The organism is Vibrio sp. D54, assembly GCF_021728075.1.
Lineage (GTDB): Bacteria > Pseudomonadota > Gammaproteobacteria > Enterobacterales > Vibrionaceae > Vibrio > Vibrio alginolyticus.
This window is the reverse complement of sequence record NZ_JAKKCS010000004.1, coordinates 173,015-288,357: the sequence shown is the minus strand read 5'-3', so window position 1 is coordinate 288,357 and position 115,343 is coordinate 173,015. Positions and strand designations below refer to the sequence as shown.

Annotated in this window: 104 protein-coding genes and 1 pseudogene (2 of these 105 running past the window's edge); 34 read left to right on the top strand and 71 right to left on the bottom strand. The window is 45.6% G+C overall.

The window, feature by feature from the left end; genetic code table 11:
* The 3 genes from L3V37_RS07795 to L3V37_RS07785 all read left to right on the top strand — a co-directional run.
* On the top strand, positions 1–222 hold the 3' portion of the coding sequence (locus L3V37_RS07795; RefSeq protein ID WP_237306122.1) for a serine/threonine-protein kinase. 1,929 nt of this gene lie to the left of the window's left edge; only the last 222 of its 2,151 coding nucleotides appear in the window; its start codon lies off the left edge, out of view; the stop codon is at positions 220–222.
* A 446-nt stretch (positions 223–668) separates the two neighbouring features.
* The gene (locus L3V37_RS07790; RefSeq protein ID WP_031781126.1) at positions 669–1,004 is read left to right on the top strand and encodes an Hpt domain-containing protein; all 336 of its coding nucleotides are present in this window, start codon (positions 669–671) and stop codon (positions 1,002–1,004) included.
* Positions 1,005–1,038: 34 nt separating this feature from the next.
* On the top strand, positions 1,039–1,230 hold the full coding sequence (locus L3V37_RS07785) for a hypothetical protein (RefSeq protein WP_025767706.1): 192 nt from the start codon (positions 1,039–1,041) through the stop codon (positions 1,228–1,230).
* Between the two features lie 70 nt (positions 1,231–1,300).
* Here the strand turns inward: L3V37_RS07785 and L3V37_RS07780 are convergent, their stop codons facing one another.
* From L3V37_RS07780 to L3V37_RS07765, 4 genes are all read right to left on the bottom strand, one after another.
* Positions 1,301–1,678 (bottom strand): ATP-binding protein, encoded by a 378-nt coding sequence (locus tag L3V37_RS07780; RefSeq protein WP_230856642.1) that lies wholly within the window; start codon positions 1,676–1,678, stop codon positions 1,301–1,303.
* A gap of 64 nt (positions 1,679–1,742) precedes the next feature.
* Complete coding sequence (locus tag L3V37_RS07775) at positions 1,743–2,972, bottom strand: PP2C family protein-serine/threonine phosphatase (RefSeq protein WP_213897659.1); 1,230 nt, start codon at positions 2,970–2,972, stop codon at positions 1,743–1,745.
* 29 nt (positions 2,973–3,001) lie between these two features.
* Complete coding sequence (locus L3V37_RS07770; RefSeq protein ID WP_005375908.1) at positions 3,002–3,262, bottom strand: hypothetical protein; 261 nt, start codon at positions 3,260–3,262, stop codon at positions 3,002–3,004.
* A gap of 220 nt (positions 3,263–3,482) precedes the next feature.
* A complete protein-coding gene (locus L3V37_RS07765; protein WP_237306121.1) occupies positions 3,483–4,097 on the bottom strand; it encodes a glutathione S-transferase family protein in 615 nt (204 codons plus the stop codon).
* A 284-nt stretch (positions 4,098–4,381) separates the two neighbouring features.
* On the opposite strand from L3V37_RS07765, the gene L3V37_RS07760 reads away from it, so the two are divergent.
* Together L3V37_RS07760 and L3V37_RS07755 are read left to right on the top strand one after the other, a co-directional pair.
* Positions 4,382–4,957 (top strand): TetR/AcrR family transcriptional regulator, encoded by a 576-nt coding sequence (locus L3V37_RS07760; RefSeq protein ID WP_005375904.1) that lies wholly within the window; start codon positions 4,382–4,384, stop codon positions 4,955–4,957.
* A gap of 1 nt (position 4,958) precedes the next feature.
* Positions 4,959–5,363 carry a PPC domain-containing DNA-binding protein gene (locus L3V37_RS07755; RefSeq protein WP_237306120.1) on the top strand — a complete coding sequence of 135 codons (405 nt, stop codon included), beginning with the start codon at positions 4,959–4,961 and terminating at the stop codon, positions 5,361–5,363.
* Between the two features lie 98 nt (positions 5,364–5,461).
* On the opposite strand, the gene nirD is transcribed toward L3V37_RS07755, so the two are convergent.
* The 11 genes from nirD to L3V37_RS07700 all read right to left on the bottom strand — a co-directional run bounded on the left by nirD (position 5,462) and on the right by L3V37_RS07700 (position 18,912).
* On the bottom strand, positions 5,462–5,797 hold the full coding sequence (gene nirD / locus L3V37_RS07750) for a nitrite reductase small subunit NirD (RefSeq protein WP_237306119.1): 336 nt from the start codon (positions 5,795–5,797) through the stop codon (positions 5,462–5,464).
* Complete coding sequence (nirB, locus tag L3V37_RS07745; protein WP_237306118.1) at positions 5,798–8,317, bottom strand: nitrite reductase large subunit NirB; 2,520 nt, start codon at positions 8,315–8,317, stop codon at positions 5,798–5,800.
* A 10-nt stretch (positions 8,318–8,327) separates the two neighbouring features.
* The gene (locus L3V37_RS07740) at positions 8,328–9,164 is read right to left on the bottom strand and encodes an ABC transporter ATP-binding protein (protein ID WP_237306117.1); all 837 of its coding nucleotides are present in this window, start codon (positions 9,162–9,164) and stop codon (positions 8,328–8,330) included.
* Positions 9,165–9,175: 11 nt separating this feature from the next.
* Positions 9,176–10,141 carry an ABC transporter permease gene (locus L3V37_RS07735; RefSeq protein WP_134645734.1) on the bottom strand — a complete coding sequence of 322 codons (966 nt, stop codon included), beginning with the start codon at positions 10,139–10,141 and terminating at the stop codon, positions 9,176–9,178.
* A gap of 72 nt (positions 10,142–10,213) precedes the next feature.
* Positions 10,214–11,578: a CmpA/NrtA family ABC transporter substrate-binding protein gene (locus L3V37_RS07730; RefSeq protein ID WP_237306116.1), complete on the bottom strand. Its 1,365-nt coding sequence runs from the start codon at positions 11,576–11,578 to the stop codon at positions 10,214–10,216.
* Positions 11,579–11,843: 265 nt separating this feature from the next.
* The gene (locus tag L3V37_RS07725; RefSeq protein ID WP_237306115.1) at positions 11,844–12,425 is read right to left on the bottom strand and encodes an ANTAR domain-containing response regulator; all 582 of its coding nucleotides are present in this window, start codon (positions 12,423–12,425) and stop codon (positions 11,844–11,846) included.
* Between the two features lie 73 nt (positions 12,426–12,498).
* Positions 12,499–13,416 carry a dienelactone hydrolase family protein gene (locus L3V37_RS07720; protein WP_005375880.1) on the bottom strand — a complete coding sequence of 306 codons (918 nt, stop codon included), beginning with the start codon at positions 13,414–13,416 and terminating at the stop codon, positions 12,499–12,501.
* 229 nt (positions 13,417–13,645) lie between these two features.
* A complete protein-coding gene (locus L3V37_RS07715) occupies positions 13,646–14,599 on the bottom strand; it encodes a glycosyl transferase family protein (RefSeq protein ID WP_237306114.1) in 954 nt (317 codons plus the stop codon).
* Positions 14,596–15,501, bottom strand: a complete 906-nt coding sequence (gene cobA / locus L3V37_RS07710; RefSeq protein WP_171345420.1) for a uroporphyrinogen-III C-methyltransferase — start codon at positions 15,499–15,501, stop codon at positions 14,596–14,598. The genes L3V37_RS07715 and cobA overlap by 4 nt, the downstream gene beginning before the upstream one ends.
* A gap of 20 nt (positions 15,502–15,521) precedes the next feature.
* Positions 15,522–18,185, bottom strand: coding sequence for a nitrate reductase (locus L3V37_RS07705; RefSeq protein WP_237306113.1), 2,664 nt, complete (start codon positions 18,183–18,185; stop codon positions 15,522–15,524).
* Between the two features lie 292 nt (positions 18,186–18,477).
* A complete protein-coding gene (locus L3V37_RS07700; protein ID WP_017634213.1) occupies positions 18,478–18,912 on the bottom strand; it encodes a GNAT family N-acetyltransferase in 435 nt (144 codons plus the stop codon).
* Between the two features lie 379 nt (positions 18,913–19,291).
* Between L3V37_RS07700 and L3V37_RS07695 the strand changes: the two genes are divergently transcribed.
* From L3V37_RS07695 to L3V37_RS07675, 5 genes are all read left to right on the top strand, one after another.
* Positions 19,292–20,548 carry an aromatic amino acid transport family protein gene (locus L3V37_RS07695; RefSeq protein ID WP_237306112.1) on the top strand — a complete coding sequence of 419 codons (1,257 nt, stop codon included), beginning with the start codon at positions 19,292–19,294 and terminating at the stop codon, positions 20,546–20,548.
* A 610-nt stretch (positions 20,549–21,158) separates the two neighbouring features.
* The gene (locus L3V37_RS07690; protein ID WP_237306111.1) at positions 21,159–23,072 is read left to right on the top strand and encodes a tetratricopeptide repeat-containing diguanylate cyclase; all 1,914 of its coding nucleotides are present in this window, start codon (positions 21,159–21,161) and stop codon (positions 23,070–23,072) included.
* Positions 23,073–23,082: 10 nt separating this feature from the next.
* Positions 23,083–23,424, top strand: coding sequence for a hypothetical protein (locus L3V37_RS07685; protein ID WP_033906993.1), 342 nt, complete (start codon positions 23,083–23,085; stop codon positions 23,422–23,424).
* A gap of 247 nt (positions 23,425–23,671) precedes the next feature.
* Positions 23,672–25,450 carry a S8 family peptidase gene (locus L3V37_RS07680; protein WP_237306110.1) on the top strand — a complete coding sequence of 593 codons (1,779 nt, stop codon included), beginning with the start codon at positions 23,672–23,674 and terminating at the stop codon, positions 25,448–25,450.
* Between the two features lie 13 nt (positions 25,451–25,463).
* Positions 25,464–25,919, top strand: coding sequence for a hypothetical protein (locus tag L3V37_RS07675; protein ID WP_237306109.1), 456 nt, complete (start codon positions 25,464–25,466; stop codon positions 25,917–25,919).
* Between the two features lie 146 nt (positions 25,920–26,065).
* On the opposite strand, the gene L3V37_RS07670 is transcribed toward L3V37_RS07675, so the two are convergent.
* The 3 genes from L3V37_RS07670 to L3V37_RS07660 form a co-directional block, all read right to left on the bottom strand.
* Positions 26,066–26,995: an SRPBCC family protein gene (locus L3V37_RS07670; RefSeq protein WP_237306108.1), complete on the bottom strand. Its 930-nt coding sequence runs from the start codon at positions 26,993–26,995 to the stop codon at positions 26,066–26,068.
* A 137-nt stretch (positions 26,996–27,132) separates the two neighbouring features.
* Positions 27,133–28,374, bottom strand: a complete 1,242-nt coding sequence (locus L3V37_RS07665) for a HAMP domain-containing sensor histidine kinase (protein ID WP_237306107.1) — start codon at positions 28,372–28,374, stop codon at positions 27,133–27,135.
* Complete coding sequence (locus L3V37_RS07660; RefSeq protein WP_025767686.1) at positions 28,346–29,014, bottom strand: response regulator transcription factor; 669 nt, start codon at positions 29,012–29,014, stop codon at positions 28,346–28,348. The genes L3V37_RS07665 and L3V37_RS07660 overlap by 29 nt, the downstream gene beginning before the upstream one ends.
* A gap of 89 nt (positions 29,015–29,103) precedes the next feature.
* Here L3V37_RS07660 and L3V37_RS07655 point away from each other — a divergent pair, with 89 nt between their 5' ends.
* Both L3V37_RS07655 and L3V37_RS07650 read left to right on the top strand, forming a co-directional pair.
* A complete protein-coding gene (locus L3V37_RS07655; RefSeq protein ID WP_237306106.1) occupies positions 29,104–30,303 on the top strand; it encodes a DUF5666 domain-containing protein in 1,200 nt (399 codons plus the stop codon).
* Between the two features lie 149 nt (positions 30,304–30,452).
* Positions 30,453–30,749, top strand: a complete 297-nt coding sequence (locus L3V37_RS07650; protein ID WP_017634219.1) for a hypothetical protein — start codon at positions 30,453–30,455, stop codon at positions 30,747–30,749.
* 91 nt (positions 30,750–30,840) lie between these two features.
* Here the strand turns inward: L3V37_RS07650 and L3V37_RS07645 are convergent, their stop codons facing one another.
* Positions 30,841–31,890 carry a Preprotein translocase subunit SecY gene (locus tag L3V37_RS07645; RefSeq protein WP_237306105.1) on the bottom strand — a complete coding sequence of 350 codons (1,050 nt, stop codon included), beginning with the start codon at positions 31,888–31,890 and terminating at the stop codon, positions 30,841–30,843.
* 439 nt (positions 31,891–32,329) lie between these two features.
* Here L3V37_RS07645 and L3V37_RS07640 point away from each other — a divergent pair, with 439 nt between their 5' ends.
* Both L3V37_RS07640 and L3V37_RS07635 read left to right on the top strand, forming a co-directional pair.
* Positions 32,330–32,791 carry a hypothetical protein gene (locus L3V37_RS07640; protein ID WP_237306104.1) on the top strand — a complete coding sequence of 154 codons (462 nt, stop codon included), beginning with the start codon at positions 32,330–32,332 and terminating at the stop codon, positions 32,789–32,791.
* A gap of 93 nt (positions 32,792–32,884) precedes the next feature.
* Positions 32,885–33,358 (top strand): copper chaperone PCu(A)C, encoded by a 474-nt coding sequence (locus L3V37_RS07635; RefSeq protein WP_005388497.1) that lies wholly within the window; start codon positions 32,885–32,887, stop codon positions 33,356–33,358.
* Positions 33,359–33,697: 339 nt separating this feature from the next.
* Here L3V37_RS07635 and yegD read toward each other — a convergent pair whose 3' ends face one another.
* The 4 genes from yegD to L3V37_RS07615 all read right to left on the bottom strand — a co-directional run bounded on the left by yegD (position 33,698) and on the right by L3V37_RS07615 (position 37,033).
* Positions 33,698–35,050 (bottom strand): molecular chaperone, encoded by a 1,353-nt coding sequence (gene yegD / locus L3V37_RS07630; RefSeq protein ID WP_237306103.1) that lies wholly within the window; start codon positions 35,048–35,050, stop codon positions 33,698–33,700.
* 121 nt (positions 35,051–35,171) lie between these two features.
* Positions 35,172–35,795 carry a hypothetical protein gene (locus L3V37_RS07625; RefSeq protein WP_237306102.1) on the bottom strand — a complete coding sequence of 208 codons (624 nt, stop codon included), beginning with the start codon at positions 35,793–35,795 and terminating at the stop codon, positions 35,172–35,174.
* Positions 35,796–36,121: 326 nt separating this feature from the next.
* Positions 36,122–36,442, bottom strand: a complete 321-nt coding sequence (locus tag L3V37_RS07620) for a DOPA 4,5-dioxygenase family protein (protein ID WP_005375836.1) — start codon at positions 36,440–36,442, stop codon at positions 36,122–36,124.
* A gap of 396 nt (positions 36,443–36,838) precedes the next feature.
* The gene (locus tag L3V37_RS07615) at positions 36,839–37,033 is read right to left on the bottom strand and encodes a hypothetical protein (RefSeq protein ID WP_127891143.1); all 195 of its coding nucleotides are present in this window, start codon (positions 37,031–37,033) and stop codon (positions 36,839–36,841) included.
* Between the two features lie 65 nt (positions 37,034–37,098).
* Between L3V37_RS07615 and pdhA the strand changes: the two genes are divergently transcribed.
* From pdhA to L3V37_RS07600, 3 genes are read left to right on the top strand one after another with little or no spacing between them, the layout of a single operon-like run.
* Positions 37,099–38,193, top strand: a complete 1,095-nt coding sequence (pdhA, locus tag L3V37_RS07610; RefSeq protein ID WP_025998586.1) for a pyruvate dehydrogenase (acetyl-transferring) E1 component subunit alpha — start codon at positions 37,099–37,101, stop codon at positions 38,191–38,193.
* A complete protein-coding gene (locus L3V37_RS07605) occupies positions 38,186–39,169 on the top strand; it encodes an alpha-ketoacid dehydrogenase subunit beta (RefSeq protein WP_042521051.1) in 984 nt (327 codons plus the stop codon). Before pdhA ends, L3V37_RS07605 begins: the two co-directional genes overlap by 8 nt.
* Positions 39,166–40,314: a dihydrolipoamide acetyltransferase family protein gene (locus tag L3V37_RS07600; RefSeq protein WP_213901652.1), complete on the top strand. Its 1,149-nt coding sequence runs from the start codon at positions 39,166–39,168 to the stop codon at positions 40,312–40,314. The genes L3V37_RS07605 and L3V37_RS07600 overlap by 4 nt, the downstream gene beginning before the upstream one ends.
* 67 nt (positions 40,315–40,381) lie before the next feature.
* Here the strand turns inward: L3V37_RS07600 and L3V37_RS07595 are convergent, their stop codons facing one another.
* Positions 40,382–41,347: an electron transfer flavoprotein subunit alpha/FixB family protein gene (locus L3V37_RS07595; RefSeq protein ID WP_237306101.1), complete on the bottom strand. Its 966-nt coding sequence runs from the start codon at positions 41,345–41,347 to the stop codon at positions 40,382–40,384.
* Positions 41,348–41,485: 138 nt separating this feature from the next.
* On the opposite strand from L3V37_RS07595, the gene L3V37_RS07590 reads away from it, so the two are divergent.
* On the top strand, positions 41,486–43,147 hold the full coding sequence (locus L3V37_RS07590; RefSeq protein WP_213911987.1) for an electron transfer flavoprotein-ubiquinone oxidoreductase: 1,662 nt from the start codon (positions 41,486–41,488) through the stop codon (positions 43,145–43,147).
* Positions 43,148–43,206: 59 nt separating this feature from the next.
* Here L3V37_RS07590 and L3V37_RS07585 read toward each other — a convergent pair whose 3' ends face one another.
* Positions 43,207–44,091: a LysR family transcriptional regulator gene (locus L3V37_RS07585; RefSeq protein ID WP_042521059.1), complete on the bottom strand. Its 885-nt coding sequence runs from the start codon at positions 44,089–44,091 to the stop codon at positions 43,207–43,209.
* Between the two features lie 117 nt (positions 44,092–44,208).
* Here L3V37_RS07585 and L3V37_RS07580 point away from each other — a divergent pair, with 117 nt between their 5' ends.
* A complete protein-coding gene (locus tag L3V37_RS07580) occupies positions 44,209–44,880 on the top strand; it encodes a type 1 glutamine amidotransferase domain-containing protein (protein WP_054576772.1) in 672 nt (223 codons plus the stop codon).
* An 84-nt stretch (positions 44,881–44,964) separates the two neighbouring features.
* Here L3V37_RS07580 and L3V37_RS07575 read toward each other — a convergent pair whose 3' ends face one another.
* On the bottom strand, positions 44,965–45,612 hold the full coding sequence (locus L3V37_RS07575; RefSeq protein ID WP_237306100.1) for a glutathione S-transferase family protein: 648 nt from the start codon (positions 45,610–45,612) through the stop codon (positions 44,965–44,967).
* Between the two features lie 118 nt (positions 45,613–45,730).
* Between L3V37_RS07575 and L3V37_RS07570 the strand changes: the two genes are divergently transcribed.
* Complete coding sequence (locus tag L3V37_RS07570) at positions 45,731–46,561, top strand: LysR family transcriptional regulator (protein WP_237306099.1); 831 nt, start codon at positions 45,731–45,733, stop codon at positions 46,559–46,561.
* 9 nt (positions 46,562–46,570) lie between these two features.
* On the opposite strand, the gene L3V37_RS07565 is transcribed toward L3V37_RS07570, so the two are convergent.
* The 5 genes from L3V37_RS07565 to artP form a co-directional block, all read right to left on the bottom strand.
* Positions 46,571–47,143: a protocatechuate 3,4-dioxygenase gene (locus L3V37_RS07565; RefSeq protein WP_213901646.1), complete on the bottom strand. Its 573-nt coding sequence runs from the start codon at positions 47,141–47,143 to the stop codon at positions 46,571–46,573.
* A 138-nt stretch (positions 47,144–47,281) separates the two neighbouring features.
* The gene (artM, locus tag L3V37_RS07560) at positions 47,282–47,950 is read right to left on the bottom strand and encodes an arginine ABC transporter permease ArtM (protein ID WP_005388569.1); all 669 of its coding nucleotides are present in this window, start codon (positions 47,948–47,950) and stop codon (positions 47,282–47,284) included.
* On the bottom strand, positions 47,947–48,636 hold the full coding sequence (gene artQ, locus L3V37_RS07555; protein ID WP_005388570.1) for an arginine ABC transporter permease ArtQ: 690 nt from the start codon (positions 48,634–48,636) through the stop codon (positions 47,947–47,949). Before artQ ends, artM begins: the two co-directional genes overlap by 4 nt.
* 1 nt (position 48,637) lies before the next feature.
* Positions 48,638–49,381, bottom strand: a complete 744-nt coding sequence (locus L3V37_RS07550) for an arginine ABC transporter substrate-binding protein (RefSeq protein WP_237306098.1) — start codon at positions 49,379–49,381, stop codon at positions 48,638–48,640.
* Positions 49,382–49,477: 96 nt separating this feature from the next.
* Positions 49,478–50,206 (bottom strand): arginine ABC transporter ATP-binding protein ArtP, encoded by a 729-nt coding sequence (artP, locus tag L3V37_RS07545; RefSeq protein WP_114139536.1) that lies wholly within the window; start codon positions 50,204–50,206, stop codon positions 49,478–49,480.
* Between the two features lie 425 nt (positions 50,207–50,631).
* Here artP and L3V37_RS07540 point away from each other — a divergent pair, with 425 nt between their 5' ends.
* Positions 50,632–52,866: a hypothetical protein gene (locus L3V37_RS07540; RefSeq protein WP_130545572.1), complete on the top strand. Its 2,235-nt coding sequence runs from the start codon at positions 50,632–50,634 to the stop codon at positions 52,864–52,866.
* 141 nt (positions 52,867–53,007) lie between these two features.
* Positions 53,008–54,003 carry an ABC transporter substrate-binding protein gene (locus L3V37_RS07535; RefSeq protein ID WP_005375798.1) on the top strand — a complete coding sequence of 332 codons (996 nt, stop codon included), beginning with the start codon at positions 53,008–53,010 and terminating at the stop codon, positions 54,001–54,003.
* Between the two features lie 82 nt (positions 54,004–54,085).
* On the opposite strand, the gene L3V37_RS07530 is transcribed toward L3V37_RS07535, so the two are convergent.
* The 7 genes from L3V37_RS07530 to L3V37_RS07500 all read right to left on the bottom strand — a co-directional run bounded on the left by L3V37_RS07530 (position 54,086) and on the right by L3V37_RS07500 (position 61,874).
* The gene (locus tag L3V37_RS07530; RefSeq protein WP_005390944.1) at positions 54,086–54,463 is read right to left on the bottom strand and encodes a nuclear transport factor 2 family protein; all 378 of its coding nucleotides are present in this window, start codon (positions 54,461–54,463) and stop codon (positions 54,086–54,088) included.
* A 142-nt stretch (positions 54,464–54,605) separates the two neighbouring features.
* A complete protein-coding gene (locus tag L3V37_RS07525) occupies positions 54,606–55,337 on the bottom strand; it encodes a DUF3726 domain-containing protein (protein ID WP_025767672.1) in 732 nt (243 codons plus the stop codon).
* Positions 55,334–57,070, bottom strand: a complete 1,737-nt coding sequence (locus L3V37_RS07520; protein ID WP_237306097.1) for a hypothetical protein — start codon at positions 57,068–57,070, stop codon at positions 55,334–55,336. The genes L3V37_RS07525 and L3V37_RS07520 overlap by 4 nt, the downstream gene beginning before the upstream one ends.
* A 101-nt stretch (positions 57,071–57,171) precedes the next feature.
* The gene (locus tag L3V37_RS07515) at positions 57,172–58,773 is read right to left on the bottom strand and encodes a BCCT family transporter (protein WP_213876120.1); all 1,602 of its coding nucleotides are present in this window, start codon (positions 58,771–58,773) and stop codon (positions 57,172–57,174) included.
* A gap of 109 nt (positions 58,774–58,882) precedes the next feature.
* Entirely contained in the window at positions 58,883–59,872 is a 990-nt protein-coding gene (locus tag L3V37_RS07510) for a membrane dipeptidase (protein ID WP_053303711.1), read from the bottom strand.
* A gap of 69 nt (positions 59,873–59,941) precedes the next feature.
* Positions 59,942–61,402: an aldehyde dehydrogenase family protein gene (locus tag L3V37_RS07505; RefSeq protein WP_237306096.1), complete on the bottom strand. Its 1,461-nt coding sequence runs from the start codon at positions 61,400–61,402 to the stop codon at positions 59,942–59,944.
* Between the two features lie 73 nt (positions 61,403–61,475).
* The gene (locus L3V37_RS07500) at positions 61,476–61,874 is read right to left on the bottom strand and encodes a RidA family protein (protein WP_005375789.1); all 399 of its coding nucleotides are present in this window, start codon (positions 61,872–61,874) and stop codon (positions 61,476–61,478) included.
* A gap of 155 nt (positions 61,875–62,029) precedes the next feature.
* Between L3V37_RS07500 and L3V37_RS07495 the strand changes: the two genes are divergently transcribed.
* Positions 62,030–62,920 carry a LysR family transcriptional regulator gene (locus tag L3V37_RS07495; protein WP_017821200.1) on the top strand — a complete coding sequence of 297 codons (891 nt, stop codon included), beginning with the start codon at positions 62,030–62,032 and terminating at the stop codon, positions 62,918–62,920.
* An 80-nt stretch (positions 62,921–63,000) separates the two neighbouring features.
* Here L3V37_RS07495 and L3V37_RS07490 read toward each other — a convergent pair whose 3' ends face one another.
* From L3V37_RS07490 to L3V37_RS07430, 13 genes are all read right to left on the bottom strand, one after another.
* The gene (locus L3V37_RS07490; RefSeq protein WP_237306095.1) at positions 63,001–64,107 is read right to left on the bottom strand and encodes an NADH:flavin oxidoreductase; all 1,107 of its coding nucleotides are present in this window, start codon (positions 64,105–64,107) and stop codon (positions 63,001–63,003) included.
* 671 nt (positions 64,108–64,778) lie between these two features.
* Positions 64,779–65,693 (bottom strand): heme o synthase, encoded by a 915-nt coding sequence (gene cyoE, locus L3V37_RS07485; RefSeq protein ID WP_237306094.1) that lies wholly within the window; start codon positions 65,691–65,693, stop codon positions 64,779–64,781.
* On the bottom strand, positions 65,654–65,965 hold the full coding sequence (gene cyoD / locus L3V37_RS07480; protein WP_005375783.1) for a cytochrome o ubiquinol oxidase subunit IV: 312 nt from the start codon (positions 65,963–65,965) through the stop codon (positions 65,654–65,656). Before cyoD ends, cyoE begins: the two co-directional genes overlap by 40 nt.
* Positions 65,965–66,567 (bottom strand): cytochrome o ubiquinol oxidase subunit III, encoded by a 603-nt coding sequence (gene cyoC / locus L3V37_RS07475; protein WP_005375782.1) that lies wholly within the window; start codon positions 66,565–66,567, stop codon positions 65,965–65,967. Before cyoC ends, cyoD begins: the two co-directional genes overlap by 1 nt.
* Positions 66,557–68,593 carry a cytochrome o ubiquinol oxidase subunit I gene (gene cyoB, locus L3V37_RS07470; protein ID WP_005375781.1) on the bottom strand — a complete coding sequence of 679 codons (2,037 nt, stop codon included), beginning with the start codon at positions 68,591–68,593 and terminating at the stop codon, positions 66,557–66,559. The genes cyoC and cyoB overlap by 11 nt, the downstream gene beginning before the upstream one ends.
* 5 nt (positions 68,594–68,598) lie before the next feature.
* Positions 68,599–69,480, bottom strand: coding sequence for a ubiquinol oxidase subunit II (gene cyoA, locus L3V37_RS07465; RefSeq protein ID WP_005388604.1), 882 nt, complete (start codon positions 69,478–69,480; stop codon positions 68,599–68,601).
* Positions 69,481–70,278: 798 nt separating this feature from the next.
* Positions 70,279–71,037, bottom strand: a complete 759-nt coding sequence (locus L3V37_RS07460; protein ID WP_005375778.1) for an SDR family oxidoreductase — start codon at positions 71,035–71,037, stop codon at positions 70,279–70,281.
* Between the two features lie 110 nt (positions 71,038–71,147).
* The gene (gene mmsB, locus L3V37_RS07455; protein WP_005375775.1) at positions 71,148–72,053 is read right to left on the bottom strand and encodes a 3-hydroxyisobutyrate dehydrogenase; all 906 of its coding nucleotides are present in this window, start codon (positions 72,051–72,053) and stop codon (positions 71,148–71,150) included.
* 11 nt (positions 72,054–72,064) lie between these two features.
* Entirely contained in the window at positions 72,065–73,204 is a 1,140-nt protein-coding gene (locus tag L3V37_RS07450) for an enoyl-CoA hydratase/isomerase family protein (protein WP_237306093.1), read from the bottom strand.
* 8 nt (positions 73,205–73,212) lie between these two features.
* Positions 73,213–73,998: an enoyl-CoA hydratase gene (locus L3V37_RS07445; RefSeq protein ID WP_053349982.1), complete on the bottom strand. Its 786-nt coding sequence runs from the start codon at positions 73,996–73,998 to the stop codon at positions 73,213–73,215.
* A gap of 38 nt (positions 73,999–74,036) precedes the next feature.
* Positions 74,037–75,191 carry an acyl-CoA dehydrogenase family protein gene (locus L3V37_RS07440; protein ID WP_170893297.1) on the bottom strand — a complete coding sequence of 385 codons (1,155 nt, stop codon included), beginning with the start codon at positions 75,189–75,191 and terminating at the stop codon, positions 74,037–74,039.
* Between the two features lie 19 nt (positions 75,192–75,210).
* A complete protein-coding gene (locus L3V37_RS07435) occupies positions 75,211–76,704 on the bottom strand; it encodes a CoA-acylating methylmalonate-semialdehyde dehydrogenase (RefSeq protein WP_237306162.1) in 1,494 nt (497 codons plus the stop codon).
* Positions 76,705–76,727: 23 nt separating this feature from the next.
* Positions 76,728–77,939 (bottom strand): thiolase family protein, encoded by a 1,212-nt coding sequence (locus L3V37_RS07430; RefSeq protein ID WP_237306092.1) that lies wholly within the window; start codon positions 77,937–77,939, stop codon positions 76,728–76,730.
* Between the two features lie 275 nt (positions 77,940–78,214).
* On the opposite strand from L3V37_RS07430, the gene L3V37_RS07425 reads away from it, so the two are divergent.
* The 5 genes from L3V37_RS07425 (at position 78,215) to L3V37_RS07405 (ending at position 83,232) form a co-directional block, all read left to right on the top strand.
* Positions 78,215–78,589 carry a MerR family DNA-binding transcriptional regulator gene (locus L3V37_RS07425; RefSeq protein WP_017821195.1) on the top strand — a complete coding sequence of 125 codons (375 nt, stop codon included), beginning with the start codon at positions 78,215–78,217 and terminating at the stop codon, positions 78,587–78,589.
* Between the two features lie 66 nt (positions 78,590–78,655).
* Positions 78,656–79,825: an isovaleryl-CoA dehydrogenase gene (locus L3V37_RS07420; RefSeq protein ID WP_237306091.1), complete on the top strand. Its 1,170-nt coding sequence runs from the start codon at positions 78,656–78,658 to the stop codon at positions 79,823–79,825.
* Positions 79,826–79,850: 25 nt separating this feature from the next.
* Positions 79,851–81,455 (top strand): carboxyl transferase domain-containing protein, encoded by a 1,605-nt coding sequence (locus L3V37_RS07415; RefSeq protein WP_237306090.1) that lies wholly within the window; start codon positions 79,851–79,853, stop codon positions 81,453–81,455.
* Positions 81,456–81,484: 29 nt separating this feature from the next.
* A complete protein-coding gene (locus L3V37_RS07410) occupies positions 81,485–82,324 on the top strand; it encodes an enoyl-CoA hydratase-related protein (protein ID WP_237306089.1) in 840 nt (279 codons plus the stop codon).
* A complete protein-coding gene (locus L3V37_RS07405; protein ID WP_064376501.1) occupies positions 82,324–83,232 on the top strand; it encodes a hydroxymethylglutaryl-CoA lyase in 909 nt (302 codons plus the stop codon). The genes L3V37_RS07410 and L3V37_RS07405 overlap by 1 nt, the downstream gene beginning before the upstream one ends.
* Before the next feature lie 46 nt (positions 83,233–83,278).
* Here L3V37_RS07405 and L3V37_RS07400 read toward each other — a convergent pair whose 3' ends face one another.
* From L3V37_RS07400 to L3V37_RS07385, 4 genes are all read right to left on the bottom strand, one after another.
* The gene (locus tag L3V37_RS07400; RefSeq protein ID WP_005375761.1) at positions 83,279–84,157 is read right to left on the bottom strand and encodes a DMT family transporter; all 879 of its coding nucleotides are present in this window, start codon (positions 84,155–84,157) and stop codon (positions 83,279–83,281) included.
* Positions 84,158–84,372: 215 nt separating this feature from the next.
* Entirely contained in the window at positions 84,373–87,420 is a 3,048-nt protein-coding gene (locus L3V37_RS07395) for an FAD-binding and (Fe-S)-binding domain-containing protein (protein ID WP_237306088.1), read from the bottom strand.
* A 55-nt stretch (positions 87,421–87,475) separates the two neighbouring features.
* On the bottom strand, positions 87,476–88,345 hold the full coding sequence (locus tag L3V37_RS07390) for an amidohydrolase (RefSeq protein ID WP_237306087.1): 870 nt from the start codon (positions 88,343–88,345) through the stop codon (positions 87,476–87,478).
* 58 nt (positions 88,346–88,403) lie between these two features.
* A complete protein-coding gene (locus L3V37_RS07385) occupies positions 88,404–89,297 on the bottom strand; it encodes an alpha/beta hydrolase (protein ID WP_005375755.1) in 894 nt (297 codons plus the stop codon).
* Positions 89,298–89,451: 154 nt separating this feature from the next.
* Between L3V37_RS07385 and L3V37_RS07380 the strand changes: the two genes are divergently transcribed.
* Positions 89,452–90,408, top strand: coding sequence for a GlxA family transcriptional regulator (locus L3V37_RS07380; protein WP_237306086.1), 957 nt, complete (start codon positions 89,452–89,454; stop codon positions 90,406–90,408).
* A gap of 36 nt (positions 90,409–90,444) precedes the next feature.
* Here the strand turns inward: L3V37_RS07380 and L3V37_RS07375 are convergent, their stop codons facing one another.
* The 10 genes from L3V37_RS07375 to dctP form a co-directional block, all read right to left on the bottom strand.
* Complete coding sequence (locus L3V37_RS07375; RefSeq protein WP_237306085.1) at positions 90,445–91,794, bottom strand: MmgE/PrpD family protein; 1,350 nt, start codon at positions 91,792–91,794, stop codon at positions 90,445–90,447.
* Between the two features lie 14 nt (positions 91,795–91,808).
* On the bottom strand, positions 91,809–92,645 hold the full coding sequence (locus tag L3V37_RS07370) for a nitrilase-related carbon-nitrogen hydrolase (RefSeq protein ID WP_130545550.1): 837 nt from the start codon (positions 92,643–92,645) through the stop codon (positions 91,809–91,811).
* A 4-nt stretch (positions 92,646–92,649) separates the two neighbouring features.
* Positions 92,650–93,531: a glycine betaine ABC transporter substrate-binding protein gene (locus L3V37_RS07365; RefSeq protein WP_237306084.1), complete on the bottom strand. Its 882-nt coding sequence runs from the start codon at positions 93,529–93,531 to the stop codon at positions 92,650–92,652.
* A gap of 35 nt (positions 93,532–93,566) precedes the next feature.
* Positions 93,567–94,301 carry an ABC transporter permease gene (locus L3V37_RS07360; protein ID WP_237306083.1) on the bottom strand — a complete coding sequence of 245 codons (735 nt, stop codon included), beginning with the start codon at positions 94,299–94,301 and terminating at the stop codon, positions 93,567–93,569.
* Positions 94,298–95,467: an ABC transporter ATP-binding protein gene (locus L3V37_RS07355; RefSeq protein ID WP_046873661.1), complete on the bottom strand. Its 1,170-nt coding sequence runs from the start codon at positions 95,465–95,467 to the stop codon at positions 94,298–94,300. Before L3V37_RS07355 ends, L3V37_RS07360 begins: the two co-directional genes overlap by 4 nt.
* A gap of 24 nt (positions 95,468–95,491) precedes the next feature.
* Positions 95,492–96,148: an ABC transporter permease gene (locus tag L3V37_RS07350; protein ID WP_031780180.1), complete on the bottom strand. Its 657-nt coding sequence runs from the start codon at positions 96,146–96,148 to the stop codon at positions 95,492–95,494.
* Positions 96,149–96,381: 233 nt separating this feature from the next.
* Positions 96,382–97,695, bottom strand: a complete 1,314-nt coding sequence (locus tag L3V37_RS07345; protein ID WP_237306082.1) for a PAS domain-containing methyl-accepting chemotaxis protein — start codon at positions 97,693–97,695, stop codon at positions 96,382–96,384.
* 704 nt (positions 97,696–98,399) lie between these two features.
* Complete coding sequence (locus tag L3V37_RS07340; RefSeq protein WP_130545546.1) at positions 98,400–99,674, bottom strand: TRAP transporter large permease; 1,275 nt, start codon at positions 99,672–99,674, stop codon at positions 98,400–98,402.
* Entirely contained in the window at positions 99,668–100,066 is a 399-nt protein-coding gene (locus L3V37_RS24275; protein ID WP_369426530.1) for a TRAP transporter small permease, read from the bottom strand. The genes L3V37_RS07340 and L3V37_RS24275 overlap by 7 nt, the downstream gene beginning before the upstream one ends.
* A gap of 86 nt (positions 100,067–100,152) precedes the next feature.
* Complete coding sequence (gene dctP / locus L3V37_RS07335) at positions 100,153–101,130, bottom strand: TRAP transporter substrate-binding protein DctP (RefSeq protein WP_130545544.1); 978 nt, start codon at positions 101,128–101,130, stop codon at positions 100,153–100,155.
* A 329-nt stretch (positions 101,131–101,459) separates the two neighbouring features.
* Here dctP and hisD point away from each other — a divergent pair, with 329 nt between their 5' ends.
* Both hisD and L3V37_RS07325 read left to right on the top strand, forming a co-directional pair.
* Positions 101,460–102,752, top strand: a complete 1,293-nt coding sequence (hisD, locus tag L3V37_RS07330; protein WP_130545543.1) for a histidinol dehydrogenase — start codon at positions 101,460–101,462, stop codon at positions 102,750–102,752.
* A 132-nt stretch (positions 102,753–102,884) separates the two neighbouring features.
* A complete protein-coding gene (locus tag L3V37_RS07325) occupies positions 102,885–103,907 on the top strand; it encodes a LacI family DNA-binding transcriptional regulator (protein WP_130545542.1) in 1,023 nt (340 codons plus the stop codon).
* Positions 103,908–104,028: 121 nt separating this feature from the next.
* Here the strand turns inward: L3V37_RS07325 and L3V37_RS07320 are convergent.
* From L3V37_RS07320 to L3V37_RS07305, 4 genes and pseudogenes are all read right to left on the bottom strand, one after another.
* Positions 104,029–104,250, bottom strand: a pseudogene (locus L3V37_RS07320) (transposase); the annotation flags it as partial.
* A 188-nt stretch (positions 104,251–104,438) separates the two neighbouring features.
* The gene (locus L3V37_RS07315) at positions 104,439–104,741 is read right to left on the bottom strand and encodes a hypothetical protein (protein WP_031781024.1); all 303 of its coding nucleotides are present in this window, start codon (positions 104,739–104,741) and stop codon (positions 104,439–104,441) included.
* Between the two features lie 205 nt (positions 104,742–104,946).
* Entirely contained in the window at positions 104,947–105,885 is a 939-nt protein-coding gene (locus L3V37_RS07310) for an alpha/beta hydrolase (protein WP_237306081.1), read from the bottom strand.
* A 72-nt stretch (positions 105,886–105,957) separates the two neighbouring features.
* A complete protein-coding gene (locus L3V37_RS07305; RefSeq protein ID WP_017821078.1) occupies positions 105,958–106,872 on the bottom strand; it encodes an alpha/beta hydrolase in 915 nt (304 codons plus the stop codon).
* 128 nt (positions 106,873–107,000) lie between these two features.
* Here L3V37_RS07305 and L3V37_RS07300 point away from each other — a divergent pair, with 128 nt between their 5' ends.
* Positions 107,001–107,930, top strand: coding sequence for a LysR family transcriptional regulator (locus L3V37_RS07300; RefSeq protein WP_053303734.1), 930 nt, complete (start codon positions 107,001–107,003; stop codon positions 107,928–107,930).
* A 69-nt stretch (positions 107,931–107,999) separates the two neighbouring features.
* Here the strand turns inward: L3V37_RS07300 and L3V37_RS07295 are convergent, their stop codons facing one another.
* Entirely contained in the window at positions 108,000–109,193 is a 1,194-nt protein-coding gene (locus L3V37_RS07295; protein WP_005386205.1) for an acetate/propionate family kinase, read from the bottom strand.
* A 363-nt stretch (positions 109,194–109,556) separates the two neighbouring features.
* Between L3V37_RS07295 and L3V37_RS07290 the strand changes: the two genes are divergently transcribed.
* A complete protein-coding gene (locus tag L3V37_RS07290; RefSeq protein ID WP_237306080.1) occupies positions 109,557–111,095 on the top strand; it encodes a bifunctional diguanylate cyclase/phosphodiesterase in 1,539 nt (512 codons plus the stop codon).
* A gap of 72 nt (positions 111,096–111,167) precedes the next feature.
* Here the strand turns inward: L3V37_RS07290 and L3V37_RS07285 are convergent, their stop codons facing one another.
* On the bottom strand, positions 111,168–113,099 hold the full coding sequence (locus L3V37_RS07285) for a DEAD/DEAH box helicase (protein ID WP_005375680.1): 1,932 nt from the start codon (positions 113,097–113,099) through the stop codon (positions 111,168–111,170).
* A gap of 413 nt (positions 113,100–113,512) precedes the next feature.
* On the opposite strand from L3V37_RS07285, the gene rnb reads away from it, so the two are divergent.
* Positions 113,513–115,343: the 5' portion of an exoribonuclease II gene (gene rnb / locus L3V37_RS07280; RefSeq protein ID WP_237306079.1), read on the top strand. 173 nt of this gene lie beyond the right edge of the window; 1,831 of the gene's 2,004 nt are visible here — the first part of the coding sequence; its start codon is at positions 113,513–113,515; its stop codon lies off the right edge, out of view.

Sequence of the window (115,343 nt, the reverse complement as noted above, 5' to 3'; positions counted from 1 at the left end):
ACAACTCATCTCGATAACTTGGTGAAGGATGTGGATCTGTTCTCGAAAAACTTTCCTATTGGTTTTCAGGATGTTAACGATTTAAGATTCAAAACTGCTGATAAATACTTACGCTTCTCCGATATATTACTTAATAAGCGAAGGACTTCAAGCGCAAGACGCGCTATGCAGAAAGCCAACGAGCTTATGAAGCAAATAGAACAGGACTCTAAGCAAAGCTAGTAATACAAAAGGGACGCGAGTCCCTTTTTTGCCGCAGATTACTTGCCAATATGCAACTAGATTGCTAATTTATACTTGTACTTAATGAGGAGAGTTAGCCTTGACTGAAGGAATAGTCAAAGTTGGCGAACGTCTGGCGTCCGTATGTAACGATAGCCTTAAACTAGGACTGCAAGACACTTACCGACTCGGCGTTTTACTTGGAAACGTCCCCTTTGCTACTTGTGTTAAAAACACGCGAGTTGAAGTTTTTTCATCCCTACATTTCGACCATTGCCGTTTGGATATAAGTCAAAATATCTTTAACAATGACTTTCTTTTTGTAAGTTTATCTCAAGCGACAAGCAAACTATTTCTGCTCAAATACTGGTTATGCCATTCATACCTTCGGCTAAGCCTTCATTATCCGAAACATTCCTCTACCTCAACGTTTAATAGGGGTATACATGATTAATTTTGATGTTCTCAATACATACATGGATAACGACGTAGATCTGATCGTCACTGTTTTTTCTACATACCTTGAAGATCACACGAATGATATAGAGCGTATAGATGAGCTATATGCAAGCAAATGTTGGTCAGAACTCTATCTATTAGCTCATAGTTTAAAGGGCATTCTAGAGAGTTTCGGAGAAGACACCGCGGTCATTGCGTTTCAAAGAATAGAAGAAAAAACCAGAAACGATACAGCGCCAGATAGCTCAGATATAGCTATAGTTACTAAAGAGCTAGCTGCAATTAATCAACAAATCTTCACTTACTTGAAGAATATGCAATAAAGAAATTCAAGGCTTAACTGGGGGAAATATGGCAATGAATAATAGCAATTTCAGGGAGTTGATTGAGTCTCTCAAAGACTTAACACCAACTCAAAAAAGGTACTTACTTAGCCGTACAAAGATGGCGCTAGATGATGAAAGTAATATGTTAAACATCAGTGATATTCTAACACCAGAAGAGTTGGAGGCGTTACTATCACCGGCACCAACAACGAATACAAAATAACAATGATATACAACGCAACCGTCAGATTAACGCTAGGGACCAAGTGAAGCAAATCGACTTTGCTTGGTTGTTAGTTTCTCTCCCTATTCCTTTTCACTACAACAAACGTATTGTTTTCGAAACCTTTTTCCAATGTAAACAGGTCAGATAATTGAGCGACTAACATCAGTCCGCGACCTGAGGAGGACCAACTATCGTCATCCATTAAGTTAGGTGCCTCAATCTGTTTATTTTTATGTTGGATGAACGTCTTTTCATTGATCGGCGCTCCGCAATCAGAGACTCTCAGTTCCACGAAACCGGACACTTGGTCATCCCCAACCCTACACTCCACTTCAATTGGCAGGCCTTCTATTTCACTGTAAGAATGAATATAAGCGTTATTCATGAGCTCAACGACACAAAGCTCCAATGATTGAATTGCATTTAAGGGGATTTGATGACCCATCAAAAACCGAACAACGTCTTTGCTCGCACTTCGTGAGTGAGTAAGGGAGCTCCCGTAAGTTCGTTTAAATTCGCTCTTTGACATTCTTTTCCTTAAAATCGAGCCTCTCACCATGCCATTTTACCTGTAAAAGGCTGGCATCATCATCAAACTCATCTTCGTTGTGCCAAGATTGTACTTTTTTAAAGACGTCTCCCACTTGATCTTCAACTGGCAGCGTGCAAACAGCTTTTATACTCGATGCCAATCGTTGTAGTGAAAACATCTCCTCACCCTGCCTCGCTTCAATCAAACCATCCGAATAAAGCCACAATGCATCGCCCTCATCTAGACTAATTTGGTTACCGCTATATTCCATCGGCTGCATTGCACCAACGATAAAGTTATCGTCACCTATCTGTTCCATCGTTTTCGTACTCGCTCGCCAAACTAAGATCCTGGGGTGGCCAGCCGTGCAATAGCTAAGTCGCCCTGATTTTGTGTTAAGAATGGCGTAAGCCATAGTAAAGTAAAGTTGACTGTTTCTAGTTTGCTGATAACGCCGATTTAGCCGTTCAATCACAGATGCTGGCTCACTTACGCAATAGCCGTCATCTCTCAACTCCATCGTGATCGAATCAGGCCCCTGACTTTGAGATAGTGTCTGTTGAATAGAAAAAGCCATCAAAGCTGAAGAAATACCATGACCAGAAACATCACATACATAAAACGCAACATGGTGTTCATCGAGCTCCAAATACCCCAACATATCACCACCAATCTGGGAGCATGGTTTGTAGACATAGCTAAAATTTACATTCTGAATAGTTGATTCAGCAGGGAGTAGTTGCTCCATCAGATGACTCGCAGACTGTAGGTCTTGGTGGATTGTTTGATAGGCCGCATCTAGCTCTTTATTTCTCTCAACGAGTTTGTTGTGCAGTTCTAAAGTACGAAACCCCGCACGGATTCTGGCCTGAAGTTCCTCTACAGACGTCTTCTTATCTACGAAATCATCTGCGCCAGCATCAATGCCTTTCACGATCGAACTTTGGTCATTTCTAGAAGACAGTAGAACAAAAAAAATGTAACGTTCGCTAACTTTAGATTTTAATTGGCGACACAATTCAATACCATTAATTCCAGGCATCATTAAATCACTCAGCACAAACTGAATATCAGGGCGGTGGGTTAGCACTTCGAGCGCCGCTCGTCCGTCTTCAACAGCAAGCACTTCATAGCCTTGCTTTTCCAATGCACTGCTGATGTAAAGCAGGACTGTTTTACTATCATCGACCAAAAGAATGGGTTTCATCTTCCTCCTTAATACGGTTGCTTTACTGGCTAACGCAAAACACTAGTCACTGACTGCTCATTTCTAAAACGGCTGTAGTCTTCGGCTAATAATTGGTGTTGATATCGAGTGTAAGACAACGCTTCATTAGAAATTAGTATCTGATGCTCTTTTTCGATTAACTGACTTTGCAGCCTTTCAATCTGTTCATTCTGCTGTGTGTAATTGAGGTACAGTGCGAATAGACCAAAAACCGAAACCATTAACAGGGCTATTAGAATATTATTGATAGTTTTCACTTGAATATTCATGACCTCTCCTTGTCTATTATTAGACTTTCCATGATGAAAGAGAGCGTCTACGGACCAAGAGCTCGAGGCTCTAAAACGCAACGAAGCAAATTGAGGTTGTTTTTCCAATTATAGGCGATAGGAGAAAAAATAAGAAAAATCTGAAAAAATTTGAATATCCTGCTGAGTTAAGAATCGGTAAGGTAGTAGCAGCGAGCTATCATCCACTCGCTGCAATACATTAACTCTGAAATGCAGGTCTAGCTAAAATTTGGTTATACCATCGAGCAATGTTTGGCGACGTCGATAGCACATCAATTTCTAGGCCTTTAATTGCGAAACTGATCAAGATAAAGCCTGTTATATCGACAATAGTAAAATGGTCTACGGCGATAAAATCATTATGTTCAAGACGCTTGTCTAAGACAGGCAGAAATTCGTAGACGCGTTGTTTTGATTCTTCGCCCCATGCTTCAACGCAACGTTCTCTGTCTCCATAAACTCCGGTCATGTTTCGAAACGCCTGAAATGCCGCATTTAGTCCTTGGAACTCCACCACACGATGCCACATTTCCACTTGAGCACGTTCGAGCTGGTTAGCACCAAACAACGCCAGATCATTTTTAAACGCTTCATCTAGGTAACGACAAATCGCCACGCTTTCACAGATCGTCGTACCATCATCCAGTTCCAATAAAGGCACTTTGCCGTTCACGCTTTTCGATTTAAACGGTTCAGATAGGTTATCGCCCTCACGAACGTTCAGCGCAATTCGCTCAACCTCGCCACCGATTTCCTTTAGAAAAATGCTAACTCGCTTACAACTTGGAGTCATTGCGGTTTCATAGAGCTTCATTTCACATCCTTTTATCTTTTTCTAACCGATTGGTTAGGATATACTGTAGCCAGTTTATAAACGATCAGTCAAGAACTTCACTATCAAAAATTTTCAAACAGTTGTGGGTCTGTTTGCTGAGAGAGATTTTTGATGCCGTTTGTGAGTTCACATGAATTTGGAGGCTGATACCCAAGAATAGATGGGTATTCATCATATTGGTTCAGTTCGAGCGCTAGAGGTTCTCTGTACCATCCCTCCAAAGCAATTTAATTACCCGATAAGCAGACCCAGGCAGGTAATTTATGGCAAGAAAAGCCAACTTCGACCGAGATGAAAAGCTTCTCGTGGCTATGGATGTGTTTTGGCGCAAGGGCTTTGCGAACACGTCTATCTCGGATCTCACCGACGAGTTGAACATCAACCGCTTCAGTCTTTACAACACCTATGGTGACAAGCAACAGCTCTACTACGAAGCGCTCGATACCTACTTGAAAAAGGTCTCGCTACCGTCACTGAATGATTTGGAAAAAGACGACGCGTCTTTACCTGAGTTGGAATCGTTCCTTAAATCTTTTGCTGAGCTGCAACGCAAACGCAACTGTGGGTGTTTTATTCAAAATGCGTTGATTGAGCACGCAGGTGAAGACGATGACGTACTGCGCAAAGGGCATTTTTTGTTCGACCATCTTATCGACATCATTGCGGATGCGCTGACCAATGCGCAAAAAGAAACCTTAGTGCCGAAAACGCTGAAACCAGAAGAGCTTGCTCGTTTTGTTCTCAACAACATGCAAGGCATGCGCGTGCTTGGCAAAGCCAAACGTTATGCCGATTTGGATACGGCGCTTTCCTGCTTGCTGGTTTTGATTAGGAAGTGACATGTCGATTGAAGTGATAGCGGTACGTCTTACCAAAGGCATGGACTTAAAGCTGAACCTAGCGAAATTGGTCGAGCAGCATGGTATCAAAGCAGGCTCGATTGCCTCATGCGTTGGCTGTATCTCTCACCTCAACCTTCGTTTGGCAGGTGCAGAGAGTACGTTAACCAAACAAGAGCCATTTGAAATCGTCTCTGTGATGGGAACCCTAACGCCTGAACATCAACACGTTCATATCTCGGTGTCTGATCGTGAAGGACGAGTTTGGGGTGGGCATTTGCTGGAAGGCACAGTGATTGATACTACCGCAGAGTTGATCATCCATTCGTACTCAGAACTTGAGTTCACTAGAGCGATGGACGACTCGACTGGCTATACCGAACTCCAAGTGAATCCTTCCAAATAACAAAAAGCTCCAGAGCGATACTGTGCTGTCTCTGGAGCTTTATTCGCTTTTCTCTTATGCCAATAATTTATTCATATCGAGCAAGCTAATTTCGAGGATCATTCTTCGAGTAAGTAACAAACCTGATTATCGTCGACTGTTACTTGCCACGTTTTTAGACAGTACGCATCGTCTTCCAAACATTGCCCACTCTTTAAACTGAAGTGCTGTTTATACAGTGGTGATGCAACACACATCTCTCTATCAATATCACCGACAATCCCTCGACTCATCACATAAGCCTTACCAATTGGGTCCCAATCCTGAACAGCGTAAACACCGTTATCGGGAATGTAGAATAACGCGACATGCTCGCCTTCAATCAACACCGTGGCACCGATGAACGGCATTAGGTCACCAAGCTGACACAATTTCACTTTGGTTAAAGCTGCCATTTACACCTCCTGTTTCACTGGAATACGCTGACCGCGCACACGTTGGTACGGTAAGACTTTACTGCCCGACGTGCTGTTCAAGAAAGGACGGAAGCGTTGCAATTTTTGAGGATTATCCAACGTACTCTTCCACTCACATTGATAAGTATCTACGACTCGCGCCATTTGTTCATCCAAAGAATCACATAGATTCAGAGAGTCATCCAAAATCACTTGTTTAAGGTAATCTAGGCCCCCTTCCATGTTCTCCATCCACACTGACGTGCGCTGCAAGCGATCAGCGGTGCTGACGTAGAACATCAAGACTCGGTCAATCATGGTGATCAACTCTGGTTTGGATAAGTCGGATGCAAACAAATCAGCGTGTCTTGGTCTCATGCCGCCATTACCACACACATATAGATTCCAGCCGTTTTCAGTGGCGATCACCCCAATGTCTTTACTTTGCGCTTCTGCACACTCGCGAGTACATCCCGATACGGCAAACTTAAGCTTATGGGGCGCTCGCAATCCTTTGTAGCGGTTCTCTAACTCAATGGCTAATCCGACCGAGTCATCAACACCATAGCGACACCAAGTAGAACCCACACAAGATTTCACGGTGCGCACCGACTTGCCGTAGGCGTGCCCTGTTTCAAAACCAGCATCGATTAAGGTTTGCCAGATTTCAGGAAGCTGTTCTAACTGCGCACCAAATAAATCCACGCGCTGACCGCCAGTGATCTTGGTGTATAGATCGTATTGCTGAGCAACTTCGCCTAGCACGATAAGTTTGTCTGGTGTGATTTCACCGCCCGGAACACGAGGCACAATCGAGTAAGAGCCATCTTTTTGCAGGTTTGCCATAAAGGCATCGTTAGAATCTTGCAGAGATTGATGCTGTGGCTCCATGATGTGTTCATTCCACAAAGAGGCAAACACAGATGCCGCTGTCGGCTTACAGATATCACACCCATGCCCTTTGCCATGCAGTGCAATTAAGGTGTCGAAGTCTTTAATCTGTTCTACTTGGCAAATATGGAACATCTCTTGGCGACTTAACTCAAAGTGCTCACAAAGGTGGTTGTTAACCTCTACCCCCATGGCTGCCAGTTGAGTATCCAATACCGACTTGACCATATTGCTACAGCCACCACAGCCAGTACCGGCTTTGGTGTTGGCTTTAAGGTCCGTCAGGTTGGTAGTGCCAGCTTGTATCTCGGCAACTAAGTCGCCTTTTGTGACGTTGTGACAAGAACAGATGATGGCGCTGTCTGGCATCTCTCCATCAAGCATTCCGGTATCAAACAACAGGTTCGCGGCGTGGTCTGGTAGAACCGTTTTGTTCAAATAACACTGTAAGAGCGCATCGTAGTCACTGTTGTCACCAACGAGAATCGCACCAAGCAATTGGGTGCCGCTCGCATCAACCACCAGCTTTTTGTAGATGCCTGCGACCGCATCTTGCAAGACCATTTCTTGTGCGCCTTCGGTTTGCATTTGTGCATCGCCGATAGACGCCACATCCACCCCAAGTAGCTTGAGCTTGGTGCTCATGTCTGCGCCTTTAAAACCTTCGCTTGGCATACCAGTCAAGACATCGGCAGTGGTTCTCGCCATGGTGTAACCGGGTGCGACTAAACCAAAGATCTTCTGCTCCCAAAGGGCACATTCGCCAATCGCGTAAATGTTCTCATCGCTGGTTTGGCATTGGTTATTAATCACAATGCCGCCTCGCTCGCCTATTTCTAGCTCAGCCAGCCTTGCCAACTCATCTTGAGGACGAATGCCTGCGGAGAAGACAATCACATCCACTTCGAGAGGATCTTTGTCTTTAAACACCATACGATGCTTAGCCGTTTCACCATCGCAGATTCGTTCCGTACCCGTTGAGGTGTGAACGGTTAGCCCTAGCGCTTCAATCTTCTCTTTTAGCACTAAGCCGGCACCATCGTCTAACTGTACGGGCATCAGACGAGGCGCAAATTCAATGACGTGAGTTTCTAACCCTAATAATTTAAGTGCGTTTGCCGCTTCTAAACCCAATAAGCCTCCGCCAATCACTGCGCCTGTTCTTGCGCCTTCACATGCCTTTTTGATTTGTGAAAGGTCATCAAGCGTACGGTAGACAAACACGTTGTCGCGGTCTTTACCTTCAATTGGCGGCACAAATGGGTACGAGCCGGTCGCGAGCACGAGTTGGTCGTAACCCAGCACATCTTCACCATCAAGCAGAATGCGCTTTTGCTCTCTGTCGATGCCTGTTACTTGGCTGCCAAGTACGAGTTGGATGCCATGCATGTCGTACCATTCTTGGTTACTCAGCATCAAATCATCATGAGACTTACCCGCAAACAAAGAAGACAACTGTACACGGTCATACGCGATAAAACGCTCTGCACCAATAACGGTAATTCGGTGATCCAAATGCGCGTTTTTCTGCACTAATTGCTCGACAAGGTGTTGCCCGACCATACCGTTGCCTACCACAACAATGTGGCTCAATGCGTTCTTTACTGGGATCGTTAAAGGACTGTTCATCGCTGCCTCCTTATGCCGTTTGCACTGCGGTTTTGGATTTGTCTTCTTTCGAAGCAGGAATCTCGACTTTGGATTGCTTCTCGTAAAGGAACTTCAGCACTGCTTGTCGACACTTCTGATACTGCGCATCATCTGCCAGTGCTACACGCTCACGAGGGCGAGGTAGATTCACTTCTAACACTTCACCAATGGTTGCCGCCGGTCCGTTAGTCATCATCACGATTTTGTCGGATAGCAGCACCGCTTCATCTACGTCGTGGGTAATCATGATGACAGTGTTGTTTAGCTCGGCTTGAATCTTCATCAGTGCATCCTGCAAATGCGCACGAGTTAACGCATCCAACGCGCCAAATGGCTCATCCATCAATAAAACCTTTGGTTGAAGTGCCAGTGCTCTCGCAATGCCGACTCGCTGCTTCATACCACCCGAGATTTCATCCGGCTTTTTGTGCGCGGCATGCTGCATTTGAATCAACTCCAAATAGTGATTCACTTGTTCCTGAATCCACGCTTTGCCCTTTTTGCCGGCGATTTGTTTTACTGCGAGCTCAACGTTTTGATACACGGTTAACCAAGGCAATAATGAATGGTTTTGGAACACCACTGCGCGGTCAGGCCCCGGTCCAGCTACTTCTCGCCCATCGACTATTACGCCGCCGTCTGTTGGCATGTGCAGACCCGCAACTAAGTTCAATACCGTTGACTTACCGCAGCCAGAGTGGCCAATCAGAGATACAAACTCACCTTTATTGATTTGTAAATCGACGTTCTTAAGCGCGATGAACTCGCCATCTGGCGTTGGGAATCGCATCCCTAAACGCGTTAGATCTAATAATGCTTTTTCCATGATCTTTTCCTTTATCTCAACGCTTGTTGTTTATTCCAAGACAGCCCCTTTTGAAGTTGCAGCATGCCTCTATCGAGCATCAAACCGATAAAACCAATAGTGATGACTGCCACCATGATGCGCCCCAATGACGCCGAGCTGCCGTTCTGGAATTCATCCCAAACGAACTTGCCTAACCCCGGGTTCTGAGCGAGCATTTCTGCCGCAATCAACACCATCCAAGCTATACCTAAAGAGAGACGTAAACCGGTGAAGATCATTGGAATGGCAGAAGGTAAAACGATAGTGCGAATGTGCTGCCACCACGAAAGTTGAAGCACTTTACTCACGTTGATTAAGTCTTTATCAACGCTTGTTACACCCACAGCGGTATTAATCAGCGTCGGCCATAAGCTACACAGCGCTACAGTAATCAGAGAGTTGATGAACGACTTAGCAAACATCGGGTCATCACTCACGTAAGTGGCACTCACCACCATGGTAACGATAGGCAGCCAAGCCAAAGGTGATACAGGCTTGAGCAATTGAATGATTGGGTTGAACGCTTGATACAGCCCTTGATTAAGACCAAGCACGATGCCAAGCGGAATCGCGATAACCGTCGCCAGCAAAAAGCCCGCAGTTACGGTCACTAAGCTTGTTATGATTTGGTCGAAAAACGTCGGTTTACCTGTGTAGGGACGAATCTTCACTTCCGCGTCCGGATTCTTGGCTAACTTCGCAGCATTGCGTTTTTCCTGACGCTCGATAAAAGCTTGTTCCTTTTCTCGTTCTTGCCAATGGTCATCGACAAGGTTGCTGAACTGCTGAAAAGTTTGCACTGGTCCCGGCAGCGTACCTAATGAGGTTTGCACTTCTCTCGCCGCTAAGTGCCACATTGCCAAAAAGATCAGCAAGCCAATGACGGGCAAAAGCACCAGCCGACTTCGGTTCACTACCTGCTTAGCAGGAAAAAGGGAAATGACATTACTAGACATACTCACTCCTAAGAAATTTACATCCTTGTTGCCACAAGCGAATCCCCTCGCCTGTGGCGTTTATCGTTATGGTTAAACCTTGTCTTTTCCTTTAAGCCCGATAGAGAACTTCTCTAGATATTTATTTGGCTCGCGACCGTCATAAACGATGTTGTCAATAAAGTGTGTTTGTGGCGCACGAAAACCATCTTCAGCACTAAAATCTGGGAAGTCTTTTTTGCTCAACACACCATCTGCAACCAGTGCTTGAGCCGCTTGTTGGTAAATGTCCGGTCGGTAAACCTCTTTTGCGACATCCATGTACCAATCATCGGATTTCTCGCTTGAGATCTGTCCCCAACGGCGCATTTGGGTCAGATACCAAATCGCATCGCTGTAGTACGGGTACGTGGCGTTATGACGGAAGAACACGTTGAAGTCTGGCACGTCTCGTGTGTCACCTTTCTCGTATTCAAATGTGCCCGTCATCGAGTTGGCGATAACTTCGGCATCGGCTCCAACGTATTCGCTTTTTGATAGCATCTTCACTGCTTCTTGGCGGTTGGCATTGTCGTTTTCATCCAACCAATGTGCCGCTCGAATCAAGGCTTTCACTACGCGAATGTGCGTGTTTGGATACTTCTCGGCCCAAGCTTTGGAAACACCAAACACTTTCTCTGGGTTGTTCTTCCAGATCTCGTAATCGGTCACGACTGGCGTACCAATACCTTTGAATACGGCTTGTTGGTTCCATGGTTCGCCTACGCAGTACCCTTTGATCGTGCCCGCTTCCATTGTTGCTGGCATTTGTGGTGGCGGTGTAACACTCAAAAGAACGTCAGCATCCAACTGGCCACTGTTATCGCCTGAGTCTGGTGCGTAAAAACCTGGATGAATCCCACCTGCCGCTAACCAGTATCGCAACTCATAGTTGTGCGTCGATACAGGGAACACCATGCCCATGTTGAACGGTTTACCTTTATCCAGATAGCTGTCGACCACAGGCTTCAGTGCATCCGCTTTGATTGGGTGAACAGGTTTGCCATCTGGTTGTTTTGGAATGTATTGCTTCATCTGCTCCCAAGTATCATTGGAAACCGTGATTGCGTTGCCGTTCAAATCCATACTGAACGCGGTAATCACTTCTGCTTTTGTGCCGACACCAATCGTCGCGCCCAATGGCTGACCAGCAAGCATGTGCGCGCCAGCAAGCTCACCGTCGATGACTCGGTCTAAAAGCACCTTCCAGTTTGCTTGCGCTTCTAAAGTGACGTACAAACCTTCGTCTTCAAAAAAGCCTTTCTCATAAGCAACCGCCAGCGGTGCCATATCGGTTAACTTAATAAAACCAAACTTCAGATCTTCAATTTCTGGCTCACCCAACTCTGCCTTTACACTGACCGCGGTGAATACCGATAACGAAATTGCTGACACTTTCAGCATCGAACTCCATTTCATTGGTTTGCTCCCATAAAAAAAGCGCCACTACTCCGAAGAGCAGTAGCGCCGTTGCTAAGTCTACAATTACCGCCGTTGATAATTGAGATAAGCGATTCAACAATAAACCCATACCTACTAATCCAATTACTGTGCCAACTTATTTTTCACAGTAAATACAATGAATTAGTTTATTCTACCGTTTCTTATTCCCTGCTATTGCTTGCTGATAGTGCAACACGCACCACGTTAGAAAACACACTCTAACCCCAAAGTGGTAAGGCAACTAATCAAGTACCTCCAAAGTTATAATCAAATTCTTGGCAACTTGTGCGAGCGTTTGGCTCGATTGCATGGCTGAATTTCTAAGCGCTTTATAAGCCTGAACTTCATCAACGCTGTGCATCTTCATCAGCAGACCTTTGGCTTTTTCCACCAGCTTGCGCTCTTCAATCTTGTGGGTAAGCGATTCAATTTCCGATTGCATACTTTCGAATTTCGCTCTCACTAGTGTGGCATGTTCAATCCAAGGCTGAAGCGCAAACTCACTATCGTGCGGCATGAGCACATAGTCCATTTTTTCTGATAAACGATTGATATCATTGGATGATAGTTGCTTTAAGACGATAAGAAGTGGTGCCGATTTTCTGCGGCAGAAATCGACGATCAAACGCAGTTCCGCGGTTGGCTGCTGCCATCCAACCACAACGCTTGCCGACGGTTCTCGTTGCATTAACGTTTCTAGTTGTGCCAATTGGCAGCCGATGATGTTGTCGTAATCTTTGCTCAATAAGCCGGACAATCGAGCCTGCTCTTGGAGGCTATCACTGCATACTATGATGGGTGTTTTTGACGTTGATTGAGTCATGCACATTCCTTGTTTATATCTCACTCACTAAGAGAGACATAACAAGGAATGTGCCAACTAAAGCTGAAGCGTTTTAACTAGAGGCGAGATGTTCTTTGAAGAAGCCGAGTGTACGCTCCCAAGCGAGTGCTGCTTCTTCCGGTGCGTAGCGTGCTGTTGAGTCGTTATGGAAGCCGTGGTTGACGTTCTCATACATTAACGCTTGATACTGTGCGTCGGTTGCGATCAATTGCTGCTCATAAGCAGGCCATGTGTCGTTAACACGCTTATCGAGCCCTGCAAAGTGAATCATCAATGGTCCTTTGACTTGCTTTTGGATCTCTTGTGCAGCTGGCGTTCCATAAAAAGGCACGCCTGCATCGAGCTCTTCAGGCATTACCGCCGCAAGCATGTTGACAATGTATCCACCGAAGCAGAATCCAACCGCGCCCAATTTACCGTTGCCACCCTCGTATTGTTTGAGGAAGTTAGCCGCTGCAATAAAGTCTTGTTCGATCTTGGCTCTGTCCATCTCTTTCTGCATCGCGCGCCCCTCATCGTCGTTCCCCGGATAGCCGCCGAGTGGATAAAGTGCGTCTGGAGCGAAAGCAATAAAGCCGTCTTTTGCAAGTCGTCTTGCGACATCTTTGATATAAGGGTTCAGACCTCGATTTTCATGGATCACCAACACGGTCGGCGATTTTAAGGTCTTCTTCTGTGGCATCACCAAATAACCACGCCCTTCTCCATGCCCATTTGGAGATGGAAAGGTTTCGTAAGTTGCTTTGATGTCAGGATCGTTAAATGAAACTTGTTCTGCGAGTGCGTAATTCGGGGTTAACGCATCGACCAGTGCTGTCATGCTAAAACCGAGCACAGCAAGGCCACCCAGCCTATTAAGAAACTCACGGCGCGTGATTTTTCCGTGGGCGTATTCGTCGTACCAATCGAAGGCTTCTTGCGGGATCGGATGAGAAGCCTTTTCACTAGGAGTGGTATGCTTTAGAACCATTATCCATGTCCTCTGTGTCTTACCATATGGGATTTTCTCATTCTCAAAAGCGCAGCGAGAAACGAACGCGATTGAGGCTAAAACTGCGGTTTCACCACTCTGATACGGAGCAAGGTGGTGAAACACATCATTGGCGAGCTAGGATCTTTTACCTTCTTCAAACAATAGATAATGGATTCAGATTCAACAACTTTGCGTCGTTGGTTTTACATTAATTGACAATAGTTCGTTATTGCTGGTCGCAATAGACTTGCCAGTAAGAGAAGGCGCGTTCGAATGCTTTTTCTCTGTCGTGCATTTGTGCAAACAAGACCACTGTCATGGTGGCAAGAACCGTATTTGCCATTTGGTTCATGTCGTCTTCTGACGTTCCAAACGGGCAGTTCGCAGGCATTGGCACCTCAGACAGCATTTGCTCCGTCCAGTAGTGCGATGTCACGCCGCTTGTTTGGCTTAACCATACGGTTTGGCTTACTTTCGGGTTGTATTCTGACTCACCCGATTGTCCTTTGAATGACACAACGGCATGAGCGGTTTGACCAATCTCGAATTCGACTTCAGCATGAAGTTGTTGGAACCCAGGATGGAAGCTACCACGAATACCAACCGTCGCCTGCCCCGGATTCAATGCTCGAACCACGGTATTAATCGGTGTTCTAAGCCCATAACGATTCTTCCAACCGATCATGGTTTCTGCTTGAGGAGCAAACGAACTCAGCGGTAGATACACAATGTTTTGTGTTTCTAACACACGCTTTGCGTCTTCTGCTGATTCCGCTTTCGTAATAGCAAATTTGTCGAGGTAGTCTTCAGCGTGTAAACGACCAGATTGACGGTCATGATAGCCGTGCATCAGCACTTTGTGGCCATTATCGGCAAGGATCTTCGCTGCCAGCAGATGCCAAGGCTGACCTGCCGCTTCACGTTTGCCCGCATAACATGGCCAATCAATATCTGCACCAATAGCTGGCATGCGGGATTGGAATGCTTTCACAAAGCCAGCGATTTCTTGTTGAGTCTCGTTCTGTACGCGGATCAGCATAAATAACATCGCCATCTGATCATCATCGCACTCACCGTTTAGGTATTCATCCATAACTCGAAACGCTTGGTCAAAGTTCAGTGGTTTTCTACCACGTTCGCCACGACCGACTGTTCTAATACATTCCAAAATGCTGCTCATATTCCCTCGTATTCCGTCACTGACTGTACGGTTTCTATTAGTTGTTCGCGCAGTTTGACAACTTCTCCCATCACAATCAATGCTGGGCTCACGCCTTTAAGTGTAATCGATAAATCATTGAGCTGATTGAGTTGTGTAACATGCACTTGTTGTTGAGGGCTGCAACCATGAGTGATGATCGCGACTGGGAAATCTGCTCTCAAACCGGAGTTGATTAATCCTGTTTGTATTTGCGATGACTTTTCTAACCCCATATAGAAGACTAACGTTTGTCCGCTTTGCATCAGTTGACTCCACGCTTCAAATGCGCCTGTTACCACTTGCCCTGTCACAAAGGTAACGCTGCGAGCAACGCCACGATGAGTCAGAGGAATCAAGCTGTTTGCTGAACACCCAATCGCAGCAGTAATACCGGGGATGACTTCGTAAGCGATTGAGTGTTTTACGAGTGCTAATGCCTCTTCACCTCCACGGCCAAATACGAAAGGATCTCCCCCTTTTAAGCGTACAACTCGCTTTCCTTGCTGAGCGAGCGATACCATCAAGTCACAAATTTCTTCCTGACCAATACTGGGTTGTCCGCATCGTTTGCCCACGTAAATCCAATCGGCTTGTGGCGAAGCCAACTCCAAAATATCTTTGTTAACCAAACGGTCGTACAACAGAACCTCTGCCGACATAATCGCTTTCACTGCCTTCACCGTTAATAAGTCAGGATCGTGCGGCCCTGCACCGACAATCGAGACAAAACCTTTGTGGTTCGCGTCGAGGTCTACTGAATGGTCTTCTAAAAGTTGGTTCAGTTTGCTTGCTTGATCATGCTTAGAAAAGCGAGACGAGCGTTCTTGTTTCTGACTCGCTTGTCCTTTCTTAAACCAAGACTTTTGATAAGGCGCTTCCATGTGCTTATCCTCTTAATGACTTACTTTATTTGAATAGCCAGACTTTGCTGGTTCGCTTGCTGTTTGCCCTTTTGATGCTGATGGCTGTCGACCATTTGTTTGATTTGAGAAACGCACGAGCCACAGTTAGTCCCGCATTTGAGTTTGTTTTGAAGTTGAGTCAGTGACGTGCAGTCTTGTTTCTCCATCGCGTCATGTATTTGTTTATCAGTAACACGGAAACAGCTACAAACCAGTTTGGCACTGCTTTGCGATTGAGTGATGGTAAGCAGTTGGGATAGCTCCATCGGTTTGCCAATCAAGCCAGTAAAGTTGGTGTAGTCAGTTTGAATCGGTTCACTAGACACCACCAAAACAGAGCGAATGATACGCACGTCTCCAACAAGGTCGTAATCCACCGCTAGCCAGCCTTGGGCAATGTCTATCGTAATTCTGCGGCTCTTTTCCGTTCGACAAAAACTCTGCTTCTTTGGTCTTTTATCGTGTGCAAAGCGCCAGATGCCCAGACTACTTTCTGCTTGAAATGCGCTGTAGAGAAATTTACCGGAATCAAACTGTGTACCGATGAACATACCGTAGGTTTTTACCGCCGCATCTTGCACTTCAACATAAGACGACTTAAATGCAGGCTGCCCGGAAATAGGGTCTTTTGCGCTGTTTACTATCGCGTTAACACTGCTTTCACCGCCATATCGACCCGCCCAGTGCATTGACATAAACAGCTCTTGAAAACCCAAACCTTCATCAATGGCAACTTTGGCATAAATACCAGTGTTTGAAGTAGGCTGAAACAGCTTGGTGAGTTGTCCTGCTTTTAAGCGATTTTGAGTGGCAGAGAGTGTGTTCATGTACACGGTTGGTTCTAACTCTGAGGCGGCAAGGTGTGCGATATGCCCTGTGCGCGTCATGGTATGCCATTGGTCGCGTTGCCTGCCCGTATTGAGCCACCAGCCTTTTGTTCTTTCTAAACGCGTTGGAGATTCACTTGTCACGACAAAACGCGCTTTACCATCTGGGTGCGAATAGATTCCATCAGCAAAAGGACGCTCTCCTCCCCATTGTGTCGGCACCCACTCTTCGTATTCTTGCTCGGTTAAGTTGGCGTATTGAGAAAGATCTAGCTTCAATGGTGAATCTGCATTCATGCCTGTCATCGCTGCATATTCCCTGAATACCGCCCGCTCTGAAGTAAACGAAAAGCCATTTTGTGCCTTTTCCAATGCACACAGAGCTTGTCCGACTTGGCTTATCGCCCACCAATCTGATTTTGCTTCACCGGGAGGCGTCTGAAACTGACGCTGCCTAGAAAGTCGACGCTCAGAGTTGGTCACCATGCCTTGCTTCTCCCCCCAGCCAGCGGCGGGTAGCAATAGGTCCGCGTAATGCGCTACATCCGAATCCGCTGTGATATCGGAAACAATCACAAACGGACAAATCTCTAGTGCACGTTTTACCAATTGGTTATCTGGCAAAGAGACAACAGGATTGGTAGCCATAATCCACAGAACTTTAATCTCACCACGTTCTACCGCCTCAAACAGTTCAACGGCTTTTAAACCGGGCTGAGTGGCAATTTCTGGTGAATCCCAGAACGCCTGCACTTGCTTGATAGACTCTGCGTCAAAAGCACGATGAACCGCTAATTGATTTGCCAAACCACCCACTTCTCGTCCACCCATCGCATTCGGCTGACCTGTAATAGAAAATGGCCCGCAACCTGACTTGGCAATTTTACCTGTCGCCAAGTGTGCATTAATAATGGCGTTGCCTTTATCGACACCATTTTCGGCTTGGTTAACCCCTTGGCAAAACAGCGTGATTGCGGTTGGGCTTTGCTCAAACCATTGGAAGAATGTCGTGAGTTTTTCTTCTGAAATGCCAATGGAAGACGTTAGATTAGCGACACTGTAACGTAAATCAGAAGCTTCTTCTGCAAGCGCATCAAACCCGTCGGTATAAGAATTTATGTATTCAGAATCAATCAATTGTTGTTCAATAAGAAACTTGAGCAGCCCATTGAAGAGTGACACATCACCATCGTTTTTAATCGGTAGATGCAAATCCGCTTGCTGTGCGGTGACCGTTTCACGCGGGTCAATGACCACCAGCTTGAGGTTAGGATTGTTTTCTCTCGCTTGTTGAATACGTCGGAATAAAACAGGGTGCGTCCAAGCGGTATTCGCACCGCAGATGACCAACAGCTCGGTATTATCAATATCGTCGTAATTGACGGGAACGACATCTTCACCAAATGCTCGTACATGAGCCGCAACCGCCGAAGACATACACAAACGGGAGTTCGTATCGATGTTTGCGCTGCCAACATAGCCTTTCATGAGTTTGTTGGCGACGTAATAGTCTTCCGTCAACAACTGGCCAGAAACATACATAGCGACGGAATCCGGTCCAAACTCCGCTTTCGCTTGATGAATCTTTTCTGCAATCAGATCCGTGGCTTGTTGCCATTGTACTTCTTGCCCTTGAGGTCGCTGCTTGGTGACAAGCTTTGGATACAGCAAGCGCGAAGGCATATTCAAACTCTCTGCCAGCGCGACACCCTTCACGCACAGTGATCCCGCATTTGCAGGATGACACGCATCCCCAACGATTCCTTTCGCATTGACCTCGACACCACATCCAACACCACAATAGGGACAAGTGGTTTTTTTGCATCCTTGCGACATAACACCTCCAGTGTGATTCAGCCCAACTTACTAGCAAAAAAAAGCCTCTCCCGAATCGAGAGAGGCAGCAATGCCTTTAACGCTGTTAGTACATTTTCAAAAAGTAATACCCTATACCGCTCTCGCCTGCTATTAAGAGCGGCGCATCGAGTTATCGATGAACGTTTATGTAAAGCAAGTGAGGTGCCAAGATTAAAAACCCTTACCATACAAATGGTTAGCTTAAAACCAATTATAGCAACGTAATGCTACGCACTGATTGTGTGCAAATTTCGGTCATTATCGTGCAGTATTACTTTACTAATTCCATAACTAACCTGGATTCTTCGTCACCAAAATAATGCGCTTCTTCTTCTAACGTTTTAAAGCCAAGGGAGAGGTATAAAGACAATGCAGGTTGGTTCTTAGGATCGACAGTCAATTTCACGCTTGAGCCTAACGTCAACGACGCAATAACGTTTTCTAGGAGGGAACGCGCAATACCTTTACCTCTATGTTGAATATCGACGGCCAATGACATGATCCAATATTGATGTGCATTTGTGCTAGTCGTTAGCAATATATACCCTGCGACCTGCTCTCCCTCTTTTGCTACCAGTAAACTCTCTCCCCAACAATCAAAAGCTTGCCGAAAGAAAAATTGAGGATAGGCGTGTTCTCCAAATAAAGTATTTTCGAGCTTATATATGGCAAATAAGTCCTCTTTTTGCGCAGACAAGATGTCCATTCAATGACTCCTTCTTTAACATGAATGGCAGCAGTATACCTAAATCCCATCTAAATGACGGGACACAAACATCTCAATTAAGTGCTTAAGAAATGTAATATTCTTCCTGAAAATTAGGCCTAACTCACTTAGAACATACATCCGTGATTAAGTTTTAACCGCAAAATCAAAAACCACACAAGATAAAAATTTCAATACATACGACCATTAAATATATTAAATTTAAGAACTTTATTCTGGTTTATTGAAAAATTCATAGTTGGATAATTTACAACCACCCCAAATTCACAGCATTATTCACCAAGCTTCGCGTGTGATAATAAACACTAAAACCTTTACCATTTTCAGCATTATTATTTTTATAAAAGCGAGTTTTAAAGTGAAAGAATCTCGAAATGCCTTAAATCCTAGTGAAATAAACACAACCACAGCTTGGTCAAAACATGATACACATTGGGTTCTTAGCCTATTTGGAACAGCCGTTGGCGCAGGCATCCTGTTTCTGCCAATTAACCTTGGGATTGGTGGTTTTTGGCCTTTAGTCGCGATGGCAGTACTTGCTTTTCCAATGACCTATCTTGCGCACCGTGGCTTAGCTCGTTTTGTACTATCTTCTAAGATCAAAAACGCAGACTTCACTGATGTAGTGGAAGAGCACTTCGGCGCAAAAGCAGGCCGTTCTATTTCACTGCTGTATTTTCTTTCGATCTTCCCGATCCTGTTGATATATGGTGTTGGAATAACAAACACAGTAGATAGCTTCATGGTAAATCAGGCTGATATGGCTTCTTTACCTAGACCTTTGCTTTCTGGCGTACTAGTGTTTGCACTAATTGCTATTATGATGGCGGGTGAAAAAGTAATGCTACGGGCCTTTGCCATTATGGTGTTCCCACTTGTTGCCATTCTTGCCTTTCTATCATTTTACTTAATACCGAACTGGACCATGCCTGTCATGGATGTGCCAGAAGCGTCAGCTTTTGCTAGCACTATGTGGTTAGCAGTTCCTGTAGTGATTTTTTCGTTTAGTCACGCAGCTGCAATTTCAAGCTTTGCAAATGTACAACGTCGCCATTACGGTAAGCAGGCAGATGCCAAATCCGAAGTTATTCTTCGCCGCACTAGCATCATGCTGATTGCCTTTGTTCTTATTTTTGTATTTTCCTGTGTGCTAACACTGTCACCTGAACAATTGGCTCAAGCAAAAGAACAAAACGTATCCGTATTGTCTTACTTAGCGAACGCAACCGATAATCCATTTATTGCAACACTTGGTCCTTTAGTAGCGTTTGTTGCTATCACTTCATCTTTCCTTGGGCATTTTTTAGGTGCGCGTGAAAGCTTAAATGGTTTAATTTACAAGCATTTTAACCTATCTGAGAAGCGTGTTGATCGTATCAGCGTGGCAGCACTGTTCTTCTCAATCTGGGCGGCGGCGATCATGAACCCAAGTATTCTTGGTATGATGGAAGCATTGTCAGGGCCTGTTATTGCAATGATCTTATTTATTATGCCAATGTTAGCGGTGTATAAAATCGAGGCGATGAAACAATATCGAGGAAATGTCTCTACTTACTTTGTTCTAGCAGCAGGCATTGTGGCGGTAAGTGCATTGATTTTTAGCTTCTTCAGCTAATAACTAAAGACTCGCTTGGATTTTCAGGGGAATACCTTACACAAGGTTAAGGTGATTCCCTGAATTTTCTTACTCTTTAAAAGGTAATCATCGTTACCCTTGACTCTTAAATAAGAGCGAAAACACCCGCAATCATAAGTACTGAAGCGATGCAGGTACGGCCGATAATACCGAAGTGCGAAGGTTGAATCATTTCATTATGCATAGTTAATCTCCTATTTATTATAAAAGCCATTTTTTATTGGCTTAATAACACTATGTCTAATATCCCGTTTTTTAACAACCCATACAAACATTAAATATTTATGACAGAAACGTAATTTTTTACACTTCGCCCTGATTTTGAGCGATGAATCCGCGGCTTAAATCATTAGATTGAGTCCACCCAATATGCTCGCCTACCTGTCATCGTTACCTTGTCTATACCATCGTCTAATCATTGCATAAGTTTTCAATAGATTTTGTTTTATAAATCATAATATTATAGAGAGTCTTCTTGTCTCTCACTCCCAAAACACTTTACCACTGGGAATCCATCCGCACTTAACCAACAAGAAATGGTAGACTTAACTGGTATTCGGTTAAGAGATCACATTTTATTAATACGCTCATGCACTTCTCAATTAAAAAACTGGCTTGCGCACTTTGTACTGCACTTGGACTTTTCTTGCATCCGACCAACGTACTGGCGAGTACCGAAAAGCAAGCTTATCTGGAAGAACACATTTCAGCAGAAAGCAAGCCCATGTTAAAACTCTACTTTCGCTCGATGGGTAAGCCGCGATCAATTCAAAAAGATGAGTTAAATACGCCACAGAATGCATCAGCGGAGTCTCTTGCTCTGTATTACTTTGCACGAAAGTACCTTAAGCGTTACGAAGGTGTTCCATTACCGAAAGATATGCCCGATTTAATCGAATTCGGTAAAAAGCACCATTTGGAATGGGTCGTCGCTGAAGCACAGCTCAATAAGGCTGTAACAATGATTGAGCAAGACGATAACTGGAACGCAGAATTGTTACTCCATGACGTTGTTTCTACAGCCCGTGATCTTGGTTATCTAGCATTAGAAGGCCGTGCTTACCGCTGGTTAGGCAATCTAGAAGTATCTCGAAATCAACTACGCAGTGGCCTAAAATATTATCGCAATGCCTATGAGTTATTAGAAAAAACAGTATTTGAAATACAAGTCGCGATGACACTGAACAACATTGGGACGGTCTACATCGACGCATCAGATTGGGCTCGGGCCAACAGTTACCTAACGCAAGCTCTCGACACTTACCTAGAGAGCGAATATCAATACGATAATAGCTTTTTTATGGGGGTTATCTACGCAAACCTTAGCATCGTTCACTCGAGCCTCGGAGATAACAAAGAAGCGGAATATTATTTCAATGAAGCCATTCGACTTTCAATGCAAACGGGGTCGGACACAGTCAAGCACCACTCTTTATCCAGCTTTTCACAAATGTTGAGCTCGATAGGAAAAATTGATGATGCATTAATGGTCGCACAACGTTGCGTAGACCTGCCCATTCCAAAAAATCTAGAAATGCTAAAAACGTCTTGTTACGAGGCATTTGCAGAGGCTTACCTCGCAAACAAACAATACGATAAAGCTATTACAACAGCGCTTAACGTTCTAGAACAAACCAAATCAACCAGTGAATTAGAGCTGCGTCAGCGTATTGATATGCTTTCGGTACTGGTAAACGCTCATCAAATTCTTAATGACTATGAAGCGGCTTTTCATTATTTAACCCAATTAAGAGAGCTAGAGGCTGAGTTTTCTCATCATATTCATGGTGAAGAGATGATTAACATTAAGTTTGACCTCGAAGCTAAGTTAGCCCAGAAAGAACTCAAATTGCTAGAAACAAAAAATGCGCTACAAGCCTCTGAACTGCGTTCACAGCGCTATCGAGAAATGTTCTACTTTATCGCTATTGCGGCAATTGGAGTCGTTGGTTTTCGTTACGTACTGCGCGTTAGACGTATTAATAAAGCACTCACTCAAGAAAATACTACCGATCCATTAACTCAACTGCATAACCGTCGCTATCTTCACATTTGGTTGGACAAAATGGCTCGTAGAAGCCCAGATAGAACATTTGCCTTAGCCGTTTTAGATGTCGATCATTTTAAAACCTTTAATGATCAATATGGACACGATATTGGCGATAAAATGCTGACTCATATTGCCACGCTATTTAATGAATCCACCCGCTCTGGTGACCTACTCATTCGTTGGGGTGGAGAAGAGTTTGTCCTATTATTCGAAGTACAGCGAGTTGAAGATTGCGCTAAGTTTTTGGAGCGATTGAGATATACTGTTGAAAACACACCATTGGTGGTTGACTCTAAACCATTAAGCGCGACAATTTCCCTTGGAGCAGTGGACAAACTGTCGGCACAAACAATTAAACAAGAATGGGATCAGTGGTTTTTCTTGGCAGACCACGCTTTGTATGATGCGAAGCAAGCTGGCAGAAACCAGTTCATCATTCATCCTACATCATAAAAAAGCACACATGAAAAAAAATCTAATCATTATTACTTTTGCGCCTCTATTTCTTATGGCGTGTAGTAATCAGCAAGCGTCTCAACTGGGAATGCGCAGCAGCAGTGTCAATGTATATGCCCAGCAAATGAGTAACACTCAACTATGTGAAACTCTCTACTACAACCGTGCAACTAACCAAACCAAAGTGGCGATTGGTGCTGAGTTCAATCGACGTGGATTAAACAAAAAGTGGTGTGATAAAGAATTCGATAAGTTGTACATTAAAAAGTGGATTGATAACGTGCTGCCTAAGGAAAAAGCCGAACCTAAAAAGCCAATGGCAACTATTCAACCCGCTTCAACTAAATAACCCCCCTCTTGAAGCAGACGGTACACTCGTATTTTCTGCTTTTCACTTTTCATGCATGTTCGATGCGACATATAAAAACCTCATGGTTTCAGTAAATTAACAAAGACTTATGTTATCCATCGAACTTTTAATGTAAACAAGTTGTAAATGGTTTTCGTCCTTATTCTTTGTCGTTAGCTTTGTTTGTTCCTGTTAGCGGAATATGAAACAGGAACTAAAAATTCCAAACAAAGACATGAGGTCAAAAATGGAAATACGCATTAATCGCCTATTTGCTGCTATGTTGGCAGTAGGCATTGCACCTGCCGTCTCGGCGTTTGATCCACTCTATTCTGAACAATGGCACTTAGACAACACGGGGCAAACTGCGTTTGCGGCTAATCCTGCTGTTGCTGGGAACGACTTAAACACTAAGCTCACTCAGGCAATGGGGATTGCAGGTGTTGGTGTGAAAGTTGCCGTTATTGATTCTGGAGTGCAGATCGATCACCCCGACCTTGCAGGTAATATAGTTACAGGTAGCAGAAACTTCGTCGAAGACTCTTCATTCCCACCAAGTTATCCGGTTGATACTAATGGTCATGGCACTGCTGTAGCCGGTTTGATTAGCGCCGTCGGCAACAACGGTGAAGGCGGACGCGGTGTCGCTTATCACTCTTCCCTCATCGGTTTTAACTGGTTAGCCAACCAGACATTAGAAGGCTGGTTAATCTCCCATGGCATGGACCCAGCAACACGCGATGTTCGCGTATTTAACCAAAGTTACGGTTTCAGCCCTATAAACCCGATTACTTTTGATGAAAGCGACCCTCAACTAAGACTTGAAATGGACGTGATGAAAAACGTCAGCGAGAGTAACGCCTGGGGTCGAGATGCTGTATTTGTAAAGTCAGCAGGTAATGGTTACCGCTATTTCAATGCAGGGCGATTCTTCGTATTGCCAAGTAACTTCTTTGCTGGTGGAGACAATCAAGGCTTACCGATGCACAACTCTGCTCAGTCTTATGATAACGCCAATTACTTCAATTTAGTCACTAGTGCACTACGAGCGGATGGTACGCGAGCGAGTTACTCATCTGTGGGTTCGAACGTGTGGGTTGCAGCACCAGCAGGTGAATATGGGCAAGATTTCCCTGCTATGGTCACCACTGATTTAATGGGTTGTGAAGAAGGGCAAAATACCAGTGATGGCCTTGGCATTAATGGGTTACACGGCGGAACGGAGCTCGATCCGAACTGTAACTATACCAGTACGATGAACGGAACCTCATCGGCTGCGCCGAACACATCGGGTGCCATCGCGGCAATCATGTCAACCAACCACGCACTTTCTGCTCGTGATGTACGTGCTTTACTAGCGGAGACAGCAAAAGTAACGGATAAAGCGCATCCAGGCGTACAGCTTGAATTTACTAACCATAATGGTGAACAGGTTAGCTACGAGGCCATTGCCCCTTGGCAGAAAAACGCAGCAGGCGTAGATTTCCATACTTTTTATGGCTTCGGCGCTGTAGATTTAGATGAAGCGATGCAACGTGCTCGCATGACGAATCGTGTTTTACCAGCTCAAAGCATTACGCCATGGGTTCATAACGCTACAGAAGTAAGTGTACCCGATGCAAGTCTAGTTGGTGGCTCTTCAAGTATCGCCATTGCCGATGAGCTGACAGTAGAATCCGTTCAAGTGACATTGACATTGGACCACGCTCGTCTGCCCGACTTAGCTATCGAGCTCATTTCGCCATCAGGGACTCGTTCCGTTTTGCAAACACCGCGCAATGGTCTTGTTGGTCAATCTCTTGATCCAACGATTACAGGCTACAAAGATCAATTAATGTTGTCTAACCAATTTTATGGCGAAGATGCAAAAGGCGAATGGACGTTGCGAGCAATAGATACGAACGGCGATGAAGTCTATTCTTACATTGCATATTTCAACTCTTCCACCATCTATGACGTTCCGATGGCAAACAACGCTCAGCCCGGTGTTATTAAGAACTGGTCGATGCGCATATTTGGACACTAAAGGAGTCAATAACATGAAATACAAATCATTTTCTATGCTGGCTCTCGTTATCATGACGTCGAGTGTATACGCTGAGCAACAGCTCTCTCAACAACCTGCACCAGAACTGTTTGTGCCATCAGAAGCGGTTGAGATTAATGGCCAAGATTATCGAAAATTGCAAACTGGCACTGTTAGAACCCTATCTGAAGACGTAAAACTTCAAGCGGGTGATGAGGTGTTTAAGAATGCGTTTAGTAACGTATCCAAAGCCACTGGACTGGTTTATATCACCGTAAACAATCCTAACGAAGCGAAAGCAGTCGCCAAAGAGTTAAAATTAGAAGTTATCTTCGCAGAGGGGGAATCAGCGGTGTTAAAAGCATCTCAAGATCAAGATCTGCTAAGTATTAGCGACTACCTAAACGCAGACAGCCGGGTAAAAGCGTCTAAAATTGAACTAAACAGCGGTAAATACCGTGCACAATAATTCTCTAACAAGAGAAGTTGGCCTGTAAAACCATGCCTCAGCGATTGCTGAGGCATTTTTATGGATAGGAACAGGTACGCTATTATTCTTTAGTAACATTTCGCATAACCAGTATGATACCTAAACACCCTACTCGCCTGCGCCTGTCATTTCTTAAACAAAATAATTTCCGTTCTTAGCTCTTCTTCCGTGGTTTCCTTCGGGCTATTCAGATAGCGTTCGATTCCTAAAGGACTGGTTTTGACTTTCATACCACTCTGACGAACCAAGTTCATCGCTAAAGCCCATGCATTTCCTAAAAACTGATATTCACCTCGGTGTTCAACGACAAATATTTCACTCTCAGGAATGGTACCGGTAACCGCCCCTTGAGGTGCTGGTACTGAGTTATGAAGAGGAAAGCAAGTGATAAACTCGAATATTCCTTTCTGCATATCCATCGACTGGTAATAACAAAACAATTCACCATTCACGGATAGGGTTTCGTCACTAATTAACTGTTCTAGTTGCTGAACATGCTTCTCAATTACCGAACCTAATTCCTGCAAGCTAGCCACACCCTTGATCCCAATGTAATGAATTTGAGGCAACGTTCGGTTACCTATTTCGACTAAGTCTGAATGCACTCTTCCGGTTTCAAGCTTACTTTTGAGCATGCGTAACCCACGTTGATAATCCATCTCTATCATCGACTTAAACATACTTTTCAGAAAGAACAGATACCAAGGGACGCGAGATTGCATTTGCCATTCGACTAAACAGCCATTTTGTGACGGCGTCACGATTAGAGTCACCTTTCCATGGCTCTTGATTGGGCGAAAGAAATGTAGCTCCATATCTAATCGATGCTCTTGAGTACTTTCCAGTACAATCGCGCCAGTCCCAATACGCTGACCATTCCATTGATAACCAGCTCCAACGTGGCCCTGATTATCACTGAATGTCAGCTCGCAGCTTGGTTCAAGAATGATCCATGGTGACCAGCTGGGCCAGTTATTGAAGTTCTTGAGATAGCCAATAATTTCACTTTGATTCTTATTAATTTTAATACTTCGGCTGACCTGATAAGAGAGCATAACGGTTCCTCGAGTTTCCGCTTCACTAACTTCAGTCTAATTCAAATTCCAGTTTTTTCTTGTTTGACTGCGGGTTAGATGCGTACGACAAGAAAAATCCAGAGCGTTAATTCTCACTTGAATCAATACGCGCAAAGCTAAGAGCAGAACTCCACTTTTGCACTAAATCGAACACCATCATCGTCCAGTACTAACGCCCACCCCATCCGTTCACATATTCGTTGTACGATAACAAGCCCACAACCATAACCAGCATTGTACGTCTCGTTGCCATCGTGACGGTTTAGGATCTTAAGCGCATGACCTTTCAACTCAATTTCAATATCTCCCACACTATAGCTAAAGGCGTTTTTAATCAGATTGTTGATTACAATGGTCACAAAACTCTCCGGTGCATTCACGACACCACTATGTTGTTCGTGCAAAGCGTAATTCGAATCTTGCTTGGCAAATAAAGGCGCTAGCTCTTCCAACTGTTTTTGTAAACAAGTGAGAAGCTGATGCTCTCCGTAATGCTGAGGCTCTATTTTCTCTTTACCAAGTAAGAGAAACGCTTCTGTCAGTACACGCATCTCGTCACAAGCCGACTGCATCCTCGTGATGGCTTTTTGCGCAACTCGAGGTTGATCAGGAATACGCGTCAGAATGTCTGTTGAGCCTTTAATCACCATGATTGGCGTTCTCAACTCATGCGATGCAAAACGGCTAAATTCTTGTTCTCGTTTGAAATAGCCCGCGATATCGTTCTTATTATCCAGCAAAGTCTGCTCTATCTGGCGTGTTTCGCTGAACTTAGTTTCAACTTGGAAAGCGGGTTGATCCGGTGACATTTGGCTAATTTTGTCTTCAATTTGCGCTAATGGCCGAGACAATATTCGCACCATGTAAATGCCATACCCAACCATGACAAATGAAAACAAACCACCGAGCAGCAGCGTAAACTGATGCAGCGAGCTTTCGTATTCGTCCAAGTAATCATCTGAGTCATCTTGAAACACAATATACATAAGCCCCTTCCCTGAGGGATGGTTCAATACAACAAAGTGTTTGTCTTCTTCACCAAGCAGGTATTCGTAAAAACCAGGTGAAGTAAAAGAGAGCAACCAATCGGGTGTCGGTGCTTCACTCCAATATGAGTTGAATTCCAATACGTTTGGCAATGGCGCATCCCAGCCCTGTTTCTCGAAATTCTCACTATAAAGCGCAGCTTCAGTATCTAGCCAGTGATGTAAACTCAGCACTTCCAGTTTGTTTTCTGCCACATAAATCAGCGACCAAAAAAGAGTAAACATCACAAACGTCATGACCCCAAAACCCCAACGGATCTTGCGATAAATGCTTGGATATTCGTTATGCTTTAAGTCGGTAACCTTGTCCATGAATAGTCTCTAATCGTGATTCTTCAAAACCTTTGTCTAGCGCGGTTCTTAAACCGTAAATATGGCTACGAAGTGCATCACTTCCAGGTGGTTCGTCTCCCCACACACTATCGATCACTTCTGTGCGCGAGACCGCTGCTGGAGCACGCTGGAGGAGCAATTTTAAAATTTTAGTTTGAATTCGACTCAGCTTAATTTCTTTGTCTTTTCTCGTTACTTTTCCTGTACGCGCATCTAAACAAATATCTGCAAATTTGAGCGTTCCGATATCTTGTCTTGGACCACGATTAGCCAAAGCATGAACACGCAAACTGAGCTCTTCCATCGCAAATGGCTTCATTAAATAATCATCTCCCCCCGCTTTAAAAGCCGCGATTTTGTCATCTAGCGTATCTTTTGCCGTTAGGAAGAGAATTGGCGTTCCACATAACTTATCTTGTCGAAGCTTCTGTACCGTACTGATGCCATCGAGCTTCGGCATCATGATATCCATGATGATTACATCGTAATGATTTTCCTCGATTAACTTAATCGCAGCCTCTCCATGAAACGCACAATCGATAATCATGCCTTCGAGCTCAAGATAGTCTGCAATCGTCTCCGAGACGTTATGGTTGTCATCTACAATTAAAATTTTCATAAAATCAAATTTCTTCACGATCTCTTCACGATATGCCCAATAAGATACAGGCAATTTCCTAAACTCGCTCGTAAATTGAGGTTAATACAATGAAAAAACTCGCTCTTATTTCTGTAGTAGGTTTGGCATTGTCTGGTTGTGGTGGTTCAGGTGGTGGCAGCAATAGCGATAGCACATCAACTCAACCAGCAGTGAAACCAAGTGTAGCGATTGGCTCTGTTGAAGCGGTCAACGCTAAAGAAAGCACGTTAACCGTCAATGGACATACGTATCGTGTGTCTGAGGTGGTTTATGACGGCACACAAGTGCAATTGGCCGATGTAAAACCAAAAATGGTGGTTCGCGTGGGGTCAGATATTCGGCAAGCTTCGGACAATGGCGTCCGAGTCACACTTGAACCAACCATTACTGGACGTGTGACAGCGATTGATCATGTGAAGAAAAAATTCACGGTAAACAGCATAGAGCTGCAGTTTGACGGTTTAAGTGATGATATAGAGATCAACGACTGGGTGATGGTTTCATCCTTACCGACTGCGGATGCGGGTTATCGAGTGTTGTCTGTGGTCGAAATCGACGTAGATAACGATTACCCAGCCCTTGGAAGCTACTACGAACTGGAAGGTCGCATTACTAGTACCGATGAAAATGCTGGCACATTTGAGCTTGGTACAAATATAACCGTATCTTACGACAACATTAGCCAACTTAGCATCGGCCAATGGGTGGAAGTAGAAGGTGAAATGCAAAACGGCATCTTCATGGCAAATGAGGTAGAAGTTGAAGGCTACGACGTCATAAGCAATGACAGCGATGTGGAAGGCATCGTGACTTGGGTTGCCAAGGATTATAGTGAGTTCTCTCTAAACTACCGAGGAGCCTTCTTCATTGATAACGCAACACGCTTTGAGGATGGTAGCAAAGCTAATCTAGAACAAGGTCAAGAAGTAGAAGTGACCTCTGTGATGAAAAATGGCAAACGCACCGCTACCGTCATCGAATTTGAGCGGTCGGAGTTTGACAATGACAACCAATGGCGAGGTAAAGAGTTTGAATGTGAAGGCTATGTATCAAACTACGATGCTGATTCAAGAGTGTTTGAAATCGAGCATTGTGAGAATGATGCTGATCAAGTACTAAGTAACACCACCGTTGTGATTGATGCACAAACACGCTTCCAAGGCATTGAAGAACTTAACCTAAATGGTGCTCGTGTCGAAGTCGAAGGTGTGATCATTAACGACCAAAATATTGCCCGTGAAGTGGAGTTAGACGTTTACGACAACTAATCCCTTCTACGCTTAAGAAAAAGTGTCACTTCGGTGGCACTTTTTCTTTTCACCTTACTTTGCTTCCCAAGCTCAAACCAACAAATTCTCAGCCAAAGCCTTTTCTCTCCGTTACACTTTACCTATGTTTCACAACATTGGTGACGACTATGAAAAAACGCAACCTCATTTTGTTAATCTTGTTTTTTGGTTCAGCCACGAGCTTAGCTAGCGTTATGGATCCTGATTGCGATGCAGAAAAGGCAGCTAAAGCCGCTGCGACAAAAGCCGTGGTTGGTGTTGGTGGTCGCTGTACGCCTAAAGAGGCACTGAAAGATACCGCAGTTGATGCAGGAAAAGACAAATTGCCAGATGAAGGGATGGCGGGTAAAGCTGTTGATGCAATGACACCGGAAAAAGAGAAGAAAACGGTGAAAGACGTAACCAAAAAGCTCAATAAAGATTGATACGCTTTCTTGTAGTTAACTTTAATAGCGAAACTTCCCCCCAAAAAAGAGCGCCGGTTGACGCTCTTTCCGAACTTTAATAGATAACCAATTATGCGGTCTCTGCTTCACCTATCCAATGATAATGGTGGTTGGCTTTTTTCCCCACTAAACCGAGCTCTGCCAATTCTTCAAATACCTTGTCTACCTCTTCCGCAGACAGCCTAAACTGTTTAGCAACGGCTTTTTTGGTGCACGTAATTTGATGCGTTTTAAGTGCATCGCTAACTTGCTCTAACAAGGTTTTCGGTTCCTTTGGTTCTTCTGGCTCCGGTGCAGCTGGTATTTCTTGCTCTTCTTCCTCTTTTATATGAGGAAGATAACCCGCAGGCGCTGGGTCTATATCGCGAACTGTTTTCAATATCATGCCCTCATTTCTGCGATAGAAATATCGGAACCGTTGCTCTTCACCAATCAAGCCAACAAAAAATGCAGCAAAGAAGTCCAAAAGAATCGAAAGAAATACAACCAAGCCAAGCTGAGCTTGCTGAGAGGTGGTACCAAATGCGTTGGCTAGGCTATCAATCAAACCAATCACTGAGCCTTGCGCAACCGGCGGTAAACTATCACGCTCCATAGCCAAGCGTTGCTGCTCTTCACGTAAGGTTTTGTTTTGATCCTGAATGCGAGTTACACCAGTCGCGATACGCTCCATCTCGATGTATTTCTGCGCTGCCATATTGTTGAGCTCAATCTGCTTATCGATTGCCGCAATCTGACGATTAAACGCTTCCACTTTCGCCTGCTCTACCGAAATATGACTTTGTGCACTATTGGTTGCACTATTAATGCCACCAATACTACCGCCAATGGAAATCGCAGCTAAGACTAAATAAAACACGAGAGCGGTTGCTGCTCCTGTGTAGTTGCGATGGGCTCGGCGCTCACCGTATTCATACCAAGCGTAAAATTTACCCGCTTCAAAAATGATCGCTAAACCACCAAATAAGGTTTGCATCATCGGATTTTCGTCGATAGACAAAAATAGCAATAGAGAAAAAATAGTCGATGCTAAAATCGCAGCACCAGTGAATGCGTATACACTCACCATGGCAAATCGACCTTTAGGGTATCGATATCCAATCTGTTGTTCGTATTTCATTTGAGAAATTTCTTAAGATTAATCGCCCCTCCTACTAAGTAGGACGGACGTTTCTGGCATGTACAAAGGAGCGCAGAATACCGTATCCTTTATTAAATTACTGTCATAATTCCGTTAACGGAAAACAAGTGAAGATTCGGTGTGCATTTTGAATCGATATCAGCCAAATCTAGCACGTAAAAACACCACCACGACACCCACTAACCGAAGCTTCAGTGGCATATAAGAGAGATTAATTCGGTATCTTCAAAAGCGACTAGGCAAGACTGACAAGTTGAATTGGAGGTTGTGAATGTCAGCCGAATCAAAACATTAAAGCGTTAAAAATAGGCAATAAAACAAATAATGCACACTTGCATCACCTTTTAGTAAACTGATAATTACATTGTTTGGTTAATTTGTTAGTATCCCGCGCCGAAGAAGATAAGCACTCAATTGTATGGAAAACACTCTAATACAGCACAAACACCATCGCTTGCAAGCTATTGCGGTTATTATCGCGGTGTTGTTTCAGTTGTATTTAGCGTCCACAGCCGCTCTTAACCCTACACAAGTTCACAGCACAACTTGGCTCAACAAAGTCCAAAGTGAAAAGGTTTTACTGTGTACCGCAGATGGTTTCAAATGGGTGGATATCAATACGTTGATTGAGGCTAACGCTCAATCTTCTTCTAAGCTCATCCAAGATCTTAACTTACACGACGGCTTCCAGTTTGAATGCCCGCTTCTTCAAGCTGTTCAATTCTTTCTTTTAGTTGCGATTGGGCTTTACCTGACAACGATCCATTGGCTGCGCCGAGTAAAGTATGCACTGACGACTTATCACTTTTCAAAATGCGATAAGCTCGTTTACAAACACATCGCGCCTAAGCACTCTCCGCCGAGTGTTTTTCCTGCCTAACAGGCATCTAATCATTAACAACTTTATCCAAAAATAACGATGACTCTGTTTGTTGTCCATTCAGAGAAGCTATTAATTCAAAAGGAAAAACACATGCTTAAATCATTAAAAACCGCCGCTATCGCGCTTATTGCTGTCATCGCTAGCCCACTGAGTTTAGCGCACGATTATGAAGCAGGAAAAATTCATATCGACCATCCATGGAGCCGCGAAGCGCCACCAAACGCACCTGTTATCGGTGGTTTTTTTCAACTAACCAACCACGGTGACAGTGAAGATACATTGATCGCAGCAGAAAGCCCAATCGCAGGACATGTCGAAATTCACACGCATAAGAAAGAAGATGGTGTGATGAAAATGATTAAGATTGACGAAGTGCGCGTTCCAGCCAATGAATCTGTGTTGTTTAAACCAGGCAGCTTCCATTTAATGATTTTTAACCCAACACAAACTCTTAAAGAGGGTGACCGCTTCCCTATGACATTAACCTTTAAAAACGCAGGTAAGGTTGAAGTGGAAATGGCGGTTGAGAAACAAGGCCACATGGAAAAACACATGCATCATTAATGACGCAAACAAAAGTGCCCGCTGATTTAGCGGGCATTTTTATCTCAGCTTAGTCAAAATCATTATCCAATAGGTCTTAACTCGACTCTTCAGAATAATGGTGATAAATAACGCTTGGCGAAACGGCGTCATATATCATAACAGCGTGCTCGGGCAAGAGATTCTAAATCACGCTCGTTCCTCGCTATTCAGAATGACCTTGAAAGACTTAAGATCCTAAAAAGGTTCCCTACCCGCTTAAAACTCAACCTCTCGACAAAGTTATCCAACCATCACTTGGCAAGCCTAAATGAAATCATAAGTTTGGCAACAAAGATCCACGGTTAATCGGCTTTCTTTCTACTTGAAACAAACCTCAGCCCAACGAGCTAAGCCAGCAGTTACTGAGCCAAAATAGTTTCCACTGACAACCGGAATACTTGGCAGTACGGTTTGCACCGCATCGCGCAAGATTGGCGAGCGTGCCGAACCTCCAGTCATAAAGATAGCATCGGGGTTAACTCCAGCTTGCTCTACCGCTTCTGTCACCAACGCCGTCATTTTATTCTTTGGCGACTGGATCGCTTCGATCATTTCGTCACGTTGTACATCAACTTCAATCGTTTCTGATAACAAGTTGATGCCAGTTCGGTAAGAAGCTTGTTCTGAAAGTGCCACTTTTGCCTCTTCGGCACGGCGAACAATGTTGTAGCCTAAAGACTCATGATACACCTCTAGCAAACGAGCAAGTTTTTCTGGCTCTTGAGCCTGCTTTTGAAGCAACTTTAACGCTGATAGGTTCTCTCGCGAATAGAAGTCACTCTGCGCTTCTACATTATTGATTGCTATCGGGTTCCAGAATTGGGTAGTCGGCATCACAATACCTGACTCCATTTTACTTCCCATGCCAAAAGGGAACATGAGCTGCTTAAATGCTAACGCAATATCAAGATCATTCCCGCCGACGCGCTGGCCACTGTGAGCTAACAAGCTTGCGGTCCTATCTGCTTTGCCGCGCCAAGACGGTCCCATTTGAATCAATGAACAGTCCGTTGTACCACCGCCAATATCGACTACTAGAATGATTTTATCTTCGCTGAGTGTGGCTTCATACTCTAAGCCCGCCGCGACAGGCTCAAACTGGAACTCCACACTTTGGAAGCCCGCACGTTTCGCTGCTCGCAGCAAAATGCTTTCTGCCTGAATGTTAGCCGTTTCGCCGCCACGCCCATGGAAGTTAATTGGTCTGCCGATCACAGCATCGGTAATACTTTGCTGCGCATCGCTTTCGGCTTGAGACTTAATATTGTCCATCATCGCGCAGACAAGGTCTTCGAAGAAAGCCAATTGCACATCACGCAAGCCAGATGCACCAAGAAAAGACTTCGGCGATTTCACATAATAGATATCGCGAGGATCTTCCAAATAGAGATTAAGTGCAGCCTGACCAAACGCGATGTCGTCGGATTCTAAGTCAATACTTTCTTCTCGGTTTAAATTGATTGCCCGGCGTAAAACCTGCTCACCAACTTGATCTAATGGTTTAATATCTCGATGGCGAAATAAATGCTCGGATACCGATTCACGAGTCGGTGCAGCAAGGGTGGAAGGAATAAAAGGGCTGTTTCCTTCTAGATTAAGCAGTACTGGCTCACCCGATTCCATTTTAGCCACTGAACAGTTTGCAGTACCATAATCAAAGCCGATAAACATTGTTTCTCCCACTGTCCCACTGATTAGTGGCCTTTTGACCGTTAAAAAGCTGGCAATGCTAACTTAATGGCATAAGAATTACTATCCTAAAATCGAATGTAATTTAACGTGGAAAATCTATCTAAGGTACACTACTTTCTCTTTTTGCAGATGGCACAACAACCGCTACCAATAAAGCTAACAACAGGAACACCGGGCTAAGCATTAATCCATGCCAGATTGAATACCCATCATGGAACAGCCAGAATATACCAAGCGTCAGTAGGTACGAAAAGTAGCTGCAAAACACCAAGCTAATCGCGACAAAGCGCTTTTGATTAATAATAAGAATCCGCACTAGATACTGGCTAAGAATACCAGAGCAGCGCATGGCAAGTTGCCAATTAATGATAAAGAAAGCAAGCGCAATAAACCCAGCTACGACCAGTGCATCATGCGTACTTAAAATGAAGTAGCTACCAAATCGGCTTATGATGACCGGATAATCGCCTTCGTATATCGTTGACCAAGATATTGCGTTCGCTGCTGCTACGTAATTGGCAAAATAAGCAATAGCGTAGAAAGTCGTTTGAGAACTGAACGGCTGAAATACATCCCTACAAAATCCTCGCCACTCTTCTTTGTTGGCGGTAGGCCCTACCCAGTCACGTTTTTTTTGGGCGGTACGCCCGGCAAACTCAGGCCCGTTGCGAAACAACAGCCAAAATATATAGAGTGCAAGTATAACCAAGAGTATTGAAAACATACCCTTCCCCCTCAGAAATTATCGGCGCCACTGCCAATGGCGTTGGAGTCGTAAACTGCACTTCCCTGCTATACCTATTTGATTTATCAAAGACTTATTATTTTATTACCACCAAAACTCATTTAATGGCATGCTAAACAGCGATATTTTCACGCTTTGTGCGTGAAGTTCGAAAGCCTACTTTTAGGTTTAGCACAAAAATGGCTACAGCAAAGCGTAAGAGAGGGATTCCGCACCCATCAATGAAGATGAGGCGTTAAGCAGAAGCTGCGACCGCAATGAGAAGAGAAGGATTCAAAGCGGTCATGCATGGGCGAGAGGAGCAACTATTTCTCTAACTTTTCTTCAAATACACCAATCTCTCTGCCCAACCAAATCGCGCGTTCTGTGTGATCGAGCAACTCTTCTTCGCTTACTGGGTGAATAAGCACAGAAAAATCGCCTCGAATCGTATCAAGCCACGCCAAGAACTCTTCACTCAATGATTCTAGGTGAATTTCAAACATCGGCATCTTGTGTGGGCCAACTAACCTTCCAACTAATGGAAACACACGCAGCACATCTTGACGCTCTTGACGGATGATCTCGTTCAAGGCTTGCGCTTTATCTTGTTCTCTTAGGGGAAAATAAACATGAGCGTGGTACATAACTTCTCCATAATCACTTCCACTTGAGCACCACCTACTTTGGATAAGCTCAAGGACTGCCGAGGGTATACATTTGTAATGCCGTCACCCTACCTTGATTCCACTCAGTTGGGAAGAAGTTATGCATTCTCATAAGGTCGAGGCTTCGAGCACAACAAAAATTTGCAATTCATCATATAGCAACTGTTTGAGTTGATTCATTAATAATGACTCACTTTGTCAAATTTTACAGCCAAATTTTGTTGCAAATATATTTCATTAACCAGTAATTAAATTCGAGTTTAAAAATGCCAACAACAAAATATCAGCATATTACTCTGCAAAATTAGGGTGTAAGCAAAACTTTACTACTGAGCGAAAGTCAAAATGAAGCATAATTTAACAATTTGTTTACACTTATTGTATCTGGCTATACCACGATTTAGTTAGAGGGTTAGATACAGAAAAGCCTTTCTCTGTATCTTGCGGTGAAATAGTCGCAGCGATGTTATCGACAAATAGTTTAAGGGACGAACAGATGCCTACCGCTATCGAAAGCACACGCAACCTTAGGTATGGCCTTTGCGCTGATATCAGAGTTTGAGTACCCATACAAACTCTGGTTTTGTATGAACAGCTGCAGTCCAAAAGACCCGCAGCGTCAAAAGGAGCTTGAGATGAACGTTCAGGCATTACCCATGCATCGGTTTATCGACCATCGTGGGGACCTAGTCGGCCAACTACCCAACTGGGCTGACACTGAAACATTGGTCGGGTTTTACCGAGATATGGTATTAACTCGCACTTACGACAACAAAGCAGTTGCCTTGCAACGCACCGGTAAGCTAGGGACCTATCCCTCACACTTAGGCGCGGAAGCCATAGGCATTGCGGTCGGCAGAGCACTTAAAGCCGATGATGTGTTTGTTCCTTACTACCGCGATATGCCTGCGATGTGGTGTCGTGGCATTGGCATGGAAAAGAACCTTCAATACTGGGGTGGCGATGAGCGCGGGAGTGATTTTGCTCCTGAAGGCAGTCCGGTTCCTAGCCGAGACCTTCCCTACTGTGTACCCATAGCGACGCAATGTACGCATGCTGTCGGGGTGGCTTCCGCACTAAAAATTCAAGGTAACCATGAAGCTGCGCTAGTCATGTGCGGCGATGGTGGTACATCCAAAGGGGACTTTCTTGAGTCGATAAACTGCGCAGGTACTTGGAATATTCCACTTGTTTTCGTCGTAAACAATAACCAGTGGGCAATTTCAGTGCCGCGTAGTCTCCAATGTGCCGCCGATTTCTTATCAGAAAAAGCGCAAGGTGCAGGTATACCAGGTATTACTGTCGATGGTAACGATGTCGTCGCCGTTTATGATGCAACTAAAACCGCCCTTGAGAGAGCAAGAAAAGGGAAAGGCGCAACACTCATCGAAGCGGTGAGTTACCGACTGAGTGACCACACTACGGCCGATGATGCGACTCGTTATCGTAAAGAAGATGATGTTCAAACTGCATGGCAATACGAACCTATCGCACGTCTTAAAACGTACCTCCTTAATCAAGGCGCTTGGAGCGACGAACAAGAACAGCAATGGCTAGATTACTGTAAAGAGCAAGTAGAGTTAGCTGTTGAACGCTATCTGAGCTTACCGCCACAAGCACCAGAAACCGGTTTCGATTATTTGTATGAATCGCTACCTCAAGAGCTTCATGCACAAAGAGATGAACTCATCAACAAGGCAATGAGAATGCAGGGAGGCAGACATGGCTGAGCTAACGTTGGTTGAAGCAGTAAACCTTGCCCTGCACCACGAAATGCAACAAGACCCCAATGTTGTCGTACTAGGTGAAGACGTGGGCGATAATGGTGGTGTATTTCGTGCCACTGTTGGACTCAAGCAAGAGTTTGGTCTTAAACGAGTCATCGATACGCCACTCGCTGAAGCCTTAATCGGCGGGGTTGCGGTCGGTATGGCAACGCAAGGATTACGACCTGTCGCCGAATTTCAGTTTCAAGGTTTCGTTTTTCCTGCGATGGAGCACTTAATGTGCCACGCGGCTCGAATGCGTAACAGAACTCGCGGTCGGCTCACTTGTCCCGCGGTTTTCCGTGCGCCATTTGGCGGCGGTATCCACGCTCCGGAACACCACTCAGAAAGCGTGGAAGCGTTATTTGCTCACACTGCTGGATTTAAAGTGGTGATTCCTTCTTCTCCACAACGCGCATACGGCTTACTTCTCGCTGCAATTAGAAGCAATGATCCCGTCATGTTCTTCGAACCGAAGCGCATATATCGCACCGTTAAATCTGAAGTCGTTGATAACGGCGAAGCACTCCCACTCGACACCTGCTTCACCTTACGCAAGGGGCGAGATATCACGCTCGTTACTTGGGGCGCATGCGTCGTAGAGTCACTTCAGGCCGCGCAAACCTTGTCTAGTCAGGGAATTGAAGTCGAGGTGATTGATTTGGCGAGTATTAAGCCAATTGATACCGCGACGATTTTCAGCTCACTAGAAAAAACTGGACGTTTACTCGTTGTTCATGAAGCGAGTAAAACTTGTGGTGTGGGATCTGAGCTATTAGCTCGAACCGCTGAACACGCCATGTGCTTACTTAAAGCCCCACCTAAACGAGTAACTGGAATGGACACCATTATGCCTTATTACCGTAACGAAGATTATTTCATGGTTCAGAAAGAAGACATTGTGACCGCAGCGCGCGAACTCGTGGAGGATTGGAAATGAAGACGTTTAACTTACCCGATCTCGGCGAAGGCCTCGCTGAATCAGAAATTGTAAAATGGCACGTTAATGTCGGTGACATGGTTAAATTAGATCAAGTGATCTTAACCGTAGAGACAGCAAAAGCGACGGTAGACGTCCCTGCCCCCTATTCGGGCCGTGTGGTCAGCCGTCATGGTGAGGAAGGTGAAATCGTCAATATTGGTGCATTACTGCTAGAGATTGATGAAACAGGTGCCGGGAGAGAAGTAACGGCAGAGAAAAAAGCCACTGCTGACGCCGCAACCGTCGTCGGTAGCGTTTCTCACCAAGCGCATCATGTTAACGTTGATGATTTCTGGATTGGTGGCAACCACAACACGACAGAAAGTAACCTCGTTACCGCCCTGCCTTCGGCTCGCTTGTTGGCACAAAAACTTGGGGTAGATCTTAACCTTGTGTCAGGTAGTGGCCCGAACGGACTTATCGTAGATGCCGATATTTACGACGAAGCCGGAAAACAGCGTCCAGGCACCGAAGTTTTGAAAGGCGCTCGACGTACCATGGTATCGTCTATGACCGAATCGCACGAACATATTGCTGCCGTAACCATTACGGAAGAAGCATTGTTGGAAGATTGGCTGCCAAACGAAGATATCAGTATCCGCCTTGTTCAAGCGATTGTTCATGCGTGTCAAGAAGAGCCCGCTTTAAACGCTTGGTTTGATGCCGAAACCATGACACGCTGTGTACACACAACGGTCAATGTAGGAATTGCAGTAGATAGCCGTCATGGATTGTACGTGCCAGTCTTGCGCCACGCAGATGAATACGAGCCACAAGATGTTCGTCGTTGGCTCGATCAAACCGTTGAAGGGATCAGAGAGAGAAAAATCGGTCGTGAGCAATTGCAGCACGCGACGATTACGCTTTCCAACTTCGGCGCGATTGCCGGTATTTACGCAACACCTGTCGTCACACCGCCACAAGTCGCTATTGTCGGCGCGGGCCGAATACTCGACCGAGTTGTGATAAGAAATGGTCAAGCAATTTCGGTGAAAGCAATGCCGCTATCCGTAACGTTTGATCATCGCGCTTGTACTGGTGGTGAAGCTGCAAGGTTTACGAAAGTACTTGCAGCGCACCTGCAACGTCCGAGCGAAAAGTAACTTATAAAAATCAAATGATAAAGGCTTCCAGTCCGGAAGCCTTTTGTTTTAGGAAGCAAGACTATATCTACAGCTTCTCTAACAGCTCAGGCATTACCACAAACAAATCGTCGACCAATCCATAATCTGCAATGTCAAAAATAGGCGCATCAGGATCGCTATTAATTGCAACAATCACCTTGGAATCTTTCATTCCCGCCAAATGCTGGATCGCGCCAGAAATTCCGACGGCAATGTATAACTCCGGTGCAACAATTTTGCCGGTTTGCCCGACTTGATGGTCATTAGACACATAGCCCGCATCGACAGCCGCTCGTGACGCCCCTACCGCTCCACCTAGCTTGTCAGCCAATTGTTCTACTAAAACAAACTTCTCTTTACTCCCGAATGCACGACCACCCGACACTACTACTCTAGCCGCTGGCAATTCTGGTCGCTCACTTTCTGGCGTTTGTTGCGAAACAAACTCACTAAGTTTATTGATAATCACCGTGTCGACTTGAGTAAGCTTAGGGACAACTGGCGTGTCAGATAGCTCTGCGGCATCAAAAGCCGTACTTCTTATGGTCATCACTTTATAGGGATCATTCGACGTGACTCTCGCCAATGCATTTCCAGCATAAATTGGACGAATCACCGTATCGATAGACTCGATTGTCATCACGTCAGAAAGTTGACCAACATTAAGCAACGCCGCCACACGAGGCATCACATTCTTACCAAATGTACTGGCAGGAGAAAGAATGTGTGAGTAGTTTTTGGCTACTTGTGAGATCAAAGGTGCGATATTTTCCGCTAATCCATGTTCATATCCCTTCGCATCAACCCAGATAATTTCTGCAACACCCTGAACACAATTCAACTCATCCAAAACTGATTGGCACTGATAACCAATAAGCAACACAGCAACAGGAAGCGATTTATCATCATCCTTAATCTCAAATGCCGCTTTAATTGCACACAGCGTCCCTACAGCCAACGATTGGTTGTCATGCTCTGCGAGCACAAGTGTTGCTAATGGTCGGTCTTCCATGGTCATGCCTCATATAACACGTCAGATCCATTACTTGAGCTTAGTCCACTTCACGTTAACGTCAACTGAGCTATAGTTTTCTGTATAGAAACCAAAAACCTGTCACGCAGATGACGATAATAGAAAGGAAGCATAGAGATGGAACGAGAATGCATGGAGTTTGATGTCGTGATCGTGGGGGCCGGACCTGCGGGCTTAAGTGCAGCTTGTCGACTAGCTCAACTCAACCAAGACAGTGAAGATGACGCACTTTCAATTTGCGTTGTAGAAAAAGGCTCAGAAGTGGGCGCGCATATTTTATCTGGCGCTGTTTTTGAAACTAGTGCCTTAGATGAGCTTTTCCCCAATTGGAAAGAAATGGACGCCCCGCTAGCAGCCTCAGTTCAACGAGATGATTTCCTTTATCTTACTACTGAACAAAACCATATTCGCGTTCCCCACTTCCTTACACCGCGTCCAATGATAAATGGCGAGAATAATTACGTAATTAGCCTTGCCAACCTTTGCCGTTGGCTCGCTAACCAAGCTGAAAATCTTGGGGTGGAAGTTTTTCCGGGCTTTGCCGCTGCAAGCATCAATTATGATCAGACTGGCGCAGTGACAGGCATTAACACGAGCGATATGGGACTAGATAAGAACGGCCAGGCCAAACCTAACTTTGAACCAGGTATCGAGCTAAGGGCAAAATACACCCTTTTTGCTGAAGGTTGTCGCGGACATCTGGGTAAAGAGCTTATTCAAAGGTTCGACCTAGACGCAGGAAAGCAACCACAGCACTACGCGCTTGGCCTAAAAGAGATATGGGAGTTACCCACTGACAGTAAGGATGTATCTGGCAGTGTTATCCACTCCGCTGGCTGGCCCTTGAGTGAAACAAATACCACAGGCGGCGGTTTTCTCTATCACATGGAGAACAACCAAATCGCCGTGGGGCTTATTGTCGACTTGAATTACAGCAATCCTTACTTGAGTCCGTTTGACGAATTTCAACGCTTTAAACACCATCCTGCTATTGAACCACATTTGAAAGGTGCTCAGCGCATCGCTTACGGCGCAAGAGCCATTGCGAAAGGTGGACTTTCCTCTCTGCCGAGACAGCAATTCCCTGGCGGTTTATTGATTGGTTGTGATGCGGGGACTTTGAACGTTGCTAAAATTAAAGGCAGCCACACAGCAATGAAATCCGGAATCATTGCAGCAGAAGCGGTACATACGGCCCGACAAACTGGAGCTTCTGAGCCAGACTACCAGTCGTTGTTTGAATCATCATGGTTGTATGACGAACTCGCTGAAACGCGTAACTTTGGTGCGAACATTCATAAGTTTGGCAGCATACTGGGCGGTGCTCTTTCGACTTTTGAACACAACCTGTGGCAACCACTGGTTAAGAAGCCGTTACCTTGGTCTATCAAGGACTATTCGCACGATCATGAGCAGTTAAAACCTAAACAAGAGTGCCACCCAATTGCATACCCAAAACCAGATGGTGAAATCAGTTTTGATAAGCCTTCGTCGGTATTTTTGTCGGGAACACAGCACGAAGAGAATCAACCTTGTCACCTTGTTCTGACTTACCCTCACATTCCAATTGATGTGAATTTAGGTATGTATGACGAACCGAGTCAGCGCTATTGCCCCGCTGGGGTTTACGAAGTGGTGGAAGTGGACAATAAGTTGAAGTTTCAGATAAATGCCGCCAACTGCGTGCATTGCAAAACCTGTGACATCAAAGATCCTTCGCAAAACATCACGTGGAAAGCACCAGAAGGTGGCGGTGGACCAAGCTATCAAAACATGTAGATACGTTAGTATGTTGACGATCTAACAAATGGATAAACAAACCGATTGGCAGAGCCTCATTACTCCTGCCAATCGACAAAATGATCAAGCAAGAAGTCGATAGCCAATCGCGCTCGTAGTGGTAGAAAGTGACGATTCTGATAAACAATCCAGCTGCTGTTGCCGCTTCCCCAATAGGGCTCTAGGATTGGCACCAAACGACCAGACGAAATAGCATCGTTGAAACTGCTCTTCGGTAAGTACGCCACACCTAATCCTTCTGCACAGGCTTGCAAGACCGTGTGTGCGTTATTGCTCTTCCATCTGCCCTGCACTTTTACGCCATCTAAAGGCTTGCCGTCTTTTTCAAACAACCAAACGTCTTTGTTGGCAATAATGCAGCTATGACGCTTGAGTTGCTCGGGGTGCGTTGGCAAACCATGTTCATCGAGATAACGCTGACTGGCTGCCGCTGCCATGGGACGATCCACCAGCTTTCTCGCAACCAAGCCTGAATCACTCAACCTTCCGTAACGAATAGCGAAATCGAAGCCATCTTCAATAAAGTTGACCATGCTGGTGTTGAAGTTGATTTCTACCGTGAGATTAGGATGTTGCTTGGCAAACGCCATCAAGGCAGGCGCTACATGGTTCTCAGAAAACGCACCAGCGGCACTCACGCGTAACGTACCACTCAACTGAGTTTGCTGCGTGGTGAGCTGTTCATTGGCTTGCTGAAGCCCAATCACCAATTCTTTACACTGCTGATAATACGCTTGCCCCGCTTCCGTTAGACTCACCATTCTTGTCGAACGGGCTAACAAAGCGACACCTAATCGCTCTTCTAATCTTGTGACTTGGCGACTGACATGACTGGTACTGCAACCTAACTGTTTTGCCGCTGCAGAAAAACCTAAGCTCTCAGCAACCGTAACAAACTCATTGATGCCTTCAAAACTGTCCATACTTACCTTTGCTATATAGCAATAATGTTTTGCCAATTAATCGTATTATCACTTATTTGTTTAGCAATTAGTATGAAGGTGTTCAACAAATACACGTAAGCCAAAAAGGAAACCATCATGAAGAAAGTACTCATCATTGTGACGAACCATGCGACTCTTGGTGAAACTGACCAAGCAAACGGAACTTACGCGCCAGAGCTCACTCATGCCCTTAGCGAGCTACTAGGTGCAGGCTTCGATTACGACATTGCCTCTATCAAAGGTGGACAAGCACCACTGTACGGAACCGACATCGAAGGCGACGCAGTGAACGAGAAAATCTTGGCGGATGATGATTTCCAGAACCGCATCAACAACACGATTCCAGTGTCACAAATCAACGGTGACAACTATGATGCGATCTTCTATCCGGGTGGTTTTGGTCTTCTTTCAGACCTAGCGAGCAACGAAGATTTTGCCAAGATTTCTGCAAAACACTATGAAGATGGCGGTATTGTGGCAGCAGTTTGTCATGGTCCAGGCGCTCTTCTCCCTATCACGCTTAGCAATGGCGAAAAGCTGCTTGCGTCTAAATCAGTAACAGGCTTCACTCGTGAAGAAGAGATCGACTTCGGCACCATCAACGACATCCCATTCCTATTGGAAGAGTCTCTTGCTCGTGGCGCAGCGCGCTACTCTAAAGTGCAACCATGGCAAGAGTTTGTAATTGTGGATGATCGTGTCATCACAGGTCAAAACCCAACGAGCGCACACGGCGTAGGCAGAGCGATTGTTGAACACCTAGCTTAAACGCGCCGGAAACGACAACCATCCTAGAAGAGGAAAGCGTGCTTTGTCATGCTTTCCCTTGCTACAGGCGATCGCAAGATGCGCTTATACTTCTTCCCCTGCCTCGTCCTCTTCTACGATATCTGTTTCTTGGCTCGCCTCTTCCAGCCATTGCTGTAAAGATTCACTTGCTAGCACCTTCTGTTGGTATGCTTTGGCACCTTCCGATAGCTCGATGCCGTAAGTTTGGAAACGCAATACCACAGGTGCATACATGGCATCTGCAATCGACCATTCTCCAAATAACCAGCCGTTGGGATACAGCTTGGCTTGCTCTACCCAAATGGCGTCAATACGAGCAATATCTTTAAGCGCACCCTTCGTTAAGTCGACTTTTCTGTGTGCGCGGATGTTCATTGGGAGTTCGTTTCTTAAATCAAAGAAACCCGAATGCATTTCTGATGCAATGGCGCGTGCTTTAGCCCGTTCTGCAGACTTACTTGGCCAAGCTTTACCTTGTAAGTATTGCTCGTTAACGTATTCCAAAATCGCTAATGAATCCCACACGGTTGCGTCACCATCCACCAAGGTAGGTACTTTCGCGGTTGGTGTAATACCTTCCAAGGTCTTATAAAAATCTTCTGTGAATAATTTGAGCTTGGTGACTTCGACATCTAGTTTGAATTGAGAAAAGATCAACCATGCGCGCAGTGACCAGCTTGAGTAGTTTTGATTAGCAATAAACAGTTTCATGACGCCTCCATGCGGTTCGTGTTTTGATTACCCATTCACAATATCTGATTGTATTTAAGGGGACTAACGGATAGTTTTGATGGAACACTTCAACAAAAACGATGGATGAGTTTTAGATATGGATATCGATGCGTTACGCAGCTTTCTGGCTTTTGTAGAAACGGGCAGTTTCACTCGTGCAGCCAAGCAGATTAATCGTACCCAATCCGCGTTCAGTGCACAAATGCGTAAGCTAGAAGACGAACTCAGCGTCAGCTTGTTTGAAAAAGAAGGTCGCAACCTAGTATTGAGTGAAGCAGGGCTGGCACTGCGCTCTCACGCCGAGCAATTGGTTAACTTGCACAATCAAGCACTGAAACAAGTGAAGCGCTATGAAAACAAGCGCCCTCTTCGCTTAGGTTGCCCCGAGGATTACAACGACAATATCCTGCCTAAAGTCATCCGCGTATTACAGCAATCTGAGCCCACATGTTCAATTCAAGTCTTCAGTGAGCCAAGCATCACCTTGAGAGAAAAACTTGATGAAGGAAAGCTAGACGCCGCTATTGTGACAAGAGCACCGGACAGTGAGGAAGGTTACTGGCTAGCAAGCGACAAAGGCGTGTGGATTGCTCATCCTGATTTTGACATCGAGCAAGCCCAACCTCTCCCTCTCGCCCTATTCCAAACCGACTGCAAATACCATGCGGCAGCAGTAGACGGATTAACCAAACGTGGTACTCCTTATCAACTACTGGCATGTTGCAATACGGCCTCCGCACAACGAGCAATTGTACGTTCAGGCATGGCTATCGGTGCGATGGGCAGTATTAGCGTTAGCGAGGATCTTAAGATCTTAGACGATATGCCATCGCTACCTTCCGTGGATATCGTTTTGGTCACGGGCGTCGAGCCTCATCCGATACTGGATAAAGAATGCTTGGCGCAATTGGTTGAGTTAATGGCTTAACCGGATTAGCTAGCCAATCACAAAGTTAAATTCGCCCGTTAACCGCCCGTCGGTTCGTATGGTTTCAAACTGTAGATAATCACGGGCTTTGCCACCCCACCATTCATCACCAGTATTGCCTTTTAAGTACAACTGAGTGGTCAGAAGCTCTTGGTTATCCCGCCACAACTTAACGTGAATGTGCGGTGGACGAGAGGCATAAGGCACGGGATACAGAGTCTGGAATAAGTAGCGACCATCCGATTGAGTTTCTACCGCGCCAAAACCTGCAAAGTGAGTATCAAACTTATCATTATTTGGCTGCTTAGGGTGATCGTAAATCCCCTGCCCATCGCATTGCCAGATTTCTACTTTGATGCCTGAAACTGGGTTTCCCGATGTATCTACGACTTTACCTTGCAACACGATAGCTTCACCGACCAAACCTTCTGATTGCAGAATCAAGTTTTGACGAAGAGGAATGTTCACTACTGGATAAAATGGCCCTTCAGTTTGTGCTGGCGTTGGCCGGATTGGTGCTTTCGCTTTTAAAGAGGGTACGAACAACAATGTCCACAGCGCTAAAAAGTGTCTTCTTTCCATGGTGCCACCAATACAATTGCGTTGAATTAAGTTTGGGGGAACTTGAGGAATTTGCCATGACGAATATAAAAAATGCCCCTACAAGAGAGTCATTCGCAGAGGCACTGTGGAACTAAATGATGAGTGTTGATTGAAGGATTATGCGGCTTCGAACGCCAATGCTTTCTTCTCTACCTGACGGAAAATAAGAGTTAGCACACCATTTACCGTTAAATAAAATGCACCTGCAATACCAAATACCGTCAACGTATCGTAGGTTTGTGCATTAATGCGCTGCGCGTAACCCATCAGATCCATGATCGTAATCGTGCTTGCTAGTGACGTGCCTTTGAAGACCAAAATCACTTCGTTCGAGTAAGCCGGAACAGCACGACGAATGGCGTATGGCAGCAGCACTTTCAGCGTTGCGGTTTTGTTCATGCCTAATGCACGACACGCTTGCCATTGACCGGAAGGAATCGCGTTGAATGCCCCTTTGAACAACTGAGTACTGTACGCCGCGGTATTCAACGCTAACGCCAACATCGCACAGAACCAAGGTTGGCTTAACCATGTCCAAAATACGCTTTCTCTTACTGCGTCAAACTGACCCGGACCGTAGTACACCAAGAAGATCTGTACCAACAAAGGCGTACCTGTGAACAAGGTGATGATGCCACGACTTACCCAATGCAAACCCGGAGTACGTAGGATCAGAGTCAGCGTCATCATCAAAGCTAAGAGGCAGCCCACAACCAAGGAAGCAGCGGTCAATTGGAGGCTAGTGCCTAAGCCATCCAGCATTTGCCAAACGTGTTGTTCGTTCATGCGGTCGCCTCCTGTCCCATGCTCATGCCTTGAATTGAGAACTTCTTATCAATCAGTTTGACGGCACGTTGTGTAATCAAAGTAATGCCTAAGTAAATCGCCGCAGCGGTTGCGTACCATGTAAACGCTTCATGGGTCGCTGCAGATGTTAGCTGCGCTTGTTTCAACAAATCCGTCACGCCAATCAGTGATACAAGCGCGGTGTCTTTCAGCAGAACCAACCATTGGTTAGTTAAACCTGGTAGTGCGTGTCTTACTGCTTGTGGCAAAACAATGCGAACAAAAGCGTGTGCTTGACTGATGCCGAGTGCACTTGCAGCCTCTCTCTGCCCTCTTCCAACGGCTTTCAATGCGCCACGTAGAGTTTGAGAAGCATAAGAAGCGAAGATCAATGACAACGCCACCACGCCAGACAAGAACGGGCTAACTTCAATAAAGTCGCCGGTGATTAAAAACAGAACCTGAGTCGATCCAAAATAGATGAACAACACGACAAGGATTTCTGGCAAGCCACGTACAATCGTCACAAACGCCGTCATTGGCCATTTAACGAAAACGCGGCGAGACATTTCACCACTGGCGAATACCACTGCCAGAATCAAACCGACTAAAAGGCTTGTGAAGGCCAGTTGGACAGTCATCCAGCTAGCTTGAACAAGCGATAAAGAGTAACCCGTTAGTGCCATATTACTTACCGAAGTACTTGTTGTAGATTACGTCGTATTCGCCGTTCGCTTTCACTGTTTTCAGTGCCGTGTTCAGCTTGTTCACTAGCTCGTCGTTACCTTTGTTTACTGCGATACCGAAACCGTTACCGAAGTATTTAGGGTTAGTAACGTGCTCGCCCACGTACGCTAGGTTGTCTTCTTTCTTGAACCATTCTGCTACGACTGCCGTGTCACCGAATACAGAATCAATACGGCCATTCTTCATATCGATGAATGCGTCTTGGTAGCTTGAGTAAGGAACCGCTGTTACGCCAGGCATTTTCTCAATCAGGTAGCTTTGGTGTGTTGAACCGTTTTGAACACCAACACGCTTACCTTCTAGTGCTTTTTGATCGGCCACTTTTTCTTTGATAGAAACAAACGCTGCTGAGTTGTCATAGTATGCATTCGTGAAATTCACTTGCTCCAAACGCGCCTCAGTAATGTCCATTGCAGAGATTGCCGCATCGTAGCGCTTGAATTTTAATGCTGGGATCAGGCTGTCAAAAGATTGGTTGTGGAAGGTGCATTTTGCTTCGATTTCTTTACATAGTGCATTCGCCAGATCCACATCAAAACCTTGGATTTGGTTGTTTTCATCCATGTATTCGAACGGTGCGTACGTCGCTTCCATCGCGAATTTGATCTCTTCTTGTGCTGCTGCGTTTGCTGCCATAGTTGCAGAAGAAAGGCCGATTAGTGAAGCTAGTAGAATCTTTTTCATTGCAATACTCCGTGTGTACTTAGTGGGCTGACACTCGCAATGACAGCCGAGCTTATCTGTTAAATAGACTGAACTTTAAAAACGTAATTTAGTGATTTAGTGATTTAAGTAGTCAGCAAACTGGGCGGTTTGCGGGTTAGAAAACGAATCATTTGTGCCGTGCTCAACGATGTGTCCTTTTTCTAAATACAGTACGTGACTAGCGATTTTCTTGGCGAAATCCACTTCGTGCGTCACAACTACTTGTGTAATTCCGGTTTCGCTTAAATTTTTAATAATCTTAACGACTTGGTTAGTAATTTCCGGATCAAGCGCAGCGGTCGGTTCATCAAAAAGCAAGACTTCCGGTTTCATCATCAATGCACGAGCAATCGCCACACGTTGTTGCTGACCACCAGAAAGTTGCATCGGCCATGCATCCGCTTTGTCTGCCAAATGCAGCGTCGCAAGAATTTGCATTGCCTGCTTCTTCGCTTCTTCTTTATCCATGCCAGCGACTTTTACCGGAGCCTCAATCAGGTTCTCCATCACTGTCATATGCGGCCATAGGTTGTACTGTTGGAACACCATGCCCACTTTACGACGAAGCGCTAAACCTTGCTTCTCTTTGATTTCAGTTGAAAAGTCGAATGCGTCATTAGCGATGTTTAACTGGCCGTTATCCGCTCCTTCAAGAAGGTTAAGAACACGTAGTAGAGAGCTCTTCCCTGCACCACTCGGACCGAGTAACACCAGTGTTTCGCCGCTTTCACACTTAAAGCTGACATCGTGAAGCACTTGTGTCTCACCGTAGGATTTATTGATTCCGCTTACCTGAATAGTCATGCTGACATACCGCATTAATTGTCACTTGGCATTTATATTACTCAAAAGGATTTTTTATGCAATAAAAATGTATAAAAATTAATTTTGTTAAATTTTTGTATGATAAGCAATCAATACAACAGAGAATATGACTGGTTTAATCAGTTGGTTTTAACTGAAATTGTTGATGAAAATCCAACAATATGATGGCAATCGAAACAAGGTTAAAATTCTGGTTACTTTTGTGCTTATGTAGACGGAATTTTGAGTCTTTGAACGTACTACACCCGACGCAGACCTTCTCATTTTTGCCGGGCTTCCCCCCTCGATTTCCGGTAAAGCCTTCTATCGGCGGGTTCCTGATTAGGACTTTGTGAATGGACTATAATTTCTCTTTGTATTCTGGCCCTTAATTCGAGTCATCTAAGTATGAGTGAGATAACCCCATGTTGAAGTCGCATTGTTTTTCTCTCATTGCACTTGCTTCTCTGAGCTTACTTTCTATACCCAGCGTTTGGAGTAGAACAGCAATCGTGTTACCTGGATTGCATGAACAGGGTATTGATCTTCAAGATAAACCTATCTCTGCTGTGGCTACACGTGAATGGGAACTGGATCATGCTGATATCGTATTCGGCGCTTACGAAAGTAAAAGTCATAATGAGCGTGTACAAGCACTTGGTTACATGCACAACCAAAAGCTGGAACTTAACTCAGGTTGGCTGGAAAACGATATACGTAACCAAACAGAACTGAATGGAATTGACTACGAAGATTTCTTTCTCCACTTTTCTGAAGACACTATCCTAGCTGAAGTCGACTCAAGCCATGGTGAAAATACATTACTCAATCGAAAACCGATGATTGTTGGTTATACGGCTAGTGCTGACCACGCCGGTTTTTGGCTATATCAACCACCGCCATGGGATGCTGATGTATTCGGTCAGGCGAATAATGGTGGTGCCCTCTATGTTTATCACTCAGAGAAGTTCGACCGCTTAGCCTTTACGTTCTCTCAGTTTGCTCAAGGCGGCAGCTTCACGATTGAATACCCTTCTGCTATCGACTCGTTTGGTCGGGTAACTGAATGGAAAAGCTTCGCGATTAAAAAAGACAAAACTGAGAACATGACTAAAAACCAAACAGTAAGCTGGTCTGTTCCTTTGGATTGGGTTCGCGCTACAACGCATGATGGTAGCGGAAAAACTTATGGTGGCGGTCAGTACTTTGGCTCCACCTTTTTACGCGACGGCGGCCGCCTTTACGTTGCGAAAATTACTTGGCATGACGACAACATAGAAAACCGCCTACGTCTCGAAAACATTCAACTCAAAGATAGCTTCCCTGCCGTCAATATCTCAGGAGCACCAACGGAGACACCTGAAGGTCAAACCATTCAACGCTGGCGTAAAATTCGTGGCTTCGACAAATCTGCAGATCGAAACCAAGACAATTATCTTTCTTGGAATGAATACAAAAACCGTTCGAATAAGAATGCAACGGCACGATTTCGTTGGGAGTCACGCGTTATTCCATTTGGTCGTATGTGGAATCAAACCTCTTCTTGGGCATTGACCAATCTCGGTAATCCCGTTTTTACCAATACAATGCGCCACTATTACCAAGCTGAATGGGCGAAACAAGGTTTAAATGGTGCGTACAACGACGACACGAATAAGTTACTCGGAGAAAATCAGTTCTACGTTTATTCCGGTGGTACGGTGGATGAGCTTGGTTTGGTGGCGGGTAGCCAAGCTGCTGACGATGCGTACAAAGCGCAATTCTCGGCGTTCTTGAATAAACTGGCAACGCTGGATGAAGATGCGTTAATTGGCCTCAACATAGGTACGGCAAACTTATTCGGTCGTAATGGGCAAAACCACTTGGTTAACGCTGGCTCTCTGTACTTACGCGAGCATTACCTTTTCCCTTCTACTGGCTTTAGTGGCTATGCTGGCTTAGCTAAGTTTTGGGATAACTCTGCACTCGCCAAAGCGGGTCAGAAAGTGATTTATCAAGCGACCACGCGTTATGGTCGCGTTCAATACTTTGGTAACACAGAAAACAATTGGAAACAGGACCAATACTCTGCACTAGCGGTGTTCTACTTAAACTATCACCCTGAGCGCAGTTACTTTAATCAGTGGAACAATGGCTACTTATATGGAAGTAATAACACAACAGGTGACAACTTCTGGAAGGCAGGCGTACCAAAGAATATTGCTTATCAACCTAGCACCTTGCTTGCCGTTGATTTGGGAGAGCCTGCCAATCAAACACCAGAGGGGTATCAGGCGACTCCGGTAATGATGTCCACCAGCACGCCCTATCCTGCCGATTACACAGTCATTGGAGATGCTTCTATGAGCAAAGTGGTTCATCCTGACTTGCCCAATGGCTCTATCGATTTGTTACCAACCCATACGTACTTTGCGTATCGCTCAGACGATACGGTGGTGATGCATGGTCCTGCGGAGATGGTGTTAGCCCGCGAATTCACTAAAGGCCGAGTGCTGTATCGAACTGATTTCTTTGGCAAGAATATTGATTATTTCACCTCACCGAAGATGACAATCGTGCTTCCAGAGCCTATGCGACCTGTAGATCAAGACGGTAACATCGGCGACTATGTTTCTCATATTGAGATTGGCGGCTACGAAGGAGTGTTCTTGCTGTATTAACTCCCTTTCAACACGCCTCACCAAACGCTTCATAAATCACCGTTTTTATGCTTAACGTCACTGAAAAAAACTTGTTCACTGAATCTTTATAAACCGATGTATATACTGAAGTAAATGACAACGACAAGGAAATTCAGTCACATGAAGACGACACCTTCAATGCTCTCTGTTCTGCTGCTATCAGCATTATCTACTCATGCAAATGCGGACGAATGCGGAAAAATAACCATCGCAGACATGAATTGGAATTCGGCCAGCTTAATGGCGCACATCGACCAATTTGTCTTAAATGAAGGCTACCAGTGCGATGCGGAATTGATCCCTGGTGATAGCGTTCCTACAGGCACCTCTATGATTGAAAAGGGACAGCCTGACGTTGCGCCAGAGTTATGGACAAACGGTATTAAAGAAGCACTTGATAAAGGGATTGCGGATAAACGCTTGCGCATCGCTAGTGAATCGCTTGTCAATGGTGGTGAAGAAGGGTTTTGGGTTCCCGCCTATCTGGTAAAACAGTATCCAGAACTCGCGACGATAGAAGGCGTCATCAAGCACGCCAAACTATTTGAACACCCAGAAGATGATGACAAGTTCGCGTTCTATAGCTGCCCTGCTGGTTGGACATGCCAAATCACCTCCGGTCACTTGTTTAATGCATTAGGGTTAAGTGAGCACGGCTTTGAGATGGTTGACCCAGGATCTGGCGCAGCATTAGCTGGCACCATCGCCAAAGCCTATGATCGCAAAATGCCTTGGTTTGGTTACTACTGGTCACCGACCCCCGTATTGGGCAAGTATGATATGGTCAAAGTGGATTTTGGTAGCGGAACAGATTTAGAAGAGTATCGCAACTGTACCACTCAGCCTGATTGCGCTTCACCAAAAGTAACAATGTACCCACCTTCTCCAGTTCGCACAGTAACAACTGAGGCGTTTGCGAGCAAAGAACCCCAAGCATTCGCGTACTTGCAGAAACGCGGATTTACCAACGAGCAAATGAGTGAAATGCTGGCCTGGATGGAAGATAACTACGCGGACGGTGAAGAAGCGATGTTTTACTTCTTTAATACCTACCCTGACTTGTGGAAAGGCTGGGTATCTGAAGACGTCGCGGTGAGAATCGAAAAAGCGCTTTGATGATTAATACTTAAAGTGCCACAAATCATTTAACCTCCCATACCGTTTGAATAAACGGCATGGGAGACTCGTCAACGACTCGTTAATACATGGTGTGACCATTCAATGTTTCTTTAGGGATCTCTTGCAGAGCGTCCCAATGTTCAACAATCTTCCCATTATGATCAAAACGAAAGAAATCCATCGTCACGTATTCAATATCATTAGGCCATGTTTGGTGAGTGTGTAGTGCCACCAGATTCCCTTCAGCAATAGCTCGCACAAACGTAATGTCTTTATTGGGATACTCATTTTGCATCCGCTCAAAATACTCGATAAAAGCCTCGGGGCCATTTCCAACTAATGGATTGTGCTGGATGTACTCATCGCCAACATAGTCTTCAACCGCTTTTCTTGGATTACCTCGATAGGCGGTTTCGTAAAACGCAATGGCATTTCTTTTATTCTCTTGCAGATCCATTTTTCTTACCTGTGTTGCTCCATCTTGCGGATAACGGTAATCATAGTCTTTGAACTTCAGAAGTGACCAAACTTCGCGCACAAAAAAGGCCGCTAAAGAGCAGCCTTCATCACTTCTACTTGGAATCATCGCCTTTCATCGCTTAAACCACACCGCCAGCACCGAGCATAGAACGCTCACTGTTCTCCACCAGCAACGCGGTTGCGGTTTGTTTCAGTGTTTCCCATTCTTGGTCTTCGACAAAGATACCATTTTGCCAAGAAGCTTGTTGCGTGCGGCTTAACTCATCACCTTCAATGTGGGTGGTATACCCTTGTGCACTTTTCTCGATATCGAAATCGTTCACGGAGAGCTCGATAACCATACTATGCAAATCCGTATCATGCCCATCAAACTGATCCGAGAAAAAGACTTCTGGCGCGATTCGTCCACGGTTTAACACATAAAGCGTTCGCTTGGGACTAGAGCCATTGACCCATTGTGCACGGCACGCAATGCCTTTTGCAGAGAGCTTCAACAACTCACTAAAACCTAGCCAACGGTTATGGCACTGTTTCAACGTAATGGTAATCGACTTACGGTTAATCATTTTCTCAAGTGCGAAATCCAACACAGCGGGTAAATGACACGCTACACTCCCGTTGTGCAGTTCTACCTCTATGCTTGACGGCGTACTGTTGGTCACCGATACGGCGCAGTCTGAATCTAACCCAAGAAACAGACTGGCGTTATTAAAATGACGAACTCCATGTAAGCCAACCATTTGCAAGTCCGCCACCATATTCGCAATGACATCCGCCTCACCACAGTGACGGCGCATGCCAAGAAATGCCTTATTAACGGCGGCCACCAATTCGTTGTGAGAGACGATCATAATTCAAATCCTCCATTGATTTTTTGATTATCACTTTGCGCAATTTCGTCACGTGGCGGCATGCTAGGGAAAATCCATGTGTCTGCCAGTTTAAGATCGTGAATTTCATCCAACAGCGGCGCGCCTTGGAAAAAAGTTACTCTAACCCAACGATCCGAGCGCGGATCAAACTTAGTCGCGCCAAAGATCGCCAATTTACAGCGCAGTAAGTGCATTGGTAACGCATCTTTACGCAGCACATTCATTTGAATATCCCCCATCGCACGGTTGCCTAGCGTCCATACGCGACGTGTGATCGAACGATAAGCCGGTTTTTGCAATAGAAACTCTGCTACGGACATTTCTACATCACAGTCAAGCAAGGCCTGGTACAAGCGATTCACTTGTCTGCCGATATCAAGCGGCAGTTCTTTTTCTTCTCCAGCCTCTTCCCCGCGAACACCAAGCCTTGGCTCTTCTTTATCTTGTGAGCGATACCAGAACCAGTAGTTGTTCTCGGCTAGTGAGTAATCCGCATCAATCGCCCAGCGGTACTTGCTTTGCAACACTTCCAGTAAATCTTGGATCTTTTTCCCGCCCGGAATAGATAACGTTTCATCCGTATTCATTTGGCTAGCAAATTCATCCACTAAAGATGGGTAGAGTTCGATCAAGCAAGAGGTGAGGATTTCTTGGGCTTCCACACTCATTGTTTTCTTATGCTCGACCAAACTCGCCCAGTTCGGATGTAATTCCATTAACGTTGTTAGCTTCGATAGCAGTTGTTTGATGTCTGCTATCGCTTGATGATTGAGCCTGTCTTGATGTTCATTGATGGTGATGACTTGCTCTAAATGACGCTGTGCTTTTTGCAGCAATCCTTGCAAAGGAGCATGGAATGAAGCTTCACATGGCATCGCAAAGACTCGCGCTACCGCACGTTCGCGAGAGGTCATCCATTGGTCAACGATGCACGGGTGATTAATCAAGTATGGAGCCATGCCTAAGCCAGTCGCATTGCCGACACCAAGGTAGCGCTGCAAGCCACGATGCAAAGCCACCGCGTTGTCGCCACCTTGTTGAAGTGCCAGATAGTGCACCCAATCTAGGCTGAATTCACGCAACATATATACGGCACACATTTGCGCACTAAAAGACTGGCTGAAATCTGAGTTGTTCTCTAACAGTTTGAAATCGGCGATACCAAACTTTCCGTTACCATAAACAGCTGTGGTACGCAGGATATAACCCACTTCCGCTAACTCTTTCGGCTCAGGCTGCTCGCCTTGAGAAAGCGCGCTAACAATGTGCTCAAACACGCGCACACTTTTGTTTGCGCGAGCAAGAACAAGTACGTTGTTTGGATTACGTCCCGCTTCTTGCAGCGGTACATTTTCTCGCAATCTTTCCAACAAAGTAACATCAACATCGCCTTGAACCAGTGCAAATGTGACGTCCCACTTTTCAGCAATTACGCGATCATTACGCTCGTCGTCGGCAATTTCATCACAGAATACCACCAAATGATAAACGTGCTCTGGCGTGGTCAATTTGTAAATCACATGACCATAACCACGAGGACAAAGCTGCCACTCATGCTTGGTTACTTGCCAGTTTTGGCTTGCCATATTACGAATCAGACTGCGTACAAAGCTAATTCGGTTTTGGTGCATTGCGCCAAGCCTTTCGGCTGCCATGACAATCGCTGCATCGCGCATAGTTGCTTCCGTATAAGTAGAACGATGTGCATCCATTTTGCTCACCACCTATTTGTTATTGTAAGAATACTAGGGTTTGTGCGGATGCAGGAGGAAAACACCCGCACAAGCTCCACGTTGTTTGAATTAGATAATTGTTATAGCCCTTGCTCTTTCGCCATTTTGATTGCGATTTGCGGTGCATTCCAAAGTGACGGCAACAGAATCAGCGAAACCGGAACCGCGGTAATCACAATGAAAGATTGCAGTGCAGAGATGCCACCAGAGCCAAGAGAAATCAGGATTAGTGCCGTCACACCCATCATTACGCCCCAAAAGGTACGGATGATCGCATTCGGCTCCGTTTCACCACTGATCACGACACTGATTGTGTAGGTCATTGAGTCGCCCGTCGTGACGATGAAGATCGTGGTTAAAATCAGAAATAGAATTGAAGTCAGCATTGGCATTGGTAGTTGCTGAGTCACCGCAAGCAAAGCACCTGGCAGGTTAAAGCCTTCGAACGCCGCACTCACGCTACCCGGTTCAGCAATTTCAAACGCAAGACCTGAGCCGCCCACAATCGTGAACCAAAAACAGGTGGTTAACGGAGCCACAATACTGATGGTGGAAATGACTTGTCGGATAGTTCGACCGCGGGAAATACGCGCAATAAAAATTGCCATCATCGGACCATAACCAAGGAACCAGCCCCAGAAAAATACTGTCCACCAGCTTAGCCAACCTTCATCACCACGGTAGGTCGCCATTGGGATAAAGTTATCCAGCATGCTCCCTACACCTTGAATATATCCGTTAAAGATAAAATTCGTAGGGCCAAAAAACAGGATGTAAACCATCAATGCCATTGCCAGAATCACGTTGTAACGACTAAGCAGTTGCATGCCTCGGCTTAATCCACTGAGTGCTGACAAGGTGTAAAGCGCAATCGCAAACAAGATGATGATAAGCTGAGTGGTAAAGCCATCAGGGATATCAAACAACGCATTTAACGCGTAGCTAACCTGCAAGCCCAGAAACCCAATTGGACCAATGGTGCCCGCGGCTACCGCGATAATGCAGCATGCGTCAATCAATGCACCGAGTTGGCCTTTAAGTGCTCGTTCGCCCAAGACTGGGTAAAGCAAAATACGGGGTTTTAGTGGTAAACCTTTGTCGTAATGTAGGTGCATCACCACGATGGAAGTTAAGCTACCTACAATCGCCCAAGCCAGAAAGCCCCAGTGCATAAAGGATTGCGACAACGCATTCACCGCACCTTGCTGCGGGTTATCTTGCGCGCCGTACAAAGGGGGTGGGCTAACGTAATGCGCGATAGGCTCAGCCGCGGCCCAGAAAACACCACCACCAGCCAATAAGGTACAGAAAATAATCGCCATCCAGCGGAAAGAATCCATTTCTGGTTTTGCAATCCCGCCCAACATCACCTTGCCTGTTCGCCCTGCAGCCAAGCCAAGACCAATAAGAAAAGTGAGAAGCAGCAGTAACTGCCAGTATGGACCAAACACCTGAACTGCCCAGCTAAAACCGGCGTTAACGATCGTAGATAACAGCTCGCCGTCATAAAGTGCAATAGCAACGAACAACGCGATGAAACCACCGCTATACCAAAAGGCCGGGTTATTCAGTCCTAATTTGTCCGTCGTGTTTTCTGTTGTTGATGTGTTGTGTTTTGCTTTTGACTTGCCCGATGACACGCTCATCGTGGAAGCTTTCATGCTATTGGTTAAATCAGACATACTCTGGCTCCAGAGGTTCTTTGCAGCAGCCAAAGACTGGCTACAAATGTGAGTTTTACGCCTGCCGTATTGTTATTATGTGGGCAGGCGGTTCCTACTTTGGGGAATGCTATGAAATAGGCTCTAATCCTTCTTTAAGGAAGTTGAACCAGTTTTCACCCAATATTTTTCCAGCCTCAGATTCACTGAATCCGTGACCCATTAATCCGTTGTAGATGTTCTCCATCCCTGCGCTGCCGCAGAACCATGGCAGCGCATCTGGCCATCCCGAGTTACTTGCTGAACCTTCGCCGTAATCCATCGCTTTTGACCAACGCCCGTTGCGCATCCACTCCAACACTTGTTGCGGCTGATTTAGGCACAAATCGCTACCGATACCTAAATGGTCAACGCCAAACATGTCTGCGGTTTTCGCAACCATCTGGCAGAAATCATCCAGCGTGCACTGGCTGCCATTTGGCAAATGGAATGGATATAAACTGAATCCAATCAAACCACCGCGCTCCGTCAGTGCTTTGATCACGGTGTTGGACTTGTTGCGCAGTGCGTCATGCGCAAATGTCGGGTTAGCATGGCTGATACAAATTGGACGCGAAGAGAGCTCGATAGCTTCCAGCGTCGAACGCTCCGCACTGTGGGACATATCAATGATCATCCCGACTCGGTTCATCTCTTCAATCGCTTGCTTACCAAAGCGAGTTACGCCGGAATCGTTTTGTTCGTAACAACCTGTCGCCAGTAAGCTTTGGTTGTTGTAGGTCAGTTGCATGATCAGCAGACCTTGGCGGCGCATCACTTCAATCAGACCAATTTCATCATCGATTGGTGAGCAATTTTGCGCGCCGAAAAAGATGCCGACTTTGCCTTCTGCTTTGGCTTTTTCTACATCTGCCATTGAATAAATAGGCATGATGAGGTCCGCATTTTGCTCGAAGCGCAAGTTCCATTCAGCAAAACGAGTTAAGGTTTCGCGCGCAGTTTCATGGTAGACGATGGTGGCATGAACGGCGGTAATGCCACTCGCCTTAAGCGTTTGGAAATACTCTCGATCCCAATTGCAGTACTGCAATCCGTCAATCACAATCCGTTGTTGGTACATAACCACTCCTTAAACAATTTCTTAGCCTTTTCGTGCGGGTAACTGACACCATCAGTTACCCTGCCGATCTTAGTAAGGACGCTGATAAGCGGTTTTCACTACGGTGTAGAACTCTTTGGCGTACTGACCTTGCTCACGAGGGCCAAAGCTAGATTCTTTACGGCCACCAAATGGAACGTGATAATCTGTACCCGCAGTTGGCAAGTTAACCATGACGCAGCCCGTTTGGACTTGCTGTTTGAAGATCGCGCTATTGCGCAGGCTTTGCGTGATAATGCCGCCTGTCAGGCCAAAGCGCGTATCGTTCGCGACTGCAATTGCCTCATCCAGATCAGAAACGCGAATCACGCTCGCCATTGGCGCAAAGACTTCTTCTTGGTTCACTTCCCAGCCATTCTGTGTATTTAAAAACAGAGTTGGTGACATGTAGTAACCGTCATGCTCTAGGCTCAGACGCTCACCACCGAAAGCCAGCTCCGCGCCTGCTTGGCGTGCGTTTTCGATCCACTCAAAGTTCGCATTCAGCTGGTTACCATCAACAACAGGGCCCATGAATACGCCCTCTTCTAGAGCGTGACCCACTTTAAGTTCGCTCATGCGTTGGATTAGCGCTTCAACATACGCGTCGTGAATTCCGTCCATAACCACAAGACGAGAAGACGCGGTGCACTTTTGACCTGCACCCGAGAATGAGCCTGCGATTGTCGCTTCAACGGCAATTTGAATGTCTGCATCATCTGCCACTACGAGCGCATTTTTGCTACCCATCTCTAGCTGACAACGCACAAAATTTGGTGCCGTTGCCGCTGCAACTTTACGGCCTGTGTCCACAGAACCAGTGAAGCTCACGCCGTTCACATCCTTCGAATTGATAAGGGTATTACCTACTTGCGAACCGCTACCCAAAACGAGGTTAAACGTGCCGGCAGGTAAACCTTGGCGATGGATAATCTCTGTCAGCGCAACGGCACTTGCTGGGGTGAGGTTGGCAGGCTTCCAGACGACGCTGTTGCCAAACGCAAGTGCTGGCGCGATTTTCCAAGCCGCTGTTGCTGTTGGGAAGTTCCAAGGAGAGATAATGGCGATAACGCCGACGGCTTCACGAGTAACTTCAACGGAGACACCTGGACGGACGGAAGCAGCGTTATCGCCAATTTGACGCAGAACCTCAGCAGCAAAGTATTGGAAGAATTGGCCAGCACGGTAAATCTCACCTCGACCTTCAGAAAATGGCTTACCTTCTTCACGCGAAAGCAAGGTACCCAATTCGTCACATCGTGCAATGAGCTCATCACCAATCGCTTGCAACACTGCTTGTTTGCGCTCGATTGGTGTTTTTTCCCACTCTGGCTGCGCTGATTTAGCCGCTTGAATCGCTTGCTCTACTTGCGACACACTCGCTTGTGCGAAATCGCCAATGTTTTCGCTGATATCAGAAGGGTTAATATTGGCGATGGTGTCCATGCCCGATTGCCACTCACCCGCTATATAGAGGGATTTTTCTGCTTGAACATTGTTAATAAAAGTCATGGTTCTTTCCTTGTTCTTCCGATTTGTGATGGCAAGCCACCCACTCACTGATCTCTAATTGTTCTTATTGGATTTATTCAGGTTGGCTTGCCGACGCATAGACGACAAACTCCACCAACATCTCTTCTCGCGCTAACCCTGCAACCACCATGGCGGCGCGATTTGGGTACGGCGCTTCAAAATATTCCGCGTACACTTGGTTAACGGTCTTTAAGTATTCTCTGTCAGTCACATAAATCAGGACCTGCAACACCGAGTCCAAAGACTCCCCTGCACACTCCAGGGTGTGAATGAGATTGTTAAAGGTTTGACGTGTTTGTGCTTCGATACCGCCTTCCACAACCGCGCCTGTGTCATCAATAGGAATTTGAGCCGTATACAGGGTTCCGTTGTTGACTATCGCCCATTCAAGCGGCGCTTTAGAAGCAAATAGACTGGTTTTAACTGGGTGTTTTTTAGTAGGAGTATTCACGTGCCTTTCAACCTTTGTAACAACTTTGTTTCAATATGGTTAAATGATGCACATTGACAGGCGATAAATCTAACGGTAAATTTTTGACATTTGATAAGTTAAACTTATCACTCTGTTTAAAATAACGTAAATAAAGGGATTAAGAGGCATTAGGGATGAGTATTAAGCTTCAACAATTAATGCATTTTGTGATGGTAGTCGAGGAAGGAGGCTTTCGAGCCGCTTCACATCGTGCAAATCGTTCTCAGGCGGCACTGTCAACATCGATAAAAGAGCTTGAAAAAATTCTAGGGCAAACGCTGTTTGAACCCGGAAACAAAACCAAATTGACCCCGTTTGGTGAAATTTGTCTGCCCAAAGTGGTTCAGTTTCTCAATATCTACAGTGCACTAGACAACGATCTCAAAGCAGCCGCTGCCGGACAGCAAGGGAGAGTGCGAATTGCGAGCGTTCCTTCTGTTGCAGCGAAGCTCATTCCTAGCGTGTTGGGCGCCTTTTGCGAACAGTATCCAAATGTAGAAGTAAGCTTGATAGACGATAATGCCGCTGGCGTCGAGGCTCGCCTACTCTCCGGTGAGGTCGACTTAGCGCTCGGTAACCCCTCTCACCTCGATGAGGGCGGCATTGACTTTACGCCGCTGTTAGCCGATCCAATAGGCGTGGTGTGTTTAAAGGACAACCCTATTGCGAGTCATCCAGAAGGAGTCGAGTGGCAAACTTTGTTGGAACAACCCTTTATCCGTAACGGCACTTGTACACTTCTCGATCCAACCCCAGCAAGAGCTCTGAGTCAGCAAGCGCTCTATTCGGTCGAAAATATTACTTCGCTGTTTTCTGTCTTAGAACTTGGGATTGGTGTCACGACCCTACCGAAGCTTGCTTTCCCAACCAATGAAACACGCTTGGTTTGGATTCCACTTATCGATCCACCACTTGAAAGGCAAATTGGTATATTTACGTTAACCGATCGCACGATCTCGCCTCAAGCTAAAGCATTTCACGATCTTTGTGTGCATTATTTAAACTACCAAAAAGAAGATAAATAATGGTTCGATTAACATGCGGATAATTGAAAGCCTCCATGTTCAGAGTGGAGGCTAATTTGTATTTGTGTATTCGCTTCGTTCTATTTTTTGCGACGATTTCGGTTCTTATACACCACGCAAAAGTTACCACGCTTGGTACGACACTTTGAGCAACGTTCACAATCTACTGGTGCGCGATTGCCTTCTTTCCAACGTTTGATCAACTGTGGCTCAGCCAATAAAGGGCGTGACACAGCAAAAAATTGGATACCTGTGTTTTCTGCAATTTTCTCAATCGCATCAATGTCGCTCAGCCCGCCGACAGTAATCACCGGTATGCTAACGTCCTGACTGATCACGTGACCATATTCGTGAAAGTAACCTTCTTCTTGTAGTGTGTAACCATCGAACGTTTGACCAACAAGTTCGTTTGCTTTGCCGTGAACATTGCCAGATACGATGATCGCATCAACGCCTACTTCTTCAAGTTTCTTACAGACGACGCGAGTTTCATCGAACGTTAAACCGCCGTCAAAGAACTCTGTTGCCGCCAGTTTAACGAGGATGGGAAATTCGCTTCCAACCAGCTTTCTGGTTTCAGAATAAATTTCTAAAAGAAAGCGCATGCGATTTTCTAAGTCACCACCATATTCGTCTTCGCGACGATTATAGTACGGGCTTAAAAACTGGTTAATTAAATAAGTGTGCGCCGCATGAATCTCTACGCCGTCAAAACCAGCGTCTTGAGCACGTTTACTCGCCAATGCGAATGCCTTTACGATGTAGTCGATTTCGTCCTTTGTCATCGCTTTGCCTTGCGTATTTGTACCACGCTCAGGCACGTCACTCGGAGCGAAGATGACACGCTCACCGACGTTATGGGTGGTTTTGGTGCCACCGTAAGCAATTTGCATCACGATTTTAGAATCTTGTTGATGTACTAGCTCTGTTAGCTTTTTGTATTCTTCAATAAAAGAGTCGTTGTAGATCCCCATCATACCTGCGTTGGGTTTCTCTTCTTCAACGATATTGGCATAACCCGTGACAATAAGCCCAACCTCCCCTTTCGCAAGCGTTTCGTAAATATCGTAAAGCTTTGCCGTCATGTGACCATCTTCGGTCGCCATGTTCTCCCACGTTGCGCTTCTCACAAAACGGTTCTTTAGGGTCATGTTGCCAATGCAGGCTTCGGAAAACAAAATGCTCAAAACCAGTCCTCTTAAAGTTGTCTTTATGTTTTATCTTTTCGCAAGTAAACAAGAACGAAAAAGGAACAGCGATACACGATGTATGGCTGTTCCTTCTCTGAATCCTTGAGACCTGCAAACTACAGGCGCACCTTAATGCCTCGGAGACGACAAAACTTTAATCTGGGTTAATGTTTAGTGAGTTTTTAGATTATGTAAAAGGATGATTCTTAATCGTGTTCATTTCACTGGAGTTAAGATGCTTTCTCACCCACTTTCAGTCGTAAAGCTTTTGTATTTCGCTAGCTGGTGATTCAACTCAAACATTCACATTGTTAGTTTGTATGCTGCCATGGGAACTAGCACTCCCCCCAATGTTTACATTACAAACTATCGATATTGAATTCTCATATGGTAAGTAGAGTTATTGCGCTGTTTATACTTTTTGGCTTAATCGTCGCTATCTCTTGGCATTATTACGCGTCAGCGGAAACGCGCGATCCACTATGTTTTACACACTGGTTGTTTTTGCTTTTAGATATGAATACGTGATAGTGAAGCTAGAGGAGGAACAGGAAAAACAGTGAAAATAAAGGACAATAGAAAGTTAAATGACCTTACTTCCAGGTAAGGCCATTCATGCATTCAGCAGCAAAAGATATTGGCGTTTAGCAAACGCTTAGGTTTGGTTGTTACAGAGCTAGAGGAATCAACTCGACACCAAGCACACCACTGATCCCCATCACCACTAGCAGTGAGACTTTAAACACCGACTTTGACCAAGCGATGTAGTTGTTGTCATCAATGCTGCGAAAGGTCACTTTCGCCCACATAAAGCAAACAACCGCTGCAACCGCTAAGTATTCATACCCGGCTTCACCTAGTAAAAATAACCCCAACGATACTGCTCCAAACACCACGACATACGCTTTCATGTGTCGATGCGCTTTATGAATACCTTCTTTAACTGGCAATACGGGAATCCCGGCTTCTCGGTAGTCTTGCATGCGGAACATGGCAATGGCATAAGAGTGCGGCATTTGCCAGAGACAGAACATGGTAAAGAGTAAAATCGCTTCCAAGCTAATGAAGTTTGTTACCGCCAAGTAACCCACCAATGGCGGAACTGCGCCTGAGATACTTCCCACTAAGGTTCCATACACCGAGTTACGTTTGTACCACATCGTGTAAAAGAACACGTAATACACGTAACCAAGCAACACGACGACAGCGGATAGTGGGTTCACTCGGATAAATAACAGTGCGGTTCCTACCAGCAATAAAGCAAGTGCATAAACAAACGCAATATCGATATTGATGTTGCCTTTCACTGTTTCACGATTTCGTGTACGTGCCATCTTTTGGTCGATATCACGATCGAAAATATTATTCACCACACAACCTGAAGCGATGACTAACCCAACACCAACTAACGTCGTAACGAACAACATTAGACTGGCTGGTTCTGTTTTTGCGGCGAGGAAGAACCCCGCCGCAACAGAAATCAGGTTGCCGAAAATAATGCCCGGTTTAGTGATAGACAAATAACTTTTCAGCATACCTTGACCTACAACTTCATGTTGACGTTCATGTTGTAGATGATCCATACCGAGCCAGCGATAAGGATAAGTACAACAATGGCGGTAAACATCAGTGATACAAGGTTCCAACGTCCGTCGGATGTTTTTGTTTCCATGTGCAAGAAGTATTTAAAGTGAACAAATATCTGCACTAATGCACATCCAAATAGAATCGCATAGGTCGTTGTATCTGGTAATGATTTCGTCCAAACAAAGTAGAACGGAATTACCGTCAGAATCAGTGAGGCAATAAAGCCTTTCACGTAATCTGACGAACTGGTTTCTACATGTTGATCCATTACATTACCCCCAGTAAGTAAACGATGGTAAAGACACAAATCCAAACGATATCTAGAAAGTGCCAGAATAGGCTTAAGCAGTTAAAGCGCATTGCCATATTGTCGTTCAGACCTTTCGTCGACAGTTGATGATACGCTACCGCTAACCAAATCAGACCAAAGGTTACGTGCAGGCCGTGCGTACCAACCAACGTAAAGAATGCCGATAGGAATGCACTTGTTTGTGGCCCATAGCCTTCTTCAATCAGGTGATGGAACTCATAGACCTCCATACAGATAAAGCCAAGACCAAGCGCGAACGTGACTAACATCCAACGTTTGAGACCAGCAACGTTGTTGCGCTTCATCGCGATAATGCCAAAACCAAATGTGATACTGCTAAACAGCAGCAGCATGGTTTCGACAAACACGAATGGGAGTTCGAAAATGTCTTTACCTGTTGGGCCCGCAATTGAATTGCTCGACAGCACAGCGTAAGTCGCGAACAAGGTCGCAAACAATACACAGTCACTCATCAGGTAAACCCAGAAGCCAAATAGCTTGTTGCCATTCGTGTCATGGTGGTGATCATGGTCGTGATGTGCTGCGATATTAGTTTGCATACGTCACCTCCAGATCATCTTTACTTTCGCTGTCTTTCACTGAGTTTTTCTTCGCTTCTTCAAGCTGAGCTCGACGTTCGGCCTCAATTGCTTTGATCTCTTCAACTTCCACGTAGTAATCCACATCATCGTTATAGCTATGCTGAATACACGTCACGATAATACCGACCAAACTTGCCGCCGCTAGCCACCAGATGTACCAAATCATTCCGAAGCCAAATAGGAGCGACCAAGCCGACACGTAGATGCCTGTTGCCGTGTTTTTTGGCATATGAATACGTTCGTATTCCACTTCTTTAGTTGGATCGAACTCGCCACTTTGTTTCTGGTACCAGAAGGCATCCAGCACATCACCTTTTGGTAGGTGCGCAAAGTTGTAGAACGGCGGTGGAGACGATGTTGCCCACTCAAGAGTACGACCACCCCACGGGTCACCAGTTAGATCACGGTTTTGCTCGCGGTCACGGATACTCACGTAAATTTGGATGAACTGAGACAATACGCCCAGCGCAATCACAACCGTACCTGCTGCGGCAATCGACAACAGTGGGAAGTATTCTGGGTTGATGTCTTGGCTTAAACGACGAGTCATACCCATGAAGCCCAGCGCGTAAAGCGGTAAGAACGCCATTAAGAAACCAATAATCCAAAGATAGAACGCGCGTTTGCCCCAAGTTTCATTCATGGTGAAACCGGTCGCTTTCGGGAACCAGTAAGTGATCGCAGCGAAACACCCAAACACCACACCACCGATGATAACGTTGTGGAAGTGAGCAATCAGGAATACTGAGTTATGCAGAACGAAATCTGCGCCCGGAACAGCCATTAGTACGCCGGTCATACCACCAACAGTAAAGGTGATCAGGAAGCCCACCGTCCACATCATTGGCGTCGTAAAGCGGATGCGGCCTTTGTACATGGTGAATAGCCAGTTGAAGATCTTCACCCCAGTTGGGATAGAAATAATCATCGTGGCAATACCGAAGAAGGCATTTACGTTCGCGCCAGACCCCATCGTAAAGAAGTGGTGTAGCCAAACGACAAACGCAAGAATCGTGATAACTACGGTAGCCCAAACTAGCGATGTGTAACCGAACAACTTTTTACGTGAAAAGGTTGCGGTGACTTCTGAGAACACACCAAAAATTGGCAAGATCAAGATGTACACTTCTGGGTGACCCCAAGCCCAAATAAGGTTGACGTACATCATTACGTTGCCGCCAAGATCATTGGTAAAGAAGTGCATGCCTAGGTATCTATCCAGCGTTAGCAGAGCGATAGTCACCGTTAGGATTGGGAATGAAATGATGATCAAAATGTTTGCACACAGAGACGCCCAAGTGAAAACTGGCATCTTCATCATTGGCATAGACGGTGTACGCATACGCAAAATGGTCGCGAAGAAGTTCACGCCTGTTAACGTCGTACCAACACCTGATATCTGCAGCGCCCAAATCCAATAGTCGACCCCGACTCCTGGGCTTGCCTCAATACCTGAAAGCGGCGGATACGCTAGCCAACCTGTACGACCAAATTCACCTAAGCCGAGAGACATGTTTGTTAGGATGACACCAACAACAAACAGCCAGAAGCTCAAGTTATTCAGATACGGGAAAGCTACGTCACGCGCACCAATCTGCAATGGCACGATGATGTTCATCAAACCAATGACCAATGGCATCGCTACAAAAAAGATCATGATCACGCCGTGGGCAGTAAAAATTTGATCGTAGTGATGCGGTGGCAAGTAACCTGCTTCACCCGCAGAAGAAAGGAGTTGCTGACTACGCATCATGACTGCGTCAGCAAAACCACGAACAAGCATCACCATCGCTACTGCGATGTACATGAAGCCAAGTTTTTTATGGTCTACTGAAGTAAACCATTCATTCCACAAATATTGCCACTTTCCGGCTTTGGTCACCGCGTAAACTACGGCTAAACCAACCAGCGCCACAACCGCTAGGGTGATGACGATAATAGGTTCGTGGAATGGAACTGAATCAAGAGTTAATCTTCCAAACATTACGATTATCCTTGGTTTTCAGGCAAACAGTTCATTGAACCAGGATGCTGAGTCACAACGTCGGTGAACAAGAACGGAGGAACGCTAGAGAACAAAGTGACTGGCTCTGCGATACTTGGCGCTGCCAGTGAGCTGTATTGCTCCCAATCTTCAATACGATCAGGGCTCGCCTTCACTTTCTGCACCCAATTTAGGAACGCAGCACGATCAGACATTGCTGAAGCTGTGAACTTCATTTGCGAAAAGCCTTCGCCGCTGTAGTTCGATGCAAAACCCTTGTAGTCACCTTCGTGGTTCGCTATCAGGTTGAGCTTGGTTACCATTCCTGGCATCGCGTAGATCTGTGTACCTAAGCGAGGGATGAAAAACGCGTTCATGATGTTGTCCGAAGTCAGTTTGAACTGCACTGGCACGTCTTTCGGGAACGCCACATAGTTCACCGTCGCAATGTTTTCTTCTGGATAGATGAACAACCATTTCCAATCGAGTGACACCACTTCGATGGTCATTGGTTTAACATCACTTTCCAAAGGTTTGGATGGCTCTAGTTCATGAGTCGAACGCCATGTGATCGTCGCAAGAATCGCAATGATGATGATTGGAATTGTCCATACCACCACTTCGATTTTGGTCGAGTGTGACCACTCGGGTGCGTACTCTTCTTCAGTGTTAGAGGCGCGGTATCGGTAAGCGAAGTAAATCGTCATTAAAATCACAGGGATTACAACGATCAACATCAGCAAAAGAGCAGTAATAATTAACTCTTTTTCTTGCACACCAATGGCACCTTTGGGGTCAAGTAAAGCTGAATTACATCCTGAGAGCATAAGTATGACGGACGCCAAACTTCCCCTCGACAAGATGCGTTTATATCTTGAGGCTTCCATTAACTTTCTCGATGGTTGTCTGGTTTCAAAGCAGATGCCAATCAAAGTAAATAAGAGCTCACAAATTGCGCAGAGGTAATGTATGAGAACAAGAAGAAACTTCGATAAGTAGTTATTCTACTTACAATTTTTCAACTTCGCCATCAAGCATTTAACCAGCTAGAATGAACCGTTATTTGCTACGATACGATTGGTATCAAGCCAAGAACCAGTTGTTATAGTCATTAGAATGTTTATGTGTTGAGCATGAGTAACGTCGGGCTCAGAGCGAAACAAAACGGAATTGAGTGGAGATCAAAACCACACTCTTAGTGTGAGTTTATTGTTACACTTTGAAACACTATGTTACATTTGGCGCATTATGAGGAGTAAAAAGTTAAAGCTCATTAGCCACAACTGGAAACTAACCTTCCATTAATGGAAGTTACACACTTTAAATAGAATATTAACCTCAACACGAATTTCTCGTGCTTCAACAATTAATTATTTAAAAACAAACAGTTGAAACTTAAAATTGATGAGACCGACTATCAACTTCATTTACGCAGATAGCCTTAATGAGAAGCGGAAACTAAAAAACAAAAAGTGTGATCAACGTCAAATTAATGATTTCACTTAATATTTGAGTGGTATTTACATGTCTTTATTGGATTGTGAGAAATCATTCTCAAGGTAAATCCAAACATAAGTTGTAAATACATTTGGGTTGCGCAGAATGAGCACTCCACAACATAGAAAATGTTGAAATGGAAAGAGACTTATTATTCAGGTCCATCAGAGCCTTATTTCAGTGGTCACTTACATACGAATACCGCCATCCACTTCTAAAACTCTGCCAGTAAAGTAATCACTCTCAATAATGTATTTTACTGCATGCGCGATTTCGCTTGTTTCGCCCATCCTGCCAACTGGGATCATCTTTTCTAATCGCTCTATGGCTTCGGGTTTCATTTGCTCTGCCATCGCGGTATGAACTACACCTGGTGCAACCGCCGCCGCGCGAATACCGTATCTTGCGAGCTCACGAGCCCATGTTGTCGCCATGGTCGCGACCGCCGCTTTAGATGCAGAATAATTGGTTTGTCCGATATTCCCAGCTCTCGCAACACTAGAAATATTGATGATAACGCCTTGGGATCCACTCTCAATCATCTTGACGGCAGCTTCACGCCCACACAAAAATGTTCCTGTCACGTTAACGTTCATGACCAAATTGAATTGATCCAAAGACATCTTACTGATCACGCCATCTTTTGCTTTTACAAGTAACCCATCTCTTAATACGCCAGCGTTATTGACTAACCCATTGAGTTGACCAAAATCTTGGATAATCGCTTCAAACGTGGTTTCAACGTCGATTTCGTTGGTGACATCCACTTGATATGTCAACGCTTTCGCACTCAGCATTCGACACTGCTCTTGTGTTTCCATTAAGCCACTGGCGTTTACATCCAACAACGCTAAATCAGCGCCAGCTTGAGCAAGGGTAATGGCCATCATTTGCCCAAGCCCCTGCCCTGCTCCTGTAATGGCAATAACACTACTTTTTATGTCCATATTGGTGCACTCCATAGCTCGTAATGTTCTCTATCTCAACCAGTCTAAGTTGGCCGAAATGATGCGCGTTTTAGGTCACCATCTCGGGCTGGTTTGTCACAAAACTCAGTCTAGCCTTTCTTACTCTTGTATAACTCAAATAAGCTTGAGAAATCGAGCTCGCCGTGGCCGCTCGCGTTGTGGAAAGAATATAAGTTGCGCGCTAACGACCCCATCGGAACCGAAGAATGTGTTTGTAACGCCGCATCTAACCCCAAGCCGAGATCTTTTAGCATGAGTTTGCTCATAAAGCCCGGTTGGTAATCGTGACTGGCTGGCGCACTGTCCATCACGCCTGGGCAAGGATTGTAAAGCTCCAATGCCCAATTTCGGCCAGAGCTTTGCAGCATGATGTTTGATAGCACTTTTGGATCGAGTCCATGATCGATACCTAGGTTTAATGCCTCGCACGTACCAGACATTAAAATGCCGAGCATAAGGTTGTTACAGATTTTCGCCATTTGACCATCGCCTGCTTTGCCAGCATGGAAAACATTTTTTCCCATATACTGCAAAATCGCATTGGCTTTAGAAAACGCTTGATCCGAACCACCAACAATAAAGGTTAATGTCGCCGCTTTAGCGCCAGCAACGCCCCCCGAAACGGGTGCGTCGACAAACAACACGCGTTTATTTGCCGCTTCATTGGCGACTAATCGCGCGGAGTCCGGATCAATGGTTGAACAATCAATCATCAAGGTACTTGGCGAGACAAGATTGAGGACACCTACACCACCGTGTAAGTCACCAAGATACACGGAACGAACGTGAGACCCTGCTGGTAGCATCGTGATGACTGTGCTAGCACCATCTACTACCTCTTCGATAGAGCTCGCCACCACCGCACCAAAAGGTACTAGTTGCTTTGCGGCTTCGCTATCGACATCGAATACTTGCACGTTAAATCCAGACGCGAGTAAGTTTTGCGCCATAGGATGCCCCATTCTTCCTAAACCGATAAATGCGATGGTACTCATGATCATTCTCCTTATTGACCTAGTGTTTGTTCACCCAAATTAGCAAGCGGATGCTCGTTATCTGACCAAAGAGAGGTAAACAAAGTATCGATAACATCTTCATCGACTTCACTGACACTGTTAAATATCCAGCTCGGCTCGCCATCCCGGCCAATGAGCCGAGAACGGACGCCCTCTTTAAACTCACCTAATAAGGCACTTCGAACCGACAAACTCAACTCTAAACGGAAGCAATCTGCAAGCGGTAAGCTGTGGTATTCTTTCACTTGTCTGAAGCAAATATGCGCGGTGATCGGACTGCCCGATGCGAACGTTTGTTTCGCGTTTTCTATCCACTGGCTATTCCCTTCGATAGTCATGATTCGCTGTGCTATCGCATTAAGATCAAAGCCTTTGCACGCTTCCTCTATCTGATCTAAGTATGGACAAATTTGCGTGGTTGGTTTGCTATCAATAACTTGTTCTTCCATTAACTGTAGTAGTGCAGTTACCAACTCTTTCGCGTCTTCTTTGCCCCACTGGAGCCGCTTTAGCTCATCCAGTAAGGTGGGATACTGCTCTTCCAACAGTAACCAATCGGCCAAACCAATAGTGACAGCGTCACTTGAATTTACCATTGAACCTGTCAATCCGAGGAATAAGCCCACTTGCGGATCTATCTGGCTTAAAAACCACGTACCTCCCACATCGGGATACAGTCCAATATTGATTTCTGGCATAGCAAGGCGTGATGTTGTTGTCACAACTTTATGGCTGGTTCCCATAAAAAGCCCCATCCCACCGCCCATGACAATACCTTCTCCCCAACCGATAATGGGTTTGTTGTAAGTGTGGATGAGATAGTCACACTCATACTCCAACGAGAAATAGTTCGTACAGAACTCTACGATTTTTTCTTTACTCTCGTTATGCATGACGTGATACATAGCTCGAACATCACCACCAGCACAGAATGCTTTTTCTCCAGCGCCAGTCAGTACCACACAAGCCATATGTGGATCATCTTGCCACTTGATAAGCTGATCGTTAAGTTGGACTAACATGTCATACGTCAATGCATTCAATGAAGCGGTGTTGTCTAACGTTGCGATACCAATGCGGTGCACGCCATCTAAGCACTCTATTTCACTAATGGTTACCATCCCTGCCATGTGGCCTCCTATCGGTTTTTCCATTGCGGTGGGCGTTTTTCTAAAAAGGCGCGAACACCCTCAACTTGATCTTCCGTATCAAAAAGATTCAGAAACAACTCTCGCTCTTTCATTAAGCCGTGCTTAAGTGGCGCAGAGCGCATATTTTGAATGAGCGCCTTACATGCGGCGACAGAAGATGGTGACTGGTTCGCAACAGATTCAGCAAGTTCCAGCGCTTTACTTAAAGCTTCACCTTTGGGAACCAACTCCTCAACTAGGCCTAGTTCTTTTGCTTTGTCAGCGCTGACTTGCTCTCCACATAAAATGATACGCTTTGCCCAGCCTTCCCCTACTAACGCTGTGAGGTTTTGGGTACCGCCAGCGCAGGGCAAAAGTCCGACTTTGGCTTCAGGTAAAGCAAGTACCGCTTGCTCTTCAACGACTCGAATATCACAAGCTAATGCCACTTCTAAACCTCCACCCATGGCGTAACCATTAATAGCGGCAATGGAAACACCACGGAATTCCGAGAGCATTTCAAAGGCTTCACCAAAGCATCGCGCCATGTCTAACGCAACCGCTTTGTCACCGTCAGAAAATAGCTTGAGATCTGCACCAGCAGAGAAAAACTTTTCTCCACTGCCGGTTAAAACCAGTGCGTAGACCTGCTTATCATTGTTAAGTGTGAGTATCAGCGACTTCAGTACCTTGAGGCTCTCTGCTGTCCACGTATTGGCTGGCGGGTTGTTCATCGTCACCACCGCAACGTGATTAGTGATCGTATGTTGAATGGCTTCTTGGGTTAATGGCATATCTGAATCCTTTCTCAATGAGCAAATCCAATACTTCGCTACAGCAAGGCCGACTCCTCTGAGAGTAAACGGCGCGCGATGATCAAGCGCATGATTTCGTTTGTCCCCTCCAGAATTTGATGCACACGCACATCTCTGAAATGACGCTCCATTGGATACTCTTTGATGTAACCATAGCCGCCATAAAGCTGTAGCGCGTGGTCGCAAACCTGAAAGCCCACATCAGTCGCGAACCGTTTTGCCATAGCACAATAAGCCGTGGCATCCGGATCATTTCGGTCGAGCTTGCTGGCGGCATAGCGCACTAACTGCCGCGCAGCCACTAGCTCTGTTGCCATGTCTGCCAATTTGAATTGTAAGGCTTGAAACTGCGCAAGCGACTTGCCGAACTGCTTACGTTCTTGAACGTACCGTGCCGCCTGATTAAGGGCCTGTTGAGCCGTACCGACGGAACAGGTCGCAATATTTATACGCCCTCCATCAAGCCCTTTCATCGCAAAGACAAAACCTTGCCCTTCTTCGCCCAGTAAATGGCTAGCTGGAATAACGACATTTTCAAAAGTAACCGCTCGTGTTGGTTGGCTGTTCCAACCCATTTTGGGTTCTTTGCGTCCATAGCTGATACCATCAGCGTGAGCAGGGACAACAAATGCGGACACGCCTTTGGCACCCGCTTCTCCAGTTCTCGCCATCACGACCAAAACATCTGTCTCTCCTGCGCCAGAGATAAAGGTTTTGCCACCATTCAACACGTAAGTATCACCTTTTTTGCTCGCGGTTGTGGTCAACGAAGCGGCATCCGATCCCGCATTAGGCTCGGTTAAGCAATAGGAGCCTAACCACTCCCCCGTAACTAATTTCGGACAGAACTGCGTTTTGGCTTCATCGGTAGCAAAACTGGCTATCATCCAACTCACCATATTGTGGATAGTCATGAAAGCGGTCGTCGACGTACAGCCCATTGAGAGTTGTTCAAAGATAATTGAAGCATCCAAGCGACTCAGCCCTAGGCCACCTTGCGCTTCTGGAGTGTAGAGACTGAGAAACCCCAGTTCCCCCGCCTCTCTCAATACGTCTTTGGGGAAGATCTGCTTTTCATCCCACTCCGCCGCCATCGGTGCTAAACACTCATCGGCAAATTGCTGAGCGGTATCGGCAAATGCACGTTGATCTTCATTAAGTTCAAAGTCCATAAAAGCTCCTTCTATTCACTCAGCGCAGTTGGATGGTCAAATTAGGCCCCGTTGGAATATCGTCATCAAACCAACGTGCCGTCACCGTTTTGGTCTCGGTATAAAAACGTACCGCTTGTTTACCATACGCATGTAAATCACCATAGAAACTGCCTCTCCAACCAGTAAAGGAGAAAAATGGTAAAGGGACTGGAATAGGCACATTGATCCCAACCTGACCGACTTGAATGTCATGCTGATATTTTCTCGCAGCAGCGCCATTAGCCGTAAAAATGGAAGTGCCGTTCCCGTATGGGTTGCGATTCACCAACTCAATGGCCTCTTGCAACGTTTCGACTTCCATACAAACTAAAACAGGGCCAAATATCTCTTGCGTGTAAATCGACATGTTCGCTGTTACACCGCTAAACAAGGTTGGGCCAATCCAGTTTCCATCGGGAAAGCCTTCCACTTCACACTGACTGCCATCGAGTTCACACACTGCGCCTTGTTGTTTGCCATCTTCAATTAGGTCCAATACGCGTTGTTTAGCTTGCTCACTGATCAGTGGGCCATAAGCAGCTTGCTCATCGTCCCAAGGCCCTGGGTGTACTTTCGCCATTGCCTGTTTGAGGTCTGTAATCCATTGTTTTGAATCGCCGACAAATACCGCAACAGAAATTGCCATACAACGCTGTCCCGCCGCCCCAACGGAGGCTCCGATTAGGTTATTCACCACTTGTTCCTTGTTCGCATCAGGCATGATCACCATGTGATTTTTAGCACCAGCAAAAGCTTGAACGCGTTTAAAGTGTTTCGTACCCGTGGTGTAGATATAACGGGCAACAGGAACCGAGCCAACAAATGACACCGCTCGAATATCAGGATGAGCCAGAAGAAAGTCGACTTGCTCTTTGCGGCCATGAACGATCTGCAACACTCCTTTCGGCGCGCCAGCTTGCTCAAATAGTTCAGCTAAACGAATAGAGGTCAACGGCACTTGTTCGGAGGGTTTAAGCACAAATGTATTGCCCGCAGCGATAGCGATTGGGAACATCCACAACGGAATCATGGCAGGAAAGTTAAATGGCGTAATGCCGCAACACACACCTAGGGGCTGAATCATTGAGTAACTATCAATATCCGTGGCAACGTTTTCGACGGTTTCGCCCATCATGTTGCTGGCAATATTTGCAGCCTGCTCAACCACCTCTATGCCTCGCCACACATCGCCTTTAGCATCCGCTAAAATCTTACCCGTTTCATGAGAAAGCAGTGTGGCAAGCTCATCATGATGCTCTTTGAGCAAGTGCTGATAACGCAGCATGACTCTGGCACGCTCGGGTATCGCCACTTCTTTCCAAGATTGGAATGTCTCTTTCGCATTATCAATGGCGGCTTCCATCTCGTGCTCTGTGGAACATGGAACGTACGCAATGACATCATTAGTGGCGGGATTGGTTACCTCAACCCAATCCGATGTTTGAGATTCACGAAACTCGCCACCAATAAACAAGGGAACCAAACGAGTCATCATTTACTCCTTTCTGATTTCAATTAAAGCGGTATTTCAATGCCTATCGCCGTGGCTTCTCCACCGCCGATACAAAGTGATGCAACACCCCGCATCACTTTTTTGGCTTCGAGATCACCATTGGTGCCTAACGCTTGTAGCTGACGCAAACTGTGAATCAATGTCACCAGAATTCGTGCGCCACTAGCCCCTATCGGATGCCCAAGCGCACAGGCTCCACCTTTAATATTTACTTTGCTCGTATCTAGTCCAAGTTCCGCCACCGCTATTTGTGTCACGACGGCAAAGGCTTCATTGATTTCCCACAGGTCCACTTCATAAATTGACCAATCTAGCTGGAACAGCAGTTGCTCAATTGCGTAGACGGGTGCCAAAGTAAATTCTGCAGGTTTTCTGGCATGTGTAGAGTGCGCCTTGATGATCGCAAGTGGTTTAAGCCCCTGATGACGCGCAGTGTCTTCATCCATAAGCACAAGAGCCGCTGCGCCATCTGAAATGGCACTCGAATTAGCAGCGGTCACCGTACCTTTTTCATCGAATGCAGGTTTGAGTTGAGGAATTTTACCAAGGTCAATCGAGCGAGGGTGCTCATCGTAGTCCAGCACCGCTTGTTCTGACTTAGTATTGAGTGAAACCGGCGAAAGTTCATCGGCAAACAAGCCTCGCTCTTGAGCTTCCAACGCACGTTTTGCCGACATCACGGCCCATTCATCCATTTGCTCTCTGGTGAACTTAAGCCTGTCAGCGACTTGCTGAGCATAAACACCCATTAAGTACCCTTCGTAAGCATCTTGTAGCCCATCGAGAAACATGTGGTCATACGCAGACTGGTGCCCCATACGCATTCCCTTTCTCGCCTCCCTCAGCAAATACGGCGCATTGGTCATACTTTCCATACCACCAGCAATGGCAGAGCGAATCGTTCCAGCTTTAATGAGATCGTGCGCTAACATGACGCTCTTCATGCCAGAGCCACACACTTTGTTAATGGTGGTGCACCCTACACCCAAAGGAAGATCTGCCCCCATAGATGCTTGCCTAGCAGGAGCTTGTCCACACCCTGCTGGAAGCACACATCCCATGAACACTTCATCCACCGAAGTCACATTCACTTCGTGCATTGCCGCCTTGATCGCCAGTGCGCCTAATTGAGGAGCAGAGTAAGTTTGCAACTTGCCTTGAAAGCGCCCAATTGGCGTTCTTTTCGCGCTGACAATCCAGATGTCTTTTCCCATGATTCGCATTCCCTTAAGGTATATGTGAACACTTGGCAGACTGATGACACCCTACATAGAATTACTCACCAAGCGCCACACCAGCCTTTATCGCCTTTTTCACTAACAAACTTTCATTCCGCGATTTCTTGACGTTTACGTAAGCATAGCACTAGCCTTTACAATGAGATGAAAAAACACACCAAGCAGACGTTTATATTTCAAAGTTGATGTTCGGCCTTCCCATTTAAGGTTCGATTTCCAGAAACTGGATTTTTATTCGAGGTAAGTATGTTATGGAAAAATACAAGATCAGTGACCTCGCCAAGGAGTTTGATATTACTACTCGCAGTATCCGGTTTTATGAAGACGTGGGTCTGATTGAACCAGAGCGAAAAGGCAATATGCGCGTTTATCAACGCAGGGATAGAATTCGCCTCAAACTGATTTTAAGAGGGAAACGACTCGGTTTTTCGTTGGCAGAAATTCGTGAACTTTTCGAGCTCTACGACATGCAACAAACCGAAGGACAGTTGTTGAAAATGCTCAATATCATTGAAGAGAAACAAGCTGTCCTACAGCAACAACTCAACGACATCAGCGTCGTTATGGCAGAGTTGAATGCCGCTAAGGAGCGTTGTATTCAAACACTCAAAAGCAAGCAGACATAAACGCTATACTCAATTAGCAACACCGCTACAGGCTTTTCCACCTTACCTCTGATACCGGGAGACGTTATGAAAAGCACCTATACCCCACTCAATTTCGGACTTGGTGATACCATCGATATGCTCCGAGAACACGTTAATGCCTTTGCTACGGAACATATTGCGCCCATCGCCGCTGAGATAGACCGCGATAACCAGTTCCCGAGTCATTTATGGCCTTTGTTGGGAGAAATGGGGTTGCTTGGTGTGACCGTCGATGAAGAGCTTGGTGGTGCAGGCATGGGATACCTCGCTCACGTTGTTGCCATGGAAGAAATCAGCCGTGCCTCTGCGTCTGTCGCTTTAAGCTACGGCGCTCATTCTAACCTGTGCGTCAACCAAATCTTTCGTAACGGCACGCCTTCTCAACGCGAAAAATACCTTCCAAAACTCATTGATGGTAAGCACGTTGGCGCCCTAGCGATGAGTGAGCCCAATGCCGGTTCAGACGTGATAAGCATGCAACTGAAAGCGGAGAACAAGGGCGACCATTTTGTACTGAATGGCAACAAAATGTGGATAACAAACGGGCCCGATGCTGACGTAGTGGTGCTTTACGCTAAAACGGATGTCAGCGCAGGTTCACGTGGCATTACCGCATTCATTATTGAACGTAACTTCGCAGGTTTCACTCATGCTCAAAAGCTGGACAAGCTAGGCATGAGAGGCTCGAATACTTGCGAACTTGTATTTAACCATTGCGTAGTGCCAAAAGAGAATATTCTTGGCGAGTTGAATCAAGGCGTCGAGGTGTTAATGAGTGGGCTGGATTACGAGCGCGTCGTCCTCGCTGCCGGACCACTCGGGATAATGCAAGCTTGCATGGACATTGTGGTCCCGTACGTACATGAACGAGAGCAGTTTGGAAAACCCATTGGCGAGTTTCAGTTAGTTCAGGGCAAGATCGCCGATATGTACTCTCGAATGAGTGCAGCAAAAGCGTATGTATATACCGTCGCAGCGGCTTGTGATCGAGGTAACGCAACACGCAAAGATGCCGCTGGCGCGATTTTGTACAGTGCAGAGCTCGCCACACAAATGGCACTCGATGCAATCCAGTTGCTCGGTGGGAATGGCTACATCAATGAATACCCTGCTGGTCGTTTGCTACGTGATGCAAAGCTTTATGAAATCGGCGCGGGTACCTCTGAGATTCGCCGCATGTTAATAGGCCGAGAGCTGTTCGAAGAATCTCGCTAACGGAACATACGACAAGGAAGTCATTATGGCCATTATCAAAAGTAAAACTAAGCCAACTGACGAGTTATTTCTTTCCAATAAAGCTGCGATGGAAACGTTGGTCACTCAACTTAATCAACACATCGAGACCATCAAACAGTGCGGCGGTGAAAAAGCCATTCAGCACCAGAGGCAAAAAGGAAAACTCCCCGCACGAGAACGCATCGCGCGCTTGCTTGATGACAACACTGACTTTCTTGAAATCAGCCAGTTTGCCGCCTGGCAAGTGTATGACGAAGCGATCCCCTGCGCTGGCGTTATCGCCGGCATTGGTATCATAGAGGGGATTCAATGCATGGTCATCGCCAACGATGCTTCGGTAAAAGGCGGAACCTACTACCCACTCACGGTAAAAAAACACCTTAGAGCGCAAGAGATTGCCCAACGTTGCCAACTCCCCTGCGTGTACTTGGTGGACTCCGGTGGCGCAAATCTCCCTCACCAGTCCGACGTCTTCCCCGACAAAGAACACTTTGGTCGCATTTTCTTTAACCAAGCGAGAATGTCGGCGAAAGGCATCCCCCAAGTTGCTGTTGTGATGGGGCTTTGCACTGCTGGGGGCGCGTACGTTCCTGCCATGGCGGATGTGTCCATTATGGTTAAAGAGCAAGGCACCATTTTTTTGGCGGGGCCACCTTTGGTGAAAGCGGCCACTGGCGAAGTCGTGACGGGTGAAGAGCTCGGCGGTGCAGACGTGCATTGTCGAAAATCTGGTGTCGCAGATTATTACGCTGAAAATGATGAACATGCCCTAATGCTTGCGAGAGAAGCCATTGCCAATGCAAATAGAACAAGACCTGTTAAGCCAGAAAACACCGTGCTTCCTCCCCGCTACGACGCAGAAGAAATCTACGGAATCGTGAATGCCAACTTACGACTGTCATTCGACGTTCGAGAAATTATTGCCCGCATCGTCGATGATTCTGATTTTGACGAATTCAAAGCCTTGTACGGCAGAACGTTAGTGTGTGGCTTTGCTCGCGTTCACGGACACTTGATCGGCATTGTGGCAAACAACGGCATCTTGTTTTCTGAATCGGCACAAAAAGGCGCACACTTTATTGAACTTTGCGCCAAACGGAAAACACCGCTTCTCTTTCTCCAAAACATTACCGGATTTATGGTCGGGAAAAAGGTGGAAGAAGAAGGCATCGCAAAACATGGCGCCAAGCTGGTGATGGCCGTCGCTTGTGCTGATGTACCGAAGTTTACCGTGATCATCGGTGGGTCGTACGGCGCTGGCAATTATGGCATGTGCGGCCGAGCTTATGATCCAACCATGATGTGGATGTGGCCGAACGCGCGTATTTCTGTGATGGGCGGAGAACAAGCAGCAGGCGTTTTAACACAAGTTCGAAAAGACGCGAAGGAACGTCAGGGGGAAGCATGGTCAGAGCAAGAAGAGCACATTTTTAGAGAATCGATCATAGACTTGTATGAAACACAAGGACATCCCTATTTTGCGAGTGCTCGGCTATGGGATGACGGAATTATTGACCCTAAAAAAACGCGTCAGGTGTTGAGTCAAGCGTTAATGGCAGCATTAAACGCCCCCATTCCTGATAGCGAGTTTGGCGTCTTCAGAATGTAAACATCCAAAGATGAATTAAGGAAGTAAGTATGCAGGAAATGCAACCAAGCATTATTCCCAACGCCCAAAGGCAAGATGATGTTCTTTGGCATGTCGATGATAATGGCGTAGCGACCATTACCCTAAACAGAACAGCTAAACACAATGCTTTTGACGCTTGTACGATCGACTTGCTTATCCACCGTCTAGATTATCTCGCTTTACGAACGGATGTGCGGTGCTTGGTATTAAGAAGTAACGGCAAGCACTTTTCATCCGGGGCCGATTTGAATTGGATGCAGTCGATGGCCGAAAGCACGAGGCAAGATAACTTCGTTGATGCCCAAAACTTGGCAAGACTCATGGAAACACTAGATTCGTTCCCTCAACCCACCATCGCAGTTGTTCAAGGTTCCGCTTATGGTGGTGCTTTAGGGTTGATTTGTTGTAGTGATATCGCCATCGCAAGCCAAAGTGCCAACTTTTGCTTAAGTGAAGTTAAGCTTGGTTTAGTTCCAGCGACCATTGCGCCTTACGTCATGCGCGCGATGGGGAATAGACAAGCTAGACGCTATATCTTAAGTGGTGAAGTCATTTCAGCCGAAGATGCCGAACGGTTTGGTATTGTGCACGAAGTGAAAGAAGCCAAACAGCTTGAAAATGCGGTCGATAGCGTAATCAAGACGTTGCTACTTAATAGCCCAGATGCGATGCGTAAAGCGAAAACGCTCTGCCATCAATGTCATCAAAACCCCATCGATCAACAACTGATTCACTATACTAGCAAGCTCATTGCGGACATTAGAGTATCACCCCAAGGTCAAGATGGGCTGCAAGCGTTTCTTGAAAAGCGTAGCCCAAGTTGGGTCACCAAGTCACAGGACAAGTAATGCTACCTTCCAAAGTAAAGATTGTCGAAGTAGGTCCTAGAGATGGGTTGCAAAATGAATCTCCTGTTGCGACCCAGACTAAAATCCGGCTGATCAACTTACTCTCTGATACTGGGTTAACGCATATTGAGGCGGGCTCTTTTGTCTCACCCAAATGGGTGCCACAAATGGCGGACTCAATAGAGGTCATGAAAGCAATAACACGGCGAAATCATGTTACCTACTCTGCCCTGACACCAAACCTAAAAGGCTTAGAACAAGCGTTGGAGGCTGACGCCAATCAGGTCGCAATTTTCACTTCATCCTCAGAAGGATTCTGCCAACACAATATCAATTGCTCGATTGCAGAAAGCCTAACTCGCTTCGAACCTGTAATGCGATTAGCCACCAAATACGGTATCCCTGTTCGTGGCTATCTATCCTGCGTTGCCGACTGCCCTTGCGATGGCCCGACAGCCCCAAAACAAGTGGCGAGCGTGGTCAAATCACTCATCGATTTAGGGTGTTATGAGGTGTCTCTAGGCGACACAATCGGTACAGGCACGCCAAATCGTATCGCTGCTATGCTAGAAGCCGTCATGTTGGTTGCACCTCTTCCCCAGCTTGCTGTCCATTTCCACGATACATGGGGACAAGCACTCGCCAATATTCATCAAGCATTGAGTATGGGCATCAATACCATCGACAGCAGTGTAGCTGGGCTGGGTGGATGCCCATACGCTCATGGCGCATCAGGAAATGTCGCAACGGAGGATGTACTATATTTATGCCAAGGGTTAGGAATAGAAACGGGGATCGACTTAGAGCTACTGGCTAAAGCTGGCTGGATGATCAGCGAAGAGCTGGGTCGGCAGCCTACATCAAAAGTGTCATTAGCATTGCGTAACCGCGTATTATCACTTTCGTAGAAGGCCATCCGGCACCTCAAATTCTCCCAACCCAAGTTAACTTGCTCTACTTTCGAGTAGGGAAGCGAAACCGCCCGCCAGTACGATAAATAATTAGAGAAAATAAGATAAGCACACAACCTACTAGTTTATTTGCCGTTAGCACTTCGCCATACCACAGCACGCTCAGAATAACCGTCCAAACTGGTTCTAATATCATAATTAGAGCAGCGTTACCTGCCTGAACAAATTTTTGCCCCATGGTTTGCATTACGTAACGCAAGCTCGTCGCTAATAAGGTACTCAACGCAAACCACCACCAAATAGAGGAATCCACCTCTGCTGGGAAAGATTCCATAAAAAATGAAACCAACAAACCTAAACAACCTGCTGAAAAAAGTTGCACGCAAGTAAGCAGCAGCACAGGTAGTTTTTGAGAGTATTTGCTGTTCACATTAAAATGAAGCGCCAAAACCAGTGCTGCACCAAGAAACCACAATTGACTGGCCGATTGTTTCCAGCCACCAACTAAAGAAAGACAAGCAAGACCTAATACAGCGATAGGCAAAGAAAGCCAGAAAATTCGTTGTGGTCGTTGACGAAACATAACCCATGCAACAATCGGCACAAACAGCATGGAAAGGCTCATGATAAATGCGCCTTCCCCGAGAGTATCACTGATAGAAATAGCGTAAATCCATGTCATAACGGCACTGCCTAACAGGAGCCCGACACCACCAGCAGAAAGCACATCTTTTAAGTTTGCTTTCAGCAAAGGTCGGTAACATAGAGGCAGTAAGCAGAGCGAAGCGATAGTAAATCGCGCCCCAATAAAGCCAAAAGGTGGTAAACCCTGTATTGTTTCCTTAGAGAATATCCAGCCAAGTGCCGCGATCATCGTCGTCGCAACCAGAATAACCGTCGCTTTGCGTTCTGAGTTAAACATAAGTACTCACAAAATATGGAACACACAATAGCGCAGCAAGAGAGTTTTACTGCGCTATTGTGTAAATTTGAAAGGGGTTTGTGTCGAGCGAAAAAGTGAAAGCCCGATCCTCTCCTGTATTGTTGTCACGCAGATTGAAGTTCTGCTGCTAGATACATTAAATGCAGGCAAAGTCTTAAGGCAAGCCTTTTCGCATACTAAATTACTTTAGCATTCTATACAGCAAGCAAACTGGCTAAAACCTGTACCGGGTGTCGAACTACCTCCCCTTCAAAACGCTTAACTTGACTGCGGCAGGAGTACCCCGTGGCTAACACACGCTCAGTGGGCAGGTTCTTTATATTCGGTTTCCAACTAAGCTGATATATAGCTTCAGACGTACTTTTCTTATCCACTTCATGTCCGAATGTCCCAGCCATGCCACAACATCCCGTAGGTATGACTTGCAGATTTAAGCCAAAGTGCTGAAAAATAGACTGCCAAGATTTCTCAGTCTCCGGTATTTTGGTCTTTTCTGTGCAATGCGCCATCAAATACCAAGGCTCTTCATCTGATGCGCGTACAGCTGGCCATTCGTTGAGTGTATCCACCAGCCATTCATGAGCCGTATAAACTGTAAATTCGCCCCGCTTTTCTTTTAGAACCTGATGGTATTCATCACGATAACAAAGCACTAAGGCTGCATCGATACCGATCATAGGAATTTCAAGCTCAGCAACTTGTTTGAGAAAATCCGAGGTGTTTTGTGCATTTCTGGCGAATGCCTTAAGGAAACCTTTTACATGTTGAGCTTTCCCATTGGGTTTGAAAGGCAGAACAACAGGGTGTTTCCCTAACCGCTGCAATAACTGAATAAAATCCGCAACCAACTCGGCTTCATAAAAGCTGGTAAATGGATCTTGAACAATCAAGACGTAATTTTGCTTCACTTCTGGGGAAAGCGATTCTAGATACACAAAGTCAAACGGGCTCACTCCAAGTGCCTGACATCGACTTTGCAACGTAGGGATCGATAGCACTGGCGAATCAACAAAACCGATGGATGTCTCTAATACTTGCGTAACAGGCCTACTAGATGCAATTTGATTAACCAGCTTGGGGGCTTTTGCCATAACCGGCAGCAGTTGCTCAATATTCGACACCAGATAGTCGCGCAGAGGTCTGCGATAACGCGAGTGATAAACGTGTAAAAAACGTGCTCTAAAATCAGGCACATCAACTTTAACAGGGCACTGACTCGCACATGCTTTGCACGCTAGACAACCGTTCATCACCTCATAAACTTCATGCGATAAATCATCAGGAGCGGGGCGAGATATCAACTTACTCAGCTTCTGAGCCAAAAGCTTAACCGATAACGTTTGATTGAGAAGTTGCTGTTCGTTAGCGAGCAAATCGAAGTCACTGTCATTAAGGCGACGCAGCCATTCACGCATTATCCCCGCCCTCCCTTTCGGAGAGTGGCGACGATCGGCTGTTACTTTAAATGATGGACACATTGGGCTATCAGCATCGTAATTAAAACACAGCCCATTGCCATTGCAAGACAGCACGGGCTTAAGCGACTCTCGGACTGCTACGGGGATCTGACGATCATAGTAGCCACGCTTGCTCGCTGTGACTTTTACCATTTCAGCGTCGCTATTCAGTGGTGTGCAAATCTTCCCCGGATTCATTTTATTGTCGGGGTCAAACGCCGCTTTAATACGCCTTAATTCAGTAAAGAGCTCATCACCAAAGAAGGCAGGTCCATATTCTGAGCGATATCCTTTACCGTGCTCTCCCCACATTAAACCATTGTATTTTGCCACCAGCGCGACCACATCATCGGACAGTTGATGCATCAACGCTTCTTGTTCGGGGTCACACATATCGAGCGCCGGACGCACGTGAAGAACGCCAGCATCCACATGCCCAAACATGCCATAATGCAGGTTATTGCTGTCTAGTAACGTACGAAATTCCGCGATAAAGTCCGCCAAGTTTTCGGGCGGCACACAGGTATCTTCCGCGAATGCAATCGGCTTTGCCTGACCTTTAGTCGCGCCAAGCAGCCCAACCGCTTTCTTGCGCATTCCATAAATAGCTTGGATGTCTTTGGGGCCGCGACAGACTTGATAGCCGATGATACCACTGCGTCGATGAACGATTTCTTTATCAAGAATTAAAAGTAAGCGTTCAACTTTATCCTCAATATCATCGCTTTGACTGCCTGCGAACTCGACAAAGTTAATCCCTTGCATCTCTTTGCCCTGCACGTCTGAGATCGCGTGTTTTACCGAGTGCCAGACAATGTCTTCTCTTGCAAGATTGAGTACCTTTGCATCAACTGTCTCAACCGATAGCGCCTCTGCTTCGACCATCAAGGGCGCATTTCGTAGCGCAGAGTCAAAACTATCGTATTTAACGTTCACTAATAGTCGCGTGGTAGGTATTCGCGTAAGATTGAGCTTGGCTTCAGTGATAAAAGCTAACGTACCTTCAGAGCCACATAATATTCTCGTGACGTCAAACTCTTCACTCTTGTCGTTGATGGCGTTTTTTAGGTCATAACCAGTAAGAAATCGATTCAGAGGAGGAAACTTATCCAGAATCTGTTGACGCTTGTCTCGACAAACTTCCTCCGTAATTTTTAACGCTCGCGATACTACATCACTGTTTAACCATTTGTTTTGTTGAATTGCTTCGGTATTGAGCACCGAACCATCCGCCAATACGGCTTTGAGCGCCAACACATGATCCGAGGTTTTACCATATTGCAAAGAGCCTTGGCCTGATGCATCAGTATTAATCATCCCACCTAATGTTGCGCGGTTGCTGGTCGACAGATCTGGCGAGAAGAAATAACCATAAGGGCGAACGATGTCGTTGAGTTGATCTTTGACTATCCCAGCTTCCACTCTCACCCAACCTTCCTGCTCGTTAATCTCTAACACTCGATTCATGTAGCGAGACAGATCAACCACGATCCCCGAGTTCAATGATTGTCCGTTGGTGCCCGTTCCGCCTCCTCTGGGCGAAAAGGTCAGGTGTTTAAATTCATCACGAGCACTGACCTTGCCAAGTATTACCACATCATGATGGTTGGCAGGAAAGACGACCGACAACGGAAGTTGCTGGTAGACGCTGTTGTCAGTCGCCATACTCAATCGAGTGGTATAGCGAGCATCAGTATCCCCCTTGAAACCAAGCTGTTTAAGGGTGTTAAAGAACTTGATAACCACAGGTTCAGAAGAAACCTGTAGCGGAAGTGCAGGAAGCATAATTTGAATCAGTGCCTTACGGTTGTCTTTTTAGTTTCATAACATGAATGTGGAGTTAAAAGCGGTAGAGGCGCTTGGGGTTATCGACCAGAATCTTGCTAAACAGTGTCGTATCTTGCGTCCAGTGCCACAAGGTATCTAACAACTGGCCATCATTTGGCATCTCAGCAGCAAAACATGGGTGAGGCCAATCCGACCCCCAGACACATTGCTCTTCATTCGCTTCTAACAAAGCTTGAGCAAATGGAGAAACGTCATCATAAGGCGGCGATTGAGGCGACAAACGATACGGAGCCGACAGTTTTGTCCACACTTTCCCTTCGGCCTTAAGCTTCAATAAGGTTTGAAAACCAGGATGAGAAATCAGCTTGTTTGTTGGCATATGTCCAAGATGATCAATCACTACGGGCACGGGTAAAGCCCTTAATCGGTGATATAAGTCATCAAACTGCGAAACATCAATTAAGCATTGAAGGTGCCAGTGTCGCTCTGCAAGGCGAGCCGCTAAACGCTCAACATCACGCCACTCAATACCACCTTTAAACAGCAAATTCATCCGTACACCACAAAATCCCGCTTCTTGTAGCTCATCAAGCGTTTGCTCAGACACATCCGCATCCACGACCGCGACGCCTTTGTAGTCGTAACCTTGCTGGCGTAAATACCGTAATGTATCAAGATGCAACTGGTTGTCATTGCCATACACACTCGGCTGAACCAGCACGCCATGACGGATGCCTAATTGCTGGTGCAAATGCAGGTACGTGCCGACGCTGGCATCGGGTGGCGTGTAGGTTCGCGTTTCACAGTACGGATAACGTGAAGAAAAAACGTGGGCATGACAATCAACCGCGCCTTCAGGAATCGCGATTGTTGGTTTATTTACAAATGGGTCAGCCGCTTCACAAAATGGAATTATGCTCATCGAAAATCATCCTGTCAGAAAGATAGAGGTGCCATCAGTGAAAGCACCTCTTGAAGACTTAACTGAAGTTCTCACTCAACCAGTTCGCGATCACGCCAGAGAACTGAATAAACTTAGGATCGTCGTCCAACATCCACTCGGTGTGACCACCTTCAGGCAGTAAGAATAGAGATTTCGGTCCAGGGTATTTCGCGTACAGCGACTTTGCTTCGGTCACTGGGTGAAGGTCGTTTTCTGCACCGTGCGCAATCAAGATTGGCGCGTCTGCAAATCGCTCGTCCAGTAGAGCTTCCGGTTTGAAATTGATGAGAGAATCCGCAAAATCCAGATCAGATGTCACGCCGTAGCCCGGCGCTTTGACCAGTTCAGTGAATACATATTCGCGGCTTACTGGATCAAGCGGGTAGATTTCAAATGGATCAATCCCCTGCTTTTCTCCACCAAGAGCAAGACGTGTACGCTCTTCTAACATAAATTGACGGAACGCTTTCCAACCGTGCTCGCCACGTTGAGCAACCTGAACACGTACCGCATCATAAAAGCCGTTCATGGAGATAAGGCCATCAATCGCATCTTGACAAACTCGGTAAGCATCAAGAATTAATCCACCCGCCATGCCCCAGCCAGCCAGTACGACTTTGCGGCCTTCCTCGTCAGCGCGCTGTTTCACAACCGCAACCGCGTTCGCGATGTCACGTACTTGTTCATCTAGGATAACTCGCTCACGAATACCCTCAGATTCACCAAAGCCACGGTAGTCAAATCCGAATACTGTAAAGCCCTTCGCAGTTAAGGCTCTCGCGTAACGCTCTGGGTGAATATTTTTTTGCCCAGTAAAGCCTGAGCAGACAATAACGATCGGTAAGTCTGGGTTGTTAACGTTCTCGTCAGTAAAGAAAGCGCCATCAAGGCGTAGACCATCACTAATTACTGGGGCTTTTTGTTCAATCATAATTATCTCGTCCAAATGAATGTGTATGCTCGACAAAGAAGTCCTTGTCTTAAGTCACATCATGTTCGAATTTTGATAGCAATAATTTAACAATTGCGACATTCTTATCCAGAAATACGACATAGATGAACTGCCCACTTGGTGACCACAGAGAATGAAAACGACACACACGTATCGCATTGGTTTTTTCCTTATTCCTGATTTTTCGATGCTCTCTTTTTCGGCGGTTATCGAACCTCTTCGAATGGCCAATCGCCTCGCTGGTTGCGATTTGTATCAGTGGGATATTTATGGATTCGAAGATAAAGAAGTATCGGCCAGTAATGGCGTTTCATTCTCGCCAACGCAGTCAGTCAACAACATTGCTCATTTAGACTTTCTGCTGGTTGTAGCGGGTATTGGCGCCCACGTTGCTGCTGCGAGTGGCTCGGTGAATCAGTGGTTAAAGCAAGCGCTTCGTCAAGGCATCGCTGTGGGCTCGACTTCGACAGGCAGCGTATTGTTAGCAAAAGCTGGCCTGTTAAAAAACAAAACGTGTACCGTGCATTGGGAGTCCGCCAACAGCCTGGCAGAGGAGTTTCCAAACATTAACGTGACCAGTGAGTTGTACGAATTCGACCCACGCACACCAACTTGTTCGGGCGGCTTAGCCGGTTTGGATATGATGCTTCATTTAATTACAAACCAACATGGGAGTGACTTGGCGAATCAAGTGGCAGAGCAATGCATTCACCCTGCGATTCGACCCGCGCATGATAAACAGCGGATGTCGTTAATCCGTAAGCACAACATCCGCCACCCGCGCCTGCTCGACGCTGTAGAGATCATGGAAGCCAACATGGAAGAGCCGCTAAAGTGCTATGAAATTGGCGAGCAAGTAGGGTTATCGGTCAGGCAGATGGAAAGGTTATTTTTGCAATACTTGCAAGACAAACCAGGCAATTACTACCTTCAATTGCGCTTAGAACGCGCTCAACATTTGTTGTTGCAAACCATGCTGTCCATCACTCAAATCAGCACCGCTTGTGGGTTCAGTTCTACATCGTATTTTGCGCGCTGCTACAAAAAACGCTATGAAAAAACGCCGCGTGAGGAGCGACGTTTAGCTTAAGATTGAGTAAGAGAAAGGAGTTCGATCTCTTCGATCTCATCGTGATGTGTCAGACGGCTTATCGGACAACGTGCCTTGGTAAAGCAATGATAGCCAAGCAATTACCTGCTCTTTACTGGCTTTATCAAGTTGCAAACAGCCCTCTTCTATCGCTGACACGCGCGAGGCGGGCAGTTCTTTCTCTGCCAAAGTACGAAACTTACCTCGCATCTCGCCTCGACTAAGCGGATTTTCAGGATTACCTCGCGCAATACAGGGAGGTGAAGTCAGTTTGTCGCCATTTTTCAACGTCACCACGACATGCGCCCAACGTTCGGCTGGAAACTTATCATTGTATGCAGGCTCTTCAATTAACTTCATCCGTTCCGTAAGTGCCAAGCGAGCAGGATCTTTCAGTCCTTTGGTGACGGCTTCTACCGTGACCGTATTATCTATAACCGCACTCGCGACTGAAAATGGCAAACTATACTGAGCCTGCTCGGTTGTCTCAGGGCGCTTGGTATGCAGGCACACCGCCTGGTGAAAGCTGTGAACTTCGATAAGTTCAATCTCATCAGCTTTTAGTTTATTTTCTTGTTGCAGCGCTCTCACCGCTTCAACCGCGGGTTGAGCCCAACGACAAACCGGATACGGTTTAAAGTATTGTTCCAGGATATACCAGCGCTGCCCTAAATCTGCCCACAAAGCGTGAGTTTGTTGATCCAGCAGAGTCACGGCTGGCGCGCCAGTAAAGCCCTCTTCTGCCAGTTCTGCACTGGCAAAGCCCGCCATCGCTCCCCAGCCAGAGCCGTCTTTGAGCATGGTTGGATGTTCAATACAACGCATCATTTGGCTGCGTGGACCATAAAACTCAGCAATGCCGAGCGCGTGCTCTGTTTGTAAATCCGTTAAACCTTTTCTTCTTGCGGACACCGCTGCAACACCCAACGCATTCCAAGCACCAGAAGTATGATAATCACAAGCGGTTTGATGCAGCGCGATTCCGGCGCGAGTTGCAATTTCGTAGCCAATGATGAGGGACGTTAATAACTCTTCTCCCGTAACTGCTGAATCATGCATACTGGCGAGCAGCCCCGGCAAAACAGCAACGCCTACATGGCCTTTCGTCAGGACTTGGCCGTCGTGCGCGTCCATACTGTCAATCAACATGCCGCCATATAGAGTCGCCCCACAGCCACTGGCCGTGTGATCAGAAAACAGCATCGGCGTATCACCGGCAAACTGCTTCTGCGCGAGTTTGGCTACCATGTTTTGCAGCTGCGTCGCTTTACCAGCTGCGGCGACACCTAACAGATCCAAGACGCAATATTTCGCTTGTTCAATAACGTCAGCAGGAAGCTGTTCAAAGGTTAGTTCGTGAATAAATCGATGAATAGATTGCATCATCTACTGCTCCAGTTTTAGCGTTTTGCCTTCGACAATAGCGTTGTGATCAATGGTGTATTGCTGTCTCGCACGGTAGGCAGCTCGAACCTGGCTTTATCAATATCGTCCAATGACAAAGTCGCAGTTATCAAGGTTTCACCGTCTTCTGCCTGCGCCAATAGCTCACCCGTTGCAGACAAAATACAGCTTCCCCCCCAAAACCACGCTTCGCCCTCTGGCCCGTAACGATTGGCCATCAAAACTGGGGTTCCGTAGAGCACCGCATAGAATTTAACGTTAACTAACCAGTTGTCTTCATTGGAAAAGTCTTTACTGACAATACTGCTGGCCGAATTGATCGGCGCGAGCAAGATGTCAGGCTTATCGAGTAGCGCGCAATGAACCAAAGGTGGATTCCATAAATCGGCACAAATTAAAACCGAGCCTCGCCAATTTTCGTCAAGAGAAACGCTGGTGGTAGCCTCTCCCGAATGAAACCACTTACCCTCTTCAAGCCCACCATAGGTTGGTAAATTGACTTTGCGATGCACAGCAACCACCCTACCACCGAGCAACCAAGCCATCGCGTTGTAGTACTCTCCCGGAGCGGCCTGTTCAACAAAGCCGACAATCACGGACATCTGCGGCGCAAGTTGCGCAAGCTCTTTAAGCCGAGCATCATCACGCTTCATGGCGACTTCACGCACAGAAGATTGGAGCTGGTATCCGGTCAAGGAGAGTTCAGGAAACAGCAATAGCTGCGACCCTAAGGCCGCAGCTTGCTTTATGTAATCCTGATGAGTATTCAGATTGGCATTCACATCGCCTAACTGGGCGTTGATTTGGGCCACACTGACTTGCAGGATAGTCATGGTATTACCCCAAGTTATGCTCAGATAGGAACTGGCTTGCGACTTCTGAGATCGAACGTCGCTCCACATCAACTTGTTGATTCAATGTCGACATCGTATCGCCATCGATCGCCGCAGAAAGCGCGTTCATTTGCTCGGCAAGGTCTGGGTTCGCATCTAGCGTTTCTTGGCGAACCACAGGAGTGATCGCGTAATCAGGGAAGAACTGTTTGTCATCCGTTAAAACGGTAAAACCAAATGCTTTGATACGACCATCTGTTGCAAATACGAGCGCAGCATCGACTTCTTTCCCTTTTAGCGCATCATAAGTTAACCCAGTATCCATGCGTTTCACTTGGTCTCGTGAAGCTTTGAATTTGTAGGTTTTCTGTAAAGGTCGGAAGCCATCTTTTCGTGCATAGAATTCCGCATTCAAAGCAATGGTCATTGGCGGGTCTTGGCGCATTTGCTCGGCGAAGTCGGATAAGGTTGAGATACCACGTTGTTTCGCATCGTCACTGCGCATAGCGAGCGCGTAGGTGTTGTTCGCTTTTGAAGGGTTAAGCCAAACTAGGCCTTTCTTGGCATCCAGTTCCTTAACGCGTTGATACACTTGCTCTGCTGGGAGCTTGTCTTTAACTTTGTTGTAAATGATCAGTGATGTGCCCGTGTATTCCCAATAAAGATCAATCTGGCCGTTTTCTTGCGCTTTACGCAAAACCGCACTGCCCATGCCCGAACGTTTATCAACGTCGTAGCCTTTTTTGGTTAAATATTGAGACGTGATCTCCGTTAAAAGCTGTTGTTCTGTAAAGTTTTTACCACCTACGACGATTTCCGCAGATGCGTGAAAACTTGAAAGCACTACACCAACGGCCAGCAAGCGGCGAGTAATTTGCTTCAACATGTTTGACTCCTGTCTGTGTTCAATTTTTAGGATTGTTATTGTCTAGCTCTAATAGGGTTACAGCCTTTAGGTACAGTGACATAGGCAACGGCTCCTACCACACTGTCGATAGCGATAGCCAACATTGCTGTAGGAATAGCGCCTGCCAGCATCATGATGGGTTCATCCAGATCAATACCGGTAAAAATGAGTTCCCCTAACCCACCGCCACCAATTAAGAAGGCCAGTGGCACGGTGCCCACGTTGACAGCTAACGCCGTGCGGATACCGGCAAAAATGACGAACAGCGCATTAGGAATTTCAACCTGAAATAACATTTGTAACTCGGTCATACCAATGCCTGACGCCGCTTCTTTTAAATGAGCGGGCACTTCTTTCAGCCCGATGTAGGTGTTTCTGACAATCGGCAACAACGAGGCAATCGTCAGTCCAAATACCGCAGGCACGGTGCCAATGCCAAGAAAGCTCATTGCCAGCGCGAGAATGGCTAAAGTAGGAATCGTGGTCCCCACATTCAAAACCTGCATCGCCGATTCTGCGACTTTCTGAAAACGGGGACGGCTGAGCAATACGCCGACGGGAATCGCGATTAGGATCGCCAACCCACCAGACAGCAGCACCAGTTCAATGTGCTGAACCGTCAAATAAACAATGTCTTCTTGGTAGTAGAGGAAATCGTCGATCGTACCCGCGCCTTGTAAATAAATACCCAACGCAAAGACACACGCCAATAAAACGAAATAGTAGGTTTGTTTGAGCTGATTGGTCACGATGCCTCCTTAGCCTGATGCAATGGCTGCGGCTGACTAGGAGAGGTATCGCGCTGATAAGTTGCACCGAGATAATGGGTAATGCCGCGCTGTGTGACTTCGCCCACTAAGCGGCCATTCTCGTCGACACACGGCATCCAAACAATGTCGTGCGTGAACATCTTCGACGCGACTTTACGCAGATCATCCGTGGTTCGGGCGATTGTTTTCAGGCCGACATAATGTTCGCCGCAGTACCCCTTCATATTGATTGCGGTAGCTTTTGGCACATAACCGATAGGTTGGTGTTGGTCATTCACTAATATCACGGCGTCGCGATACCCATACGCGTCAATTTTGGTTAGAGCGTCGGCAAGCGTATCATTAGGTTTCACGTACGCAAAAGTGGTCTGCATGACGGACTCAGCCGTAACTAAGCGTAGACGTTTAAGTGCGCGATCATCTCCGACAAAGTTTTTCACGAAATCATCTTTCGGGTGTGCGAGCAAATCGTCAGGCGTATCGTACTGAACCAGATGACCATCACGGAAAATCGCGATTCTATCGGCCATTTTGACCGCTTCATCAATGTCATGACTGACAAACATGATGGTTTTGTTGAGCTCCTGCTGCATTTTAAGGAACTCATCCTGGATTACTTCACGGTTGATCGGGTCAATCGCACCAAAAGGTTCATCCATCAGCATGACGGGAGGATCCGCAGCTAGCGCGCGAGCAACTCCAATTCGTTGCTGCTGTCCGCCAGACAACTCATTTGGATAACGATTAAGGAAGACACTAGGATCAAGAGCAACCATCTCCAATAGCTCTTTTGCACGCGTCATGTACCTTGCCTTATCCCATCCTAATAACTTGGGAACCACCGCGATGTTTTCGCCGATCGTCATGTTGGGAAATAAGCCAATTTGCTGAATAACATAGCCGATGTTGCGGCGCAGAGTGACTGTATCCATCCCTGAAGTATCTTCACCGCCAAGATAGATCTTGCCCGATGTCGCGGGAATAATTCGGTTGACCATTTTCAGCGTGGTGGTTTTGCCACAACCGGATGGGCCAAGTAACACACAAATTTCACCACTGGGAACTTCCATCTCAATGTGATCTGCGGCAGTCACCGGGCCATTAGGCGTTTCAAAAATTTTGGTTAGCTTGTCAATTTTGATCATTTGAATGTCCCTATTATTTGTCCTTTATCGAGCAGCGGTTAGGCCCGGTGGCGTTAATCTTTTTTGTAGTCGAATCAATCCGTAATCCGCGATGATAGCCAGAAGGCTAACGGCGATGGCACCAACGATCAGTTGTCGAGGATCACTTTGCGAGATGCCGCGGCTGATAAACACGCCCAACCCTCCTGCTCCGATATACGCGGCGATCGCCATAACGCCAATATTCATTACTACTGCCGTTCTCACACCCGCCATAATCACCGGAATCGCCAACGGAATTTCCACCATTTTCAAACGCTGAAAAGGCGTCATCCCGATGCCGCGAGCTGCCTCTCGGAGTGACGGTTCTACGTTGTGAATGGCGGTATAAGTGTTGCGAATAATAGGCAGTTGAGAATAAAGCAGTACGGTAATCACGGCGGGCACGTAGCCAATTCCATGACCAATGGTCGATAAGAGAGGAATCATCAAACCAAACAGTGCGATTGAAGGAATGGTGATAATGATGGACGCTACGTAAAGCACCACTTTCGCAACGCGCTCATTTTGTGTGATAAGAATGCCGATAGGTACGCCAGTTAGGATGGCAAGCCCAACAGCCAGAGCGACCAAAGAGATGTGCTCCATGGTAAGCGTACCTAGCAGCGCTAAGTTATCTATGGTGAAATTTAGTAAGTCCAAGTAGGTCTCCCCCAACTGTGATTCGCAACCAAGTTAACAGGAGATTAAATTACGCTACTTTTTATTAACAGTGTTGTAAAATAGCGACACGTAAAGATAGAAATACGAAATATTAAGAAAGGAATGAACTGGCTTTCTCATCACCAAAAACACGCTTGATTGGCGATGAGTAGCACTAGTAAACAATTTGATTATATAGAAACTTAAAAGCCTGTGCTGGCATGAAGAACTGACTACAACGAGCGATTAAACTGCTCCACGGCCTCTACAACACGGCTAGCGCCATCTTGTATTTCATTCATCACATTGCCTGCTTTTTCAGAGAGCTCTAGCGTATCTAGTGCTTCTTTTTGGCATTTAGCGATCAGCTTAACTGCGTTATCTGTTCGCTGTAGGTTTTCACTGACCATTGTGACAATTTCATCGGTGGTTGCATTGGTTCTTGTAGCAAGCTGTCTGACTTCATCAGCAACAACGGCAAAATCTCTGCCATGCTCACCCGCACGAGCCGCTTCTATCGCCGCATTTAACGCCAATAAGTTAGTTTGGTCAGCGATACCACTGATGCTATTTACCAACTCGCTAATACGCGATGAGTGCGCTTTAAGCTCGTCAATCGCCGTGTTCGCTTGCTGCATTTGCTCGGAAAGTGTCTGCATCTTTTCTAACGTTGAGCCTATAACCTCTTGCCCTTGCAGGGTTTGTGTTCCAGTTTCTTGGGAGATTTCGTTCGCCAATTGCGCAGCCTGGGCCATTTTCTGTTCCTGCATCACCTGTTGGGTAATATCTGTCGCGAACTTAACGACCTTATAGAGCTCTCCTCTGTCGTTATGGATTGGGTTATATGAAGCCTCTAACCACACCTCTTCACCATAACGGTTAACTCGTTTGAATCGCTCTGATGAAAATTGCCCTTTTGCTAAACGTTGCCAAAACTCACGGTAAGCTTGAGAGCTCGACTCTTCCTGATCACAAAACATGCGATGATGCTTCCCTAGAATCTGATCAAGCGTATAACCCATTGTGTTTAGGAAATTATCGTTGGCTTTTAAAACATGGCCATCTAATGTGAACTCAATTACCGCCATAGAACGACTTAATGCATTTATCATGTCCTCTTGCTCACGAGATGATTTGATCGTTCGCGTAAGTTCAGAAGCAAAAACAAAAAAGCTCTCTACTTCTCTGCGCTCACTTAAAACAGGCTGGATAATCGTTCTTAACCAAGCTTCCTCACCATTACCTTTCTGTACTTGCAATGCCCCATTCCAGAATACTTTATCTTGAACGGCTTTCTTCATTCGATGAAAGTGATCTGTATTGCGCGAATTTAACGGTACCAATTCAGTAATTGATTTCGTTAAGATCTCATCATCATTTAAGAAAAGTTCTTGCTGTAGTTTAGTATTTGCAGAAGTAATGATGCCTTTACTATCCAATGTTAAGCGGATCATCTCTTCATCTAAACTGGTTTGGATTTGCTGCAGGATTTGCAACTCCTGCTTTAATCGTTGATTTTCTTGTTGAAGCGACTTATTAAAAAACATGACTTTCTCTCATTTGACCGACCTTCGGACTAGTCAAAGGTTTATTATTTGTATACCGAATAAACTGCAAGCGGCAAAATCGTTTGGTTGCATATTCAAACGCGATTTCTATTTCTCATCAAAGGACCCCGCTGGGAATACGGCGATTTTTTCTACAGTGTAACCTAAGCGCAGTATACTGAAATTTCTCCAGCGCCCAAGATGTTTATATATTTATCAATATTAAAGCTCTTTATCGCCAGTTTGAGGTTTGTATTTGTGGATATACTTATATGGAGAAGTGTTGTGTTCAGATCAATAAGCCTTTTCATTAAAAAAAGAACCTTGACTTAATTCCAATAGTTTTTGCCGTTTTATCGCTTTTCCACCCGACTTTTGAGCGATTACCCACTCCTTATTCGCTTGCATTTCTATTAATAGCGCACGGAGCAACCAATAACAGCACACCGACCAACAAGCTTTTGGACATAAACGCGTTAGCATAGTCCCTCTAAAACGCTTATGTCAGATTAGAAAAAGTATCTTGAATCACCCAAGGAGAACCATCGAGGTAAGGTCATCACCAGAAAAGATCGCACAATCTACTTATATGGAGGCATCGGGTTTGTTCAACAATAGGATTAAGCGCTGGCTTCGCAGCGCTTAATCCTTGTTTGCTTACTTTTACTTCTGAACCTCCAACCCGTTGCTGGGTGTCAGTCAAACTACCCAAATAGGTATTTTGGCAGAGCTAACGTCAAAGATGGAAAAACATTCACCAGCACCAACACAATCAGCAATGGTGGAATGAAGAATGCCGTGTACTTGGCCACATCCGTGACGCTGGTGTTAGATACACCACTGAGTACGTACAACACCGTTCCAAATGGTGGCGTAAGTGTGCCTATAATCAGGTTAAGAACGATGATAATTCCTAACTGCACTGGATCCATACCAAAGCCTAACACCATGATTGGATAGATAATTGGTACTAACAGGTTGATTGCTGCTACGGTTTCCAAGAACAAGCCAACCGTCAATAACAATAAGTTTAAAAAGAGAAGTACCATCCAAAAAGAGTCTACACCGCCCAATACAAATTCTGACATGGTTTGAGGTATCTGCTTAGTGGTCAGTATCCAAGCAAACAGTGTAGCTGACGCAATGATCATTAGTACCTGGCCTGATGTTTTCGTAGAAACTACAATGCACTCAACAAAGGACTTAAACGAAAACTCGCCGTAGAAAATTGTTAAACACAAGGCATACAGACAAGCGATCGCAGCGGACTCTGTTGGACTGAAGGCTCCGGTAAATATCCCACCGAGAATAATGAATGGTGTCATCAATGATGGGAACGCCCTTCTTAAGGCTTGCCAAATTTCACTCCTACTTGCCTTCCTTTCATTCGGACACTTCAAGCTATCAGAAAATACATAGATCATAACCATCAACGACAAAGCCATCATAAGCCCAGGCACAACACCTGCGGCAAATAACTTCTCAATTGATTGTGACGCAACGATCGCATAGATGATTATGGACATGCTAGGAGGAATTATAGGACCAATGATTGATGAAGCAGCAGTGACCCCAATACTCACCTTTTCACCGTAGCCGCTTGACCGCATTGCCTTAATCGTAGTTGCGCCAAGACCTCCCGCATCTGCAACGGCGGCTCCAGACATACCAGAGAATATAACGCTAGAGAATACATTCACATGAGCCAGACCACCTTTAATATGGCGCACACAAACAGAGGCAAACTCAAAGATCCGTGCGGTAATACCGCCAGTATTCATTAGATTTCCAGCTAAGATAAAAAAAGGTATGGCGATAAATGTAAATGAATTTACCCCTGAAACCATGCGTTGCAGCGCGGTGGTTTCCGATAACATTGGATCAGTAAGTACAATGGCCAAACTTGCGAAAGTAACACTGAACGCAACCGGCACCCCCAAAACAACTAAGACCAATAAGGTAATGAACCCAATCAACATGCGTCTTTTTCCTTATATAAGTTAATCAATGAAGTAACAACAATGAGCGCACCGGTGATCGGAATTACGGCATAGAGATATGATTGGCTTACTTCCAGTGATGGACTTGAAAAAAATCTCATTTTGTAAGCAAATTCATAACCATAGTAGGAGAGAAAGACTCCGACACAGATAGTCGACAGGTATCGGATTGCATTTAGCGCTAGATAGACTCTGCGATTCCCTCCCCTTAGAACCCTCCTCCACACGTTATCGATGGCGATGTGCTGCCCACGAAGGAAGAGTGATACTCCTGTTATGAAGGTCACCCAAACAAGGAGGTATCGACAAAGTTCAATTGCCCACTCGAATGAAACTTGAAAGACCTCTCTTGCCACAATATTCACTGACATAACCAAAAACAAGATCAGGAACAAGAACGCACAAAAGTACTCATCAAATCTATTTAGCAAATGCATCATTTACCCTCGCAGGCCAATTAAAGTTGCTGGATTATCGTGTACAAATCACCGTACTTCTTCCAATATCCTGCGTAGTCATCAGACATTGATTTTGTCTTTGCCTGAAACGCTTCACGGTCTGTTTGCGTAACTTTGACACCCTGACTCTTCATGAATGTTAAAGCCTCGTTATCTGCTTTAACGACTTTGTTTGCTGTGTCTTGTGCTGAGCGCTCGAATTCATCTAGTACAACTTGACGGTCATCCGCGCTTAACGCTGCTAGCGACGCGTCGTTAACTGCAAAGTGCACGGCAGTAATAACATGTCCAGTAAGACTCAACTCGTTACCCACTTCATAGAACTTCATTGTCTGAATTGATCCTAGAGGGTTTTCTAGGCCATCGACCATGTTTTGACGCATAGCAAGATACGCCTCTGTGTATGGTACCGGTGTTGGTTTGCTCCCCATCGCTTTCGCATAAGCAACAGTGATAGATTGCTCTGGCACTCGAAGTTTAAAAGAGTTCATGTCTTCAGGAGACGTCACTGGTTTGCTGCCAATTACGTGTCGTACGCCCCATGAACTCGAACCTAGCAAGTGAACATTGAACTGATCCTTAAAGTCATCGAACATCTGTTGGGCAATATCACTTGCGAAGAAGCGCATTAGGTGATCGGTATCTTTGAAGATATATGGCATTTCAGTTATCACCATGGGCTTAAATACATTTCCCAACTGACCTGAGCTGATTTCAGCGATGTCAACACCACCAGTAATTACTTGCTCGAGCAATTCCTGCTCTGAACCCAACGTACCATTCGAGAAGATCTCAATTTTCACACGGTCATCAGTTTTACTGGCAATTCTATCGGCTATCTCTACCGCGCTGTCATGCCATGGATGCGATGAATCATAGATATGACCTAACTTAAGAACTGTCTGAGCAGTACTTGTGAATGGAACAGCTAACAAGAGCGTTAACCCTATTGATTTCAGTCGTTTGAAATGACGCATACCCTTCTCCTTGTAATATTTCTTTTACTCCCCAACTTCGCATCACAACTTTTTCACTCATGACAACGAAACTAAAGACCACTCCACTGAATACCTATTCAGAAGAGTCGATAAGTTAGTAAATAAAAAGAAAAACAACTGTGATCGCCTTCAAACAACAATTAATTAACATTATAGCAACCAATTTTGTACGAATGGATCACATTTCTGAGGGTGAACGGTATCCTTTCTACTCCTTAATCGGTTATTTGTTGAATACGTATACAGCGCATTAATCTTAAATATTGCGCTCAGGTTAGGTACATAACAAGGTGAATAGGTAGAACAGTATGATCAATTACTTAAAGAACGGTATTGACGTTGAAGTAGCGAAAAACAATGACGAAAGTGTACGCACAACGGTGGAAAATATTCTTTCACGAATAGAAAGTGAGGGTGACACTGTCATAAAAGAGCTCTCAGAGAAGTTTGATAACTGGAGTCCAGAGCAATTTCGATTGACTGATGAGCAAATCAAAGCGTGTGTCGATGCCCTGACAGAACAAGAAAAAGAAGATATCGAGTTTGCTCAGGCACAAGTTCGTCGTTTTGCCGAAATCCAAAGAAACTCTCTTAAAGACGTAGAAGAAGAAACCTTGCCTGGCGTGTTTCTTGGGCACAAACACATTCCTGTAAACAGCGCCGGTTGCTATATTCCAGGTGGAAAATATCCACTTGTCGCTTCAGCACACATGAGTGTACTGACGGCTAAAGTAGCTGGCGTACAACGTGTAATCGCATGTGCTCCTCCTTTTAACGGGAAGCCGAACACGTACGTCGTAGCGGCAATGGCAATGGCGGGAGCAGATGAAATATATTGCATGGGCGGAGTACAAGCTGTGGGTGCAATGGCCATTGGTACGGAAACTATTGCTCCAGTTGATATTATTGTAGGTCCGGGCAACGCTTTTGTCGCAGAAGCCAAGAGACAACTCTTTGGTCGTGTTGGAATTGATCTGTTTGCCGGTCCAACAGAGACAGTAGTCATTGCTGATGAGATTGGATGCGATCCTGAACTCGCTGCTGCAGATTTACTTGGCCAAGCAGAACACGGCTACAATTCCCCGTCAATTTTATTAACAAACTCGCAGGAGTTTGCAGAAGAAACCATCCAAGAAATCGAAAGGCAACTCAAAGTCCTTCCTACAGCTGAAATTGCGTCAAAGGCATGGGCTGATTATGGGCAGGTTATAGTCTGCGATACATATGAAGAGATGGTACAAGTAGCGGATGAACTGGCTTTCGAGCATGTTCAGGTAATGACGAAAGATCCAAAGTATTTCCTCGATAACATGACGAACTTTGGTGCCCTATTCCTAGGCAAAGAAACCAACGTGTCATACGGTGATAAGGTCATTGGTACTAACCACACACTGCCTACAAACAAGGCAGCTCGATATACAGGCGGGTTGTGGGTCGGTAAGTTCATCAAAACGTGCACATACCAACGTGTAAGTGAAGCAGCCTCACTCAAAGTTGGCGAGTATTGCTCGCGCCTTTGTGCTCTAGAAGGTTTTGCGGGGCATAAAGAGCAAGCGGACATTCGAGTTCGCCGATACAAAGCGACTGAAGAGCAGGTGTAAGCTTCACATAGGTTCACCTTCATTAAGTGACATGTATAAACAGTGAAGACTTAGTTCAATACTGAGTTACCAAATAAGAACGTTGCGCATTGTTGTCGTCTCTGCGCAACGCTTATACTATCGTGGAGCTAATTGAAAAATAGAAAATCGATGATGGAAAGAAACAGAAAAGCTAACTCCAAGGATGTCGCAAAGCTAGCAGGAGTCTCTCAGGCATCGGTATCCCGAGCTTTTACACCAGGGAGCCAAATATCAAAGGCTAATAAAGAAAAAATACTCGAGGCTGCCAAACAACTTAACTATGTACCAAATGCGATGGCCAGAGCGTTAATTTCAAGTCATTCAAACTGCATTGCTATAGTTCAGCCAGTATCCAAGAACCCTTACTTTTACGCCAAAGTACTACAGAAGTTGCTTGAACTCTTGCAAGCAGAAAACCAACGTGTTGTTCTTTTTAGCCAAGACGATAAAAATGTTGACGACATTCTACCTCTGATAGATCAATACCAAGTAGACGGTGTCATTATGGCCAGTGCTACGGTAGATGCAAAACTCATTAATCAATATGCTAATCGCGGCATCGAGTTTAGTTTCATTAATCGTTCAGTACCTAATGTCTATGCCAGCTCTGTTTGCACTGATAATTATCAATCCACAAAAGACCTGATCACTTACCTAGATTCAAAAGGACACAAACGATTTGCATGTATTGCAGGTAATAAAAATGCATCAACAACGATCAGCCGAGTCGAAGGTTATCTCTCACGTATCGAAGAACTAGAGCTTGAGAACATAGGCGTATTGTATGATGACTTTTCTGTAGATTCAGGTTACCACAGCCTGTTATCTCTACTCGAAAATTCCGACAAAAGACCAGACGTTGTGATGTGCGGGAATGACGAAGTGGCGATTGGTGTAATTAATGCAATCAAGGAGCACACTGAACTCAACATCCCTGACGATATTGCAGTGACTGGGTTTGATGATATCGAGGCCGCCAAATGGTTTCCATACAGTCTCACTACCATCGAGCAGCCCATAAATCAGCTTTGTGAAGTCACCGTGTCTGATCTTCTAGAAAGAATTCGTTCCCCAGACAAACAACCCATCAATATGTCGATAAAAGGGGCGCTTATCAAAAGAAAATCTGCGTGATTGGATCTTCCGACGCTCAAAAAAACCACCGGCATAGCCGGTGGTTTTTCATATGCGCCTGCAAGGCTTTCTTGCTAGCCGCTCCCTAACAGGCGCTCAGTGATCTGACATTTGTATATGACTATCGCTTGCGGCCCTTAAGCGGGCCACCTAGATATGGGTTCGACAACTGGTCTCCCATTTTATCCAGCTCTAGTTGGTGCATAATGTAGCCTTGGATCTTGCTGGTGTTTTTGCCCACCGCATCAACATAGTACCCTCGACACCAAAACTACCGATTTCTATATTTTAACTTCAAGTCCCCAAACTGATCACAAAGCATCAAGCTACTTTTTCCTTTTAGCGATTAGTTTTAGTAGGTCAAATAGCTATCCAGTAAAATGAGTCGCACTGCACTCTAAACAAGGATTGGGGCAAAGATAAGTTTGGCAGAGAAAGCCCAAGCTTAGTCTTCAGGCTTTATATCAAAACTCATAAAATGAAGCTTTGGATGCCTAAAACAACCCTAACTCACTTCAATTGCTGCCCGCACTAACACTTTTGTTTTGTATCGTAACTGATTTGCTTACTGACGTTCTTTAGTTGCACTCCTACCTTATTAAAGGCCTTTTGAATAGTTGTGGAAACATGCTGGCGGCCCTCTCCTTCAAAAAAGTTAGCTCGATCTTGCTTCGTTTCGAATACGCAGACTATTTCTAAACTTTGTGGAAAAGAAGAGAATTTGACGGTATGAGTCACCCAAAGAAAGCCATCGTAACCTTTTAGCGTATCTTCACAAACTTCGGTCAACACTTCTCTAATTAGATTCTCGACCTTCTTATCTGATTTGCGCATAAATTAAACTTCATTCCTATCTAACGCCTTTAATTAGGTTTCAGTGTACATTGTCTTAAACAGTTCTTGGCAGTGGTATTTAGTCAATAGCCTGTAGATGAGGTTATTCGCACGAAGATTTACCGACCTACTCGCTTCGAACTACATCTTACGCTGTTAAAAATAAGCGCTTTGCAACTCTACAAAACGCTTCTAACTTATTAGATTATTTTAAGTGTGTTTCAAGGAATGCAGAAACCTTGTCCATTGCAATGCCGACTGCTTCTGGATGGTCATACAGTTCATAGTGAGACCAGTTTTCCAAATTAACCAGCTGTCGGTCTTTTGATTGAACAGAGCGGCCATAAATTTCCTGCCCATCACGATAAGCACCAAACGCCCCGACTTTTTGCCCTACCACGGCCATAACAGGCTGAGTCAATAACGTTTCGGCAAATGCAAAGGCATCCCAGCTCAGTGTTTTCTGTGCATGTGAAAACAGCATACGAGTTGCACCACCTTCGGTTTGTCCACGTGATGTTTTGTAGTATTCAGTAGCTTCGAACACGTCTCGTTCTGTTAATCCATTTTCTTTTGCAAATTCAATATTTGGAGGAAGAAGTTCATCGATTTTCAGCTCTGAGCCGCGAGCTTCGGCTGTTCTCTGTGCAGCCATAGCTTCAAGATTGGCGATAGGGTCGTACATACTAAAGCCTTCACGGAACATGCGGCCTAAGTTAACAGGCGTAATACCTACGACAGCTTTCAAGCGCTTTTCGGTTAGGGCTGAATTGATCATGTAACCACCACCGCCGCAGATACCGAGTCCACCAATTCTATTCTCATCGACATATGGTAAAGTTACTGCATAGTCGATAACGCGACTGATATCTTCAACACGTTGACTTGGGTCTTCTACGTAGCGAGGCAATCCCCCCGATTCTCCTTGGAAGCTCGCGTCAAATGCGATCACGACGTAATCTAACTCAGCAAGGGCTTTACCATAGACAGCGCTGGATGTTTGTTCTTTACAACTACCAAAAGGATGAACACTTATCATTGTTGGGTAGCGTTTCGATTCATTGAAGCCTTCTGGGAATAAAATTAATGCAGACATATCCCAAGACATATCAGCATTTCTAAAAGTGATTTTTTGCATATTCATAATCAATACCTTAAGAGTAAAAAGCCTTGAGAGCAGAAAGGCTCGAAGCAATTGAGCCTTTCATCGGGAATATTAAAGAGTGCGTTGGAAGAAAGATGCGAGTTGGGATACTGCGTCATCGACGTATTCGGCAACATCATAAAGCGACATATGGTTTGCACCATCAATGGCATACAAGGTTTTATCTGAACTCGCTGCACGCTCTATCAGGTCATCACTCATCCATTTGCTGCCTGCGTCACTACCAACGACAGCAAGAATTGGCTGAGTTAGGAATGCTTCCGCTTTGTGGTACGCATCGTAAGTAATGATCTGGTTTAAGTTACGAGTTAGAGCAAAACCCGGCGCATTTGGATGTTCACAACGTGGTGTGTGGTAATACTCCCAAGCTTCGCGTAGCTCTGCATTTGAGGCATCTTCTTCACGCATCGGAGCTAGAGGAATAGTCGCGAATTCTGTACCATTCGTGTCGGTTGTGCGAGCATTCGAACCAAATTCTAAGTAACCAACAGCGTCAGCATCGTTAACCGAATTATCCCAACCATTACGGAACATTTGGCCAATGTTTACGGCACTAACCATACCCAGTGCTTTGATTCGACGATCATTGATCGCTGCATTTGCACTATAGCCCGCACCAGCACAAATCCCCATTGCGCCAATTTTATCGTTATCGACGTACTCTAACGTTGTCAGATAGTCGACGACTGCGCTCACGTCTTCAGTACTCGTGTAAGGGTTTTCCATTTGGCGAGGCTCACCTGTACTTTCACCTTGATACGAACGGTCAAACGCAATGGCAATTATGCCGCTTTTTGCAAGTTTACTCGCATATAGGCCTGCGGTTTGCTCTTTTACGCCACCACCTGGGTGTGAAACAACAACTGCAGCATATTGTTTACTTGCATCAAAATCTGTAGGGAAGTTGATAACCGCTGAAATCTCAATACCTTGACCATTGAGATTTTTGAAAGTGACTTTAGACATAGCGACATTCTCCATTAGAGGTTAACTGTTCATCTCAGGCTGACCTGAGCTTCGAGGTAATATTAGTCAACACACTGTTTTGGATAAATATCATTTTATCTACATGACTGTTTAGTTATACTTAACAAATGAGAATAGAACCTTCTTTAATTTCATCACTGACGTGGTTTGCACATATTGCTCGCCATCGCAGTTTTACTAAAGCAGCCTTAGAAATGGGGGTAACCCGTGCTGCCTTATCACAACACCTAAAAGCGTTAGAACAACAGCTACAAGTTCGGTTAATTAATCGAACCACCAGAAGTATGTCGCTGACGGAAGAAGGCCAACGTCTGCTTGATATTTTGCAACCTTCATTGGTGAACATTGAGCAGGTCGTTAACGAATTGAACGACTCTCATCTTGAGCCTTCGGGATTAATCCGTATCAGTGTATCAAGAACCGCTGCTCGGCTGCTTATTGAGCCCTATCTAGGTGAGTTCCTCTCTCGTTATCCTAAAATACGCCTAGAGCTAATCATGGATGATGGGTTTTCTAACATCGTCGCAGAAGGCGTTGACGCTGGCATTCGCTTAGGATTAAGCTTAGATGAACATATGGTTGCGATCCCTATTACTCCGCCGTTAACAACGGCAATAGTGGGCTCTCCTGAATACTTTAGGCAAAATGGACTACCTCAAACTCCTGAGGATTTAGAAGGTCACAATTGCCTTGCTTATCGTTTTACCTCTAGCGGAACAATTGATCATTGGTCCCTAACCTCTCCAGATGTTGCAAAGCGCACCCTAGTTTTCGAGCCTAAAGGCAATGCTATTTTTAATGATGACTATAGTATGTTACAAGCTGCAATACAGGGTGTGGGTTTAGTGAAACATATTGATTTATGGGTGGAAAAGCACATAGATGAGGGAAGATTGACCCGAGTTCTGACACCTTGGTGCAAAGAGTTTCCAGGGTTTTATTTATATATACCTTCACGAGAGCATATGCCGAAAAAAATCCGCGTCTTGATGGATTTTTTAATCGAAAAGCGCGAAGCTCTGAAACTCAAAGAGTAATTGCCAAATTGCTTTAAATAAAAAAAGCGAGCACGAGGCTCGCTTTTAACTTTCTGTTTTCGTTATATATTACAATAGCTCAACCGATTGTTTGGCTATCACAAATTCCTCGTTAGTAGGAATAACAAGAGCTTTGGCACCTAACAACTCAGATGTTGCAATAACACCTGCGTTACCAAATCTTGCATCTTCGTTACCTTTCTCATCTTCAACAAAACCTAACAGTTTTAGGTTTTTCAAGATTTCACGACGAATTGGTAGTGAGTTTTCACCAATACCACCAGTGAAGATGATGCCGTCTAATGAATCCAGAGCCGCTAGGTAGGAAGTAATGTATTTCGCAACGCGGTAAGTGAAGATCTCGAATGCCAACTTCGCACGTGAATTCCCCGCTTCCATTGCTTCTAGTACGCCACGAGCATCACTTGTCACACCAGATACACCTAAGAAACCTGACTTCTTGTTCATCATCTCGAACACTTCGTCTTTTTCCCAGCCTTTACGGAAAAGGAACTCGATAACACTTGGGTCGAGGTCACCACAGCGAGTGCCCATCATTAGGCCAGCTAACGGCGTCAAACCCATACTTGTATCAACACATTCGCCATTTTTAACCGCACTCACTGATGCACCGTTACCTAAGTGCACAGTGATAAAGCTGCTTTCTTCAACCGGCTTATCTAGCATTTTCGCTGCTTCACGGCTTACGTAATAGTGGCTTGTGCCGTGAGCACCGTAACGACGCACTTTATGCTCTTCGTAAAGCTCGTAAGGAAGTGCGTACATAAAGGCTTTGGCTGGCATTGTTTGGTGGAAAGCAGTGTCAAATACAGCAAATTGAGGCAGTGAAGGGAACGCCGCCATTGCCGCTCTCATGCCTTCAGCGTTCGCTTTGTTATGAAGTGGTGCAAGTTCAGCAAGGCGCTCTACTTCTTGAATAACTGTTTCATCAACTTTCACAGTTCCTTTAAAGGTTTCACCGCCTGCGACAATGCGATGGCCTACAGCGACAAATTTTGAGCTCAAACCTAGAGTTTCGAGTAGTTTTACCACTCGCTCAACAGCGTACTGATGATGGTTACCGCCAGCTGGAATTGCTTCAACGGTTTTTTCTCCCTGATATTTCCAACTGATTTCAGCTTCAGGTAGGCCAAAACACTCACCAATACCTGATACCAAAGCTTCACCGGTTTCAGAATCAATAACAGCAAATTTTAATGAAGAGCTACCAGAGTTGATCACCAGTACAAACGAATTAGACATGAAATAGTTATCCTGTTGTAGAGCAGAGGTTGTAATAGCGCTTGTGCGCTGCGTACTTCTTGTTTGCCCCTCTATTATTCAATAATTTTTTAATCTTTCAACAATCTTTTAGTAAAAGCGATTTGATTGAACAAATTTTGTTGATCTGTAGCAAGTTTTGATTTTATTTGAAGGCTAAAAAATATCACTTGTTAAACATAATTTATGAATAGGTCAATTTGTACAAAGTCAGATATATAAGCTACGTTGTTTATTGGGTGAACAAAAATAACAAACCAATCAATAAATCGGGGTAATAATGTGCCCACTATTGCATTTCTATTAGTGATCTTAGGTTTGATTTTGCTCTGCTGGGGATGGCAGATGACAAAAAACATCTGCTCGAAAACTGACGTAACCGGGTGGACTTTCCTATTATTGTTAATCAGCTGTTTCATTTTTGCTTATGCCGTTTTTTTGCACGCCATCATGCAAAAACCTATTGCTTCTCTCTTAGAAACGGGGGTTTCTCTTATACTTTTTGGCGGCAGTATCTTTGTCGTGCTGGTGATTAAGTGGAGCAACGATTCGATATTAGAGCTTCATACCGTTGCTGAAAGAGAGAAGCGCAATGCCGTCCATGACGCTCTTACTGGGCTCCCTAATCGTAAATACTGCTTTGAGTCTATCGAAGGCAGAATACAATCTAGAGACCCGTTCTCGGTGATCCTTTTTGACGTGGTTAATTTTAAACAAGTCAACGATGCAATGGGTCACTTTTGTGGAGACCAGTTACTTATTCAAATTGGTCAACGCCTTCAGGAGAAACTGAAAGGCAATGACCAGATATTCCGCGTTGGTGGTGATGAATTTGTCATCCTGACATCTTCTGCATGCGAGGAAACGGGTAAAAAACTCATAGAAGAACTAGATTCTGCAATGTCTGAACGCTTTCATTTAGATGAGTTTCAAGTTTCCTGCCGCGTTGTTTTTGGTATAAGCACCTACCCATATGACGCCCTAACCAATGATCTTTTGATCAAGCACGCAGATATCGCTATGTATCACGCCAAGCGTAATGGCAATCTTTTTGCGTTTTATAATGAGGATATGAACGTCGGGGCTAAGTACCAACTTGAGATATCTTCTCGTATTCAATGTGCGCTTGAAAAAGAGGAGTTTCAGTTGTATTACCAACCGTTGATTGATGCACACACTAACTTAGCTGTCGGTTTTGAAGCAGTGATTCGTTGGCATGACGAAAATGGTAAAACGATCTCACCCAACGACTTCATTCCTATCGCAGAGCGTAGCAATCAGGTGCACAACATTACCATGTGGGTTCTTAACCAAGTAGAAAGGGATCTGCAAACATTTATAGAGAAAGGCATTAAGCTTCCTGTCCACGTAAACTTATCAGCGAAAGATCTCTCATCTAACTTGCTGTTTAATCGCTTAGAAACTTTGCTCAAAGTAAACCCGCAATTCGCTGACCTAATAAGTTTAGAGATCACTGAAACGATGGCGATCGATAGGGTCGTTGAGCTCAACCCCTTAATTCATCAAATTAAAGGATTAGGTATAAAGATCAGCTTGGATGATTTTGGCACTGGGTATTCATCTTTGTCACTGTTAAGAGATCTTCCGGTTGATCAAATTAAAATCGACCGCTCATTTCTCTCCACAGCAAGCCGCACAGAAGGCTCCCGCTCTATCGTTGAGAACACGATTGCGCTAGCACATGGATTAGGGTATTCGGTCGTAGCAGAAGGCGTTCAAGACATGGACACACTGCATTTTTTGAGAAGTCGAGGATGTGACATCATTCAGGGTTACTTGTTCTGTCCTGCCCTGCCCTTAGACGAAGTAATAAGTTGGGTAAACAAACACGATGAAAAGCAAAACCGTATTAGACGCGCATAAAAAAGCCGAGCGCTTTGCTCGGCTTTAAATTCTTTTTGTAGCGACTTAAACCGTCGCTTTAATCACTAGTGATTATGCGTCTGTACGACGGCCACGACCGTGACCACGTTCACCACGATGTGCACCACGGTGATCACCACCACGGTTGCGATCGAAACGACGTTCGCCACCTTCACGATTGCCATCGCGGTTGCCGTCACGGTTACCACGGAAGCCACCTTCGCGACGGCCGCCTTCACGACGATCACCACCACGGTTGCCGCCTTCGCGGTTGCCACGGTAACCACCGCCATCACGACGACCACCATCGCGACGACCACCGTCACGGCGACCACCACGAGACTCGCGGAAATCATCGAAATCACATACTACAGCACCAACATCTTGTTGACGGATACGTAGTTTGCTTAGCTTGTTCGCCGCGTCTGAAGTCATTGCTTTAGGTAGCTGTACGAATGTGTGACCTTGAGCTAGCTTGATCGCACCGATAGAACCTTTACCTAGACCTAGTTCGTTTGCTAGAGCGCCAACGATGTCTTTAACTTGAACGCCTTGCTCACGACCAACTTGAAGCTGGTAAGTATCCCAGTCTTGGTTGTTGAAGTTACGACCGCCGTCGCGACCACCTTCACGGCGCTCTTTACGACGTTGCTTGTCACGCTCAATTGCTTCAACCATTGGGTCTTCGCCAATGTAGAACAGAGGACGTTTGCCTTGCTGACGCTTAAGAAGCATAGCAGCAAGTGTTGCTGGGTCGATGTCTAGAGAAGTTTGTAGTTTCTCTACCAGCTCAGCAAATTTGTCTAGTGCTTTGTGCTCTTTCTCTGCTTCAAGCTCAGCGCCTAGCTTAGCTAGACGAGCTTCAGCAACTTGGTCACGTAGAGGAAGTTGGATTTCTTCCATAGATGACTTAGTTACACGCTCGATAGTGCGAAGCATACGAATTTGGTTAGTGCGAACTAGAAGGATCGCTTTACCCTTACGTCCAGCACGGCCAGTACGACCGATACGGTGGATGTATGACTCAACATCAAATGGGATGTCGTAGTTAAATACGTGCGTAATACGTGGAACGTCAAGACCACGAGCTACAACATCAGTTGCAACTAGGATGTCAATAACACCTTGTTTGATGTGATCAACAGTACGTTCACGTAGAGACTGAGGAATGTCACCGTGCAGTGCAGCTGCTTTGAAGCCACGTGCAGATAGCCAGTCAGCCAGACGCTCAGTATCTTGACGAGTACGTACGAATACGATTGACGCGTCAGTTTCTTCAGTTTCAAGAAGACGAGACATCGCTTCATCTTTCTCTACACCTTTCACTACCCAGAACTGTTGTTGAACTTTGTCTACAGTGTGGTTTTTACCAGCAACGTCAACCGTTACAGGGTCACGAAGGAAGCGTTCAACGATCTTCTTCAGCATTGGAGGCATAGTTGCAGAAAACAGAACGCGTTGTGCTGACTCTGGAGCGTGCTCCATGATCGCAGTTACGTCATCTACGAAACCCATGTTTAGCATTTCGTCTGCTTCATCAAGAACGAAAGTACTAACTTCGTCTAGGTGTAGACGTTCGCGATTGATAAGATCTTGAACACGGCCTGGAGTACCGACAACTACATGAGCGCCACTTTTAAGAGCACGCATTTGGTCGACAATAGATGCGCCACCGTAAATCTCTAGAACTTTCAAACCTTTGATATTTTTACCAAGGTTTTTCATTTCCGCTGCAACCTGAATTGCCAGCTCACGAGTCGGAGCAAGTACAATCGCTTGCGGTTTGCGTTGGTTTAGATCGAGTTTGTTGAGAAGAGGCAGAGAGAACGCTGCTGTTTTACCTGTACCTGTTTGAGCTTTACCCAGCGCGTCAGCACCTTCCAATAGGTGTGGGATTGCCGCAGCCTGAATTGGAGTTGGTGACACGAAACCCATTCCGTCTAGAGCAGAAAGGATAGAATCATTCAGAGATAAATCACTGAATTGAATAACAGAATCTTGCATTGGGATCCTACTTAATTAAACAAAAAAACAGTCCCATATGCTCTTCCAATTCGATACTGATCCATCCAGATACTGATTCCATTCAGACGGGAACACAGCACAGTACACAACCGCGATAAGCCATTAGGGACGACTAAGGGAGGCGGATTATTCCTTAAAAGCATAAAAAAATCCAGAAAAAATTGAATTACATCACAATTTATTCTCAACAATGGTATTTTTAGCATATTTTTCCACCAGCCCTACCATTCCCCGTCGATTCGCGTAGCTCACAGATGAGAATTTCATCAATATTTAAGCCAATTTCTCGTGGTTAAATAGGCAAAATTCACGGCGAAATTACGCTCCACAGGTAGTAATAATAGCTCGCAATGATTATAGTGTGCCCAACTCCATAGGTAATTTAAGAAAAGATGTTTCAAGATAACCCACTACTCGCTCAGCTTAAGCAGCAAATCCAAGAAAACCTGCCTAAAAAAGAAGGCTCAATAAAAGCCACAGATAAAGGCTTTGGCTTTTTGGAAGTGGACAGTAAGACTAGCTTCTTCATCCCGCCTGCGTACATGAAAAAGTGCATGCACGGTGACAAAGTCGTCGCCATTATCCGCACCGAAAATGAACGCGAAGTTGCAGAGCCACAAGAGCTGCTGGAACAAGCCGTGACTCGCTTTATTGGTCGAGTAAAAATGTTCAAAGGCAAGCTCAACGTAGCACCTGATCACCCACAGCTTAAAAAACTGTCTCTTAAAGCGAAACTAAAGAAAGGTCTTAAACCTGACGAGTTCGCCGAAGGTGATTGGGTTGTCGCACATCTTATTCGCCACCCTCTAAAAGGCGATAACTCTTTCTTCGTAGAAATTTCTGAAAAAATCACTGACGCGAATGATAAAATTGCGCCTTGGTGGGTAACGCTTGCTCAAAACGATCTACCAAACTCTGAGCCAGCAGGCATCGATAACTGGGAACTGAAAGACGACGCGGAGCTAGAACGCGTAGACATGACTCATGTTCCATTCGTCACTATCGACGGTGAATCGACTAAAGATATGGACGATGCGCTGTACGCGAAGAAAACCGTATCTGGCGATTTCGAACTCACCATCGCTATTGCGGACCCAACCGCCTACATCACACCTGAAGATGAAATGGATAAAGTAGCACGTGAGCGTGGCTATACTATTTATCTTCCAGGCCGCAACATCCCGATGTTACCTCGTGATTTAGCGGACAACCTGTGCTCTCTGATTGAAGGTGAAACCCGCCCTGCTATTTGCTGTACCGTAACGGTAAGTAAAGATGGTGTGATTGGCGACGATACTAAATTCTTCGCAGCAAACATCAAATCACATGCACGCCTAGCATACGATCACGTGTCTGATTGGTTAGAAAACGGCAGCTCTGAAGCATGGACGCCATCTGAAGAGATCGCGACCATCGTTCGTGATCTTTATGAGTTCTCTCTTGCTCGCGCTGAATGGCGTGAGAAAAACGCAGTGGTCTTCCCTGATCGTCCTGACTACCGTTTTGAGCTCAGTGAAGATAACGATGTAATCGCTATCCACGCAGACATGCGCCGCAGTGCAAACCGTCTTGTTGAAGAATCCATGATTACCGCAAACATCTGTGCAGGTCGTACATTACGCGATAAATTTGAAACAGGTGTCTTCAATACGCATGCAGGTATCAAGAACGAGAAGATTGAAGAAGTGGTTCAACTTGTCAATCCAGAAGGCCAGTTGGAGTTCACAGCGGAGTCTATTGCTACGCTAGAAGGCTTTGCTGCGTTGCGCCGCTGGTTGGCTGCTCAAGAAACGTCTTATCTAGATAACCGCATTCGTAAGTTCCAAGCATACAGTGAGGTGGGTAATCAGCCTCTGCCTCATTACGCAATGGGTTTAGACATCTATGCAACTTGGACATCACCAATTCGTAAATACGGTGATATGATCAACCACCGTATGTTGAAGGCCGTCATCCTTGGTAAAGAACCCGTACAAAAACCAGATGACCAAGTAGGCGAAGAGCTAGCTCTACATCGTAAACATCATAAAATCGCTGAGCGAAATGTCTCAGATTGGCTATATGCACGCACGCTTGCTGATGAGCCGAGCAAGAAAACTTGTTTCACAGGTGAGATTTTCGATATTAATCGTGCAGGCGCACGTGTCCGACTTCTCGAAAATGGCGCAGCAGCCTTTATTCCTGGTGCACTAATTCTTGATAATAAAGAAAGAATTGAGTGCA

Coding starts and splice junctions, on each gene's coding strand:
- L3V37_RS07295 (WP_005386205.1), bottom strand. CDS start 109,193: ATGTCTAATTCGTTTGTACTGGTGATCAACTCTGGTAGCTCTTCATTA.
- L3V37_RS07440 (WP_170893297.1), bottom strand. CDS start 75,191: ATGGACTTTGAACTTAATGAAGATCAACGTGCATTTGCCGATACCGCT.
- L3V37_RS07515 (WP_213876120.1), bottom strand. CDS start 58,773: ATGTCTGATTTAACCAATAGCATGAAAGCTTCCACGATGAGCGTGTCA.
- L3V37_RS07300 (WP_053303734.1), top strand. CDS start 107,001: ATGAGAATAGAACCTTCTTTAATTTCATCACTGACGTGGTTTGCACAT.
- L3V37_RS07605 (WP_042521051.1), top strand. CDS start 38,186: ATGGCTGAGCTAACGTTGGTTGAAGCAGTAAACCTTGCCCTGCACCAC.
- L3V37_RS07590 (WP_213911987.1), top strand. CDS start 41,486: ATGGAACGAGAATGCATGGAGTTTGATGTCGTGATCGTGGGGGCCGGA.
- L3V37_RS07375 (WP_237306085.1), bottom strand. CDS start 91,794: ATGATGCAATCTATTCATCGATTTATTCACGAACTAACCTTTGAACAG.
- L3V37_RS07345 (WP_237306082.1), bottom strand. CDS start 97,695: ATGTTTTTTAATAAGTCGCTTCAACAAGAAAATCAACGATTAAAGCAG.
- L3V37_RS07505 (WP_237306096.1), bottom strand. CDS start 61,402: ATGACTTTTATTAACAATGTTCAAGCAGAAAAATCCCTCTATATAGCG.
- L3V37_RS07670 (WP_237306108.1), bottom strand. CDS start 26,995: ATGCTCTCTTATCAGGTCAGCCGAAGTATTAAAATTAATAAGAATCAA.
- L3V37_RS07340 (WP_130545546.1), bottom strand. CDS start 99,674: ATGTTGATTGGGTTCATTACCTTATTGGTCTTAGTTGTTTTGGGGGTG.
- cyoA (WP_005388604.1), bottom strand. CDS start 69,480: ATGGAAGCCTCAAGATATAAACGCATCTTGTCGAGGGGAAGTTTGGCG.
- artP (WP_114139536.1), bottom strand. CDS start 50,206: ATGACTATTCAGGTAAGCGGAATCAATAAATCCTACGGTGAGACACAA.
- mmsB (WP_005375775.1), bottom strand. CDS start 72,053: ATGAGTACCATCGCATTTATCGGTTTAGGAAGAATGGGGCATCCTATG.
- L3V37_RS07740 (WP_237306117.1), bottom strand. CDS start 9,164: ATGGAAAAAGCATTATTAGATCTAACGCGTTTAGGGATGCGATTCCCA.
- L3V37_RS07425 (WP_017821195.1), top strand. CDS start 78,215: ATGGAAAAATACAAGATCAGTGACCTCGCCAAGGAGTTTGATATTACT.
- L3V37_RS07445 (WP_053349982.1), bottom strand. CDS start 73,998: ATGCCATTAACCCAAGAAGCCATTCAACATACGATCACTAATCACGTT.
- L3V37_RS07390 (WP_237306087.1), bottom strand. CDS start 88,345: ATGAGCATAATTCCATTTTGTGAAGCGGCTGACCCATTTGTAAATAAA.
- L3V37_RS07525 (WP_025767672.1), bottom strand. CDS start 55,337: ATGATCGTCTCTCACAACGAATTGGTGGCCGCCGTTAATAAGGCATTT.
- L3V37_RS24275 (WP_369426530.1), bottom strand. CDS start 100,066: ATGTCAGTGAATATTGTGGCAAGAGAGGTCTTTCAAGTTTCATTCGAG.
- L3V37_RS07665 (WP_237306107.1), bottom strand. CDS start 28,374: ATGGACAAGGTTACCGACTTAAAGCATAACGAATATCCAAGCATTTAT.
- L3V37_RS07650 (WP_017634219.1), top strand. CDS start 30,453: ATGAAAAAACGCAACCTCATTTTGTTAATCTTGTTTTTTGGTTCAGCC.
- L3V37_RS07580 (WP_054576772.1), top strand. CDS start 44,209: ATGAAGAAAGTACTCATCATTGTGACGAACCATGCGACTCTTGGTGAA.
- L3V37_RS07585 (WP_042521059.1), bottom strand. CDS start 44,091: ATGGACAGTTTTGAAGGCATCAATGAGTTTGTTACGGTTGCTGAGAGC.
- cyoE (WP_237306094.1), bottom strand. CDS start 65,693: ATGGATCATCTACAACATGAACGTCAACATGAAGTTGTAGGTCAAGGT.
- L3V37_RS07520 (WP_237306097.1), bottom strand. CDS start 57,070: ATGGATGCACATCGTTCTACTTATACGGAAGCAACTATGCGCGATGCA.
- L3V37_RS07315 (WP_031781024.1), bottom strand. CDS start 104,741: ATGCGCAAATCAGATAAGAAGGTCGAGAATCTAATTAGAGAAGTGTTG.
- L3V37_RS07775 (WP_213897659.1), bottom strand. CDS start 2,972: ATGAAACCCATTCTTTTGGTCGATGATAGTAAAACAGTCCTGCTTTAC.
- artQ (WP_005388570.1), bottom strand. CDS start 48,636: ATGGCACTAACGGGTTACTCTTTATCGCTTGTTCAAGCTAGCTGGATG.
- L3V37_RS07285 (WP_005375680.1), bottom strand. CDS start 113,099: ATGCAAGATTCTGTTATTCAATTCAGTGATTTATCTCTGAATGATTCT.
- cobA (WP_171345420.1), bottom strand. CDS start 15,501: ATGGAAGCGCCTTATCAAAAGTCTTGGTTTAAGAAAGGACAAGCGAGT.
- hisD (WP_130545543.1), top strand. CDS start 101,460: ATGATCAATTACTTAAAGAACGGTATTGACGTTGAAGTAGCGAAAAAC.
- L3V37_RS07675 (WP_237306109.1), top strand. CDS start 25,464: ATGAAATACAAATCATTTTCTATGCTGGCTCTCGTTATCATGACGTCG.
- cyoB (WP_005375781.1), bottom strand. CDS start 68,593: ATGTTTGGAAGATTAACTCTTGATTCAGTTCCATTCCACGAACCTATT.
- L3V37_RS07700 (WP_017634213.1), bottom strand. CDS start 18,912: ATGGACATCTTGTCTGCGCAAAAAGAGGACTTATTTGCCATATATAAG.
- dctP (WP_130545544.1), bottom strand. CDS start 101,130: ATGCGTCATTTCAAACGACTGAAATCAATAGGGTTAACGCTCTTGTTA.
- L3V37_RS07535 (WP_005375798.1), top strand. CDS start 53,008: ATGAAGACGACACCTTCAATGCTCTCTGTTCTGCTGCTATCAGCATTA.
- L3V37_RS07575 (WP_237306100.1), bottom strand. CDS start 45,612: ATGAAACTGTTTATTGCTAATCAAAACTACTCAAGCTGGTCACTGCGC.
- L3V37_RS07705 (WP_237306113.1), bottom strand. CDS start 18,185: ATGTCGCAAGGATGCAAAAAAACCACTTGTCCCTATTGTGGTGTTGGA.
- L3V37_RS07730 (WP_237306116.1), bottom strand. CDS start 11,578: ATGAAATGGAGTTCGATGCTGAAAGTGTCAGCAATTTCGTTATCGGTA.
- L3V37_RS07600 (WP_213901652.1), top strand. CDS start 39,166: ATGAAGACGTTTAACTTACCCGATCTCGGCGAAGGCCTCGCTGAATCA.
- L3V37_RS07355 (WP_046873661.1), bottom strand. CDS start 95,467: ATGATCAAAATTGACAAGCTAACCAAAATTTTTGAAACGCCTAATGGC.
- L3V37_RS07725 (WP_237306115.1), bottom strand. CDS start 12,425: ATGACTCAATCAACGTCAAAAACACCCATCATAGTATGCAGTGATAGC.
- L3V37_RS07720 (WP_005375880.1), bottom strand. CDS start 13,416: ATGGTTCTAAAGCATACCACTCCTAGTGAAAAGGCTTCTCATCCGATC.
- L3V37_RS07615 (WP_127891143.1), bottom strand. CDS start 37,033: ATGGGTACTCAAACTCTGATATCAGCGCAAAGGCCATACCTAAGGTTG.
- L3V37_RS07770 (WP_005375908.1), bottom strand. CDS start 3,262: ATGAATATTCAAGTGAAAACTATCAATAATATTCTAATAGCCCTGTTA.
- L3V37_RS07530 (WP_005390944.1), bottom strand. CDS start 54,463: ATGGATCTGCAAGAGAATAAAAGAAATGCCATTGCGTTTTACGAAACC.
- nirB (WP_237306118.1), bottom strand. CDS start 8,317: ATGAACAGTCCTTTAACGATCCCAGTAAAGAACGCATTGAGCCACATT.
- L3V37_RS07780 (WP_230856642.1), bottom strand. CDS start 1,678: ATGGGTCATCAAATCCCCTTAAATGCAATTCAATCATTGGAGCTTTGT.
- artM (WP_005388569.1), bottom strand. CDS start 47,950: ATGAACGAACAACACGTTTGGCAAATGCTGGATGGCTTAGGCACTAGC.
- L3V37_RS07430 (WP_237306092.1), bottom strand. CDS start 77,939: ATGGGAAAAGACATCTGGATTGTCAGCGCGAAAAGAACGCCAATTGGG.
- L3V37_RS07460 (WP_005375778.1), bottom strand. CDS start 71,037: ATGGACATAAAAAGTAGTGTTATTGCCATTACAGGAGCAGGGCAGGGG.
- L3V37_RS07550 (WP_237306098.1), bottom strand. CDS start 49,381: ATGAAAAAGATTCTACTAGCTTCACTAATCGGCCTTTCTTCTGCAACT.
- L3V37_RS07370 (WP_130545550.1), bottom strand. CDS start 92,645: ATGACTATCCTGCAAGTCAGTGTGGCCCAAATCAACGCCCAGTTAGGC.
- L3V37_RS07685 (WP_033906993.1), top strand. CDS start 23,083: ATGAAAAAAAATCTAATCATTATTACTTTTGCGCCTCTATTTCTTATG.
- L3V37_RS07680 (WP_237306110.1), top strand. CDS start 23,672: ATGGAAATACGCATTAATCGCCTATTTGCTGCTATGTTGGCAGTAGGC.
- L3V37_RS07765 (WP_237306121.1), bottom strand. CDS start 4,097: ATGAAGCTCTATGAAACCGCAATGACTCCAAGTTGTAAGCGAGTTAGC.
- L3V37_RS07305 (WP_017821078.1), bottom strand. CDS start 106,872: ATGTCTAAAGTCACTTTCAAAAATCTCAATGGTCAAGGTATTGAGATT.
- L3V37_RS07415 (WP_237306090.1), top strand. CDS start 79,851: ATGGCCATTATCAAAAGTAAAACTAAGCCAACTGACGAGTTATTTCTT.
- L3V37_RS07450 (WP_237306093.1), bottom strand. CDS start 73,204: ATGGCAGGGATGGTAACCATTAGTGAAATAGAGTGCTTAGATGGCGTG.
- pdhA (WP_025998586.1), top strand. CDS start 37,099: ATGAACGTTCAGGCATTACCCATGCATCGGTTTATCGACCATCGTGGG.
- L3V37_RS07385 (WP_005375755.1), bottom strand. CDS start 89,297: ATGATTGAACAAAAAGCCCCAGTAATTAGTGATGGTCTACGCCTTGAT.
- L3V37_RS07565 (WP_213901646.1), bottom strand. CDS start 47,143: ATGGAAAGAAGACACTTTTTAGCGCTGTGGACATTGTTGTTCGTACCC.
- L3V37_RS07760 (WP_005375904.1), top strand. CDS start 4,382: ATGGCAAGAAAAGCCAACTTCGACCGAGATGAAAAGCTTCTCGTGGCT.
- L3V37_RS07510 (WP_053303711.1), bottom strand. CDS start 59,872: ATGTACCAACAACGGATTGTGATTGACGGATTGCAGTACTGCAATTGG.
- L3V37_RS07435 (WP_237306162.1), bottom strand. CDS start 76,704: ATGACTCGTTTGGTTCCCTTGTTTATTGGTGGCGAGTTTCGTGAATCT.
- cyoD (WP_005375783.1), bottom strand. CDS start 65,965: ATGGATCAACATGTAGAAACCAGTTCGTCAGATTACGTGAAAGGCTTT.
- nirD (WP_237306119.1), bottom strand. CDS start 5,797: ATGGCAGCTTTAACCAAAGTGAAATTGTGTCAGCTTGGTGACCTAATG.
- L3V37_RS07290 (WP_237306080.1), top strand. CDS start 109,557: ATGACAAAAAACATCTGCTCGAAAACTGACGTAACCGGGTGGACTTTC.
- yegD (WP_237306103.1), bottom strand. CDS start 35,050: ATGTTTATCGGCTTTGATTATGGTACTGCAAACTGTTCAGTGGCTAAA.
- L3V37_RS07625 (WP_237306102.1), bottom strand. CDS start 35,795: ATGTTTTCAATACTCTTGGTTATACTTGCACTCTATATATTTTGGCTG.
- L3V37_RS07660 (WP_025767686.1), bottom strand. CDS start 29,014: ATGAAAATTTTAATTGTAGATGACAACCATAACGTCTCGGAGACGATT.
- cyoC (WP_005375782.1), bottom strand. CDS start 66,567: ATGCAAACTAATATCGCAGCACATCACGACCATGATCACCACCATGAC.
- L3V37_RS07755 (WP_237306120.1), top strand. CDS start 4,959: ATGTCGATTGAAGTGATAGCGGTACGTCTTACCAAAGGCATGGACTTA.
- L3V37_RS07785 (WP_025767706.1), top strand. CDS start 1,039: ATGAATAATAGCAATTTCAGGGAGTTGATTGAGTCTCTCAAAGACTTA.
- L3V37_RS07715 (WP_237306114.1), bottom strand. CDS start 14,599: ATGAGCAGCATTTTGGAATGTATTAGAACAGTCGGTCGTGGCGAACGT.
- L3V37_RS07495 (WP_017821200.1), top strand. CDS start 62,030: ATGAGTATTAAGCTTCAACAATTAATGCATTTTGTGATGGTAGTCGAG.
- L3V37_RS07620 (WP_005375836.1), bottom strand. CDS start 36,442: ATGTACCACGCTCATGTTTATTTTCCCCTAAGAGAACAAGATAAAGCG.
- L3V37_RS07405 (WP_064376501.1), top strand. CDS start 82,324: ATGCTACCTTCCAAAGTAAAGATTGTCGAAGTAGGTCCTAGAGATGGG.
- L3V37_RS07790 (WP_031781126.1), top strand. CDS start 669: ATGATTAATTTTGATGTTCTCAATACATACATGGATAACGACGTAGAT.
- L3V37_RS07395 (WP_237306088.1), bottom strand. CDS start 87,420: ATGCTTCCTGCACTTCCGCTACAGGTTTCTTCTGAACCTGTGGTTATC.
- L3V37_RS07645 (WP_237306105.1), bottom strand. CDS start 31,890: ATGAAATACGAACAACAGATTGGATATCGATACCCTAAAGGTCGATTT.
- L3V37_RS07400 (WP_005375761.1), bottom strand. CDS start 84,157: ATGTTTAACTCAGAACGCAAAGCGACGGTTATTCTGGTTGCGACGACG.
- L3V37_RS07735 (WP_134645734.1), bottom strand. CDS start 10,141: ATGTCTAGTAATGTCATTTCCCTTTTTCCTGCTAAGCAGGTAGTGAAC.
- L3V37_RS07410 (WP_237306089.1), top strand. CDS start 81,485: ATGCAGGAAATGCAACCAAGCATTATTCCCAACGCCCAAAGGCAAGAT.
- L3V37_RS07310 (WP_237306081.1), bottom strand. CDS start 105,885: ATGAATATGCAAAAAATCACTTTTAGAAATGCTGATATGTCTTGGGAT.
- L3V37_RS07420 (WP_237306091.1), top strand. CDS start 78,656: ATGAAAAGCACCTATACCCCACTCAATTTCGGACTTGGTGATACCATC.
- L3V37_RS07365 (WP_237306084.1), bottom strand. CDS start 93,531: ATGTTGAAGCAAATTACTCGCCGCTTGCTGGCCGTTGGTGTAGTGCTT.
- L3V37_RS07655 (WP_237306106.1), top strand. CDS start 29,104: ATGAAAAAACTCGCTCTTATTTCTGTAGTAGGTTTGGCATTGTCTGGT.
- L3V37_RS07570 (WP_237306099.1), top strand. CDS start 45,731: ATGGATATCGATGCGTTACGCAGCTTTCTGGCTTTTGTAGAAACGGGC.
- L3V37_RS07640 (WP_237306104.1), top strand. CDS start 32,330: ATGGAAAACACTCTAATACAGCACAAACACCATCGCTTGCAAGCTATT.
- L3V37_RS07540 (WP_130545572.1), top strand. CDS start 50,632: ATGTTGAAGTCGCATTGTTTTTCTCTCATTGCACTTGCTTCTCTGAGC.
- L3V37_RS07635 (WP_005388497.1), top strand. CDS start 32,885: ATGCTTAAATCATTAAAAACCGCCGCTATCGCGCTTATTGCTGTCATC.
- L3V37_RS07690 (WP_237306111.1), top strand. CDS start 21,159: ATGCACTTCTCAATTAAAAAACTGGCTTGCGCACTTTGTACTGCACTT.
- L3V37_RS07595 (WP_237306101.1), bottom strand. CDS start 41,347: ATGGAAGACCGACCATTAGCAACACTTGTGCTCGCAGAGCATGACAAC.
- L3V37_RS07380 (WP_237306086.1), top strand. CDS start 89,452: ATGAAAACGACACACACGTATCGCATTGGTTTTTTCCTTATTCCTGAT.